This is a genomic window from Aquipuribacter nitratireducens, assembly GCF_037860835.1.
Lineage (GTDB): Bacteria > Actinomycetota > Actinomycetes > Actinomycetales > JBBAYJ01 > Aquipuribacter > Aquipuribacter nitratireducens.
In genome coordinates, this window is sequence record NZ_JBBEOG010000011.1 from 1 (window position 1) to 111,850 (window position 111,850).

At 74.8% G+C, this 111,850-nt stretch carries 116 protein-coding genes, 4 tRNA genes, 1 other RNA gene and 4 pseudogenes; 77 read left to right on the forward strand and 48 right to left on the reverse strand.

From position 1 onward, the window contains the following. The 5 genes from WAB14_RS16255 to gghA form a co-directional block, all read left to right on the forward strand. The coding region (locus WAB14_RS16255; RefSeq protein WP_340271354.1) for a LytR C-terminal domain-containing protein at positions 1–1,473 on the forward strand (1,473 nt) is incomplete at its 5' end. Between the two features lie 44 nt (positions 1,474–1,517). Then, the gene (rsfS, locus tag WAB14_RS16260) at positions 1,518–1,931 is read left to right on the forward strand and encodes a ribosome silencing factor (RefSeq protein WP_340271356.1); all 414 of its coding nucleotides are present in this window, start codon (positions 1,518–1,520) and stop codon (positions 1,929–1,931) included. Continuing rightward, on the forward strand, positions 1,928–2,641 hold the full coding sequence (locus tag WAB14_RS16265; RefSeq protein WP_340271358.1) for a histidine phosphatase family protein: 714 nt from the start codon (positions 1,928–1,930) through the stop codon (positions 2,639–2,641). The genes rsfS and WAB14_RS16265 overlap by 4 nt, the downstream gene beginning before the upstream one ends. A 57-nt stretch (positions 2,642–2,698) precedes the next feature. Further along, positions 2,699–2,771 (forward strand) — tRNA-Ala (locus tag WAB14_RS16270). Positions 2,772–2,873: 102 nt separating this feature from the next. Next, complete coding sequence (gene gghA / locus WAB14_RS16275) at positions 2,874–5,291, forward strand: glucosylglycerol hydrolase (RefSeq protein ID WP_340271360.1); 2,418 nt, start codon at positions 2,874–2,876, stop codon at positions 5,289–5,291. Here gghA and WAB14_RS16280 read toward each other — a convergent pair. Beyond that, a complete protein-coding gene (locus WAB14_RS16280) occupies positions 5,275–5,769 on the reverse strand; it encodes a DUF1990 family protein (protein ID WP_340271361.1) in 495 nt (164 codons plus the stop codon). The genes gghA and WAB14_RS16280 overlap by 17 nt on opposite strands. A gap of 166 nt (positions 5,770–5,935) precedes the next feature. Here WAB14_RS16280 and leuS point away from each other — a divergent pair, with 166 nt between their 5' ends. The 5 genes from leuS (at position 5,936) to holA (ending at position 14,175) form a co-directional block, all read left to right on the forward strand. After that, complete coding sequence (gene leuS, locus WAB14_RS16285) at positions 5,936–8,533, forward strand: leucine--tRNA ligase (protein WP_377002411.1); 2,598 nt, start codon at positions 5,936–5,938, stop codon at positions 8,531–8,533. Positions 8,534–8,555: 22 nt separating this feature from the next. Beyond that, a complete protein-coding gene (locus WAB14_RS16290) occupies positions 8,556–9,587 on the forward strand; it encodes a DegV family protein (RefSeq protein WP_340271362.1) in 1,032 nt (343 codons plus the stop codon). A gap of 69 nt (positions 9,588–9,656) precedes the next feature. Then, complete coding sequence (locus WAB14_RS16295; RefSeq protein WP_340271363.1) at positions 9,657–10,559, forward strand: helix-hairpin-helix domain-containing protein; 903 nt, start codon at positions 9,657–9,659, stop codon at positions 10,557–10,559. Positions 10,560–10,588: 29 nt separating this feature from the next. Further along, positions 10,589–13,105, forward strand: a complete 2,517-nt coding sequence (locus WAB14_RS16300; protein ID WP_340271365.1) for a ComEC/Rec2 family competence protein — start codon at positions 10,589–10,591, stop codon at positions 13,103–13,105. 5 nt (positions 13,106–13,110) lie between these two features. Continuing rightward, positions 13,111–14,175 (forward strand): DNA polymerase III subunit delta, encoded by a 1,065-nt coding sequence (gene holA / locus WAB14_RS16305; protein ID WP_340271366.1) that lies wholly within the window; start codon positions 13,111–13,113, stop codon positions 14,173–14,175. Between the two features lie 100 nt (positions 14,176–14,275). Here holA and rpsT read toward each other — a convergent pair whose 3' ends face one another. Further along, positions 14,276–14,536: a 30S ribosomal protein S20 gene (gene rpsT / locus WAB14_RS16310; RefSeq protein WP_340271367.1), complete on the reverse strand. Its 261-nt coding sequence runs from the start codon at positions 14,534–14,536 to the stop codon at positions 14,276–14,278. Between the two features lie 173 nt (positions 14,537–14,709). Between rpsT and WAB14_RS16315 the strand changes: the two genes are divergently transcribed. The 6 genes from WAB14_RS16315 (at position 14,710) to hemW (ending at position 22,120) form a co-directional block, all read left to right on the forward strand. Next, positions 14,710–16,386, forward strand: coding sequence for a circularly permuted type 2 ATP-grasp protein (locus WAB14_RS16315; protein ID WP_340271368.1), 1,677 nt, complete (start codon positions 14,710–14,712; stop codon positions 16,384–16,386). Continuing rightward, complete coding sequence (locus WAB14_RS16320; protein ID WP_340271369.1) at positions 16,380–17,312, forward strand: alpha-E domain-containing protein; 933 nt, start codon at positions 16,380–16,382, stop codon at positions 17,310–17,312. The genes WAB14_RS16315 and WAB14_RS16320 overlap by 7 nt, the downstream gene beginning before the upstream one ends. A gap of 52 nt (positions 17,313–17,364) precedes the next feature. Further along, the gene (locus tag WAB14_RS16325; RefSeq protein ID WP_340271502.1) at positions 17,365–18,216 is read left to right on the forward strand and encodes a transglutaminase family protein; all 852 of its coding nucleotides are present in this window, start codon (positions 17,365–17,367) and stop codon (positions 18,214–18,216) included. A 97-nt stretch (positions 18,217–18,313) separates the two neighbouring features. After that, complete coding sequence (gene lepA, locus WAB14_RS16330; protein WP_340271370.1) at positions 18,314–20,176, forward strand: translation elongation factor 4; 1,863 nt, start codon at positions 18,314–18,316, stop codon at positions 20,174–20,176. Between the two features lie 23 nt (positions 20,177–20,199). Continuing rightward, complete coding sequence (locus WAB14_RS16335; protein WP_340271371.1) at positions 20,200–20,886, forward strand: MOSC domain-containing protein; 687 nt, start codon at positions 20,200–20,202, stop codon at positions 20,884–20,886. 1 nt (position 20,887) lies between these two features. Continuing rightward, complete coding sequence (hemW, locus tag WAB14_RS16340) at positions 20,888–22,120, forward strand: radical SAM family heme chaperone HemW (RefSeq protein ID WP_340271372.1); 1,233 nt, start codon at positions 20,888–20,890, stop codon at positions 22,118–22,120. A 12-nt stretch (positions 22,121–22,132) separates the two neighbouring features. Here the strand turns inward: hemW and WAB14_RS16345 are convergent, their stop codons facing one another. After that, a complete protein-coding gene (locus WAB14_RS16345; RefSeq protein ID WP_340271373.1) occupies positions 22,133–22,675 on the reverse strand; it encodes a DUF4870 domain-containing protein in 543 nt (180 codons plus the stop codon). 94 nt (positions 22,676–22,769) lie between these two features. Next, positions 22,770–23,222 (reverse strand): DUF4870 domain-containing protein, encoded by a 453-nt coding sequence (locus WAB14_RS16350; RefSeq protein ID WP_340271374.1) that lies wholly within the window; start codon positions 23,220–23,222, stop codon positions 22,770–22,772. A 104-nt stretch (positions 23,223–23,326) separates the two neighbouring features. Between WAB14_RS16350 and WAB14_RS16355 the strand changes: the two genes are divergently transcribed. The 4 genes from WAB14_RS16355 (at position 23,327) to WAB14_RS16370 (ending at position 27,598) form a co-directional block, all read left to right on the forward strand. Continuing rightward, positions 23,327–24,235, forward strand: a complete 909-nt coding sequence (locus WAB14_RS16355) for an NAD-dependent epimerase/dehydratase family protein (protein ID WP_340271375.1) — start codon at positions 23,327–23,329, stop codon at positions 24,233–24,235. Between the two features lie 104 nt (positions 24,236–24,339). Further along, positions 24,340–25,383, forward strand: a complete 1,044-nt coding sequence (hrcA, locus tag WAB14_RS16360) for a heat-inducible transcriptional repressor HrcA (RefSeq protein WP_340271376.1) — start codon at positions 24,340–24,342, stop codon at positions 25,381–25,383. Positions 25,384–25,423: 40 nt separating this feature from the next. Further along, on the forward strand, positions 25,424–26,542 hold the full coding sequence (gene dnaJ / locus WAB14_RS16365; RefSeq protein WP_340271377.1) for a molecular chaperone DnaJ: 1,119 nt from the start codon (positions 25,424–25,426) through the stop codon (positions 26,540–26,542). A 12-nt stretch (positions 26,543–26,554) separates the two neighbouring features. Continuing rightward, positions 26,555–27,598 (forward strand): alcohol dehydrogenase catalytic domain-containing protein, encoded by a 1,044-nt coding sequence (locus tag WAB14_RS16370; RefSeq protein WP_340271378.1) that lies wholly within the window; start codon positions 26,555–26,557, stop codon positions 27,596–27,598. A gap of 27 nt (positions 27,599–27,625) precedes the next feature. Here the strand turns inward: WAB14_RS16370 and WAB14_RS16375 are convergent, their stop codons facing one another. From WAB14_RS16375 to WAB14_RS16385, 3 genes are read right to left on the reverse strand one after another with little or no spacing between them, the layout of a single operon-like run. Next, entirely contained in the window at positions 27,626–28,669 is a 1,044-nt protein-coding gene (locus WAB14_RS16375) for a Gmad2 immunoglobulin-like domain-containing protein (RefSeq protein ID WP_340271379.1), read from the reverse strand. Between the two features lie 33 nt (positions 28,670–28,702). Continuing rightward, complete coding sequence (locus WAB14_RS16380) at positions 28,703–29,890, reverse strand: Gmad2 immunoglobulin-like domain-containing protein (RefSeq protein WP_340271380.1); 1,188 nt, start codon at positions 29,888–29,890, stop codon at positions 28,703–28,705. Next, positions 29,883–30,497 (reverse strand): RNA polymerase sigma factor, encoded by a 615-nt coding sequence (locus tag WAB14_RS16385; protein ID WP_340271381.1) that lies wholly within the window; start codon positions 30,495–30,497, stop codon positions 29,883–29,885. The genes WAB14_RS16380 and WAB14_RS16385 overlap by 8 nt, the downstream gene beginning before the upstream one ends. A gap of 78 nt (positions 30,498–30,575) precedes the next feature. On the opposite strand from WAB14_RS16385, the gene WAB14_RS16390 reads away from it, so the two are divergent. From WAB14_RS16390 to WAB14_RS16440, 11 genes and pseudogenes are all read left to right on the forward strand, one after another. Further along, on the forward strand, positions 30,576–30,953 hold the full coding sequence (locus WAB14_RS16390) for an HIT domain-containing protein (RefSeq protein WP_340271382.1): 378 nt from the start codon (positions 30,576–30,578) through the stop codon (positions 30,951–30,953). 69 nt (positions 30,954–31,022) lie between these two features. Further along, positions 31,023–31,784, forward strand: a pseudogene (locus WAB14_RS16395) (PhoH family protein); the annotation flags it as partial. Positions 31,785–32,108: 324 nt separating this feature from the next. Further along, positions 32,109–32,603: pseudogene (locus WAB14_RS16400) on the forward strand (LAGLIDADG family homing endonuclease); the annotation flags it as partial. A 261-nt stretch (positions 32,604–32,864) separates the two neighbouring features. Continuing rightward, positions 32,865–33,206 (forward strand): annotated as a pseudogene (locus WAB14_RS16405) (PhoH family protein); the annotation flags it as partial. Next, positions 33,203–33,688, forward strand: a complete 486-nt coding sequence (ybeY, locus tag WAB14_RS16410) for an rRNA maturation RNase YbeY (protein WP_340271383.1) — start codon at positions 33,203–33,205, stop codon at positions 33,686–33,688. The pseudogene WAB14_RS16405 and the gene ybeY, both read left to right, overlap by 4 nt. Further along, positions 33,685–35,124: a hemolysin family protein gene (locus WAB14_RS16415; protein WP_340271385.1), complete on the forward strand. Its 1,440-nt coding sequence runs from the start codon at positions 33,685–33,687 to the stop codon at positions 35,122–35,124. The genes ybeY and WAB14_RS16415 overlap by 4 nt, the downstream gene beginning before the upstream one ends. Then, on the forward strand, positions 35,121–35,429 hold the full coding sequence (locus WAB14_RS16420) for a hypothetical protein (RefSeq protein ID WP_340271386.1): 309 nt from the start codon (positions 35,121–35,123) through the stop codon (positions 35,427–35,429). The genes WAB14_RS16415 and WAB14_RS16420 overlap by 4 nt, the downstream gene beginning before the upstream one ends. Next, on the forward strand, positions 35,426–36,385 hold the full coding sequence (gene era / locus WAB14_RS16425; RefSeq protein ID WP_340271388.1) for a GTPase Era: 960 nt from the start codon (positions 35,426–35,428) through the stop codon (positions 36,383–36,385). Before WAB14_RS16420 ends, era begins: the two co-directional genes overlap by 4 nt. A 53-nt stretch (positions 36,386–36,438) precedes the next feature. Then, complete coding sequence (locus tag WAB14_RS16430; RefSeq protein ID WP_340271390.1) at positions 36,439–37,614, forward strand: zinc-dependent alcohol dehydrogenase; 1,176 nt, start codon at positions 36,439–36,441, stop codon at positions 37,612–37,614. A gap of 45 nt (positions 37,615–37,659) precedes the next feature. Further along, a complete protein-coding gene (locus WAB14_RS16435) occupies positions 37,660–37,911 on the forward strand; it encodes a DUF2795 domain-containing protein (RefSeq protein WP_340271392.1) in 252 nt (83 codons plus the stop codon). After that, positions 37,911–38,402 (forward strand): DUF6098 family protein, encoded by a 492-nt coding sequence (locus WAB14_RS16440; RefSeq protein ID WP_340271394.1) that lies wholly within the window; start codon positions 37,911–37,913, stop codon positions 38,400–38,402. Before WAB14_RS16435 ends, WAB14_RS16440 begins: the two co-directional genes overlap by 1 nt. A gap of 12 nt (positions 38,403–38,414) precedes the next feature. On the opposite strand, the gene WAB14_RS16445 is transcribed toward WAB14_RS16440, so the two are convergent. After that, positions 38,415–38,711, reverse strand: a complete 297-nt coding sequence (locus WAB14_RS16445; RefSeq protein ID WP_340271396.1) for a CDGSH iron-sulfur domain-containing protein — start codon at positions 38,709–38,711, stop codon at positions 38,415–38,417. An 83-nt stretch (positions 38,712–38,794) separates the two neighbouring features. Between WAB14_RS16445 and WAB14_RS16450 the strand changes: the two genes are divergently transcribed. The 4 genes from WAB14_RS16450 (at position 38,795) to WAB14_RS16465 (ending at position 41,652) form a co-directional block, all read left to right on the forward strand. Next, a complete protein-coding gene (locus WAB14_RS16450) occupies positions 38,795–39,847 on the forward strand; it encodes an iron-containing redox enzyme family protein (protein ID WP_340271398.1) in 1,053 nt (350 codons plus the stop codon). Between the two features lie 107 nt (positions 39,848–39,954). After that, a complete protein-coding gene (locus WAB14_RS16455) occupies positions 39,955–40,707 on the forward strand; it encodes a hypothetical protein (RefSeq protein WP_340271399.1) in 753 nt (250 codons plus the stop codon). Next, complete coding sequence (locus WAB14_RS16460; RefSeq protein ID WP_340271400.1) at positions 40,694–41,173, forward strand: phage holin family protein; 480 nt, start codon at positions 40,694–40,696, stop codon at positions 41,171–41,173. The genes WAB14_RS16455 and WAB14_RS16460 overlap by 14 nt, the downstream gene beginning before the upstream one ends. 17 nt (positions 41,174–41,190) lie before the next feature. Further along, the gene (locus WAB14_RS16465; RefSeq protein WP_340271401.1) at positions 41,191–41,652 is read left to right on the forward strand and encodes a hypothetical protein; all 462 of its coding nucleotides are present in this window, start codon (positions 41,191–41,193) and stop codon (positions 41,650–41,652) included. Between the two features lie 75 nt (positions 41,653–41,727). Here WAB14_RS16465 and WAB14_RS16470 read toward each other — a convergent pair whose 3' ends face one another. Together WAB14_RS16470 and WAB14_RS16475 are read right to left on the reverse strand one after the other, a co-directional pair. Next, on the reverse strand, positions 41,728–42,171 hold the full coding sequence (locus WAB14_RS16470) for a DUF4383 domain-containing protein (RefSeq protein ID WP_340271402.1): 444 nt from the start codon (positions 42,169–42,171) through the stop codon (positions 41,728–41,730). 39 nt (positions 42,172–42,210) lie between these two features. Further along, complete coding sequence (locus WAB14_RS16475) at positions 42,211–42,693, reverse strand: pyridoxamine 5'-phosphate oxidase family protein (RefSeq protein ID WP_340271403.1); 483 nt, start codon at positions 42,691–42,693, stop codon at positions 42,211–42,213. Positions 42,694–42,923: 230 nt separating this feature from the next. On the opposite strand from WAB14_RS16475, the gene leuA reads away from it, so the two are divergent. The 3 genes from leuA to WAB14_RS16490 all read left to right on the forward strand — a co-directional run bounded on the left by leuA (position 42,924) and on the right by WAB14_RS16490 (position 46,299). Next, complete coding sequence (gene leuA / locus WAB14_RS16480) at positions 42,924–44,624, forward strand: 2-isopropylmalate synthase (protein WP_377002419.1); 1,701 nt, start codon at positions 42,924–42,926, stop codon at positions 44,622–44,624. Between the two features lie 161 nt (positions 44,625–44,785). Next, positions 44,786–45,517 (forward strand): DNA repair protein RecO, encoded by a 732-nt coding sequence (recO, locus tag WAB14_RS16485; protein ID WP_340271406.1) that lies wholly within the window; start codon positions 44,786–44,788, stop codon positions 45,515–45,517. Continuing rightward, complete coding sequence (locus tag WAB14_RS16490) at positions 45,514–46,299, forward strand: isoprenyl transferase (protein ID WP_340271408.1); 786 nt, start codon at positions 45,514–45,516, stop codon at positions 46,297–46,299. Before recO ends, WAB14_RS16490 begins: the two co-directional genes overlap by 4 nt. A gap of 79 nt (positions 46,300–46,378) precedes the next feature. Here the strand turns inward: WAB14_RS16490 and WAB14_RS16495 are convergent, their stop codons facing one another. From WAB14_RS16495 to WAB14_RS16515, 5 genes are all read right to left on the reverse strand, one after another. After that, entirely contained in the window at positions 46,379–47,224 is an 846-nt protein-coding gene (locus WAB14_RS16495) for a MerR family transcriptional regulator (RefSeq protein ID WP_340271410.1), read from the reverse strand. Positions 47,225–47,302: 78 nt separating this feature from the next. After that, positions 47,303–47,473 (reverse strand): 50S ribosomal protein L32, encoded by a 171-nt coding sequence (gene rpmF, locus WAB14_RS16500; RefSeq protein WP_340271411.1) that lies wholly within the window; start codon positions 47,471–47,473, stop codon positions 47,303–47,305. 10 nt (positions 47,474–47,483) lie between these two features. After that, positions 47,484–47,606 carry a type B 50S ribosomal protein L36 gene (gene ykgO, locus WAB14_RS16505; RefSeq protein WP_340271413.1) on the reverse strand — a complete coding sequence of 41 codons (123 nt, stop codon included), beginning with the start codon at positions 47,604–47,606 and terminating at the stop codon, positions 47,484–47,486. Beyond that, a complete protein-coding gene (locus WAB14_RS16510; protein WP_340271415.1) occupies positions 47,603–47,863 on the reverse strand; it encodes a type B 50S ribosomal protein L31 in 261 nt (86 codons plus the stop codon). Before WAB14_RS16510 ends, ykgO begins: the two co-directional genes overlap by 4 nt. After that, positions 47,860–49,014, reverse strand: a complete 1,155-nt coding sequence (locus WAB14_RS16515) for a CobW family GTP-binding protein (RefSeq protein WP_340271416.1) — start codon at positions 49,012–49,014, stop codon at positions 47,860–47,862. The genes WAB14_RS16510 and WAB14_RS16515 overlap by 4 nt, the downstream gene beginning before the upstream one ends. 50 nt (positions 49,015–49,064) lie before the next feature. On the opposite strand from WAB14_RS16515, the gene rpmB reads away from it, so the two are divergent. The 3 genes from rpmB to rpsN are packed head-to-tail and all read left to right on the forward strand — an operon-like array spanning position 49,065 to position 49,774. After that, complete coding sequence (rpmB, locus tag WAB14_RS16520; RefSeq protein WP_340271418.1) at positions 49,065–49,301, forward strand: 50S ribosomal protein L28; 237 nt, start codon at positions 49,065–49,067, stop codon at positions 49,299–49,301. Further along, positions 49,302–49,469: a 50S ribosomal protein L33 gene (gene rpmG, locus WAB14_RS16525; protein WP_340271420.1), complete on the forward strand. Its 168-nt coding sequence runs from the start codon at positions 49,302–49,304 to the stop codon at positions 49,467–49,469. Further along, positions 49,469–49,774 carry a 30S ribosomal protein S14 gene (gene rpsN / locus WAB14_RS16530; protein ID WP_340271422.1) on the forward strand — a complete coding sequence of 102 codons (306 nt, stop codon included), beginning with the start codon at positions 49,469–49,471 and terminating at the stop codon, positions 49,772–49,774. The genes rpmG and rpsN overlap by 1 nt, the downstream gene beginning before the upstream one ends. Before the next feature lie 15 nt (positions 49,775–49,789). On the opposite strand, the gene WAB14_RS16535 is transcribed toward rpsN, so the two are convergent. From WAB14_RS16535 to WAB14_RS16555, 5 genes are read right to left on the reverse strand one after another with little or no spacing between them, the layout of a single operon-like run. After that, complete coding sequence (locus WAB14_RS16535; RefSeq protein WP_377002408.1) at positions 49,790–50,224, reverse strand: Fur family transcriptional regulator; 435 nt, start codon at positions 50,222–50,224, stop codon at positions 49,790–49,792. Next, positions 50,221–50,628, reverse strand: coding sequence for an ArsR/SmtB family transcription factor (locus WAB14_RS16540; protein ID WP_340271425.1), 408 nt, complete (start codon positions 50,626–50,628; stop codon positions 50,221–50,223). The genes WAB14_RS16535 and WAB14_RS16540 overlap by 4 nt, the downstream gene beginning before the upstream one ends. Positions 50,629–50,636: 8 nt before the next feature. Next, a complete protein-coding gene (locus tag WAB14_RS16545) occupies positions 50,637–51,647 on the reverse strand; it encodes a metal ABC transporter permease (RefSeq protein WP_340271427.1) in 1,011 nt (336 codons plus the stop codon). Position 51,648: 1 nt separating this feature from the next. Beyond that, positions 51,649–52,407, reverse strand: coding sequence for a metal ABC transporter ATP-binding protein (locus WAB14_RS16550; protein ID WP_340271429.1), 759 nt, complete (start codon positions 52,405–52,407; stop codon positions 51,649–51,651). Beyond that, positions 52,398–53,480 carry a metal ABC transporter substrate-binding protein gene (locus WAB14_RS16555; RefSeq protein ID WP_340271431.1) on the reverse strand — a complete coding sequence of 361 codons (1,083 nt, stop codon included), beginning with the start codon at positions 53,478–53,480 and terminating at the stop codon, positions 52,398–52,400. The genes WAB14_RS16550 and WAB14_RS16555 overlap by 10 nt, the downstream gene beginning before the upstream one ends. Positions 53,481–53,581: 101 nt before the next feature. Here WAB14_RS16555 and WAB14_RS16560 point away from each other — a divergent pair, with 101 nt between their 5' ends. Next, positions 53,582–53,947, forward strand: coding sequence for an antibiotic biosynthesis monooxygenase family protein (locus WAB14_RS16560; protein ID WP_340271433.1), 366 nt, complete (start codon positions 53,582–53,584; stop codon positions 53,945–53,947). Positions 53,948–53,972: 25 nt separating this feature from the next. Here WAB14_RS16560 and WAB14_RS16565 read toward each other — a convergent pair whose 3' ends face one another. After that, on the reverse strand, positions 53,973–55,280 hold the full coding sequence (locus WAB14_RS16565) for a hypothetical protein (protein ID WP_340271435.1): 1,308 nt from the start codon (positions 55,278–55,280) through the stop codon (positions 53,973–53,975). A gap of 154 nt (positions 55,281–55,434) precedes the next feature. Here WAB14_RS16565 and WAB14_RS16570 point away from each other — a divergent pair, with 154 nt between their 5' ends. Beyond that, positions 55,435–56,826 (forward strand): glycine--tRNA ligase, encoded by a 1,392-nt coding sequence (locus tag WAB14_RS16570; RefSeq protein WP_340271437.1) that lies wholly within the window; start codon positions 55,435–55,437, stop codon positions 56,824–56,826. A 105-nt stretch (positions 56,827–56,931) separates the two neighbouring features. Next, the gene (locus WAB14_RS16575; protein ID WP_340271439.1) at positions 56,932–57,435 is read left to right on the forward strand and encodes a hypothetical protein; all 504 of its coding nucleotides are present in this window, start codon (positions 56,932–56,934) and stop codon (positions 57,433–57,435) included. Positions 57,436–57,466: 31 nt separating this feature from the next. On the opposite strand, the gene WAB14_RS16580 is transcribed toward WAB14_RS16575, so the two are convergent. Then, the gene (locus tag WAB14_RS16580) at positions 57,467–58,417 is read right to left on the reverse strand and encodes an MSMEG_6728 family protein (protein WP_340271441.1); all 951 of its coding nucleotides are present in this window, start codon (positions 58,415–58,417) and stop codon (positions 57,467–57,469) included. A gap of 50 nt (positions 58,418–58,467) precedes the next feature. Next, positions 58,468–59,421, reverse strand: a complete 954-nt coding sequence (locus WAB14_RS16585) for an oxidoreductase (RefSeq protein WP_340271443.1) — start codon at positions 59,419–59,421, stop codon at positions 58,468–58,470. 14 nt (positions 59,422–59,435) lie between these two features. Between WAB14_RS16585 and WAB14_RS16590 the strand changes: the two genes are divergently transcribed. The 8 genes from WAB14_RS16590 to WAB14_RS16625 all read left to right on the forward strand — a co-directional run bounded on the left by WAB14_RS16590 (position 59,436) and on the right by WAB14_RS16625 (position 67,206). Next, positions 59,436–60,203, forward strand: a complete 768-nt coding sequence (locus tag WAB14_RS16590; RefSeq protein WP_340271445.1) for an SDR family NAD(P)-dependent oxidoreductase — start codon at positions 59,436–59,438, stop codon at positions 60,201–60,203. Between the two features lie 34 nt (positions 60,204–60,237). Further along, a complete protein-coding gene (dusB, locus tag WAB14_RS16595) occupies positions 60,238–61,425 on the forward strand; it encodes a tRNA dihydrouridine synthase DusB (protein WP_340271447.1) in 1,188 nt (395 codons plus the stop codon). Next, on the forward strand, positions 61,422–62,030 hold the full coding sequence (locus WAB14_RS16600; protein ID WP_340271449.1) for a YdcF family protein: 609 nt from the start codon (positions 61,422–61,424) through the stop codon (positions 62,028–62,030). The genes dusB and WAB14_RS16600 overlap by 4 nt, the downstream gene beginning before the upstream one ends. Then, positions 62,027–63,304, forward strand: a complete 1,278-nt coding sequence (locus tag WAB14_RS16605) for a deoxyguanosinetriphosphate triphosphohydrolase (RefSeq protein ID WP_340271450.1) — start codon at positions 62,027–62,029, stop codon at positions 63,302–63,304. Before WAB14_RS16600 ends, WAB14_RS16605 begins: the two co-directional genes overlap by 4 nt. Before the next feature lie 70 nt (positions 63,305–63,374). After that, entirely contained in the window at positions 63,375–64,619 is a 1,245-nt protein-coding gene (locus tag WAB14_RS16610) for an NAD(P)/FAD-dependent oxidoreductase (RefSeq protein ID WP_340271452.1), read from the forward strand. A 22-nt stretch (positions 64,620–64,641) separates the two neighbouring features. Continuing rightward, the gene (gene dnaG / locus WAB14_RS16615) at positions 64,642–66,504 is read left to right on the forward strand and encodes a DNA primase (RefSeq protein ID WP_340271454.1); all 1,863 of its coding nucleotides are present in this window, start codon (positions 64,642–64,644) and stop codon (positions 66,502–66,504) included. Continuing rightward, positions 66,501–67,025, forward strand: coding sequence for a hypothetical protein (locus WAB14_RS16620; protein ID WP_340271456.1), 525 nt, complete (start codon positions 66,501–66,503; stop codon positions 67,023–67,025). Before dnaG ends, WAB14_RS16620 begins: the two co-directional genes overlap by 4 nt. Positions 67,026–67,133: 108 nt before the next feature. Beyond that, positions 67,134–67,206 (forward strand) — tRNA-Asn (locus WAB14_RS16625). A 12-nt stretch (positions 67,207–67,218) separates the two neighbouring features. On the opposite strand, the gene WAB14_RS16630 is transcribed toward WAB14_RS16625, so the two are convergent. Then, positions 67,219–67,416 carry a hypothetical protein gene (locus tag WAB14_RS16630; protein WP_340271457.1) on the reverse strand — a complete coding sequence of 66 codons (198 nt, stop codon included), beginning with the start codon at positions 67,414–67,416 and terminating at the stop codon, positions 67,219–67,221. Positions 67,417–67,529: 113 nt separating this feature from the next. On the opposite strand from WAB14_RS16630, the gene WAB14_RS16635 reads away from it, so the two are divergent. Further along, positions 67,530–67,603 (forward strand) — tRNA-Ile (locus tag WAB14_RS16635). Positions 67,604–67,812: 209 nt separating this feature from the next. On the opposite strand, the gene WAB14_RS16640 is transcribed toward WAB14_RS16635, so the two are convergent. Together WAB14_RS16640 and WAB14_RS16645 are read right to left on the reverse strand one after the other, a co-directional pair. Continuing rightward, positions 67,813–68,103, reverse strand: a complete 291-nt coding sequence (locus tag WAB14_RS16640) for a hypothetical protein (protein ID WP_340271459.1) — start codon at positions 68,101–68,103, stop codon at positions 67,813–67,815. Then, on the reverse strand, positions 68,103–68,540 hold the full coding sequence (locus tag WAB14_RS16645) for a hypothetical protein (protein WP_340271460.1): 438 nt from the start codon (positions 68,538–68,540) through the stop codon (positions 68,103–68,105). Before WAB14_RS16645 ends, WAB14_RS16640 begins: the two co-directional genes overlap by 1 nt. Before the next feature lie 141 nt (positions 68,541–68,681). Here WAB14_RS16645 and WAB14_RS16650 point away from each other — a divergent pair, with 141 nt between their 5' ends. Together WAB14_RS16650 and WAB14_RS16655 are read left to right on the forward strand one after the other, a co-directional pair. Then, complete coding sequence (locus tag WAB14_RS16650) at positions 68,682–69,422, forward strand: XRE family transcriptional regulator (RefSeq protein ID WP_340271461.1); 741 nt, start codon at positions 68,682–68,684, stop codon at positions 69,420–69,422. Between the two features lie 3 nt (positions 69,423–69,425). Next, complete coding sequence (locus WAB14_RS16655; RefSeq protein ID WP_340271462.1) at positions 69,426–69,896, forward strand: NUDIX hydrolase; 471 nt, start codon at positions 69,426–69,428, stop codon at positions 69,894–69,896. On the opposite strand, the gene WAB14_RS16660 is transcribed toward WAB14_RS16655, so the two are convergent. Beyond that, complete coding sequence (locus WAB14_RS16660) at positions 69,864–70,430, reverse strand: HD domain-containing protein (protein ID WP_340271463.1); 567 nt, start codon at positions 70,428–70,430, stop codon at positions 69,864–69,866. The two genes, WAB14_RS16655 and WAB14_RS16660, sit on opposite strands and share 33 nt — an antisense overlap. Before the next feature lie 235 nt (positions 70,431–70,665). Between WAB14_RS16660 and WAB14_RS16665 the strand changes: the two genes are divergently transcribed. Continuing rightward, positions 70,666–72,249 carry an RNA-directed DNA polymerase gene (locus WAB14_RS16665; RefSeq protein ID WP_340271464.1) on the forward strand — a complete coding sequence of 528 codons (1,584 nt, stop codon included), beginning with the start codon at positions 70,666–70,668 and terminating at the stop codon, positions 72,247–72,249. A 237-nt stretch (positions 72,250–72,486) separates the two neighbouring features. Continuing rightward, positions 72,487–73,125, forward strand: a complete 639-nt coding sequence (locus WAB14_RS16670) for a hypothetical protein (protein ID WP_340271465.1) — start codon at positions 72,487–72,489, stop codon at positions 73,123–73,125. 24 nt (positions 73,126–73,149) lie between these two features. Here WAB14_RS16670 and WAB14_RS16675 read toward each other — a convergent pair whose 3' ends face one another. The 3 genes from WAB14_RS16675 to WAB14_RS16685 form a co-directional block, all read right to left on the reverse strand. Next, entirely contained in the window at positions 73,150–73,584 is a 435-nt protein-coding gene (locus WAB14_RS16675; RefSeq protein ID WP_340271466.1) for a hypothetical protein, read from the reverse strand. Between the two features lie 729 nt (positions 73,585–74,313). Next, on the reverse strand, positions 74,314–74,871 hold the full coding sequence (locus WAB14_RS16680; protein ID WP_340271467.1) for a DUF3592 domain-containing protein: 558 nt from the start codon (positions 74,869–74,871) through the stop codon (positions 74,314–74,316). Between the two features lie 32 nt (positions 74,872–74,903). After that, a complete protein-coding gene (locus tag WAB14_RS16685; RefSeq protein WP_340271468.1) occupies positions 74,904–75,503 on the reverse strand; it encodes a helix-turn-helix domain-containing protein in 600 nt (199 codons plus the stop codon). An 80-nt stretch (positions 75,504–75,583) separates the two neighbouring features. Between WAB14_RS16685 and WAB14_RS16690 the strand changes: the two genes are divergently transcribed. Together WAB14_RS16690 and WAB14_RS16695 are read left to right on the forward strand one after the other, a co-directional pair. Continuing rightward, positions 75,584–76,579: an NAD(P)/FAD-dependent oxidoreductase gene (locus WAB14_RS16690; RefSeq protein ID WP_340271469.1), complete on the forward strand. Its 996-nt coding sequence runs from the start codon at positions 75,584–75,586 to the stop codon at positions 76,577–76,579. Between the two features lie 77 nt (positions 76,580–76,656). Further along, entirely contained in the window at positions 76,657–77,247 is a 591-nt protein-coding gene (locus tag WAB14_RS16695) for a hypothetical protein (protein WP_340271470.1), read from the forward strand. Positions 77,248–77,261: 14 nt separating this feature from the next. On the opposite strand, the gene WAB14_RS16700 is transcribed toward WAB14_RS16695, so the two are convergent. After that, the gene (locus WAB14_RS16700; protein WP_340271471.1) at positions 77,262–78,050 is read right to left on the reverse strand and encodes a class F sortase; all 789 of its coding nucleotides are present in this window, start codon (positions 78,048–78,050) and stop codon (positions 77,262–77,264) included. Continuing rightward, entirely contained in the window at positions 78,047–78,976 is a 930-nt protein-coding gene (locus WAB14_RS16705; protein ID WP_340271472.1) for a DUF4397 domain-containing protein, read from the reverse strand. The genes WAB14_RS16700 and WAB14_RS16705 overlap by 4 nt, the downstream gene beginning before the upstream one ends. A 253-nt stretch (positions 78,977–79,229) precedes the next feature. Between WAB14_RS16705 and WAB14_RS16710 the strand changes: the two genes are divergently transcribed. Beyond that, positions 79,230–79,469, forward strand: a complete 240-nt coding sequence (locus tag WAB14_RS16710; RefSeq protein ID WP_340271473.1) for a hypothetical protein — start codon at positions 79,230–79,232, stop codon at positions 79,467–79,469. Continuing rightward, positions 79,466–80,101 carry an OmpA family protein gene (locus WAB14_RS16715; RefSeq protein ID WP_340271474.1) on the forward strand — a complete coding sequence of 212 codons (636 nt, stop codon included), beginning with the start codon at positions 79,466–79,468 and terminating at the stop codon, positions 80,099–80,101. Before WAB14_RS16710 ends, WAB14_RS16715 begins: the two co-directional genes overlap by 4 nt. A 6-nt stretch (positions 80,102–80,107) precedes the next feature. On the opposite strand, the gene WAB14_RS16720 is transcribed toward WAB14_RS16715, so the two are convergent. Then, a complete protein-coding gene (locus WAB14_RS16720; protein ID WP_340271475.1) occupies positions 80,108–81,328 on the reverse strand; it encodes a trans-sulfuration enzyme family protein in 1,221 nt (406 codons plus the stop codon). 99 nt (positions 81,329–81,427) lie between these two features. Between WAB14_RS16720 and WAB14_RS16725 the strand changes: the two are divergent. Then, positions 81,428–81,850: pseudogene (locus tag WAB14_RS16725) on the forward strand (winged helix-turn-helix transcriptional regulator); the annotation flags it as partial. A gap of 7 nt (positions 81,851–81,857) precedes the next feature. Here WAB14_RS16725 and WAB14_RS16730 read toward each other — a convergent pair. Then, complete coding sequence (locus tag WAB14_RS16730) at positions 81,858–83,180, reverse strand: APC family permease (RefSeq protein WP_340271476.1); 1,323 nt, start codon at positions 83,178–83,180, stop codon at positions 81,858–81,860. Positions 83,181–83,204: 24 nt separating this feature from the next. Between WAB14_RS16730 and WAB14_RS16735 the strand changes: the two genes are divergently transcribed. Continuing rightward, complete coding sequence (locus WAB14_RS16735) at positions 83,205–84,224, forward strand: agmatinase family protein (RefSeq protein WP_340271477.1); 1,020 nt, start codon at positions 83,205–83,207, stop codon at positions 84,222–84,224. A gap of 297 nt (positions 84,225–84,521) precedes the next feature. Here the strand turns inward: WAB14_RS16735 and WAB14_RS16740 are convergent, their stop codons facing one another. Genes WAB14_RS16740 through WAB14_RS16750 form a run of 3 tightly spaced genes read right to left on the reverse strand, consistent with a single transcriptional unit; the run spans position 84,522 to position 86,968 of the window. Next, complete coding sequence (locus WAB14_RS16740; RefSeq protein WP_340271478.1) at positions 84,522–85,181, reverse strand: hypothetical protein; 660 nt, start codon at positions 85,179–85,181, stop codon at positions 84,522–84,524. Further along, complete coding sequence (locus tag WAB14_RS16745) at positions 85,178–86,482, reverse strand: hypothetical protein (RefSeq protein WP_340271479.1); 1,305 nt, start codon at positions 86,480–86,482, stop codon at positions 85,178–85,180. The genes WAB14_RS16740 and WAB14_RS16745 overlap by 4 nt, the downstream gene beginning before the upstream one ends. Positions 86,483–86,542: 60 nt before the next feature. After that, positions 86,543–86,968: a hypothetical protein gene (locus tag WAB14_RS16750; protein WP_340271480.1), complete on the reverse strand. Its 426-nt coding sequence runs from the start codon at positions 86,966–86,968 to the stop codon at positions 86,543–86,545. A gap of 239 nt (positions 86,969–87,207) precedes the next feature. Between WAB14_RS16750 and WAB14_RS16755 the strand changes: the two genes are divergently transcribed. The 3 genes from WAB14_RS16755 (at position 87,208) to WAB14_RS16765 (ending at position 89,063) form a co-directional block, all read left to right on the forward strand. Then, positions 87,208–87,702 carry a DUF3145 domain-containing protein gene (locus WAB14_RS16755; RefSeq protein WP_340271481.1) on the forward strand — a complete coding sequence of 165 codons (495 nt, stop codon included), beginning with the start codon at positions 87,208–87,210 and terminating at the stop codon, positions 87,700–87,702. Between the two features lie 84 nt (positions 87,703–87,786). Further along, positions 87,787–88,524 (forward strand): hypothetical protein, encoded by a 738-nt coding sequence (locus WAB14_RS16760; protein WP_340271482.1) that lies wholly within the window; start codon positions 87,787–87,789, stop codon positions 88,522–88,524. A gap of 11 nt (positions 88,525–88,535) precedes the next feature. Then, positions 88,536–89,063: a YbaK/EbsC family protein gene (locus WAB14_RS16765; protein ID WP_340271483.1), complete on the forward strand. Its 528-nt coding sequence runs from the start codon at positions 88,536–88,538 to the stop codon at positions 89,061–89,063. Positions 89,064–89,119: 56 nt separating this feature from the next. On the opposite strand, the gene WAB14_RS16770 is transcribed toward WAB14_RS16765, so the two are convergent. The 7 genes from WAB14_RS16770 to WAB14_RS16800 all read right to left on the reverse strand — a co-directional run bounded on the left by WAB14_RS16770 (position 89,120) and on the right by WAB14_RS16800 (position 96,342). Next, a complete protein-coding gene (locus tag WAB14_RS16770) occupies positions 89,120–89,710 on the reverse strand; it encodes a GNAT family N-acetyltransferase (protein WP_340271484.1) in 591 nt (196 codons plus the stop codon). Between the two features lie 5 nt (positions 89,711–89,715). Continuing rightward, on the reverse strand, positions 89,716–91,146 hold the full coding sequence (locus tag WAB14_RS16775; protein WP_377002391.1) for an acyl-CoA carboxylase subunit beta: 1,431 nt from the start codon (positions 91,144–91,146) through the stop codon (positions 89,716–89,718). Continuing rightward, positions 91,143–92,396 (reverse strand): beta-ketoacyl-ACP synthase II, encoded by a 1,254-nt coding sequence (gene fabF, locus WAB14_RS16780; protein ID WP_340271485.1) that lies wholly within the window; start codon positions 92,394–92,396, stop codon positions 91,143–91,145. Before fabF ends, WAB14_RS16775 begins: the two co-directional genes overlap by 4 nt. 80 nt (positions 92,397–92,476) lie before the next feature. Next, positions 92,477–92,722, reverse strand: coding sequence for an acyl carrier protein (locus tag WAB14_RS16785; protein WP_340271486.1), 246 nt, complete (start codon positions 92,720–92,722; stop codon positions 92,477–92,479). A gap of 71 nt (positions 92,723–92,793) precedes the next feature. Continuing rightward, positions 92,794–93,879 (reverse strand): beta-ketoacyl-ACP synthase III, encoded by a 1,086-nt coding sequence (locus tag WAB14_RS16790; protein ID WP_340271487.1) that lies wholly within the window; start codon positions 93,877–93,879, stop codon positions 92,794–92,796. Continuing rightward, complete coding sequence (locus WAB14_RS16795) at positions 93,876–95,075, reverse strand: acyltransferase domain-containing protein (RefSeq protein ID WP_340271488.1); 1,200 nt, start codon at positions 95,073–95,075, stop codon at positions 93,876–93,878. The genes WAB14_RS16790 and WAB14_RS16795 overlap by 4 nt, the downstream gene beginning before the upstream one ends. A 79-nt stretch (positions 95,076–95,154) precedes the next feature. Continuing rightward, on the reverse strand, positions 95,155–96,342 hold the full coding sequence (locus tag WAB14_RS16800; RefSeq protein WP_340271489.1) for a PucR family transcriptional regulator: 1,188 nt from the start codon (positions 96,340–96,342) through the stop codon (positions 95,155–95,157). A 132-nt stretch (positions 96,343–96,474) separates the two neighbouring features. Between WAB14_RS16800 and WAB14_RS16805 the strand changes: the two genes are divergently transcribed. Further along, positions 96,475–97,149 (forward strand): hypothetical protein, encoded by a 675-nt coding sequence (locus tag WAB14_RS16805; RefSeq protein WP_340271490.1) that lies wholly within the window; start codon positions 96,475–96,477, stop codon positions 97,147–97,149. Between the two features lie 122 nt (positions 97,150–97,271). On the opposite strand, the gene aceE is transcribed toward WAB14_RS16805, so the two are convergent. After that, entirely contained in the window at positions 97,272–100,001 is a 2,730-nt protein-coding gene (gene aceE / locus WAB14_RS16810; RefSeq protein WP_340271505.1) for a pyruvate dehydrogenase (acetyl-transferring), homodimeric type, read from the reverse strand. 277 nt (positions 100,002–100,278) lie between these two features. On the opposite strand from aceE, the gene WAB14_RS16815 reads away from it, so the two are divergent. The 6 genes from WAB14_RS16815 (at position 100,279) to WAB14_RS16840 (ending at position 104,480) form a co-directional block, all read left to right on the forward strand. Continuing rightward, positions 100,279–100,704, forward strand: coding sequence for a DUF3052 domain-containing protein (locus WAB14_RS16815; RefSeq protein ID WP_340271491.1), 426 nt, complete (start codon positions 100,279–100,281; stop codon positions 100,702–100,704). Position 100,705: 1 nt separating this feature from the next. Beyond that, positions 100,706–101,230, forward strand: a complete 525-nt coding sequence (locus WAB14_RS16820) for a peroxiredoxin (protein ID WP_377002387.1) — start codon at positions 100,706–100,708, stop codon at positions 101,228–101,230. 22 nt (positions 101,231–101,252) lie between these two features. Beyond that, positions 101,253–101,326: transfer RNA gene (locus WAB14_RS16825), tRNA-Val, on the forward strand. A 46-nt stretch (positions 101,327–101,372) separates the two neighbouring features. Next, positions 101,373–102,503: a Nif3-like dinuclear metal center hexameric protein gene (locus WAB14_RS16830; protein ID WP_340271492.1), complete on the forward strand. Its 1,131-nt coding sequence runs from the start codon at positions 101,373–101,375 to the stop codon at positions 102,501–102,503. A gap of 43 nt (positions 102,504–102,546) precedes the next feature. Next, positions 102,547–103,287 carry a zinc ribbon domain-containing protein gene (locus tag WAB14_RS16835; protein WP_340271493.1) on the forward strand — a complete coding sequence of 247 codons (741 nt, stop codon included), beginning with the start codon at positions 102,547–102,549 and terminating at the stop codon, positions 103,285–103,287. Then, positions 103,284–104,480, forward strand: coding sequence for a bifunctional RNase H/acid phosphatase (locus tag WAB14_RS16840; RefSeq protein ID WP_340271494.1), 1,197 nt, complete (start codon positions 103,284–103,286; stop codon positions 104,478–104,480). Before WAB14_RS16835 ends, WAB14_RS16840 begins: the two co-directional genes overlap by 4 nt. A 25-nt stretch (positions 104,481–104,505) precedes the next feature. On the opposite strand, the gene WAB14_RS16845 is transcribed toward WAB14_RS16840, so the two are convergent. After that, positions 104,506–104,961 carry a hypothetical protein gene (locus WAB14_RS16845; protein WP_340271495.1) on the reverse strand — a complete coding sequence of 152 codons (456 nt, stop codon included), beginning with the start codon at positions 104,959–104,961 and terminating at the stop codon, positions 104,506–104,508. Positions 104,962–105,092: 131 nt separating this feature from the next. Between WAB14_RS16845 and rnpB the strand changes: the two genes are divergently transcribed. Beyond that, positions 105,093–105,468: RNase P RNA component class A (gene rnpB, locus WAB14_RS16850), an RNA gene on the forward strand. A gap of 151 nt (positions 105,469–105,619) precedes the next feature. Next, a complete protein-coding gene (locus tag WAB14_RS16855) occupies positions 105,620–107,053 on the forward strand; it encodes a hypothetical protein (protein WP_340271496.1) in 1,434 nt (477 codons plus the stop codon). A gap of 66 nt (positions 107,054–107,119) precedes the next feature. Here the strand turns inward: WAB14_RS16855 and WAB14_RS16860 are convergent, their stop codons facing one another. Together WAB14_RS16860 and WAB14_RS16865 are read right to left on the reverse strand one after the other, a co-directional pair. Then, on the reverse strand, positions 107,120–107,680 hold the full coding sequence (locus WAB14_RS16860; RefSeq protein WP_340271497.1) for a GNAT family N-acetyltransferase: 561 nt from the start codon (positions 107,678–107,680) through the stop codon (positions 107,120–107,122). Between the two features lie 93 nt (positions 107,681–107,773). Continuing rightward, entirely contained in the window at positions 107,774–109,855 is a 2,082-nt protein-coding gene (locus WAB14_RS16865; RefSeq protein ID WP_340271498.1) for a M3 family metallopeptidase, read from the reverse strand. A gap of 120 nt (positions 109,856–109,975) precedes the next feature. On the opposite strand from WAB14_RS16865, the gene WAB14_RS16870 reads away from it, so the two are divergent. Both WAB14_RS16870 and WAB14_RS16875 read left to right on the forward strand, forming a co-directional pair. Then, on the forward strand, positions 109,976–111,181 hold the full coding sequence (locus WAB14_RS16870) for an inositol-3-phosphate synthase (RefSeq protein WP_340271499.1): 1,206 nt from the start codon (positions 109,976–109,978) through the stop codon (positions 111,179–111,181). Further along, positions 111,178–111,850: UbiA family prenyltransferase (locus WAB14_RS16875; RefSeq protein ID WP_340271500.1), on the forward strand; the 673-nt coding region annotated here is incomplete at its 3' end. The genes WAB14_RS16870 and WAB14_RS16875, both read left to right, overlap by 4 nt.

Below are 111,850 nucleotides of genomic sequence, written 5' to 3' on the forward strand. Positions count from 1 at the left end.
CGGGCCCGCCGGCTCGCCGAGCAGACGGCGGGCGCGGCGCCGGTGGCCGCGGACCCGGGGGCGGCGGCCGCCGCGCCGGCAGCCGGGACGGGCGTCGGCACGACCCCGAGCCCCTCACCGAGCCCGACCCCGACCTCGACGCCGACCCCGACGCCGACCCCGACTCCCACCCCGACGCCGACGCTCCCGCGCGCGCCGGAGGAGCACACCGGCCCGTGGTCCCCGCGCGCGGCGTGGGCGCGGCTGCGGGCGCGCCGTCCCGAGCGCACCGACCTCCTCGTGCTCGCCGGTCTCGTGCTCGTCGTCCTCGTCGCGGTCGTGCTCGTCGCCGCGGCGCTCGACGGGACCGACGACTCCTCCGCAGCGGTCGAGCCGACGGCGGGTGCCCCCGCGCAGCAGACCCTCGCCCTCGGGCTCGCGGGTCCGGACGGCGGGGTCGAGGCCGCGGCCCTGCTCGGTGTCGACGCCGCGAGCGTCGCCGTGCTCCTCGTGCCCCCGGACCTCCAGCTCGTCGTGGCGGACGCCGGCCCGGCCCCGCTCGACGCCGCCGTCGGGCTCGGGGCGGACGCCGTCCGCCGCGGCCTCGAGGACACCCTCGGCCTGCGCGTCGACGACGTCGCGCTCCTCACCCCCGCACAGCTCGCCGCGCTCGTCGACGGCGTCGGCGGCGTCGTCGTCGACGTCACCCGGGAGGTCGTGACCGACGAGGTCGCCGTCCCGGTCGGCGACGACCAGCGACTCGCGGGCTCCCAGGCCGTCGCCTACGCCACCGCCGACGTCGAGGGCGAGCCGCCCGAGGCCGCCCTCGCCCGCTTCTCCGCCGTGCTCCTCGCCCTGCTCGAGGTCCTGCCGTCGGACCCGGAGGACGCCGCCTCGGTGCTCGCCGCCGCCGGTGTCGTCGACGACGCGGCCGGGACGGGGTCCGCCGACGGCGCGTCGGCGCCCGCCGCCGCGGTCGACGAGGACGTCGCGCGCGTCCTCGCCGCGTCCGCGGGCCGCGCGGGCGGCGGTGCCGTCGAGGCCGTCGTGCTCCCGACGCGGGAGGTCACCGCCGGGGACGCCTCGGTCCGGAGCGTCGACCGCGACGCGCTCGCCGGCACGCTCGGCGACCGGTTCGCCGGAGCCATGCTGCCCGTCGCCGCCGTCGGCGACGTGCAGGTCGAGGTCCGCAACGGCGTCGGGACGCCCGGCCTCGTCGGCGCGGCGCGCGACCGCCTCGTCGCCGCCGGGCTGCGCTACGTCGGCGGCACCAACGCCCAGTCCTTCGACCAGACGGACAGCCTCGTCCTCGTCGCCTCGCAGGATGCCGAGGACCAGGCGCAGGGCCGAGCCGTCGTCGATGCCCTCGGCCTCGACGCGGGTGCGTTGCAGATCAACCCGCAGGAGCTGGTCGACACCGACGTCGTCGTCGTCCTCGGCGAAGACTTCGCGACCCTCGTCGACGGTGCCGGCGACGTCGAACCGTCGCCGTGACCCCGACGGCCGCCCGAACCCCCCCCACCCCGCAGGAGCACCCCATGACCGCCAGCGACCACGCCGTCGAGCTCGCGACGGCCGCGGCCGAGGCCGCCTCCGACAAGCTCGCCACCGACGTCGTCGCCCTCGACGTCAGCGGCCAGCTCGTCATCACCGACGTCTTCCTCGTCGCCTCCGCCCCCAACGACCGGCAGGTCCGCGCCATCGTCGACGCGGTCGAGGAACGGCTGCGGGACCTCGGGGCCAAGCCCGTGCGCCGGGAGGGGGAGAAGGACGGGCGGTGGGTGCTGCTCGACTACGCCGACCTCGTCGTGCACGTGCAGCACGCCGAGGAGCGCGAGTACTACGCCCTGGAGCGGCTGTGGAAGGACTGCCCCGTCGTGCCGCTGCCCGAGCACGCCCGCGGCCGGCGCGGCACCGACGCCTTCGACGACGAGAGCGGCCCGCTGGCGTGAGCGCCTCTCACGGCACGGTCGTAATCCTGTTGCGCCACGGCGAGAGCGAGTGGAACGTCACCGGCCGCTTCCAGGGCCAGCACGACACCGCCCTCAGCGAGCGCGGCCGGCAGCAGGCGCGTGACGCCGCGTCGGGCGTCGCCGCGGGCCTCGCCGGACGACGCGTCCGGCTCCTCACCAGCGACCTGACCCGGGCGGCGGACACCGCCGCCGCGATCGGGCGCGACCTCGGCGTCGACGCGGAACCGGACACGCGGCTCCGTGAGGTGGCCGCGGGAGAGTGGCAGGGCCTGCTGCAGCCGGAGATCCGGGCCCTCGACGGCGACGCGTACGACGCCTGGCGAGGGGGCGCCGACGTCCCGCTCGGCGGGGCGGAACGCCCCAGCGAGGCGGGCGCGCGGGTCGCGACGGCCCTGCTGGACCACGTCGGACGGCTCCGCGCAGCCGACGGCGGCGGGAGCGCGCCCGACGTGCTGCTCGCCGTCGGGCACGGCGCCAGCGCCCGGGCCGGTGTCGCCCACCTGCTCCAGGTGCCCGCGCTGCGGGCCTCGCTCACCCCGCTGGCCAACACCGGCTGCGCGCTCCTCGAGCACGTCGACGGCGCCACCGACGGTCCGCCCCGGTGGCGGGTGCGGGCGTGGAACGTGCCCCCCGTGGCCCTCGGTGCCGTCCTCGCGCCGGGCGGGGCGGCGCCCGTCAGCGTCGTGTGAGCGGCTGACCAGCCGTTTTCGTCGCGCGGGCGGGACGGTCTATGCTTTCGACCTCGCGGGGCTGTGGCGCAGCTGGTAGCGCACCTCCATGGCATGGAGGGGGTCAGGGGTTCGAGTCCCCTCAGCTCCACCCGCACACCGTCACGGCGGTCGACCTCGGTCGGCCGCCGTCGTCGTCCCCGCGCTAACCTCGGCCGGGTCCACCCGCAGCCACGGCGCAGGAGGCCCGTCGATGACGACGACCCGGGACGACGCACGCACGGGGCGCGACGACGCTCCCCTCGTACCGCAGGCGGTCCCGGACCGGCTCGAGTCGCTCCTGCGTGCGGTCCGCGCCGAGCGGGACGGCGCCGACGAGCTCACCGCCGCACGGCGGCACGCGCGGCGCCTCGGCGGGCACTGGCACGGCGACCACGCGACCTTCGGGTTCTGGGTCCCCGAGCTCGTCCGCCGGGGCATCGGCGCGGAGCGGGTCACGCTGGAGCTCGTCGACGTCCCCGACGTCGACCTCGCCGTCCCCGAGCAGACCGTCGCGGTCCGGGTCGCCCACGTCCCCGTCACGCTCGACGGCGAGTACGCGTGGGCGGCCGTCGCCGGCGTCCTGCCCGGTCGGCGCGAGCGCCTCGGCTCGCTCTACCAGCTCGTGTACCGGGCGACCGGGCCCGACGGCCGCGAGCGCCGCCACACCGCGGCCGACCCCCTCGCGGCGTCGCTGCCGTTCGGTGGCCTCGGGCCCGCCGAGCTCTACGACGCCGACTCCCTGCACGCCGGGCGCGGCGACGCCGCGTACTACGCCGAGCTCGCCGCGTCGCTGGAGGACGGCAGGGTGCCGCCGCCGACGAACGTCCTCCAGCTCCACGTGCCGTCCGCGACGAGCGGTGGCACCCTCGCCGACCTCGCCGAGCGGTTCCGCGCGCTCGGTGACGCGCTGCGCGCGGGGACGGACCCGGCGGACCTGCCCGCGCACCTGCAGCTGCTCGACGGCTACGACGCCCTCCAGCCGCTGCCCCTGGAACCGACGATCGAGTACGAGCTCGGGCCGCGCTTCGTCCACCGCGTCGACGACGGGCCCGAGGAGGCCGAGGAGCAGACGTGGCGGCTCGCCCGCCCCGACGTGACGAACTGGGGCTACGACATCCTCCTCCACGGCTCGGCGGCGACGAACCCGCGCCTGCTGCGCACCGGCCGCCCGGACGAGCTCGTCGACCTCGCCGTCGCCCTCCACACCCTGCCGCGCCCGATGCGGCTCGTCCTCGACGTCGTGTACGGCCACACCGACAACCAGGCCCTCGGCGTGCTCGACCCCCGCTGGTTCCGCGGCCCGAACATGTACGGCCAGGACGTCAACCAGCAGCACCCCGTCGTGCGGGCGTGCGTGCTGGAGATGCAGCGGCGCAAGGTCGACCACGGTGCCGACGGCGTGCGCGTCGACGGGGCGCAGGACTTCACGACGTGGGACGAGGTCCAGCGCGTCGTCGCCCACGACGACGACTTCCTCGAGCTCATGGCCGGGGTGCCGCAGCAGGTGTGCGGCGTCGACTACCTGCCGTGGTTCGTCTTCGAGGACGGCCGGCCGTGGCCGCGCGAGGACTGGCCGGTCGCCTCCACGTACCGGGCGGTCGTCGACCGGCAGCCGCACGCCTTCCAGTGGGGTCCCATCACGTTCGCCCACAACACGCCGGCTCTGCAGGGCTTCTGGCAGGAGCGCTGGTGGCGGGTCGAGCAGATCCTCACCACCGGCAGCCACTGGGTGTCCGGGTGCGCGAACCACGACACCGTGCGGCGCGGCACGCAGATCCCGCTCGAGGCGGCGGTCAACACCGCCCTCGGTGACTCGATGCCCCGCATCCTCGCCGAGGCCTACGACAACCCCGCCGCGTGGCTGCTGACGTACGCCGCGTTCCCCGGCGTCCCCATGGACTTCCTCAACGCGACGGCCCGCGCGCCGTGGGGGTTCGTCCGCAACACCGACGACCGGTACGGGGTGAAGGTCGTCGCGGAGGAGGGCCTGTTCGCGTGGTGGCAGCTCGACGAGGAGCGCTGGCAGCGCCTCGACGCGTTCCCGCGGCTGCGGGCGCGGGGTGTGCGCGACCTCGAGTCGCTGCGTCGGGTGCTCGCCGCCCTCGCGATCTCGGTCGAGGCCGCGGGCGACGACCTCGTCGACGCCGCCGCCCGGATGACGCTGCTGCAGGAGCAGCTCGACGTGGACGTCTCCGGCGTCGGGGCGCTCAAGGCGTTCGCCCGCGACTACATGGACGACGTCGAGGCGCTGTGCGACGTCGACGCGAGCCTGCCCGTCGCCGACCCCGTCCGGCTCGCCTTCGCCCGTCGGGTGCGAGGGCTGCGGCTGCGGCGGCCGTGGCTGCGCGACGACCTCACCGACGCCGACTCGTGGGGACGGGAGGAGTCCCAGGGCGCCCTCGTCGTGCACGTCCACCGACAGGGCCCGGACGGCGAGCGCGTGCTCCTCGTCGCGAACCTCGCGGGCACGGACGCGGAGGTCGTCCCGCTCGCGCCGGACCACGTCGGGCAGACCGGCACCGCCGGCTGGGAGGTCGCGCTCACCTCCCCGGGCCTCGTCGTCGCGGACGCCGCCCAGCCGGTGGTGCTCCGCGACGGCGCCGGTGTGGTCCTCACCCGGGCGGGCTGACCCCGCCGCCGGCTCGGCCGCGGAGCGCCCGCAGGTAGCGGTCGGTCTGCCGGCGCTGCAGGAGCAGGGTCACCGGACCACCGGCGCGGGCGAGGGCGCTCGCCGGGCGTGACTCGGCGTGCACGACCGCGCGGACGGTGCCGTCCGGGCCGAGGCTCACCCGGAAGTGCTCGACGCCGTCCTCGGGGTGCCCGGGCAGCGTCTCGTACGTGAAGCCGCGCTCCGTCGCCTCCGCGCACACCCCCACGACCCGGCAGGGTGCGACGACCCGCAGCGGCCCCAGCCGCAGGGTGAGGCGCACCGTGACGCCCGGCGCCGCCCGGGGCGCCGACGCGTCGACCGCCAGTCCGCTGTCGCGGTGGACCTGCCACGTCATGAGCCGCTGCGCGGCCCGCTCGAACGCGTCCGTGCCGTGCCCGACGAGGATGCCGCGCGTCAGCGTGCGGCGGGTCCGGTGCCGGGCCGTCGACGACGTCACGGCACCAGCGTGAGGCAGCGGACGGGAAGCCGCGCGCGTACGCGGGCGGTGTCCCGCTATCGTGGCGTCGTGCACCACCGCAGCCTCGTGCTTACCGGGCCGCGCTGAGCAGACCGCCGGACGGCGGACCAGCGCGGCGGCCCCTCCACGTGCGAGGGGCTTTTCCATGCCCGGCCCGCACCCGCCCCGACCCGGCCCGGTGCGCACGACGCAGAGCAGGAGAACCGACGTGACGCAGGACGTCCAGCAGGCCCCCCCGGCCGGCGCCGACCGCGAGGCGCGCCCCGAGCGGTGGGACCCCCACGCGATCGAGCGGCGCTGGCTGCCGGTGTGGGACGAGCAGAAGCCGTTCGCCGCCGGCCGCCCCGGCGACACCCGCCCCACCAAGTACGTGCTCGACATGTTCCCCTACCCCTCCGGCGACCTCCACATGGGTCACGCCGAGGCCTACGCCCTCGGCGACGTCATCGCCCGGTACTGGCTGCAGCGCGGCTACGACGTCCTCCACCCCATCGGCTGGGACGCCTTCGGCCTGCCGGCGGAGAACGCCGCCATCCAGCGCGGCGCCGACCCCGTGGAGTGGACGCGTCGCAACATCGAGCAGCAGAAGGCGTCGATGCGCCGCTACGCGTGCAGCTTCGACTGGGACCGGGTGCTCGCGACCAACGAGCCCGAGTACTACCGGTGGAACCAGTGGCTGTTCCTGCGCCTGCGGGAGAAGGGGCTCGCCTACCGCCGCCCCAGCCAGGTCAACTGGTGCCCGAAGGACCAGACGGTGCTCGCCAACGAGCAGGTCGTCCAGGGGCGCTGCGAGCGCTGCGGCACGCAGGTGACGAAGAAGAAGCTCACCCAGTGGTACCTGCGGATCACCGACTACGCCGAGCGGCTGCTCGACGACATGGCGCAGCTGCAGGGCAGGTGGCCCGACAAGGTCCTCTCGATGCAGCGGAACTGGATCGGCCGCTCGACGGGCGCCGACGTGCAGTTCGTCATCGAGGGGCGCGACGAGCCCGTCACGGTCTACACGACCCGGCCCGACACGCTGTACGGGGCGACGTTCTTCGTCGTCGCCGCCGACTCCGACCTCGCGGAGGAGCTCGCGGCCGAGGCCGACGAGAGCACGCGGCGGGCGTTCGCCGACTACCTCGCGCAGGTGCGGTCGACGACGGAGATCGAGCGGCTGTCGTCGGACCGGCCGAAGACCGGGGTGTTCCTCCAGCGGCACGCCGTCAACCCCGTCAACGGGGAGCGGCTGCCGATCTGGGCCGCCGACTACGTCCTGCCGGACTACGGCCACGGCGCGATCATGGCCGTGCCCGCCCACGACCAGCGCGACCTCGACTTCGCCCGGGCCTTCGGGCTGCCCGTCCGCGTCGTCGTCGACGTCCGCGACGAGCACGGCGAGCCGCTGCCGGACCCCGTCGAGAGCGGGGTCGCGACCGTGGGGGACGGCGCGCTCGTCCACTCCGGACCGCTCGACGGGCTGCGCAAGGCCGAGGCCATCACGCGGATCAGCGAGCAGCTGGCCGCCGACGGCCTGGGCGGGCCCACGACGACGTACCGGCTGCGGGACTGGCTGATCTCCCGGCAGCGGTTCTGGGGCACGCCGTTCCCGATCGTCCACTGCGAGCGCTGCGGCGAGGTCCCGGTCCCCGACGAGCAGCTGCCGGTCGTGCTGCCCCCGACCGACGGCCTCGACCTCACCCCGAAGGGACGCTCGCCACTGGCCGCCGCGACGGACTGGGTCCGCACCACGTGCCCGTCGTGCGGCGGTGAGGCGCAGCGCGACACCGACACGATGGACACCTTCGTCGACTCGTCGTGGTACTTCCTGCGCTTCCTGTCCCCGCACCTCACCGAGGCGCCGTTCGACCGCGCCGAGGCCGACCGGTGGATGCCGGTCGAGCAGTACGTCGGCGGGGTGACGCACGCGATCCTCCACCTGCTGTACGCCCGCTTCTTCACGAAGGTGCTCCACGACCTGGGGATGGTCGAGCCCGTCGAGCCGTTCACCCGGCTGCTCAACCAGGGCATGGTGCTCATGGACGGCTCGGCGATGAGCAAGTCGCGCGGCAACCTCGTGCGGTTGGGGGAGCAGCTGGACGAGCACGGCGTCGACGCCGTCCGCCTCACGATGGTGTTCGCGGGGCCGCCGGAGGACGACGTCGACTGGGCCGACGTGTCCGCGGCCGGGTCCGCGCGCTTCCTCGCCCGCGCGTGGCGGCTCGCGCAGGACGTGACGTCCGCGCCCGGCACGGACCCGACCACGGGGTCCGTCGACGTGCGCCGGGTCACGCACCGGGTCGTCGCCGACGCCGCGGAGCTCGTCGAGGGGCTGAAGTTCAACGTCGCCGTCGCGCGGACGATGGAGCTCGTCAACGCCCTCCGCAAGGCCGTCGACGACCCGGGTGTCGGGCCCGAGGACCCGGCCGTCCGGGAGGGCGTCGAGGCCGTCGCGGTCCTGCTGAGCCTCGTCGCGCCGTACACGGCGGAGGACATGTGGGCCGCGCTCGGCCACGAGCCGTGCGTCGCCCTGGCCGGCTGGCCCGCGGTCGACGACGCCCTGCTCGTCGAGGACACCGTCACGGCCGTCGTGCAGGTCCGGGGCAAGGTCCGCGACCGGCTCGAGGTGCCGAAGGACATCACCGCCGACGCCCTCGAGGCGCTCGCCCTCGCCTCCGACAAGGTGCGGGCCTCGATCGGTGACGCCGAGGTTCGCAAGGTCGTCGTCCGCCCGCCCGCGCTCGTCAACGTCGTCGTCTGACCCGGACCCGACGCGTGGTGGGGTGACGGTGTCCCGGGTCGTGCCCCGCACGGCGGTCGTCACCGACTCCACCGCGCGGCTCACCGGGCCCGGCGAGGACGGGCCCGGTGAGCCGGACGCGCCCGTCGGGGGACCGACGCTGCCGCTGGACCCGCGCGAGCTCGGCGCGCGCGTCGTCGAGCTCGACGTCCTCCTCGACGGCGAGCCGGCACCCGAGGGCGCGCTCGCGCTCGCGGACCTGCTCGCCGCCGTGTCGGGCGGGGCGCGGGCGACGACGAGCCGGCCCAGCCCCGCCGGCCTCGCGGCCGCCTACGCGGCGGCCGCCGCGGACGGTGCCTCGGCGGTCGTGTCCGTCCACCTGTCGGGGGCGCTGTCGGGGACGGTGGACGCGGCCCGGCTCGCGGCTCGGGACGCCGAGATCCCCGTCGAGGTCGTCGACACGCGGGCCGTCGGTGGGGCGCACCTGCTCGCAGTCGTCGCCGCGGCACGGCTCGCGCACACCGGCACCGACGTGCGCCGGGCCGCCGACGTCGCCCGTGCCGTGGCGGCGGGCTCCGCCACGTGGGTGTCACCGGCCGCGGCGCCGGCCGCGCCGGGCGGGGGTCGGCTCGGCGCGCTCACCGGGCGCCTCGACCGGGCGGGCCGGGCGCTCCTGGAGGTGCAGGACGGCGAGCCGCGCCCGGTCGAGCGCCTCCGCACGTCGGGGCGGGTCGTCGAGCGGCTCGCAGGGCTCGCCGTCGAGCACGTCGAGTCACTGCGGGCGGTCGCGGGCGACGGCCGGGCCGGGCTCACGGACCGGCTCCTCGCCGTGCCCGCGAGCGCGCTCGACGTCGTCGCGGGAGCCGGGCTGTCGCTGCGCCACGCGGCGGTCGTCGTCCAGCACAGCGGCGCGGCCGACCTCGCCGGCGCGGTCGCGGACCGGGTCCGCGAGCGGGCCCCCGGGGTGCTCGTCGTCGTCGCCGCGCTCGGCCCCGTCCTCGCGACCCACGTCGGGCCCGGCGCGGTCGGGGTGTCGGCGGGACCCCTGACGGGTCGTCCCCACAACCGCCGCTGACGCCGATCCGTCCACAGGAGCCCGCCGGGCGGCGCGGGTGCGCGGCGCCGCGTCCCTAGCGTCACTGCCATGACGAGGGGGCAGGACGAGGACGAGGACCCGTTCGGGCGGCTCGCCCGGCGGCTCGGTGAGCGCGGCCTCACCGCCGGGCCCTCACCCGGCGGTGGGCGTCACACCGCGACGGCGGCGTCCGACGAGCCGTCGCCTGCCCCGGCCCCGTACGCGGGCGTCGACGCGGTCGCCCCGAGACCTCGCCCGTCGTGGCGGGTCACCGGTCTCCCGCGCGGCGTCGTCGTCGCCGTCGTCGCCCTCGTGGTGGTGGTCGTCGTCCTCCTGGCCGGTCTCGTCGGGGACCGGGGCGGTGTGGTGTCCGCGGCGGCGCCGGGGAGCCCGTCGGAGGCCGGTGCCGCCGCGGTCAGCGGCGTCCCGGCGGTCACCCCGGCGGTGGGCGCGCCCTCCGGACCCGCGCCCGCCGAGGTGCCCGGCGCTCCCGCGGCTCCCGACCCGCCCGCGGTCGCGGCGGACGCGGAGGTGCTCGTCCACGTCGACGGGGCCGTCGCGGAGCCCGGCGTCGTGCGGCTGCGCACCGGGGACCGCGTGGCCGATGCCGTGGAGGCGGCCGGCGGCGTCGTCGCCGGGGCCGACACCCGGCTCGTCAACCTCGCGCGTCCGGTCGTCGACGGTGAGCTCGTGGTCGTCCCCACGGAGGGGGAGCAGCCCGTCGCGGTGCCCGGTCCGGGCGCGGTGACGGACCCGACGGCACGCACCTCGGGCCCGCCCGGGGTGCTTGACCTCAACGCGGCCGACGTCGCGGCACTCGACGCGCTCCCGGGCATCGGTCCGGTCCTCGCCGAGCGGGTCGTCGCCCACCGGGAGGAGGTGGGTCCCTTCGGCTCCGTCGACGAGCTCGCCGACGTCAGCGGCATCGGGCCGAGCGTGCTCGAGCAGGTCCGGGACCTCGTGACCGTGTGAGCGGGTCGTGAGCAGCCCGTGAGCAGGTCGTGAGCAGCGCGCCGGTGCCCACCGACGTGCGGCTCGTCCCGCCGGCCCTCGCGGCGTGGGCGGCCGCGTGGTGGGCCACCGCAAGCCCGGCGGGGTCCGCGCGCGCCGCTTCCCTCGCCCTCGCCGGGACGGCGCTCCTCGTCGTCGCCCTCACCGTGGTCGCGCCCGTGCGCCGCGCCCGCACGGCCGGGCTGCTCGTGGCACCCGTCCTCGCGGTCGCGGCGCTGCTGTGCGGTCTCGTCCACCCCGAGCAGGCCGCCCGCACCGCGGCACCCGTGCTCGCCCTCACCGACGGCAGGGCGCACCAGGTCGTGCTGCGGGTGGCGGGTGACCCGGTGCCGGTCGACGGCCCGGAGTGGGCGCCTCCACAGGTGCGGGTCCGCGCCGTCCTCACCGCCCCTGCCGGCGCCGTCCCGGGCGTGCCGGTGTCCGTCACGGGCGACGCGGCAGCGTGGTCGGCGGTGCGGTGGGGGAGCACGGTGCGCGCGACCGTGCGGGCCGACCCCGCCCCCGCAGGGGCACCGGTCGCGCTGTGGGTGACCGCGACGGACGGCCCGACCGTGCTCGCCGTCCCGGCGTGGGCGTGGCGGGCCGCGGAACGGGTCCGCGGCGGGCTCGCCACCGCCTCCGGCGCGGACGGCGTGCGGGACGGCCCGAGCCTCCTGCCAGGTCTCGTGGTGGGCGACACCAGCCAGCAGGCGGAGGGCCTCGTCGACGACATGCGGACCGCCGGCCTGAGCCACCTCACCGCCGTGTCGGGCTCGAACATCACGATCGTGTGCGGCGGGACGCTGCTGCTGTGCGTCCTCCTGGGGGCAGGCAGGCGCAGCGCGGCGGCCGCGGCGGCGCTCGCGCTCGTCGCGCTCGTGGTGGTCGCGCGCCCCGAGCCGAGCGTCCTGCGGGCCGCGGCCATGGGCGCCGTCGGGCTCCTCGGCGTCGTCGTCGGTCGACGCGGCGGTGGGCTCGCCGCCCTCGCGGTCGCGGTCCTCGTCGTCGTCGCGGCCGACCCCTGGCTGGCACGGGCGCCGGGGTTCCGCCTCAGCGTCGTCGCGACGGGCGCGCTCGTCGTCGGCGCCGGCCCCCTCGCCCGCCTGCTCGGCCGCACCGTGCCCCGCTCGGTGGCGTACGCGCTCGCCGTCCCTGCGGTCGCGCAGGTCGCCGTCACCCCGGTCCTGCTCGGCCTCGAACCGGTCGTGGCGACGTACGCCCTGCCCGCCAACGCCCTCGCCGCCCCCGCCGTGGCCCCCGCGACCGTCCTCGGCCTGCTCGCGGCCGTGCTGTCCCTCGTCCACCCGGCGGCGGCCGCCGTCGTCGCCGCGCCGGCCGCCTGGTGCGCGGGCTGGGTGGCGGGCGTGGCGCGCGTCGTCGCGGGGCTGCCCGGCGCGAGCCTGCCGTGGCCCGCGGGCGGGCCCGGGATCGCCGCCGGTGCGCTCGCCGCCACCGCGCTGCTCGCCCTCGCGGTGCTCGTGCTGCGACGCCTCCCCGACCGTCGCCCACCACGTGAGGGGTGGGCCCCCTGGCCGTGGGTCGGCGGGTCCCGTGCGCCCGCGCCCCCCACCCGCGACGGTCGCGTCCTCGGCGGCCCCGGCGGCGTTGGTGCCCGTCCCCTGCTCTGCTCGCTCGCGGCCGTGGCGGCCCTCGTCGCCGTGCTGCTCCCGGGCGCCCGCGGGTGGCCGGGGCCGGACTGGCCGGTCGTGGTGTGCGACGTCGGGCAGGGCGACGCGCTGCTCGTGCGCAGCGGACCGGGGGCGGCCGTCCTCGTCGACACGGGACCGGACGACTCGGTGACCGGCTGCCTGCGGCGGGCGGGCGTGCGGCGGCTCGACCTGCTCGTCCTCACCCACCTGCACGCCGACCACGTCGGTGGCCTCACGGCCCTCACCGGGAGCGGCACCCGGGTCGCTCGGGCGTGGGCACCGGCCACCGGGCAGCCGGCCGCCGCCGCGGCGGCCCTCGCCGACTGGGCGGCCCACCACGGCGTCCCCCTCGAGCACCCGGTCGCCGGTCGCGTCTCGGGAGCCGGCGCCGTCACCGTCGAGGTGCTCGCCCCGCGCCCGGGGGCCCCGCGCGCGGCGGGGGACTCCCAGGACGTCAACGACGCGGGCACCGTCGTGCGCCTGCACGGCCCCGACGGGCTGCGGGTCCTCGCCGTCGGCGACCTCGGCGCCGACGCCCAGCGCCGCCTCCTCGCCGCCGTGGGGCCCGAGTCGCTCGCGAGCGACGTCACGACCGTCGCCCACCACGGCTCCGCCGACCAGCTGCCCGCGCTCTACCGCGCCGCGGGCGCCGCCCTGGCCGTCGCCTCCGCCGGCCGCGACAACCCGTACGGCCACCCCGCGCCCCGCGGCCTGGCGGCGGTCCGGGACGCCGGCACCACCGTCCTCGACACCGCCGGCTCGGGCGACGTCGCCGTGCGCCTGCGCCGCGGCCCGGGGGAGGGGGTGGACGCCCGCACCCGGCGACGCCTCGCGCGCGGGCGGTGCCCCGACGGGCGTCCGGGGGGCGTGCCAGCATGAGGCGCGTGCCCCCCGCCCGACGCGCCCGCGGCCGCGCCCCCGCCCCGACGGGCCCCGGCCCGTTCGACGTCGAGCCGGCGCCCGTCGTCGTGCTCGCCGGCAGCGAGCAGGCCCTCGCCGACGCCGCGTGGCGGCGGCTGCTCGGGCTCGTCCGGGAGGCCCACCCGGACGTCGAGCGGCACGAGATCACCCCGCAGTCGTGGGCGCCGGGCGCGGTCGACGCGGCCGCGGCGCCGTCGCTGTTCGGTGGGCACCGCCTCGTCGTCCTCCACGGGCTCGAGCAGGCCGCCGGGCCCTACACCGACGAGGTGACCGCCGTCGCGACCGCGCTCGCCTCGACGCCCGACCCCGACCTCGTCCTCGTCGCCCGGCACGCCGGCGGCAACGGCGGCAAGGCGGTCCTCGCCGCGCTCGACGCCGTCCCCGGTGCCGTGCGCGTCACGTGCGCGCCCGTGCCGGGGGAGCGGGACCGGGCCGCGCTCGTCGTCGCGCGGCTGCGGGCCGCCGGGCGCCGCGCGGACCCCGACGCCGTCGACCTGCTCGTGGAGTCCGTCGGCGGGGACCTCGCCGAGCTCCTCGCCGTCACCGGGCAGCTCGCGGAGACCGTGCCGACGGGCGCGGTCGACGTCGACGCCGTCCGGGCCCTCGTCGGCGGCCGGCGGGAGGCCCGCGGCTTCGACATCGCCGACGCGTGCGTCGCCGGCCGCGCCGGTCAGGCCCTCAGCCTCCTGCGCCACGCGCTCGCCCAGCGGGTGGAGCCGGTGCTGGTCGTCGGCGCCCTCGCCTCCAAGCTGCGGGCGATGGCCCGGGTCGCCGGCGCGGGTCGCGGACCGGCGGCGGCGCTGGCCCGTGACCTGCAGATGGCGCCGTGGCAGGTGGACCGTGCCCGCCGCGACCTCGCCGGCTGGTCACCGGAGGGGCTGCGCGCGGCGCTCGTCGCCGTCGCCGACGCCGATGCCGCCGTCAAGGGCGAGGTCCCGGGGGTCGCCGCGGCCTACGCGCTGGAGCGCGCCGTCGTCGCCGTCACCGACGCACGGGAGCGGCCCACCGACCGGACCCGGGTGTCCTGACCCGCGCACACCGCGAGCGGCCGGCGCAGGTGCGCGCGGAGGGGACAGCAGAGCCCCCGCACCGTGGGTGCGGGGGCTCCGTCGTGCCGGGGCGCTGCCGTCAGAGCGAGGCGAAGCGCGTGGCGAGGGCCGACTTGCGGTTGGCGGCCTGGTTCTTGTGGATGACGCCCTTCGAGGCGGCCTTGTCGAGGCCGCGGGTGGCGCGGCGCAGCGCGGTCTCCGTCGCGGCCTTGTCGCCGGAGTCGGCGGCCTCGCGGAACTGGCGCACGAGGGTGCGGAGCTCCGACTTGACCGCCTTGTTGCGCATGCGCGCCCGCTCGTTCTGGCGGTTGCGCTTGATCTGGGACTTGATGTTCGCCACGCGTGCTCTCTCCGTGCTGCTCGGGTTCGTCGGGGCGCGCCGAGAGGCGCCGCCCGGGTCGGTGCGATCGGGCCAGGTGTCTGGGCAGGATGCACCGCCCACGACCAACCGCCGAGGATAGGCCACGGGAGGGGCTCGGTGGTAATCCGACCGCCCGCTACTAGGGTCGGCGCATGCACGAGGCCAGTCCCGGAGCCGTCCTGCCCGGCGCCGTACCCGTGCCGCCCGACGTGTTCACCGGCTACTCCGCCAAACCGACGGCGGGGCCCGCGTGGGACGAGGTCCTCGGGCCCGGCGGCGTCCGCCCGACGGCGGCTGTCGTCCACGAGGCGCTGCGGCGGATGAGCGTCGACGACCTGCGTGCCCGCTCCGACGCCCTCGCCGCCACCTTCCTCGACCGAGGGGTGACGTTCGACTACGCGGGGGAGGAGCGGCCGTTCCCCATCGACGTCGTGCCGCGCGTCCTCGCCGCGCACGAGTGGGCGCAGGTCGAGCGCGGCGTGCGCCAGCGGGTGCAGGTCCTCGAGAAGTTCCTCGCCGACGTCTACGGCCCGATGCGAGCCCTCGCCGACGGCGTCGTGCCCCGCTCCGTCGTGACGACGAGCTCCCACTTCCACCGCGAGGCGTTCGGCATCGAGCCCGCCAACGGGGTGCGCGTCCACGTCAGCGGCATCGACCTCGTCCGCGACGAGCAGGGCCGCTTCCGGGTCCTCGAGGACAACGTCCGCGTCCCGAGCGGCGTCTCGTACGTGCTGGAGAACCGCCGCGCCATGACCCAGGTCCTGCCGGACCTCTTCACCTCCACGCGGGTCCGGCCCGTCAGCGACTACCCCGAGCGGCTCCTCGCGGCGCTGCAGGCGGCCGCGCCGTCCGGCGTCGACGACCCCACCGTCGTCGTCCTCACCCCCGGCGTCTACAACAGCGCGTACTTCGAGCACGCCCTCCTCGCCCGCTCGATGGGGGTCGAGCTCGTCGAGGGCCGCGACCTCGTGTGCTCCGGCAACCGGGTCCGCATGCTCACCACCGAGGGGGAGCGGCGCGTCGACGTGATCTACCGCCGCGTCGACGACGAGTACCTCGACCCCGTCCAGTTCCGCAGCGGCTCCATGCTCGGCTGCGCGGGTCTGCTGAACGCCGCCCGCGCCGGCACCGTCACCATCGCCAACGCCGTCGGGAACGGCGTCGCCGACGACAAGCTCCTCTACACCTACCTGCCCGACCTCACCCGCTACTACCTCGGCGAGGACCCCGTCCTCGACAACGTCGACACGTGGCGCTGCGAGGAGCCGGACCACCTCGAGGAGGTCCTCGACCGCCTCGACGAGCTCGTCGTCAAGCCCGTCGACGGCTCCGGCGGCAAGGGCATCGTCATCGGTCCGCAGGCCTCCGCCACCCAGCTCGACGCCCTGCGCGAGCGGCTGCGCGCCGACCCGCGCGGGTGGATCGCGCAGCCCGTCGTCGCCCTGTCGACCGTCCCCACCCTCGTCGGCGACGAGCTCGCGCCCCGTCACGTCGACCTGCGGCCGTTCGCCGTCAACGACGGCGACGACGTGTGGGTCCTGCCCGGCGGGCTCACCCGCGTCGCGCTCGGGGAGGCGACGCTCGTCGTCAACTCCAGCCAGGGCGGCGGGTCGAAGGACACGTGGGTCGTGTCCGACCGGCTCGACCGCGCCGGCGACAGCGGTCGCGACGGGTCCGACGGGCCGTCGGAGGTCCCCGAGCGGGGCACGACAGAGCTCGAGCTCGTCCGCTCCGTCCCGCCGGACGCGGGCCCGGGCTCCGACGACCGCGCCCGCCAGCAGGAGCAGCAGCAGCAGACCCGGCAGCAGGGGAGGACCACGACGTGCTGAGCCGCATCGCGGAGTCCCTGTTCTGGATCGGCCGCTACGTCGAGCGGGCCGACGACACCGCCCGCATCGTCGACGTGCAGGTCCAGCGCATCCTCGAGGACCCGTGGCTCGACGAGGCCGAGGCGTGCGCCTCCCTGCTCGCGGTCATGGGCGCCCGCGACCTCGACGGGCCCGTCGACCGTCGCCGCCTCCTCGACGTCCTCGCCTACGACCCCACCGGACCCGGCTCGATCGCGGGCGCGCTCGCCGCGGCCCGCGAGAACGCCCGCCGCGCCCGCGAGGTCGTCTCCAGCGAGATGTGGGAGGCCCTCAACACCACGTACTACGCGATCCCCACCCGGGTGCGGGCCGCGAGCGCCCACCGCTTCGCCGGCTGGGTGCGCGAGCGCGCGGCCGTCGTCACCGGTATCGCGGACACCACGATGAGCCGCGACGCGGGCTACCAGTTCCTCGTCCTGGGACGCAGCCTCGAACGGGCCGACATGACGGCGCGGCTGCTCGCGACGACGGTCCTCGAGGGCGGCCCGTCGTGGCAGACGGTGCTCCACGGCTGCGGGGCGTACGAGGCGTTCCTGCGGACCTACCGCGGCGGGCGGCAGGGCGGTCGCTCCGACGCGCAGGCGGCGGAGTTCCTCCTGCTCGACCGGCTGTTCCCCCGCTCGGTCGTCAACGCCCTCGCGACCGCCGAGCGGTGCCTGGAGGACCTCGACCCGGACGCCGGCCGGGTCGGGTACGCCGACGACGCCCGCCGCACCCTGGCGTGGACGCGCGGGCAGCTGGAGTTCCGCTCGCCCGACGAGCTGCTCGGCGACCTGGCCGAGGAGATGCAGCGCGTCCAGCAGGCCGCCTCACGGGTTTCCGACGCCGTGAGCCGCCGCTACTTCCCCATGAGCGCCGGCGTGGCGTTCACCGCGGAGGCGATCTGACGTGACGAGCCCAGCGAGCACCCACGCCCACGGCGCGCGGCCCGCGCCGGGGGTGAGCCGGCTGCGCGTCGTCCACACGACGTCCATCGAGTACGACGCGCCCGTGCGCGCCTCGTACAACGAGGTGCGGATGACCCCCGCCACCCTGCCGGGCCAGCACGTCCTCGAGGCCCGGGTGGAGGTGTCCCCGCGCGCGGCCGCGTCCCGCTACACCGACTACTGGGGCACGCACGTCGTGGCGTTCGACACGCAGGTGCCGCACACGCGCCTCGACGTCGTCGCGACGAACCTCGTCGAGGTCGAGGTGCCGCCCGGGCGGCCCGGCGACACGACGGCGCACGTCGGCTGGGACGACCTCGCCGACCGCGCCCTGCAGGACGAGCTCGTCGAGTGGCTCGCGCCCCGGACCGCGACCCGGCCCGGTCCGGACCTGCTCGCGCAGAGCAGGGAGGTCGCCGGCGACCTCCCGCCCCACGAGGCGGCGCTCGCAGTCTGCTCGTGGCTCGGGGGGCACCTGCAGTACGTGCCGGGCGTCACCGGCGTCCACACCTCCGCGGAGGAGGCGTGGGCCGAGGGGCGCGGGGTCTGCCAGGACTTCGTCCACGTCGGGCTCGGGGCGCTGCGGGCGCTCGGCGTGCCCGCGCGGTACGTGTCCGGCTACCTGCACCCGGACCCGTCGGCGCCCCTCGGCCAGGCGGTCGTGGGGCAGAGCCACGCCTGGCTGGAGTGGTGGGCCGGCGCCTGGACCCCGTTCGACCCGACGAACGGGCGCCCCGCCGGGCTCGACCACGTCGTCGTCGCGACGGGTCGTGACTACGGCGACGTCGCCCCGCTGCGGGGGATCGTCTCCGGTGGCGGCGGGTCCCGGCTCGACGTCAGCGTCGAGATCACGCGCCTGCGCTGAGCCCCGACGCCGGTCGCGCGCCGAGCGCCGCGGCAAGCCGTGGGAAACTGCAGGGGTCCCCGACGTCCGTCCACGACGCCACGAGCAGGTAGGTCGAGTGCCCCCCATCCCCGCGAGCCCGCTGCCGGTGGCGGCCACCCCGCCGTCGCAGCTGCGCAACTTCTGCATCATCGCCCACATCGACCACGGCAAGTCGACGCTGGCCGACCGCATGCTGCAGCTGACCGGGGTCGTGGAGGCACGGCAGGCCCGCGCCCAGTACCTCGACCGGATGGACATCGAGCGCGAGCGCGGCATCACGATCAAGAGCCAGGCCGTCCGCATGCCGTGGGACGTCGCCGGCGAGGCGTTCGCCCTCAACATGATCGACACGCCGGGGCACGTCGACTTCTCCTACGAGGTGTCCCGCTCGCTCGCGGCGTGCGAGGGCGCGGTCCTCCTCGTCGACGCCGCCCAGGGCATCGAGGCGCAGACCCTCGCCAACCTCTACATGGCGATGGAGAACGACCTCGAGATCGTCCCCGTGCTCAACAAGATCGACCTGCCGGCCGCCCTGCCGGAGAAGTACGCGGAGGAGATCGGCGGCCTGGTCGGCGTCGACCCCGACCAGGTCCTGCGCGTCTCCGGCAAGACCGGCGAGGGCGTCGAGGCGCTGCTCGACCGCATCGTCGAGGTGGTCCCCGCGCCGCAGGGCGACGCCGACGCCCCCGCCCGCGCGATGATCTTCGACTCGGTGTACGACACGTACCGCGGGGTCGTGACGTACGTCCGCGTCGTCGACGGGCGGCTGTCGCCGCGCGAGCGGATCCAGATGATGTCGACCCGTGCGCAGCACGACCTCCTCGAGATCGGCGTCATCTCCCCCGAGCCGCTGCCGAGCGACGGCCTCGGGGTCGGCGAGGTCGGCTACCTCATCACCGGGGTGAAGAACGTCCGCCAGTCGAAGGTCGGCGACACCGTGACGAGCGCCGTCCACGGCGCCACGCAGGCCCTCGGCGGCTACGAGGACCCCAAGCCCATGGTGTTCTCCGGCCTCTACCCCATCGACGGCGGCGACTACCCCGACCTGCGCGACGCCCTCGACAAGCTGAAGCTCAACGACGCCGCCCTCGTCTACGAGCCGGAGACCTCCGCGGCGCTCGGCTTCGGCTTCCGCATCGGCTTCCTCGGCCTGCTCCACCTCGAGATCATCGCCGAGCGGCTGCGGCGCGAGTTCGACCTCGACCTCATCTCCACCGCGCCGAACGTCGTGTACCGCGTGCGGATGGAGGACGGCTCCGAGCAGGTCGTCATGAACCCGAGCGAGTTCCCGGCCGGCAAGATCGCGGAGATCGTCGAGCCCGTCATCAAGGCGACGATCATCGCCCCGAGCGAGTACATCGGCACGATCATGGAGCTGTGCCAGTCGCGGCGGGGCACCCTGCTCGGCATGGACTACCTGTCCGAGGACCGCGTCGAGATGCGCTACACGCTGCCGCTCGCGGAGATCGTCTTCGACTTCTTCGACGCGCTCAAGTCGCGCACGCGGGGCTACGCCTCGCTCGACTACGACCTCGCCGGCGAGCAGAGCGCCGACCTCGTCAAGGTCGACGTGCTCCTGCAGGGCGAGGTCGTCGACGCCTTCAGCTCGATCGTCCACCGCGACAAGGCGTACGCCTACGGCGTCAAGATGACGGAGCGGCTCAAGGAGCTCATCCCGCGCCAGCAGTTCGAGGTGCCGATCCAGGCGGCCATCGGCTCCCGCGTCATCGCCCGCGAGACGATCCGCGCCATCCGCAAGGACGTGCTCGCGAAGTGCTACGGCGGCGACATCAGCCGCAAGCGCAAGCTGCTGGAGAAGCAGAAGGAGGGCAAGAAGCGCATGAAGATGGTCGGGCGCGTCGAGGTGCCGCAGGAGGCGTTCATCGCGGCGCTGTCCTCCGAGGTCGGCGACAAGGCGAAGGCCGAGGCCAAGCGGTGACCGTGCCGGCACCGTGCGGGCCGGTGGAGCCGACCCGCGCCGGCGAGCAGCGCGCACGGGTCCTCGCCGTGTGCCTCGCCCCCGCGGCCACCCCGGACGGGCGCGGTGGGCTCAGCGGCATCGACAAGCGGCCGGTCGACGTCGTGCGGGTCACCGTCGACGGCGTCGTCGGCGACCGCGTGCTCGACGGGCGCCACCACGGCGGGCGGCACAAGGCCGTCTACGCCTACGCCGCCGAGGACGCGCTCCGGTGGTCCGCCGAGCTGGGCCGGGAGGTGGCGCCGGGCTGGTTCGGGGAGAACCTCCGCCTGGCCGGCGTCGACCTCGTCGGCGCGGTCATCGGGGAGCGCTGGCGCGTCGGGGACGCGGTCGAGGTGGAGGTCAGCATGCCCCGCACCCCGTGCGCCACCTTCCAGCACCACGTCGGCGAGCCGCACTGGGTGCGGCGCTTCACCGAGGCGGGCCGGGTCGGGGTCTACCTGCGTGTCCTGGTGCCCGGCGAGGTGCGGCCCGGGGACCCCGTCGAGGTGCTGCACCGGCCCAGCCACGGCGTGAGCGCCGGGCGGTGGTTCACCGAGCAGCGCCCGGACGACGCCCGTGCGCTCCTCGACGCGGAACGGACCGGGCTGGAGCTCGCCCCCGACCTCGTCGCGTACGTCGAGCGCTCCCTGCGGCACGAGGCGCAGCGCGCCGCCGCACCCCCCCTCTGACGTGCCGGGTCCCGCGCCCCAGGGCGAGCCGGCACCGCCCGACGGCAGCCTGCCGTCGCAGGTCCGCGACGGCGCCGGCACCCGACGGCTCGGGGTGTACGTCCACGTGCCGTTCTGCCGGGTGCGCTGCGGCTACTGCGACTTCACGACGTACACCGCGGAGGAGCTGGGTCCGCAGGCGGGGGCCACGCGCGCGGGGTACCCGGTCGGGGTCCGCGCCGAGCTCGACCTGGCCCGGCGCGTGCTCGACGCCGCCGGGCTGCCGCCGCGACCCGTGAGCACCGTGTTCCTCGGCGGCGGCACCCCGACGCTCCTGCCGGCCCGGGACCTCGCCGGGATGCTCGACGACGTCCGTGACCGGTTCGGTCTCGCCGACGACGCGGAGGTGACGACCGAGGCGAACCCGGACTCCGTCGACGCCGCCTGCCTGGACGCCCTCGCCGCGGCGGGGTTCACCCGGGTGTCGTTCGGCGTGCAGTCGTTCGTCCCGCACGTCCTCGCGGCGCTCGACCGCACCCACGACCCCGACCGGGTGCCGGGCGTCGTCGCGGCCGCGAAGGCGGCGGGGCTGCACGTGAGCATCGACCTCATCTACGGCGCGCCGGGGGAGACCGCCGACGACTGGGCCCGCACCCTGGAGGCCGCGGTCGCGCTGGAACCGGACCACGTGTCGGCCTACGCCCTCGTCGTCGAGCCGGGCACGCGCCTGGCGGTGCAGGTGCGCCGCGGTGAGGTCGCCCCGCCCGACGACGACGTCCTCGCCGACCGGTACGAGGCCGCCGACTCCGCCCTCACCCGGGCCGGGCTCGGCTGGTACGAGGTGAGCAACTGGGCGCGGACACCCGCGCACGCGTGCCGGCACAACCTCGGCTACTGGCGCGGCGACGACTGGTGGGGCGTCGGGCCCGGCGCCCACAGCCACGTCGGCGGGGTCCGCTGGTGGAACACCCGGCACCCTGCCGCCTGGGCCGGCGCCCTCGAGGCCGGTCGCAGCCCCGCGCAGGCGCGGGAGGTCCTCGACCCGGGCGAGCGGCACACGGAGGACGTGCTCCTGCGGAGCCGGCTCGTGGAGGGCCTGCCCGTGGACCGCCTGGCCGACACCGCCCGGCAGGAGCTCGCGCGCCTGGTCGGCGACGGCCTCCTCGACGACGCAGCCGCCCGCGCCGGCCGGGTGGTCCCGACCCTGCGCGGGCGGCTGCTGTCGGACGTCGTGGCGCGCGCCCTCACGGGCTGACGCGCCACCGCCTCACTTCACGAGGCGGAGGTTGAAGGGGTAGCGGTAGTCCTCGTGCCGGGACGCCGCGAGTGCGGCGAGGATGCCGAACACGAGCCGCAGCACGAAGCTGAGGGCCGGCAGGAAGAAGAGGATCCCGAAGGTCACCGTCACGAGGACGTACGCGACGACCTCGATGATCGTGACGGTGATGCCCCAGTTGAGGGCCTCGCGGCCCTGGTCGCGCAGGTAGGGGGAACGGTCCTTGAAGACGAGGTACGCGACCAGGCCGGGGATGAAGAACCCGATGATCACGAGGCCGTGCGCGAGGGCGGCCCACGTCCGCTCGTCCGAGTGCGTCATCTGCGCCTGCTGGCCGTACTGCTGCTGGCCCGGCGGGGGACCGTACTGCGGCTGGCCGGACGGGCCCGGGGGCGGGCCGGGCGGCGGGCCGTACGGGCCGGACTGCGGGCCCGGCTGCTGACCCGGCTGCTGGCCGGGCGGGGGGCCGTAGGGGCCGGGCCGCTGGCCGTCGCCGGGTCGGCCGGGGTCGGCCGGCTGGTTCGGGTCGCTCATCGGTGGTCCTCCATGATCGCGGGGTGCTGCAGACGGTAGTCCTCGAGGCAGGAGGACGGGACCGGCTCGCCGATACGGGCGCGGGTCACGTCGCTCACCGGGCCAGCCGCAGCGTCAGCGGGTACCGGTACCACTCGCCGCGGGAGGCGGCGACGGCCGCGACCACGGTGAGGACGACCGCGAGGACGAGCACCGCGACGAGGGCGAGCACGAGAGCCGGTGCGAGCACGCCGAACGTCACGAGCGTCGCGACGCCGCCGACGACACCGACGCCGAGCAGCCACAGCATCACCGTCACCTGGAAGTTGAGGGCCTCCGCGGTGTGGTGGCGCACGAACGGCCCGCGGTCCTTGAGCACGAGCCACAGCACGAGCGGCCCGAGGAACGGCAGCCCGACGACCGAGCCGGCCAGCCACGACAGGTGGCCGAGGGTCGACCACGTCGTCTCGTCGGAGGGGGTCATGGGGGCGGGGCCGCGGCCGCCCGGGTAGCCGCCCGCCGCGGGCGCGGGGGCAGCGGGGAGGGGTGCGGCGGGTGTCTCTGTCATGACGACGACGCTAGGAGCCACCGACGCGCGGGTCTGTGGGGCTGCCTGCAGAATCGGGCCTCGTGCGGCCCGGACGGCGGGCCACCGGAGGACAGGAGCAGGCAGTGGTCGTCGCGGTCACGGGTGGCAGCGGGAAGCTCGGCCGGGCGGTGGTCGCGGACCTCGTCGCGCACGGGGAGGACGTCGTCGTCCTCGACCGGGTGGTCCCGGCCCTGCCGACCGCGGGACCGGGCAGCGCGGTCGCGGTGCGGACCGACCTCACCGACTACGGCCAGGTCCTCGGTGCCCTCGCGGGCGTCGACGAGCGCCACGACGGGGTCGACGCCGTCGTCCACCTCGCGGCGGTGCCGGCGCCCGGCCTCGTCCCGAACGCCGCGCTCTTCACCAACAACGTGCCGAGCACCTTCCACGTGTTCGAGGCGGCGCGCACCCTCGGCGTCCGCCGGGTCGTGTGGGCGAGCAGCGAGACCGTCCTCGGGCTGCCGTTCGACACCCCGCCGCCGTACGCGCCCGTCGACGAGGCGTACGCGCCGCGCCCGGAGAGCACGTACAGCCTCGGCAAGGTGCTGGAGGAGGAGCTCGCCCGCCAGCACGCCCGCTGGCGGTCGGACGCGACGTTCGTCGGGCTCCGCTTCTCCAACGTCATGGACGTGGCGGACTACGCCGGCTTCGAGGCCTGGCAGGACGACCCGAGCGTCCGCCGCTGGAACCTGTGGGGCTACATCGACGCGCGCGACGGTGCGCAGGCGACCCGGCGCGCCCTCACCGCCGACGTCGACGGGGCTGCTGTCGCCATCGTCGCGAACGCCGACACGGTCATGCGGCGGTCCTCGGCCGAGCTGATGGCGGCGGAGTTCCCGGGCGTCGAGGTCCGCGGTGACCTCGGCGAGCACGAGACGCTGCTGTCGATCGGCACGGCCCGACGCCTGCTGGGCTACGACCCGCAGCACTCGTGGCGCGACCACGTCGGTGCAGGGGCGGAGGAGGACGTCCCCGCAGCCGGCCACTCCTGAGCGCCGGTCCCCGCACGGCGCCGGGGTTACGATTGGCACTCGCCCGCCGACAGTGCCAAGCGCTGCCACGCGCAGTGCCACACCACGACCAGGGAGGTGTCTCCGTGGCCGACGACCGCCGTCTGGAGGTCCTCCGCGCCATCGTCGAGGACTTCGTCACGACCCGGGAGCCCGTCGGCTCCAAGGCCCTCGTCGAACGGCACCGCCTCGGGGTGAGCCCCGCGACCATCCGCAACGACATGGCGGTGCTCGAGGAGCAGGGCTACATCGCCCAGCCGCACACGAGCGCCGGACGGGTGCCGACCGACAAGGGCTACCGCCTCTTCGTCGACCGGCTGTCCGAGGTCAGGCCCATGAGCCCGCCCGAGCGGCGCGCCATCCAGGTCTTCCTCGAGGGCGCGGTCGGGCTCGACGACGTCGTGGACCGGACCGTCCGGCTCCTCAGCCAGATCACCCGGCAGACCGCCGTCGTGCAGTACCCGTCGGTGTCGCTCGCGACGGTCCGGCACGTCGACCTCGTCCCGTTGCCGCCGGACCGGGTCCTCATCGTCCTCATCCTCTCGAGCGGTCGCGTCGAGCAGCGGCTCGTCGACCTCCCCCCGGCGGCCGGGACGGGTGCTCCCGGTGAGCCCACGGGCCTCGAGGAGCTGCGGGGCCGCGTCAACGCCGCGGTCGTCGGGCTCCGGCTCGCAGCCGCGGCCGTCGCCGTCCGGGACGTCCCCGACACCCTCTCCCAGGCGCCCGGGGCGGTGCGCGACACCGGTCGCGCCGTCGCCGAGGCCCTCGCGCAGGCGCTGGTGGAGGAGCGCGAGGAGCGCATCGTCGTCGCCGGCACGAGCCACCTCGTCCGGCGCGGCACGGAGTTCCCCGGCGAGCTGTCCGCCGTGCTCGAGGCGCTGGAGGAGCAGGTGGTGCTCCTGCGCCTGCTCCACGACATGGCCGAGGAGCAGGCCGACGTCGCCGTCCGCATCGGCCGGGAGACCGCGCACGAGAGCCTCGCCCAGACGGCCGTCGTCAGCAGCGGCTACGGCAGCGGGGCGGTCGTGGCTCGACTCGGCGTGCTCGGTCCTACCCGCATGGACTACCCCACGACAATCGCCGCGGTGCGTGCGGTGGCCCGCTACGCCTCGCGCGCGCTCGACCAGTGAGCGCGCGCCGCGGTACCCGATCGACCGACGAAGGGCTCACGTGAGCGACCACTACCAGACCCTCGGGGTGTCGAGGGACGCCTCCGCGGACGAGATCAAGAAGGCGTACCGCCGTCTCGCGCGCGAGCTGCACCCGGATGTCAACCCCGGGCCCGGCGCCGAGGACCGCTTCAAGGAGGTCTCCCGCGCCTACGAGGTGCTGAGCAGCCCCGAGAAGCGCGCCGCCTACGACGCCGGCGGTGACACACCGTTCGGCGGCCAGGGCGCGGGCTTCGGGTTCTCCGACATCTTCGAGACGTTCTTCGGCGGGGCCGGCGCCGCGGCGCAGCGCGGCCCCGCGAGCCGCACGCAGCGCGGCCAGGACGCTCTCGTCCGCCTCGAGATCGACCTCGAGGAGGCCGTCTTCGGCGGGACGCGGGAGATCCGCGTCGAGTCCGCCGACGTCTGCACGCGCTGTCAGGGCACGTGCTGCGAGCCCGGCACCAGCCCGGAGAGCTGCGACGTGTGCGGCGGCCGCGGGCAGGTGCAGCGGGTCGCGCGCTCGTTCCTGGGCCAGGTCATGACCACCAGCCCGTGCCCGCGTTGCGGTGGCTACGGCACCGTGCTGCCCGCCCCGTGCCACGAGTGCTCCGGCGAGGGCCGCGTCCGCACCCGCAAGACCCTCACCATCAAGGTCCCGCCGGGCGTCGACACCGGCACCCGCATCCAGCTCGCCGGCCAGGGCGAGGTCGGCACGGGCGGCGGACCGGCCGGCGACCTGTACGTCGAGGTGCAGGAGCGGCGCCACCCGCGCCTGCGTCGCGAGGGCGACGATCTCCACACCGTCCTCGAGGTGCCGATGACGGCGGCCGCGCTCGGCGCGACGATGGCGGTGCCGACCCTCGACGGGGACCGGCACGTCGAGCTGCCCGCCGGCACCCAGCACGGTGAGACGTTCACCCTCGACGGCCTCGGTGCCACGCACCTGCGCCGGCCCGGCCGCGGTGACCTCCACGTCCACGTCGACGTCCAGGTGCCGACGCGGCTCGACGACGAGCAGCGCGACCTGCTGCGCCGTCTCGCCGAGCTGCGTGGGGAGGAGCGGCCGTCGGGTCGCACGACGAACGGCGCCCCCCAGGGCCTGTTCGGGCGCCTGCGGGACCGACTCGTCAACGGCTGAGCGGACGCCGTCGTGCGTGCCGTCGTCGTGGAGTCCTTCGGTGTGCAGCCGGTCGTCCGGGACGTCGACGCCCCGGCGCCCCCGCCCGGTGGGGTCGTCGTCGCCGTCGAGGCGACGGGGCTGTGCCGCAGCGACTGGCACGCGTGGGCGGGCCACGACCCGGACGTCGTCCTGCCGCACGTCCCCGGGCACGAGCTGGCCGGCACGGTCGCGGCCGTCGGCGACGGCGTCGACGGTGTCGCGGTGGGGGACCGGGTCACCGCGCCGTTCGTCCTCGCGTGCGGGTCGTGCGCGCCGTGCCGGGCGGGGGAGCAGCAGGTGTGCGCCCGGCAGGAGCAGCCCGGCTTCACGTACTGGGGCTCCTTCGCCGAGCGGGTCGCCGTGCCCCGCGCAGCGGTCAACCTCGTGCGGCTGCCCGACGACGTGAGCACCGACGCGGCCGCGCTGCTCGGCTGCCGGTACGCGACGGCGTTCCGGACCCTCGTCCACGTCGCCCGGCTGCAGGCGGGGGAGACCCTCGCCGTCCACGGCTGCGGCGGGGTCGGGCTCGCTGCGGTGCAGGTCGCCGTCGCCGGCGGCGCGCGGGTCGTCGCCGTCGACCCCTCGCCCGCCGCCCGCGACCTCGCGCGCTCCCTCGGGGCGGAGCGCACCGTCGACCCCACGGGCCTCGCGTGGACCGAGGTGGCGAGCGCGGTCCGCGACAGCGCCGGCGGGCCGGTCGACGTCTCCGTCGACGCCCTCGGCAGCGAGGCGACGTGCGCGGCGTCCCTCGCGGGACTGCGCCCGCGCGGCCGGCACGTCCAGGTCGGGCTGCTCCCGGCGGTGCTCGGCGACCCGGCCGTCCCGCTGCGCCTCGTAGTCGGCGGCGAGCTGCAGCTGCTCGGCAGCCACGGCATGCCCGCCCACGCCTACCCCGGGCTGCTCGCCCTGGTGGCCGCCGGGCGCCTCGACCCGGAACGCGCGGTGACGCGGACGGTCGACCTCGACGGCGCCGCGGCGGCGCTCGCAGCGATGGGCGACGCGCCCGGGTCGGGCGTGACGCTCGTGCGGCCCTGAGCGGGCCGCACGAGCGGCCTCAGCGCCTCACACGACCTCGACGGTCGTCGTGTCCTCCCACACCACCGGCACGCCCTCGTCCGGTCCGGCGGCGCTCCCCTCGAACACCCGGATCGTGTAGGTCCCGGGCTCGAGGTCGAGGTCGAAGGAGAACGGGCCGTACTCGCCGTTGGCGCCCGCCATCGTGAAGCCGCTGTCGACGACGGCGTCACCGCCGACGAGCACCTCCCACTGGACGTTCGCCTCGAACGCCGTCGCGGTGCCCGACACGGTGAGCGTGCCGGCCGGCACGCGCTGGCCGTCGTAGGGGTCGAGGACCCAGCCGCCGGCGAGGTCGTCGGTGGCGGGCTCGAGCGGCTCATCGAGGACGAGCGCGCCCCACACCTCAGCGCCCGGCTCACCGTCGACGAGGACGGCGACCGGTGCCTCGCCACCGTTCGACACCACTGTCCGCACGAGCGCGGCGACGGCGAGCCGGGCGACGTCGGTCCCGAGGGACCCGTCGAACGCCTCCGCGGGCACGTCGACCGTCGTGCCGTCCGGCTCGAGGGTCACGCCGAGGACCGCGTCGCCGGGGCCGGGAGTGCCGGCCGCCCACGGGTTCGCGTGGTCGGAGTCGAGCGCCGGCGTCGACAGCAGGTCGTCGAGCGCCGCGCGGACCTGCGCGGTGGTGGCCTCGGGGGTGTCGCCGGCGGGCACGTCCGCGAAGGCGCGTTCGGGGACGAGCACGAACCGGACCCCGTCGAGGGACTCCTGCTCCCGCTGGTGCCACACGACGAGCGGCGTGCCCTCGCCCGCACCGGTCGTCGCCGTCGGCTCCTCGCTGGGCGTCGGCGTCGCCGACCCGCTGCCGGTCGGCTCGGTGCTCGGCTCCGGCGAGGGGGTCGGCTCGGCGCTCGGGGCCGCGGTCGGGGTCGCCGACGGCTCGGGCTCGACGACGCCGCCCGGCTCGCCGCCGCGGCCGACGAGCAGCCAGACGACGAGGACGACGACGAAGACGGCCACGGCCACGGCGGCGATGACGCCGACGGGGCGTCGGCGGAGGGCGGTGTCGGCGGGCCTCGTGCTCATGGTGTCGATCCTCCTCGCTCGTGCCGTCGGCGCTCAGCCGACGACGGTGATGTCGGTCGTGCTCTCCCACAGGACCGGCGCACCCTCGTCCCCGGACATCGACTCCGTGAACACGCGCACCGTGTACTCGCCGGGACCCAGGTCGGTCGTGAAGGAGAACGGGCCGTACTCCCCGTTGGCGCCGGCCTGGGTGAACCCGCTGTCGACGACGGCGCCGGTGCCCTCGCGCACCTGCCACGACACCGTCCCCTCGAACGCCGTGGCGGTCCCGGACACGCGGACGGTGCCGGCCGGCAGCCGCTGCCCCTGCCAGGGGTCGAGCACCCAGCCACCGGCGAGCAGGCCGGTCTCCGGGGCCACCGGCGCGTCGAGCAGGACGGCGCCCCACAGCTCGGCGGGGCCGCCGTCGACGAGCACCGTGACGGGCGCCGTCCCGCCGTTGGAGACGACGGTCCGCACGAGCTCCTGGACGGCGGTCGCGGTCCCGAACGAGCCGAGGGGTGCCCCGGTCGCGGCCCGCGGCACGTCGACCGTCGTGCCGTCCTCCCCGAGGGAGACGCCGATCTCGCCCGAGCCGTCCCACGGTGCGGCCACGCCGTCGTCCTCCCACCACCAGCCGGACACGTGGTCCGGGTCGGCGGGAGGGCCGCTCAGGAGCGCGCGGAGGGCGGCAGCGACCCTCGCCTCGGTGCTGCCGTCGCCGGTGTCGACCGTGCGGCGCTCGGGCACGACCCGCAGCTCGGCTCCGGACGCCTCCGGGCGGGAGACCCAGACGAGCACCTGCTGCGGGTCGGACGGTGCGGGACCGGTCGGGTCCGCCGTGGGTGCGACGTCGTCCGTCGTGGAGACGGCCGTGGGGCCCGCGGCGGTCGGCGCGGTCGACGGCCGCGAGACGGACGTCGTCGGGGCCGGTGTGGTCGGGGCCGACGAGGTGGCGACCGGTCCGGTCGTCGTCTGCGACGGGCTGGCCGCGACGACGGGGTCGTCCGCCGTCGGCACCTGCACGGCGACGGCCGTGGCGGCGACGAGGACCCCGACGGCCGCTGCGATCCCGACGGCCGCGGGCCAGCGGCGCGCCGGGGCCGCGGCCAGGAGGTCCGCGACGCGCGGCGGTGCGCCGGCGTCGACCGCGTCGGCACGCTCGGCGAGGTGACGGCGCAGGGCCGCCTCCGTCGCGTCGTCGGGCCGGCCGTGGCCCCGGCGCTCGTCGCGCTCACGCATCGTGCTCCTCCTCCAGGGCCGCGCGGACGGCGGCGAGGCCGCGCGAGGCGTGGGTCTTCACCGCGCCCCGCGAGACGTGCAGCGTGCGGGCGATGTCGGCCTCGCTCAGGTCGAGCCAGTAGCGCAGGACGAGGACCTCCCGCTGCCGGTCGGGCAGGCGCCGCAGCACGCGGGCGAGGCGGTCGTGCTCCGCTCCGGCGGCGGCGTGGTCGTCGGGGGAGGGCAGCGCGGCCAGCGCGTCCTCGTCGTCGCGCACCACCCCCAGGTGGCGGCGCTCGACGGCGCGGTGGCGGTGGACGTCGCGGCAGCCGTTGACGACGCTGCGGCGCAGGTAGCCGCCGCCACGCTCCTGCGCGGCGAGCCGCCACCACGCCCGGTGCAGGCCGAGCAGGGCGTCCTGGACGACCTCCTCGGCGCGTCGTGCGTCGCCGTCGAGCAGGAGCGTCGCGAGGCGCACCATCGGGGCCCACTCCCGGTCGACGAGGACCTGGAACGCGTCCTCCTCCGCGGTCGGCGCGAGCCGGTCGCGGGCGCGCGCGGACCGCAGGGGGTCGGGCGTGCCCTGGACCATCGGTCCCCTCGGCTCGGCGACGGCGGGTGCGCTCACACTCCTCCCACGGCGCACCCGCCCTGCGGGTTGACACGCCGCGGGTGACGAAACGGTCCCGGTCGCTACGGTCGGTCCATGACGGACGACACGAGCGGCGGCACGAGCGAGGGCGCGGGCGACCGGGACTGCATCTTCTGCCGGATCGCGGCGGGGGACGTGCCGGCCGACGTCGTCCACTCCGACGACGACGTCGTCGCCTTCCGGGACACCGCGCCGAAGGCCGATGTCCACGTGCTCGTGGTGCCGCGGGCGCACGTCCGCGACGTCACCGACCTCGTCGACGACCCCGCCCTGCTGGCGGCGGTCGTCCGCACCGCCGGGGAGGTGGCGCAGGACTTCGCCGACGGCGACTTCAGGCTCGTGTTCAACACCGGCCCGGGCGCGGGTCAGACCGTCTTCCACGCGCACGCCCACGTGCTCGCCGGTGGCGGCGCGGCGGCCACCGGGCTCTGAGCGAGGCGCGACCGCCCCGCGGGGCTACCCTGGAGCATCCCCGACAGGAAGGACCAGGGCCCCCCGCCCATGGCAGACACCACCGGCGCGCGCGCCGAGGACCTCACCCCCGACCAGCCCGCCGACGGCCCGACGAGCGCGGGCCCCTCCGCCCGCGGCGGCGTCACCCGCACGTACGTCGTCCCGCACGGCACGGAGACCGTCGCCCTGCTGGGAGCCCACGACGAGCACCTGCGCACCCTCGAGCGGGGCCTGCCCCGCGTCGACGTCCTCGCCCGCGGCAACGAGGTCACCGTCACCGGTCCCGCCGTCGACGTCGCCCTCGCGCTGCGGCTGCTCGAGGAGATGGGCGCGGTCCTCGCCGGCGGCCAGCAGCTGACCGCCGACGCCGTCGAGCGATCCCTGTCGATCCTCCGGGACAGCGACTCCGGCATCCGCCCCGCGCAGGTGCTGACCGCCAACATCCTGTCGAACCGCGGGCGGACCATCCGGCCCAAGACGCTCAACCAGAAGCGCTACGTCGACGCCATCGACACCAACACGGTCGTGTTCGGCATCGGTCCCGCGGGCACCGGCAAGACGTACCTCGCGATGGCGAAGGCCGTGCAGGCGCTGCAGGCGAAGCTCGTCAACCGGATCATCCTCACCCGCCCCGCCGTCGAGGCGGGCGAGCGGCTCGGCTTCCTGCCCGGCACGCTCACGGACAAGATCGACCCGTACCTGCGCCCGTTGTACGACGCGCTGCACGACATGGTCGACCCGGACTCGATCCCGCGGCTCATCACCGCCGGCACCATCGAGGTCGCGCCCTTGGCGTACATGCGTGGCCGGGCCCAGCCCACCGACGCGAAGGTCATGACTCCGACCGGCTACCAGCAGATCGGGCGGCTGCGCGTCGGGGACCTCGTCGTCGGCTCCGACGGCCACCCCACGCCCGTGCTCGGCGTCTACCCGCAGGGTGAGCGACCCGTCTACCGCGTCACGACGCAGGACGGCGCGTCCACCCTGGCGTGCGGGGAGCACCTGTGGCACGTGCGGACGCACTCCGACAAGCGGCGCGGGAAGCACCGCGTGGTCCGCACCGACGAGATGATCGGCCGGTTGCGTGCCGCGCGCGCCCACCGTTTCGAGCTGCCGGTCGTCGCGCCGGTCCAGATGGAGGAGCGGGAGGTGCCGCTCGACCCGTACGCTCTCGGGCTCCTGCTCGGCGACGGCTGCCTCACGACCGCGACGACCCCGAGCTTCAGCACCGCCGACCCCGAGCTCGCCGAGGCACTCGACGCAGCCCTCCCCGGCATCACGGTCACCCGCAAGAAGGGCGGTCGCGCCTACGACTACACCCTGCGGCGCACCGACGGCACCCGTGGCGGTCTGCGGACGGTGAACCCCGTGACAGAGGTCCTGCGCGACGTCGGCCTCGCCGGGACCCGGTCCGCCACGAAGTTCGTCCCCGTCGCGTACCTCACGAACAGCGTCGACGTCCGGCTCGCGCTCCTCCAGGGTCTGCTCGACACCGACGGTGGGCCGGTGCGCCAGCGTGGGCGGACGTGCCGGGTCCAGTACGCGACGACGTCGGACCGGCTGCGGGACGACGTCATCCACCTCGTCCGCTCGCTTGGTGGTGTGGCCTACGCGCGGACGCGCCGCGCCGCCGGTCGGCGCCCCGGGCTCGCCGGCGGGCGGCCCGTCGGGTACCGACACGACGCGCACGTCCTCGACATCCGGCTCCCCGCCGGCCTCCAGCCCTTCCGGCTGACCCGCAAGCGGGACGCGTACGACGCCGACACCGGTGGCCGGCCGATGCGCTTCGTCCACTCCATCGAGCCCGCCGGCGTCCGCGACACCGTGTGCATCCAGGTGGCGGCGCCCGACTCGCTGTACGTGACCGACGACCACGTCGTCACGCACAACACCCTCAACGACTCCTTCATCATCCTCGACGAGGCGCAGAACACCTCGCCGGAGCAGATGAAGATGTTCCTCACCCGCCTCGGGTTCGGCTCGAAGATGGTCGTGACCGGCGACATCACGCAGGTCGACCTGCCGAGCGGGACGTCCTCGGGGCTCCGCGTCGTCCGCGACATCCTCACCGGCGTCGAGGACATCCACTTCAGCTACCTCGAGAAGACGGACGTCGTCCGCCACCGCCTCATCGGCGACATCGTCGCCGCCTACGACCGCTTCGACGACGCGCAGCAGGGTGGCGGGGCACCCCGCCACGACCGGCGCGAGCAACGGCGGAGACGCCCGTGATCGACGTCCTCAACGAGTCCGGGACCACCGTGCCCGGGCTGGAGGAGCACGAGCTCGGGGAGTGCGTCCGCTTCGTCCTCGACGCCATGCACGTCCACCCGCAGGCGGAGGTCACGGTCGCCCTCGTCGACGAGGCCGCCATCGCGGCGCTCCACGAACGGTGGATGGACCTGCCCGGGCCCACCGACGTCATGAGCTTCCCCATGGACGAGCTGCGCCCGGGCCGGGAGGATGCCCCGTCCGGTCCCGGCCAGGTCGGCGACGTCGTCCTCTGCCCGCAGGTCGCGGCCCGGCAGGCCGAGACGGCCGGGCACCCCGTCGCGGAGGAGGTCCTCCTCCTCACCGTCCACGGCACGCTGCACCTGCTCGGCTACGACCACGCCGAGCCCGACGAGGAGCGCGAGATGTTCGACCTGCAGCGCCGCCTGCTGCTGGCGTTCCTCGCCCGGCCGGGGCGGACGGGCGGGGGTGCGTCCGCGTGAGCGCGGCCCTCGCCGACACCGTCACCATGCTCGCCGTCGGGGTCGGGCTCGTCCTGCTCGCCGCCTACGCGAGCGCCGTCGAGTCCTCCTTCGCCCGGGTGACGCGCGGGCGCGCCACCGACCTGCGTCAGGCGGGCCGTCGCGGCGCCGACCGGCTCGAGCGGCTGCTGCAGGACACCCCGGCGGCGGTCAACACCGCAACCTTCGTCCGGGTCGGCCTGGAGACGGCGGCGGTCGCCGCGTTCGTCGTCGCGCTCACGCGGCTCGTGCCCGACTGGGCCGCGGTCGTGCTCGGGGGCACCGTCGTGGCCGCCGTCATCTTCGCCCTCGTCGGCGCCGCCGGCCGCACGGTCGGTCAGCAGCACCCGGACGGTGTCGCCCTCTCCGGCGCGGGTCTCGTCTCCCGCACCCAGCTCGTCGCGGGTCCGGTCGTGCGCGGTCTCGTGGCGCTCGCCAACGGCGTCGTGCCCGGCAAGGGTCTCGCGTCCGGGCCGTTCGCCACCGAGGCGGAGCTCCTCGAGTTCGTCGAGCGGGCCGAGGCGGACGCCGTCATCGAGCCCGGCGAGAGCCTCATGCTCCAGCGCGTCGTCCACCTCGGCGACACGGTCGCCCGCGAGGTGATGGTGCCCCGGCCCGACATGGTGACGCTGGACGCGGGCACCGACCTCCCGACGGCGCTCGGGCTCCACCTGCGGTCCGGCTTCAGCCGGGTGCCGGTCGTCGGGCGCACGTCCGACGACGTCGTCGGCGTCTCCTACGTCAAGGACGTCGCCGCCCGGCTCCACGAGAACCCGCCGTCCCCGGACGGGCCGACGGTCGTCGCCGACGACGTCATGCGCGCCGCTGTGTTCGTGCCGGAGAGCAAGCCCGCCGACGACCTCCTCCGCGAGATGCAGGCGGGCAGCGTCCACCTCGCCGTCGTCATCGACGAGTACGGCGGCGTCGCCGGTCTCGTGACGATCGAGGACCTGCTCGAGGAGATCGTCGGGCAGATCTCCGACGAGTACGACGACGAGGAACCGGAGACGGAGGTCCTCGGCGAGGACCGGTGGCGCCTCAGCGCGCGCACCCACCTCATGGCGCTGTCGGAGATCACCGACCGCGACGTCGAGGACGACGACGTCGACACGGTCGCGGGGCTCCTCACCAAGCACCTCGGTCGGGTGCCCATCCGCGGCAGCAGCGTCGAGGTCGACGGACTGCGGATCACCGCCGACCGGCGGGGACGGCGCAACCGTCTCCTCACCGTCGTCGTCGACCGCCTGCCCGAGCCGGAGCCGGAGGAGGAGCGGGAGGAGCGCCGCGAGCGCGCCCGCGAGGAGCGGGAGGAACGCCGCGACCGCGCCCGCGAGGACAGGGACGAGCGCCGGGACGAGCGCCAGTCCGTCCGTGCGTCGGCCGGCTCGGGCGAGGACGAGCGGAGCGGGGACCGGTGAGCGGACCCGGCCCGGAGGACGCCAAGCTGCTCGTCCTCGCGCGGTCCGCCGCCGCGCGCGCGGGCGGCGCCGGCGCGGCCGTCCGGGACGACATCGGCCGCACGTACCTCGCCGGCGCCGTCGACGTCCCCGGTCTCCGGCTCACCGCCCTGCAGGCCGCCGCCGCGCAGGCCGTCGGGAGCGGCGTCCACCGCCTCGAGGCCGTCGCGATCGTCGACGCCGGCGCCACCGCGCGTGCCGCGCTCTCCCCGGCCGAGGAGGAGCTCCTCGAGCACCTCGGCGGACCGGCCGTGGTGCGCCCGTGAGCGCCCCGCCCGCCGACGGCTACCGCTCGGGGTTCGCCTGCCTCGTCGGACGGCCGAACGTCGGCAAGTCGACCCTGCTCAACGCCCTCGTGGGGGAGAAGGTCGCCATCACGAGCGCGAAGCCCCAGACGACGCGCCGGGCGATCCGCGGGGTCCTGCGGCGCGAGCTGCCCGACGGCACCCCCGCCGAGCTCGTGCTCGTCGACACCCCGGGCGTGCACCGTCCGCGCACCCTGCTCGGCGAGCGGCTCAACGACCTCGTGCGCGACAGCCTCGCCGAGGTCGACGTCGTCGCGCTGTGCCTGCCCGCCGACGGGGCGGTCGGGCCCGGTGACCGGCGCCTCGCCGAGCAGGTCGCGGACGCCGTGGGCGGGCGGTCGCGACCGCGGGTCGTCGTCGCCGTCACCCGCACCGACCTCGGTCGCGGCGACGACGTCCCCGAGCGGCTCCTGCAGGCCCAGCGCCTCGCGGCGGAGGTGGGGCTCGACGTCGCCGACTTCGTCCCCACGTCCGGCACGCGTGGCGACGGGGTCAGCGCCCTCGCCGACGTCCTCGTCGGGCACCTGCCCGAGGGCCCGCCGCTGTTCCCCGAGGACCAGGTGCACGACGTCCCCGTCGACGTGCTCGTCGCCGAGCTCGTCCGCGAGGCCGCGCTCGACGGCGTCCGGGACGAGCTCCCGCACTCCCTCGCCGTCGTCACCGAGGAGATCGTGCCTCGCGAGGACCGCGACCCCGACCGGCCGCTCACCGACGTCCTCGTCCACGTCTTCGTCGAGCGGGACTCGCAGAAGGCGATCGTCATCGGGCGGGGCGGCTCCCGGCTCAAGGAGGTCGGGACGCGCGCGCGGCGCGGCATCGAGGGCGTCCTCGGCACCCGCGTCCACCTCGACCTGCGGGTGAAGGTCGCGAAGGACTGGCAGCGCGACCCCAAGCAGCTGCGTCGGCTCGGCTTCTGAGCCGGCCCGCTCCGCGGGGGAATCCGTCGCCGCGGACGGGGCACAGGGTCGGCATGAAGGCACTCACGTGGCACGGCACCCGCGACGTCCGCGTCGACGACGTCCCCGACCCGACGATCCAGGACCCGACGGACGCCGTCGTCCGGATCACGAGCACCGGCCTGTGCGGCTCCGACCTCCACCTCTACGAGGTGCTCGGGCCGTTCCTCGAGCCGGGTGACGTGCTCGGTCACGAGCCGATGGGCATCGTGGAGGAGGTGGGCCCCGGCGTCACGGACCTGCGGCCGGGCCAGCGGGTCGTCGTCCCCTTCAACGTCTCGTGCGGCTCGTGCCACATGTGCGGGTCCGGACTGCACTCCCAGTGCGAGACGACGCAGAACCGGGCGGACGGCACGGGCGCGTCGCTGTTCGGCTACACGACGCTGTACGGGCAGGTCCCCGGTGGGCAGGCGGAGTACCTGCGGGTGCCGTTCGCGGACTCCCTACCCGTGGTCGTGCCCGACGGCCCGCCGGACGACCGCTTCGTCTACCTCTCCGACGTCCTCCCGACGGCGTGGCAGGGCGTGGAGTACTCCGGCGTGCAGCCGGGGGAGAGCCTCGTCGTGCTCGGGCTCGGTCCGATCGGCGACATGGCGTGCCGCGTCGCGCTGCACCGCGGCGTCGGGACCGTCATCGGCATCGACCCGGTGCCCGAGCGCGTCGAGCGCGCCCGGCAGCGGGGCATCACGGCGCTGCTGCTCGACGACGACGTCGTCGAGACGGTGCAGGACCTCACCGACGGGCGCGGGCCGCACGCCGTCCTCGACGCCGTCGGGCTCGAGGCCCACGGCTCGCCCGGAGCCAAGGCGGCGCACACCGCCACCCGGCTCCTGCCCGACGCGCTGGCCTCGAAGTTCATGCGGAAGGCGGGTGTCGACCGCCTCCACGCCCTCCACCTCGCCATCGAGCTCGTCCGGCGCGGCGGCACGATCTCCCTCAGCGGCGTCTACGCCGGGGCCGCCGACCCGCTGCCGATGTTCACGCTCTTCGACAAGCAGGTCTCGATGCGGATGGGCCAGGCCAACGTGCACCGCTGGGTCCCGGACATCCTGCCTCTGCTGACCGACGACGACCCGCTGGGTGTCGACGACTTCGCGACCCACCGGCTGCCGCTGAGCCACGCGCCGGACGCCTACCGCGACTTCCAGGAGAAGAAGGACGGGACGGTGAAGGTGCTGTTCCGCCCCTGAGGCCTCGGCAGGTGTGGACCGGCGTCGACGGGGTACCCGCGCGGCATGACTTCCGCGCCCGAGCCGGACCGCACCGACGTCGACACGCGCAGCGAGGTCGCGCAGGCCCTCGGCAAGGAGGTGTGGCCGGCGGACCGGGACACGCTCCGCCAGCTCGCCGTCGACAACGCCGCCTCCGACCGGGTCCTGCGGATCCTCGACTCGCTGCCGGCGGGGCGCACCTTCGACAACGTCCAGGAGGTCGCCGTCGTCGCCGGGATCGCGTCCGCGCACCCCGAGGGACCGGGAGCGGACTGATGACCGACGGGACGCCGTGGCCGCGTCGACCCCGGGCGGCGGCGGCCCTCGAGCGGCCGGCGTCGCTGGGCGCCTGGCCGGACGTCGTCCGTTTCGTCGCGCGCGCCCCGTGGTCGCTGCACGTGGTGCGCGGGCGGCCGCGCCCCGCCCGCGGTGGCGGCGTCCACGATGCGGAGTCGGGGTGCGTCCTCCCGGGTCTGCCCGTGCTGACCGTCACCCCGGCCCCGTGGTGGACCGGCGCCGTGGCCGACTGGGTGGCCCGGCAGCTCGTCGCCCACCTCGAGGACCGGCGCGGTGGGTCCGACGTCGTGCTCCTCACCGGCCGCGAGGTCGGCAGGGGTTGGGACGGTGAGCTCCTCCTCGGAGACGTCGCGCGAGCCGCCGTGGTCGCGGAAGCCGCGGTCGCCGCCGCCCAGCGGCACCACCGTGAGGTGTCGTGCGGGGCGTGGCCGGTCAGCCAGGGCGACGTCGACTGGATCGTGCTGCCCTGAGCGACCGTTCCGTCAGGCTGCGGGACGGCTGCCGGGTCCCGGTAGCGACCCCGGGGGGAGGAGCTTGTGCGTCCCGTCGCACCAGGGCGCCCGTGACGTCCGGCCGCACCGGCACACGGCCACCGTACGGCGCGTCGTCGGCACCTCGGTGCCGTCGTCCGTGACGACCGAGTCGGCGCCGCTGACGAGCAGGGGCCCGTCGGGGCAGACGCGCACGCGGACGCGTGGCCCCCGACCGACGTCGTCGCCCTCCGCGAGCTCGGTGTCCGGGGCAGGGGCGTCGTAGGACGTGCGCGCAGGGGTGCTCACCGTGCAGTGCTACCCGCGTCCGACCGCTTCACACCCCGTCGTGACCTGGGTTTCGCGTGCGCGCCCCGGGGCACCGCCCTCTCATGGACCTCACCCCCCGCGGGCCGCTGACGGCGGCGCTCCTGCCGGCCCTGGACGCGCCCCTGCACCCGATCCCCGACCTCCCCGTGGTCGCCGCGGCGGCGGTGCAGAGGGCGACCGCGGCACCCGGCACCGCCGCCCACGACACCGCCCTCGACACCGTCGTCGACGAGGACGTCCAGCTCGCCCTCTACCTGCTCTACGAGCTGCACTACGGACTCGACGGCGCGGACCCCCGCTGGGAGTGGGCTCCGGACCTGCTGGCTGCCCGGGCGGTGCTCGAGACGGCCTTCGAGGCGGACCTGCGGCGGCGGTGGGCGGTGCCCGTGCCCGACGAGCCCGTCGCCTCGACCTTGTTCGACATGACCGCGGACGCCGCCCGTCCCGGCAGGGGCAGCCTCGCCGCCCACGTCGCCCGGTACGCCACGTACGAGCAGGTGCAGGAGCTGCTCGTCCTGCGCTCCGTCTACCAGCTCAAGGAGGCCGACCCCCACACGTGGGGGATCCCGCGCCTGCGCGGCCGCGCGAAGGCCGCGCTCGTCGACATCCAGTCGGACGAGTACGGCGGCGGCGACGCCGAGCGCATGCACGCCGTCCTCTTCGCGACCACGATGCGCAGCCTCGGCCTCGACGACACTCGCAACGCCTACCTCGAGGCCGTGCCGGCGGGTGTCCTCGCCGGGGTCAACGCGATCTCCCTGTTCGGCCTCCACGGGCGCCTCGTCGCGGCGCTGTGCGGCCACCTCGCGGCCTTCGAGATGACGTCGTCGCTGCCCGCCCGCCGCTGGGTGACGGGCCTCCGCCGCCTCGGCGTCCCGGAGGAGGGCGTGGTGTTCTACGACGAGCACGTCGAGGCCGACGCCGTGCACGAGCAGGTCGCGGCCCACGACCTCTGCGGCAGCCTGGTCGAGGAGGACCCGCGGGCGCACGCGGACGTGCTGTTCGGGGCCGCGGTCTGCCTCGGCGCCGACGACCTGGTCGGCTCCGCGGTCCGCGGTGCGTGGAGCGAGGGACGCAGTCCCCTGCGCACGCGCCTCGCACCGGCGACCGCGTAGGCAGCGCCCCGGTGTGGTGTCCGACATGTCCGGATTGGATCCCCCCAGTGAGGGTAGTTCTCCGCTCGACCGCATCACCACGCACCGGATGACCAGGAGGTAGTTCCGTGAACCAGTCGGTGCAGGACACAGCACGCAGTACCGCGGAGACCGCGAAGGACAGGGCCCGTGAGGTCGGCTCGAAGGCGGGAGACACCGCCCGCGAGCAGGCGGACCAGCGGAGCAGCCAGGCCGGGGAGCAGGTCCAGGACGGCGCCGACGCGCTGCACCAGGCCGGGGACACCCTGCGCGAGCGCGGTGACGACACCGTCGCCCAGATCGTCGACAAGGTCGCCGGGTACAGCGAGCAGCTCGCCCGCTACCTGCGCGACGCCGACGGCGACCGCATCCTCGGCGACGCCGAGGCATTCGCCCGGCGTCAGCCGTGGGCCGTCGCGGCCGGAGGGGTGGTCGCGGGCTTCGCCGCGTCCAGGATGGTCCGCACCGCGGCCGAGCGTCGCTCGAGCGCCCGGTCGGGTGCGTCCTCGACGTACGGCTACGGGTCGGGCGCGGGCTACGCCGGACCGTCGGCGTACGGCACGACCACCCGGACGACGACCCACCGCGACGAGATCGACCTGACGCGAGGCTCGGGCGCCGCCGGGACGGGGTACGCGGCAGGAACCGGGTACACGACGGGAGCGTCGTTCGGCGCCGGCTCCGTCGCGCCCGGACCGCCTGACCACGACGCGCCGTCACGCGAGACGGGACCGTCGAGCACGCCCGGCGTGCCGGACACCGACCCGTCCCCGCTCGGCGACCCGTCGCCCGGGACCCCGTCGACCGACCCGAAGCCGGAGCACGACCGTGGCGTTCTCTGACCACTCCGGCAGCCACTCGACGGCGTCCGCCGGCGGGCCGGTCGGGGCCAGCGGGCACACCCGCGAGGACCTGCGGCACGAGTCGTTCGGCGAGCTCCTCAGTGGGCTCGCGAGCGACATGTCGGTCCTCGTCAAGCAGGAGATCCAGCTCGCCAAGGTCGAGACCACGGCGAAGGCGAAGGAAGCGGGCAAGGGCGCGGGCATGCTCGCCGGGGCCGCGGTCGCCGGCCTGCTGCTGCTGATGGCCCTGACGACGCTGCTCGTCGTCGCCCTCGACTACGTCATGCCCCTGTGGGTCGCCGTTCTCGTCGCCGTCGTCCTGTGGGCGGTGGTGGCGGCGGCGCTCGGCCTCGCCGGCAAGAAGCAGCTCCAGGAGGCGACACCCCCCGTTCCGGAACAAACCGTCGAGACAGTGAAGGAGGACGTGCAGTGGGCGAAGAACCCGACGCGATCCGCGCGGACATAGAGGAGACCCGGGCCCGCATGGGGGAACGGGCCGACGCGCTCGCCTGGAAGAGCGACGTCCCGGCGCGCAGCCGGGAGAAGGTCCACGACGTCACCGACCGCATCAAGGAGAAGGTGAGCGAGATGACCCACACCGCCAGCAGCACCATGTCCGACGCACGGGGTGCCGCGGGGGAGCGGGCCCACTCGGCCGGAGACCGGGCGCACGAAGCCCGCGAGCGCGTCGGCGACGGCGCGCACCGGGCGAAGGGCATGGCGGAGTCCAACCCCATCGGCCTCGCGCTCGGTGCCGTCGCGGCCGGCTTCATCGCCGGTCTGCTCGTCCCCGTGAGCCGCTTCGAGCACGAGCACCTCGGACAGGCGGCGGACACCCTCCGCGAGAAGGCCTCCGACATGGGGCAGGAGGTCACGGACAGGGCGCGCAACGCCGCCCACGCGGCCGAGGACGCGGCCAAGGAGGAGATGTCGTCGAGCAGCTGACGTGCTCACGCGACGACGGCCGCCGACCCGCGAGGGTCGGCGGCCGTCGTCGTCCGTGGGTGGGAGAGGTGGCGGTCAGCGGCTCACGTCGCGGTCGCGGTGACGGGGCCACAGGGCCGTGGCGAGCCCGGCGAGCACCGAGAAGCCGTGGAGCCAGTTGTCCGCGACGTTGATGTTGAGGATGTTGCCGGTGTCCTGTCCTGCGACGAAGAAGCCGTAGACGAGCGTCGCGCCGTAGCCGACGACGAGCAGCCAGCCGTAGAGCCGCGCCCGGCTGTCGCTGCTCGCGAGGGCGACGCCGGCGGCCCCGATGACGAGGTGGACGACGTTGTGGAACGGGTTGATCGCGAAGCCGAGGAGGGTCTGGTCCGGGTCGTGCTCGAACCACCCCGTGAAGCCGGTCACGAAGAACCCGAGTAGGCCGATGAGCAGGTAGACCACGCCGATGACGAGAGCGAGGACCTGGGGGACGGTGCGCGACCTGCGCGCGGTGGACGGGCGGGAGTCGGAAGTCGACATGGCCCGCGTGTACCCGCACGTCGGCGTGCGATGTGGGTGTCACCCCCGCTCTCGTCGACGCACCCCCCGGCCCTCGTGCCACGCCTCGACCACGAGGCCGTCCGCGCCCTGCTCCAGCCGGATGCTCACGACCTCGGTGACGTCGACGCGGAACAGCTCGAACGCCGTCGGGTCCGGGGCCGACTCCGGCGCCGTGCCCGCTATCGCCGCGCGCACCTCGGCGTCGTCCGAGGCGTGCGCGGTGCCGGCGAGACGGGCGTCGCCGTCCCAGCCCTCGGCGTCGTGCGGGGCGGAGTGCAGCGCGACCCTCGGGTCCCGGCGCAGGTCCGCGAAGCGGCGCGCGCCGACCATGCCGGCCAGCCACAGGTCGTCGCCGTGGAACACGACCTCCGTGCCGCACAGGCGCGGTGAACCGTCGGCGCGCAGCGTCGCCATCACCTTGTGGACGTTGGCGTCGAGTCGTGCGCGCACCTCGCGCGCGAGGTCCGGCTGCTCGGCGACGAAGGCGGCCCAGGTGCTCATGGGAGGAGCACAGCACGCACCTCCGACAGTGCGGGTGTACGGTCGCCTCGTGCGCCCGGCAGCCCTCCTCCTTCGCTGCCGCGACGGGGCCTCCTGACAGGTCGGCCGCCCCGCCGCGGAGGACTCGTCGTGCCGGCCGTCGAGACCTGATGAGCCGAGGAGCCCCCGTGACCACGTCCCCCACCGCCCCCGCCGCGCTCGCCCGCCTGCACCCGCAGCAGCCGTCGGGCATGCCGTTCGAGCGCTACGTGCCCTACCACGAGCAGCTGCGCGTCGAGCTGCCCGACCGCACCTGGCCGCAGCGCCGGATCGAGCGCGCCCCCCGCTGGTGCGCCGTCGACCTGCGCGACGGCAACCAGGCGCTCATCGACCCGATGAACGTCGAGCGCAAGATGCGGATGTTCGACCTCCTCGTCCGCATGGGCTACAAGGAGATCGAGGTCGGCTTCCCGTCGGCGAGCCAGACCGACTTCGACTTCGTCCGCGCGCTCGTCGAGACGAACCGCATCCCCGACGACGTCACCATCCAGGTCCTCACGCAGGCCCGCGACCACCTCATCGCCCGCACGTACGAGTCGCTGCGCGGGGCGAAGCAGGCGATCGTCCACTTCTACAACTCGACGTCGACGCTGCAGCGGCGCGTCGTCTTCGGTCTCGACATGGACGGCATCGCCGACATCGCGACGTCCGCGGCGCGGCTGTGCAAGAAGTACGCCGAGGAGATGGGCGAGACACGCATCCGCTTCGAGTACTCCCCGGAGTCCTACACCGGCACGGAGCTGGAGTTCGCCGCGCGCGTGTGCAACGAGGTCGCCGAGGTCATCGAGCCGACGGTCGAGGACCCCCTCATCGTCAACCTCCCCGCGACCGTCGAGATGGCGACGCCCAACGTGTACGCCGACTCCATCGAGTGGATGCACCGCAACCTCGCCGGGCGCGACGCCCTCGTGCTGAGCCTGCACCCGCACAACGACCGCGGCACCGGGGTCGCGGCCGCCGAGCTCGGCCTGCTCGCGGGCGCCGACCGCGTCGAGGGGTGCCTGTTCGGCAACGGCGAGCGGACCGGCAACGTCGACCTCGTGACGCTCGGGCTCAACCTGTTCAGCCAGGGCATCGACCCGGAGATCGACTTCTCCGACATCGACGACATCCGGCGCACCGTGGAGCACTGCAACCAGCTGCCCGTCCACGAGCGCCACCCCTACGGCGGCGACCTCGTGTTCACCGCGTTCTCCGGCTCGCACCAGGACGCCATCAAGAAGGGCCTCGACCACCTCGAGCGCGACGCCCGTGAGGCGGGGGTGCCGCTGGAGCGGTTCCCGTGGGCCGTGCCGTACCTGCCCGTCGACCCGAAGGACGTCGGGCGCACCTATGAGGCCGTCATCCGCGTCAACAGCCAGTCCGGCAAGGGCGGCGTCGCCTACCTCATGAAGAGCGAGCACCACCTCGACCTGCCGCGCCGGCTGCAGATCGAGCTGTCGCACGCCGTCCAGCTGCGCACCGACACCGCCGGAGGTGAGATCACCCCGCGGGAGCTGTGGGACGTCTTCGTCGACGAGTACCTCCCGGCGCCCGCCGACCGGCCCCGCTGGGGCCGCTTCGAGCTCCGCTCGGTCGAGACGCGCGGGGACGTCGCGGGGACCGACTCGCTGCGGGTCGTCCTGCGCGACGGGCAGCGCGACGTCACCCTCGAGGGCACCGGCAACGGCCCCATCGCGGCGTTCACGAGCGCGCTGCTGCAGGTCGGGGTCGACGTCCGGGTCCTCGACTACGCCGAGCACGCGATGAGCGCGGGCGGGGACGCGACCGCCGCGGCGTACGTCGAGTGCGCCGTCGGCGGGCAGGTGCTGTGGGGCGTCGGCATCGACCCCAACATCGTGAGCGCCTCACTCAAGGCGGTCGTCTCGGCGGTCAACCGCGCCCTGCGCTGATCGGTCGGACGGCGGCCCCATCCACGGTGCTCGCGTCGCGGTCATGGATCATGACCGTTGTCGCGCTCTATGGCCCTCCGTCGCGACGACTCTCATCGATCATGACCGTCGTCGCGCGGGGCGTGGCCTGATCGGTCGGACGCACGGGGCAGACTGGCCCCGTGGGTCTGTACCGGGACAGCGGCGTCGTGCTGCGCAGTCACCTGCTCGGTGAGGCCGACAAGATCGTCACGCTGCTCACGAGGGAGAACGGCGTCGTGCGCGCGGTGGCGAAGGGGGTGCGCCGCACCCGCTCGCGCTTCGGTGCGCGGCTCGAACCGATGTCGCACATCGACCTGCAGCTGCACACCGGCCGCTCGCTCGACGTCGTCACGCAGGCCGAGACCCTCCACGCGTTCGCGACCGACGTCGGCGGCGACTACGCCCGCTACACCGCCGGCACCGCCGTCCTCGAGACCGCGATGCGGCTGCTGCCCGTCGAGCGGGAGCCGTCCCCGCAGCTCTACCAGCTGCTCGTCGGGGGTCTCCACGCCCTCACCGTCACCCGCCGCGACCCCGGCCTCGTCCTCGACGCGTTCGGGCTCCGGGCGCTCGCCGTCGCGGGGTACGGGCCCGGCTTCGAGGCGTGCACCCGCTGCGGCGCGCCCGGACCGCACACGGCCGTCGCGCTCGACGCCGGCGGCGCCGTCTGCCCCCAGTGCCGCCCGCCCGGCGCGGCCCATGTGCCCCCGGAGACCATGCACCTGCTCGGGGTGCTCCTGAGCGGTGACTGGGCGGCCGCGGAGGCGAGCGAGCCGTGGGCGCGCCGGCGTGCCAGCGGTGTCGTGGGGGCCCTCCTGCAGTGGCACCTCGAGGCCGGGGTCCGCAGCCTGCGTCTGGTGGAGCGGACGTGAGCGCACCCGTCGCGCCGCCTCCGCACCCCAGCGGCGCGCGGCCGCCCGTGATCCCGCCCACGCTGGTCCCGCGGCACGTCGCTGTCGTCATGGACGGCAACGGACGCTGGGCCAACGCCCGCGGCCTGCCCCGCACCCGGGGCCACGAGGCAGGGGAGGCGGCCCTCCTCGACGTCGTCGCCGGGGCCATCGAGCTCGGTGTCGGGCACGTGTCGGCGTACGCCTTCAGCACGGAGAACTGGAAGCGGGCCCCGGAGGAGGTGGCGTTCCTCATGGGCTTCAACCGGGACGTCATCCGGCGCCGCCGCGACCAGATGCACGCCTGGGGGGTGCGCGTGCGCTGGGCAGGGCGGCGACCGCGGCTGTGGCGCAGCGTCGTCGACGAGCTGCAGCGGGCCGAGGAGCTCACCGCAGCGAACAGCGTCTGCACGCTCACCATGTGCGTGAACTACGGCGGGCGGGCCGAGATCGCCGACGCCGCCGCCGCGCTGGCCGTGGAGGCACGTGCGGGCCGGCTCGACCCCGCGAAGGTCGACGAGTCGACGTTCGCCGCGTTCCTCGACGAGCCGGACATGCCGGACGTCGACCTCTTCTGGCGGCCGTCCGGGGAGCAGCGCACGAGCAACTTCCTGCTGTGGCAGTCCGCGTACGCCGAGCTCGTCTTCACCGACGAGCTGTGGCCCGACGTCGACCGGCGCAGCCTGTGGCGGGCGTGCGAGACCTACGCCCGCCGCGACCGTCGTTGGGGCGGCGCCGTGGACGCCGTGAGCGGAACCACCTGAGGCGGGTGAACGGCGTGTTCCTCAGCGGTCGTCCTGATCGAGCGTCCCGCGAGACGTCTGCGAGAGTAGGCACCGGGCGTCACCGCGCGTGCGACACCGGCCACTGCACCTCGGTGAGCAGGTCCTCGGGCAGCGTCGTGGCGGGGTCGTTGAGGTAGACCTCACGGGGCGGCCCGGCCGGTCGGTGGCCGTTCTCGCGCATCCACCCCTCGAGCGAGTGGTACGCAGGGGCGATCTCCGCGTACGGCCCACGGTGCAGGGTCCGGGCGACCGGGCCGCCCGCTGTGGTCCGCCACCGGACGGCACCCTCGTCGGCCGGCGCAGGTGGTGCGGTCGCCGGCGGGACGGGCACGCAGACCTCGATGTCGCCCGCGCTCGTCTCGTCGATGACGTCGTGGTACACGACGAAGGGGGCGCCTGCCGGCTGAGCGCCGCTCGACGCGACGGCACCGGCGACGACCCGGAAGGCCTCGCCGAGCGCGGCGCCGATGCCCGCGAGGTCGGTGCGGCACCTGAGGGCGGCGACGGGCTGACCCGGCACCTCCTGGACTGTGATCTCGTAGGGCATCACGCCCTCCTTCCGGTCGATGAGGCGGGCGAGGAACCGGAGCATGCGCTCCTGGTCCGCCAGGCGCTGCTGCAGCCGTTCCCGGTGCCGCTCCAGGTGCTTGGACACGAGGTCCACGTCGTCGCACGCGAGCAGCTCCGCGATCTCGTCCAGCGGCACCTCCAAGGCCCTCAGGACGCGGATGGCCTCGGCGCGGTTGGCCTGCGCAGCGTGGTAGTACCTGTACCCGCTCAGGGGGTCGACCGCTGCCGGTGGCAGCAGACCGAGCTCGTCGTACAGCCGCAGAGCCTTCACCGACAGCCGGGACATGGCGGAGAAGCGCCCGATGGGCACCAGGCCTGCCTGGTCCTTCGTCATGGCCACGACTCTGCTCCCTCCCCCAGGGGGAGGGTCAACGGCAGGCCGTAGCCGCGGAGAACCGCGCCCGTCGGAGGCTCACTCCCGCCGCAGCAGCCCGCGCTCGACCGCCCGGGCGAGCCGCCGCGGGACCCGGACCGTGCGACCGTCCGGGTCCCGCACGTGCACCAGGTCGGGCGCCTCGGCCCTCCACGTCGACCGCCGGTGACGGGTGTTGCCGCGTGACATCCTGCGCGTGGGCACTGCCACGGGATCCTCCTCAGCCCTGCCGCGCCTTCCAGCGCGGGTTCTTCCGGTTGATGACGTAGACGCGTCCACGGCGCCGCACGACCTGCGACCCGGGCTTGTCCTTGAGCGACCGCAACGACGCACGGACCTTCACGAGGACCTGCCGTAGCGACGACGGAACTTCTCGACCCGCCCCGCCGTGTCGAGGACCCGGCCCTGGCCGGTCCAGAACGGGTGGCTCGCCGTGGAGATGTCGACGTCGACGACGGGGTAGGTGCGGCCGTCCTCCCACACGACGGTCCGGTCGGCGGGGATGCTGCCGACCAGCGTCGACCGGGTGAGGAACGCGGTGCCGCCTGCGCGGTCGCGGAACACGACAGGTCCGTAGGCGGGGTGGATCCCGGTCTTCATGCGACCTCCTGGGCGTGGGCGAAGACGTCGGCGAAGGGGTCCTCCGCGACGGGGGAGTCGAGGGCACCCGACGCCAGCTCGGCGTCGGTGACGAGACAGGTGTCGAGGACCGCGGCGACGTCGGGCACGACGCCGACGCCGGTGAAGGCGACCTCCTGGTAGCGGTCGCCGAAGGCGGGGTCCCAGTCCAGCTCGGCGCGCGCCCGCCGCTGGGGGTCGACGTGCTCCCACGAGCAGGGCCCGCCGCCGTCGATCCACGAGCCGATGTGACCGAGGCACAACCGCGGGCCGGTCGCCTCCCAGCCGACGAGGGCGTCGGGACGACCGGCGAGCCACACCGTCCCGCGGCTGCGGAGCGCGTCCGCCACGAGGGTCTCCAGCGCGTCGTGGAGCCGTACCGGGTGCAGGGGGCGGCGCGCGCGCCAGACGACGGTCCACGCGTCGCCGTCACGACGCAGGTCCGCACCCGCCGGGACCAGGCTGGGGTCGGCGCGGTCGAGGGCGCGGTCGAGGTCGAACGTCGCGGGTGTCACCGGGTCGGACGCTCCGACGACGCGCGCGGTGGGGTTGAGCAGGCGGGCGAGGCCGCGCTCGCCGGGGCCGGCGTCGAGGAGCACGACGACGTCGGCGGTCTCGACCTGCCGGGCCACGAGCTCGCCGAGGAGGCGGTCGTCGGCGTCGGCGGCCGTGCGGCCGACCTCGGGGAGGGTGAGGCCGTCCGCGAGCGCGGGCACGAGGTCCGGCCCGCGCACCACGCAGACCACGCGGTCGACGTGGCAGCTCTGTGACGCCGTCCGGCCCGACTCCGCGAGGACCAGACCGTGGAACGCCTCGAGGACGCCCGCCGGCTCCACCACGTCGGGCAGCAGCAGCACGACGTGGTCGACGTCACCGGAGGTCGCGAGGTCGACGAGGCTCGGCAGCATGTCCTCCCGGACGGTGCACGACACGCACCCGTGCGCCAGCTCGACGACCGTCGCGTCGTAGCGGCCGTCGCCGCGTTCCGTGCTGCGGGCGACGACGCCGAGGTCGACCTGGTCGAGGTCGTGCTCGAGGAGGACGGCCGTGGGCGCGTCGCCGCGCAGGCGGCGGGCGACGAGGCGGGCGGGCTCGCGGTCGGGGCCGCAGACGATGGTGACCGGTGTGCTCACGATGCGGTACCTTATCGATAACCGTTGTCATTACTAATGCGAGGAGCACCATGTCCCGCGTCTGCCAGGTGACCGGCGCCGAGCCCGGCTTCGGTCACGCGATCTCGCACTCCCACGTCCGCTCGAAGCGCCGGTTCGACGTCAACGTCCAGCGCAAGCGCTACTGGCTGCCGAGCGAGAGCCGCGTCGTACGGCTGACCGTCTCCGCACGCGGGATCAGGACGATCGACCGCATCGGCATCGAGGCGGCCGTGGCGCGGGTGCGCGCGCGGGGCGGGGTGGTCTGAGTGGCCCGCAGCCAGGACCTCCGCCCTGTCATCAGGCTCCGGTCGACCGCAGGAACGGGCTACACGTACGTCACGCGGAAGAACCGGCGCAACGACCCCGACCGGCTCGTGCTGCGCACGTTCGACCCCGTGGTCCGACGCCACGTCGACTTCCGGGAGGAGCGCTGATGGCGACAACGGCCAAGATCGCGAAGGACCGGCAGCGGCGGGTCGTCGTCGAGCGGTGGGCCGAGCGGCGGGCCGTGCTCAAGCGGGAGATCTCCGCCCCCGGCACGGTCCCCGAACGGCGGGAGCAGGCGGTGCGCGAGCTCGCACGGCTGCCCCGTGACGGCAGCCGCACGCGGCTGCGCAACCGTGACGTCGTGGACGGACGACCTCGGGCCGTCCTGCGGACGTTCGGCCTCTCGCGCATCCGGCTGCGCGAGATGGCTCACGCCGGCGAGCTGCCCGGCGTGACGAAGGCGTCCTGGTAGGAGCCGGGAGACGGGTCAGCGTGCGGCGCCGGAGCCCTCGCCGGCGCAGGCGCCGCACGTCCCCGTGATCTCCACGGTGTGCGTCGCGGCGACGAAGCCGTGCTCCGCGGCGGTGCGCGCGGCCCACCGCTCGACCGCGCTCGACTCCACCTCCACGGTCCGACCGCAGACCCGGCAGACGAGGTGGTGGTGGTGGCCGGTGCTGCACAGCCGGTAGAGCGTCTCCCCGTCCTCGCTGCGGCGGACGTCCACGCGCTCGTCGTCGCTCAGCTGCTGCAGCGAGCGGTAGACCGTCGCGAGGCCGACGCGCTCCCCGGCGTCGCGCAGGGCGGCGTGGAGGGTCTGGGCGCTGACGAACTCGTCGGTGCCCTCGAGCGCCGACACGACCGCCGCACGCTGCCGCGTGTGACGACGGACCGGTGCGGCCGGCGGGGCCGGGGAGGGACTCACGGGGAGCAGACTCGCACGGCGTCCTCGTGCTCCTCGACGGGCTCGTCGACGCCGTCCGCCGTCTCCCCGGAGTGCTGACGCGCGTCCGCGACGATGTGGGCGACGTGGTCGTCGGTGAGGACGTACGCCACCTCCCGGCCGCGTCGCGTCCGGTGGACGAGGTCGGCGTCGCGCAGGATCCGCAGGTGCTGCGACACGAGCGGCTGGGGGAGACCGAGCGCGTCGACGAGCTCGTGGACGCACATCTCGCGGTCGGTGAGGAGCGTGACGAGCGCGACACGCACCGGCGAGCTCAGGGCGCGGAAGAGCTCGCTCACCGACTCGTACCGCTCGAGGACGCCGCGGTGGCCGAGGGGTGCGTCCGTCTCGTCACGTGCCGCGGGGGTGGTTCCGCCCTGGGTCATGCTCGCCCCTAGTGCTCGTCGTAGCCGACGCCGTGGTGGGTGAGGCGCGGCGCGTGCCGGTGCCCGTCGTGGAGGTAGTCGACGTGGTCGCGGTGCGGCACCGCCTCGTGCTCGCAGCCGGGCCCACCGTGGACGTGGTCGTCGTGGTGGACGTGGTCCTCGTGGCCGGCGCCGTCGCGGGCGTGCCGCGCCCGGTGCACGCGCGCCCGGACCGCACCGGCCCCCACCGTGGCGAGCGCCGTCACGACGAAGCCCGCGACGGCGAGCAGCACGATCGTGCCCCCGGACGGGGTGTTGGCGTAGAACGACACCACCGTCCCGGCCACCGCGGCGACGAGCCCGGTCGCGACCGCGACCACGACGGTCTGCGCGAAGCTGCGGGCCAGGAGCTGGGCGAGCGCGACCGGCACGACCATGAGGGCGCTGATGAGCAGGAGCCCGACGACGCGCATGCTCAGCACGACCGTCGCCGCCACGAGGACGGCGAGCACGATGTTGACCGCGAGCACGGGCAGCCCCGAGGCCCGGGCGAACTCCTCGTCGTCGCTGACGGCGTAGAGCGTCCGGCCGAGGACGAGGACCGTCACGGCCACCACCGCGGCGAGGCCGGCGAACAGCGCGAGGTCGGCCGTGGTCGTCGTCGTGATGGAGCCGAAGAGGTAGGCCACGAGGTTCGCGGCGCTGCCGTCGGGGGACAGGCTCACGAGGACGACCCCGGCGGCGATACCCGCGTAGAACAGCATCGCGAGGGCGAGGTCGCCGCTCGTGCGGCCCGTCGCGCGGACCAGCTCGAGCGCGACGGCCGCGAGCGCCGCGGCGACCAGCGCGACCCACGTCGGCGACCCGCCGGTGAGCAGCGCCACCGCGACGCCTGCGAGAGCGACGTGGCCGATGCCGTCGCCGATGAGGCTGAGACGCCGCTGCACGACGAAGACCCCGACGGCGGGGGCGACGGTCCCGACGAGCGCGGCGGCGACGAGCGCGCGGCGCATGAAGTCGTAGTCGAGGAGGCTCAGCACGTCATGCCCCCGTCCTCGCCCCGAGGCGGACGTCCTCGACGACGCGGCCCTCGACGAGGGTCACCGCGCGGTCCGGCACGTCGCGGAGCTCCGCGAGGTCGTGGGTGACCACGAGGAGGGCCCGGCCGCTCGCCTTGACCCTCGCGAGGGTGGCGACGAGCTGCTCGGTGCTCGCGCGGTCCACGCCTGCCGTCGGCTCGTCGAGGACCAGCAGGCAGGGGTCGGACACGAGCGCCCGGGCGATGAGGACCCGGCGCTGCTGGCCGCCGGACATGCGGGAGACCCGCTCGTGGGTGTGGTCGGCGAGCCCCACCTCGTCGAGCGCGGCGAGGACCCGTTCCCGGTCGCCCCGGCGCGGCGGGCGCCAGAAACCACGGGAGGCGAGCAGCCCCGACCCCACGACCTCGGCCGCGGTGCTCGGCACCGCTCCGGACACGCTGTGCCGTTGCGGCACGTAGCCGACGAGGCGGGCCGCGGCGGAGGCGCCGTGCTCGACGTGCTCCCCGAGGACGTCGACGTGACCCGCGAGGACGTCGGCGAGCCCGAGGATGCCGCGGACCAGCGTCGACTTCCCCGACCCGTTGGCGCCGAGGAGGGCGACGGCCTCGCCGTCGGTCACCTCGAGGTCGGCGTCCCGGACGACGGGTCGACGGTCGTACCCGACGGTCGCGTGCCGTACCGAGAGCGCGGGTGGTGCGCCGCCGTCCCGGCCGGCCGCGCCCGCGGCGGGCCGGGGCCGCGAGGTGGTCGTCAGCCGCACGCCTGACCCGAGCGCACGGCCTCGATGTTCGCCTCCATGACGCCAACGTAGTCCTGCGCCGCGGACTCGTCGGTGAGTCCCTCGACCGGGTCGAGGACGCTCGTGGCGACGCCGGCCTCCGCTGCGACGGTGTCCGCGACGGCGGACGAGACGAGGGTCTCGGTGTAGACGGTCGTGACGCCGTTGTCCTCGACGAAGTCGGCGATCTCGCCGAGGGCGCGGGCGTCCGGCTCCTGGTCGGGGGTCAGGCCGTTGATCGAGCGGACCTCGAAGCCGTACCGGTCGGCGAAGTAGCCGAAGGCGTCGTGCGCGGTGACGAGGACGTCGACCTCGCACGACTGCAGCGCCGCCTGCGCCTGCTCGTCGAGGGCGGTCAGCTCCTCCTCGAGGACGGCGAGGTTCGCCTCGTACGTCTCCGCGCCCTCGGGGTCGAGGGTCGACAGCTCGGCTGCGACCAGCCCGGCCGCGTCGAGCATGTGGGTCGGGTCGGTCCAGAAGTGGGGGTCGGTGTCGCCGTGGCCGTGGCCGTGCTCGTCCTCGTCGGAGTGCGGCTCGTCGGAGTGCTCGTCGGAGTGCTCGTCGTCGGCGTGGTCCTCGTCGCCGTGGTCGTGCGGTCCCGCGTCCTCCCCGTAGGGCCGGTCGGCGACGGGCGCGAGGTCGAGGACCGTCACGTCGGACGCGCCCACGGCGTCGTCGACCGCGGGCTGGAAGCCGTCGAGCAGCACGAGGAGGTCGGCCTCCTGCAGCCCGGCGAGGGCCTGGGGGCTCAGCTCGAGGTCGTGCGCCTCGGCCCCGGGGGGCGTGAGCCCGGTGACGTCGACGCGCTCGCCGCCGACCTGCTCCACGAGGTACTGCAGGGGGTAGAACGCGGCCGTCACCGCCAGGCCCGCGTCGGCGGCGTCCTGGCTGTCGGTCGAGGCGGTCGCCTCGGCCGCCTCCTCCGCGGCCACGGCGTCGTCGACGTCGAGCGGAGCAGCGGCCTGGTCGCCGTCGCCCGTGCCGCCGCAGGCGGCGAGGACGAGGACGGACGCGGCGAGGCCGCCGAGGGCGGGGGACCAGCGGGGCACGAGCATGGCCACGATTGTGAGAATCGTTCGACGTAAGGACAACTGCGCACCTGCGCATGGCAGCCGGGGACCCAGCGGTCCGGACGGGGCCGCGTAGCGTCAGGCGCGTGCTCGCCGTCACCCGATACCGCGTCCCGGACGCGGACGCCCAGCAGTTCCTCGACCGCGCCCGGACGGCCCTCGCGGCGCTCGCCGCCCGACCCGGGCACGTCCACGGTGTCGTCGGCCGCTCGACCGACGACCCGGGGTTGTGGACGCTCACGACGTTCTGGGACTCCGTGGGGGCCTACCGCCGCGCCCTCAGCGCCTACGAGGTCAAGCTGTACGCCCACCCGCTCATGTACCTCGCGGTCGACGAGCCGACGGCGTTCGAGCCGCTCGTGGAGTCCGACGGGAGCGGGGCGCTGGCGGAGCGGGGCAGCGACCGCGCTCCCGACGCGGACACCATCGGTCTCGACGACGAGAAGGCGTGAGGCGCGCCGCCGGGCCGAGGGTCCGTCAGAGGTACTGACCCACGGGGAGCTCTGCCTCCACCGGCCGCTCGGTGCGCGGTGGGACGGCGACGACGGCCTGCTGGCCGGGGACGTCGATGAAGTGCGCACCGGTGGTCGGGCACCGGAGCAGGGTGAGACCACCCCTCGCGCCGCCACCGGTGGCCGCGAGCCGGACGAGGTGGTCGGCGAGCTGCTCCCGTGCCGCGGCGCCTCGCACGCCGAGCAGGCCGTAGCACCGGCACACCCGGCGTCGAAGGGCCTGCTCCCTCTGCTCGGCCCTTCGGGCGAGCAGTCGGGCCAGGCGCCGACGTCCCCCCACCAGTGCGACCGGGAGAAGGAGGGACGGCACGAGCAGAGCCGTCGCGACGACCACCGGGTCCTGGGTGTGACCGAGGAGGGCCGCGCCTCCCATGAGGCCGGCCAGGAACCCGGCCACCCCCAGGAGGGCGTCGATGGCGGGGAAGCGCGTGTGCGCGGCACGACCGGCGCGGTGCGCCCGGACCAGCTCCTCGGTCCGGGGGTCCCGACCCACGGGTCGCAGGAAGCGGTGGTAGAAAGAGAAGATCCCCGCTGCGGCCAGCCCACCCACGACGCCGCCGAAGCCGACGAGGACGGCGAAGAGGACCGCTCCGGCGACGAGCTCGAGCCGCTCCCGCCGGTTCCGGGCCGGGACCACGCGAGAGGCCAGCGCCCGCCACACTCGTCGTTGCTCGGTGGTCGACGACAGGCGGGCTCCCGCGATCGCGAGCTGGACCGCTGCACCGGTCTCTCCGGCAGCGAGCAGCAGGTCGACCGCGCGTGCCCCGGCCCCTTGGTAGCCGAGCGCCTCGCAGTGACGGCAGGTGTCGACGGCCTCCGCGAGCATGCCGATCGCCGCCTTGCCGGCCGCGACGCCTGCCAGCAGCTCCACGTCGAGGGGGAAGGCGCGCGCGACCGAGTCCGCGGCGGCGCCGGCGACGTCGGCCCGGCCGGCGCCCAGCGCCGCGCGGAGGACGAGCCGGTCGACGGCGGGCGAAGGGTGGAGCTCCTGTGCCCGCGCGAGGACGGCGGGCAGTGCGGCCGCCTCGCCTCGTGCTGCGGCGAGAACCAGGTCGAGCCACTCGAGTACCTCGCGGTCGACCTCACCCGACGACTCGCGGAGCCTCGCCACGGCGACTGCGGCCACGTCGAGCGAGCCGCCCGCGAGGGCCAGCAGTGCGCGGTCGAGGAGCGCGGCGGCCGAGTCCTCCCGCTCAAGCGTCAGTGCCTCGTCCACGCACCCCGCGTCGACGAGCCTGCGCGCCCAGACGGCCGCGTCCCCGTCGTGCTCCATGGTCCTCCCCACCTGACGACGTTCGGCTCCTGCCCGTCGCCCCTTGAGGGGGCAGGCGTGCCACAGTCCGCTGTCCGGCCCGTCGGCGGGCTCGTCCGCGCACCCCCTAGCCTTGCCGGTGCTCGCCGACACCCCAGCCGGACGGAGAACCGACATGGCAGCCAGGCCCACCAGCCGCATCGACGACGTCGTCAGCCTCAGCAAGCGCCGCGGGTTCGTGTACCCGAGCGGCGAGATCTACGGCGGCACGCGCTCCGCGTGGGACTACGGCCCCCTGGGTGTCGAGCTGAAGGAGAACGTCAAGCGCCAGTGGTGGCGCTCCATGGTGACCAGCCGCGAGGACGTCGTCGGCCTCGACTCCTCCGTCATCCTGCCGCGGCAGGTGTGGGTCGCCTCCGGCCACGTGGGCGCCTTCACCGACCCCCTCACCGAGTGCCTGTCGTGCCACCGCCGCTACCGCGCCGACCAGCTGCTCGAGGAGTTCGAGGAGAAGAAGGGGCGGGCGCCGGAGAACGGCCTCGCCGACATCGCGTGCGCCAACTGCGGCACCCGCGGGCAGTGGACCGAGCCGCGCGACTTCAACGGCCTGCTGCGCACCTTCCTCGGCCCGGTGGAGGACGAGTCCGGCCTGCACTACCTGCGCCCGGAGACCGCGCAGGGCATCTTCGTCAACTTCGCCAACGTCATGGGCTCGGCCCGGAAGAAGCCGCCGTTCGGCATCGGCCAGATCGGCAAGTCGTTCCGCAACGAGATCACGCCAGGGAACTTCATCTTCCGCACCCGCGAGTTCGAGCAGATGGAGATGGAGTTCTTCGTCCAGCCCGGCAGCGACGAGGAGTGGCACCAGTACTGGATCGACCACCGCACCGACTGGTACGTCGACCTCGGCATCGACCGCGACAACCTCCGTCACTACGAGCACCCGAAGGAGAAGCTGTCGCACTACTCGAAGCGCACCGTCGACATCGAGTACCGCTTCCGCTTCGCCGGCAGCGAGTGGGGCGAGCTCGAGGGTGTCGCCAACCGCACCGACTTCGACCTCACGACGCACTCGCAGCACTCCGGGCAGGACCTGTCGTACTTCGACCAGACGACGAACGAGCGGTGGGTGCCGTACGTCATCGAGCCCGCGGCGGGCGTCGGCCGCCCCATGATGGCGTTCCTCCTCGAGGCCTACACCGAGGACGAGGCCCCCAACGCGAAGGGTGGGGTCGACACTCGCGTCGTGCTGAGGCTCGACCGCCGTCTCGCACCCGTCAAGGTCGCCGTCCTGCCGCTGTCGCGGAACGCCGACCTGTCCCCGAAGGCGAAGGACCTCGCCGCGGCCCTGCGGAAGCACTGGAACGTCGAGTTCGACGACGCCGGCGCCATCGGGCGCCGCTACCGCCGCCAGGACGAGATCGGCACCCCGTTCTGCGTGACCGTCGACTTCGACACCCTCGACGACCAGGCCGTCACCGTCCGCGAGCGCGACACCATGAGCCAGGAGCGGATCGGCCTCGACGCCCTCGAGGGCTGGCTGGCGGCACGGCTCGTCGGCTGCTGAGCCCTCAGGAGAACCTCCTCACGGACCTGTCACAGGCTTCTCACCCGCCCTGTCGACGCTGACCGGGTGCGCCACGGTGGCGCACCCGGCCGGAAGGGTCCCGTCATGAAGCGCCTCCTCGCAGCAGCAGCCACCGCCTCGCTCGCGGCCGCCGCGTTCCTCGCCGCCCCCGCGCCCGCCGTCGCCGCCGACCGCACGTGCCGCGGCACCCTCGGCGCGGTGGCGGTCGACGACCTCGTCGTCCCCGCGGGTCGCTCGTGCGTCCTCGACGGCACCCGCGTCCGCGGCAACATCACGATCGAGCGGAACGCGAGCCTGCGGGCGAGCGGGATCCGCGTCGACGGCAACATCCAGGGCCAGCGGTTCATGCGCGGGAACGTCGTCCGCAGCATCGTGTGGGGCAACATCCAGCTCGAGCAGGGCGGCGCGGCCTGGCTGCAGTCCAACCGGGTCGACGGCGACATCCAGCTCTTCAGCAACCGCAACCCCACGTACGTCGGGAAGAACCGGATCGGCGGGAACCTGCAGTGCACGACCAACAGCTACCTGCCGCTCGGCGGGCTCAACGTCGTCGGCGGCAACAAGGAGGACCAGTGCCGGCGGCTGTGAGGTCCTGAGCGGACGGGGTCGGGGCGACGGCTCAGCCGCTGCTCCGGAGCCGGAGGACGGGCACCCCTCCGGGGAGCCGCGGCAGCGCGTCGAGCCCGGGGTCCACGACGACCAGGCCGACGTCCGCCCAGCCGTCCTCCTCCCCGAGCTGGTGCGGCCTGAGGAACCGGAACTCGGGGTCGCCGGCGGCCGCCGCCTCCCGCGCGACCTGCGCGAGGTCGGCGTCCGTCGGTGGTCGCGCGATCGACGGCGACACCGCGCTGCCCGTCACCACCGCGACGGCAGGTGGGCGCGGCGAGACGGGCGGGAGGGGGTCACCGGGACTCACCCACACGGTGCGTCCCGGGGTCACCAGCCCGGCGAGCACACCGAGCGTCGGCAGCGGGTCCGGGTCGCCGACGACCGTCTGCGACCGACCGAGCCCCAGCTCGGCGAGGACCTCGTCCCAGCCGTCCGGGAGCGCGTCCACACCCACGAGGTCGAGGGCCGCCTGAAGAGGAAGGGCGTCGGGCCCGCCGCGACGGAGCGGCCAGCGCGGGAACGACGCCCGCGGCCAGACGTACGGCAGGTCGTCGGGGACGTCGGGGAACCAGCGCCGGTAGTGCTCGGGGTCCTTGCGGACGAGGGCCGAGCGGTGCGACTGGTGGACGGCGTCCAGCCCCAGCCACGGCGGGACCTGTCCGTCCGCGACCAGCCGCTCGCGGTCGGGCTCGACGCCGTCGGTGAACGCGAGCACCGCCTCCTTCACGGCGTCGGCGCGCCCGCGCGCCACCCACTCGTCGCACACGGCGGCGGAGTAGGCGACCAGAGCAGGGACGAAGCCCCGCCACATCCGGACCGCCGGGTGGTTGCGCCAGCCGTAGTCGACGTACGTGAGGGCGCGGAGCACCTGCAGGCACTCGACCCGCTGCTTACCCAGGCGGCGGTCGTCGAGGACGGCCGCGCTGGCGCGGTCGTCGGGGTAGGGCAGGAAGGTCTGCACGCGGCAGCAGTACCCGACGCGACGCCGGTGACGCCTGGCCTCCCGGCCCGTCAGCGTGGAGCGGGCAGCCCTGCGTCCACGCCGGTCAGCTCGTCGGACACCTGCCAGAGCCGGCGGGCGGTGGCCCGGTCGAGGGCCGCCGGCGGCACCGTCGCAGGCGCCACCCGACGACCCCGGACCTCGCCCGGCCCCTTCGGCCCCCAGTACTCGCCCCCGACGACCCCGTCCGCGGTCGCGGCGTGCACCTGCGGGCGTGCCGCCTGCTCGGGCGAGGCCATGAACGCCTTCGCCAGCCGGGTCACCGGGCCGGGCAGGGACATCGTCGACATGAGGTTCGTCCCGCTGACGCCGGGGTGCGCCGCCAGGCTCGTCGTCGCTGCGGCGGCCGCGCGCAACCGCCGCTCGAGCTCGAAGGCGAACAGGAGGTTCGCGAGCTTGCTCGCCCCGTACGACGCCTGCTGGTCGTAGGGCCGACGCTGCCACTGCAGGTCGTCGAGGTCGATCCGGCCGCCGCGGGCGGCCAGGCTCGACACCGTCACCACGCGGGAGCCGGGCACGTCGCGCAGCAGCGGCAGCAGCAGCGCGGTCAGCGCGTGGTGACCGAGGTGGTTGGTGCCGAGCTGCAGCTCGAAGCCGTCGATGGTCTCGCGCCGCTGCGGCGGCATCATGACGCCCGCGTTGTTGAGGAGGACGTCGAGGCGGTCGACGCGGTCCTGCACCGTCTCCGCGCACCGACGGACGGACCCGAGGTCGGCGAGGTCGAGGTCGACGAGCTCCGCCCGCGCCGAGGGGACCGCCTCGCGGACCTTCGCGAGGGCGGTCTCGCCCTTCTCCCGTGAGCGTGCCGTCATGAGCACGCGCGCGCCCTCCTCGGCGAGGGCCACCGACGAGGCGAGCCCCAGTCCGTCGCTCGCACCGGTCACCAGGACGGTCCGTCCGCGCAGGTCCATGGCGCCAGCCTCACACGCCCGCCGGGGCCCGGCCCGTCGAGCGGGCGCCCCCACTAGGGTGACCGGCCGTGAGGATCACCGACAGCGTCGTCATGGTCTCCGGGGCCGCCTCCGGCCTCGGTCGTGCCACCGCCCACCGCTTCGCCGCCGACGGCGCCACCGTCGTGCTCGTCGACCTGCCCGGGGAACGGCTCGACGCCGCCGCCGCCGAGCTGCAGGAGGCGGGCCGCGTCGTCGCGGCCCCCGCCGACGTCACCGACGAGGACCAGCTCGCGGCCGCCGTCGACACCGCCACCGGTGCGGGCACGCTCCGGGTCGCGGTCGCGTGCGCCGGCATCGCGCCGCCCACCAAGATCTACGGCAAGCGCGGTGTGGCGCCCCTCGACGGGTTCCGGACGGTGATCGCGGTCAACCTCGTCGGCACGTTCAACCTGTTCCGCCTCGCCGCGCAGGCGATGGCCGGCAACGACGACCTCGACGGGGACCGCGGGGTCCTCATCGGGACCGCGAGCGTCGCCGCCTTCGACGGGCAGGTCGGCCAGGCGGCCTACTCCGCCTCGAAGGGCGGCGTCGCGGCGATGACCCTGCCGGTGGCGCGGGACCTCGCCGAGCACCACATCCGGGTCATGACGATCGCCCCGGGGATCATGGACACGCCGATGATGGCGGGCCTGCCGGAGAACGCCCGGGTGTCGCTGGCCCAGCAGATCCCCCACCCGGCGCGGCTCGGGCGCCCCGAGGAGTACGCGATGCTCGCGGCGCACATCGTGGCGAATCCGCTGCTCAACGGGGAGACGATCCGCCTCGACGGGGCGATCCGCATGGCCCCGCGCTGAGGGGGCACCGGTCCGGGGCACCTACCCTGGTGCGGTGACCCTCACGACGCTCGACGCGCCCGTCGGCGCGCCGACCCGGCCGCTGCGCCTCGGCGACCGGGTGCTCGGGGCGCCCGTCGTGCTCGCTCCCATGGCCGGTATCACGAACGCCGCCTTCCGGCGGCTGTGCCGCGAGCTCGGCGGCGGCGCGGGGCTCTACGTGTCGGAGATGGTGACGAGCCGCGCGCTGGTCGAGCGCACGCCGGAGTCGCTGCGTCTCACCGAGCACCACCCGGACGAGCCGGTCAAGAGCGTCCAGCTGTACGCCACCGACCCCGGCACGGCCGCGCGGGCCGTCGAGGTCCTCCTCGAGCTCGACCGCGCCGAGCACGTCGACCTCAACTTCGGCTGCCCCGTCCCGAAGGTCACCCGCCGCGGCGGGGGAGCGGCGCTGCCGTGGAAGGCCGACCTGTTCCGCGCCGTCGTCCGCGCCGTCGTCCGCGCCGCGGAGCCCGCCGGGGTCCCGGTGACGGTGAAGATGCGCAAGGGCATCGACGAGGACCACCTCACGTACCTCGACGCGGGCCGCGCCGCCGTCGACGAGGGCGCCGCGTGGGTCGCCCTCCACGGGCGCACCGCCGCACAGCTGTACGCCCCGCACGCCGACTGGGACGCGATCGCCCGCCTGCGCGACGCCCTGCCCGCCGAGGTGCCCGTCCTGGGTAACGGCGACGTGTTCTCCGCCGAGGACGCCGTCACCATGGTCGAGCGCACCGGCTGCGACGGCGTGGTCGTCGGGCGAGGGTGCCTCGGGCGGCCGTGGCTGTTCGCCGACATCGCCGCAGCACTCGCCGGCAGCGACGCGCGCACCCGCCCCGACCTGCGGACGGTCGTGGCCGCCTTCCGCCGCCACGCCGAGCTGCTCGCCGAGAACATGGCGGACGAGGCACGGGCGTGCCGCGACATCCGCAAGCACGTCTCGTGGTACCTCAAGGGGTACCCGGTCGGGCACGAGCTGCGGGTGCGCCTCGCCCTCGTCGACTCCCTCGCCGACATCGACGCCGTCACCGCCGAGATGCCGCTCGACGCCGCCTACCCCGGCGAGGCCGCCGAGGGGCAGCGAGGGCGCGCCGGCAGCCCGCGCCCCGTGTCGCTGCCCGACGGGTGGCTGCGCAGCCGCGACCTCGACCCCGCCACCGCCGCGCAGGTCGCCGCGGCCGAGGCGTCCGTGTCCGGCGGATGAGGCGCCTGCTCGCGGCCGTCGTCGTCCTCCTGCTCGCCGTCCCCGTCGCCGTCGCGCTGCGCGTCGTCCAGGTGGCGCGCTGGGACGACGCCCCGGGCGCCGACGCCCTCGTCGTCCTCGGTGCCGCCCAGCTCGACGGCGAGCCCGGCGCCGTGCTCGAGGCGCGCCTGCAGCACGCCCTCGACCTCTACGAGGCCGGGGTCGCGCCCGTCGTCGTCACCACGGGCTCCAACCAGGAGGGGGACCGCTTCACGGAGGCGGGCAGCGGCGAGGAGTGGCTCGTCGAGCGCGGCGTCCCCGCCGACGCGGTCGTCGCGGTCCCCGAGGGCCGCAACACGTACGACAGCCTCCTCCCGGTCGCCCAGCTGGCCCGCGAGCGCGGCTGGGAGCGGCTGGTCGCGGTGAGCGACCCGTGGCACCTGTACCGGGTGCGGGTGATGGCGGACACCGTCGACCTGCCCCTGGTCGGCACCAGCCCCGTGCAGGACGGGCCGAGCACCGCCTCGGCGGGACGTGCCGTCAGCTACGTCGGGCGGGAGACCGCCGGGGTGCTCGTCCACCAGGGGGCCGTCGCCCTCGACAAGGTGCGGGGCCTCGCGGCGTGAGCGCGCCCGTCCGTGAGCCCGTGTCGACACCGGGCTACGACTCGCCGGACCGGGCGCGCTGGGTCGACGAGCCGCCGAAGCGCTCGAGGCGGACGGCGTTCGCCCGCGACCGGGCCCGGCTGCTGCACTCCTCCGCGCTGCGCCGGCTCGCGGCGAAGACGCAGGTCGTGGGCCCGGACAGCGACGACTTCGTCCGCAACCGGCTCACGCACAGCCTCGAGGTCGCGCAGGTCGGGCGCGAGCTCGGCGGCGGGCTCGGCTGCGACCCCGACGTCGTCGAGACCGCGTGCCTCGCGCACGACCTCGGTCACCCGCCGTTCGGTCACAACGGGGAGGCGCTGCTCGACGAGGTCGCGGCCGCGGCCGGCGGGTTCGAGGGCAACGCGCAGACCCTGCGGGTGCTGACCCGGCTCGAGCCGAAGGTCGTCCGGCCCGACGGGCGCAGCGTCGGGCTCAACCTCACCCGCGCGAGCCTCGACGCGGCGACGAAGTACCCGTGGCGGCGAGGTGAGGGCCCGAGGAGGTCCGCCCCCCGCAAGTTCGGGGTGTACGCGGACGACGCGGACGTCTTCGCGTGGCTGCGCGACGGCGCCCCCGCCGGGCGGAAGAGCCTCGAGGCGCAGGTCATGGACCTCGCCGACGACATCGCCTACAGCGTCCACGACGTCGAGGACGCCGTCGTCGCGGGCCGGCTCGACCTCGCCGTCCTGCACGACCCCGCCGAGCGCGCAGCCGTGGCCGGGACGGCGCTGCGCTGGTACGGCGGCGGGGAGGGCGACGCCCTCGACGAGCCGGCGGTCGTCGCCGCCCTGGAGCGGCTGCAGCACCTGCCGGAGTGGGTCGCGGGGCCCGTCTCCTCCCGCCCGGCGCTCGCCGCGCTCAAGACGATGACGAGCGCGCTCGTCGGCCGCTTCGTCGGGGCCGCCGACGCCGCCACCCGCGCCGTCCACGGTCCCGGGCCGCTCACCCGGTACGGCGCCGACCTCGTGGTGCCGGAGGGCACCCGCGCCGAGGTCGTCGCCCTCAAGGCCGTGGCGGCGCACTACGTCATGCAGGCCGACGACCGTGCGCCCGTGTACGAGCGTCAGCGGGAGCTGCTCTCCGGCCTCGTCGCCGCGCTCGTCGCCGACCCGTCGCACCTGCAGCCGGCGTACCTGGCGGACCTCGCCGAGGCCGCGGACGACGCCGCCGCCCTGCGCGTCGTCGTCGACCAGGTCGCCGCGCTCACCGACACGAGCGCCGTCGCCTGGCACGCGGCCCTCGTCGGCGGCTGAGGCCGCGCGCGCGACGGGACGCCGACCAGGTCCGGGTGCGGGCGCGCGTGCCGCGTGTTGTGCTCCCGGCATGAGCGCACAGCGTCACGTCATCGTCGGGGCCGGGCTGGCCGGTGCCGGGGCGGCCGCCGCGATCCGCGAGGCCGACCCGGACGCGAGCATCACGGTCCTGGGGGAGGAGGCCCACGAGCCCTACGAGCGGCCGGGCCTCAGCAAGGACTACCTGCAGGGGGAGTCCGACGCCGACTCCCTGCTCGTCCACGACCGCGGCTGGTACGACGAGCACGACGTCACGCTGCGGACCGGGGCGCACGTCGACAGCATCGACCGCTCCGCCGGGGAGGTCGTCCTCGCCGACGGCGAGCGGCTCGGCTACGACCGGCTCCTGCTCGCCACGGGGTCCGCTCCCCGCCGGCTGCCCGTCGACGGGATCGACCTCGACGGCGTCCTCACGTTCCGCACCCGCGAGGACTCCGACGCCGTCAAGGCCGCGATCGCCTCCGGCGACCCGCTCGTCGTGGTCGGTGCCGGCTGGATCGGGCTCGAGGTCGCGAGCGCCGCCCGCGCCGCCGGGGTCGACGTCACCGTCGTGCACGACGGGAGCGTCCCGCTCGGGCACGTCGTCGGGGACGTCGTCGGGCAGCGCTTCGCCGAGCTCGCCCGCTCCGCCGGCGTGCGGCTCGTCGACGGCACCCAGGTCGCCCGTGTCCACGGCGACGGTCGGGTGCAGGAGGTCGAGCTGTCGGACGGGCAGCGGGTGCCGGCCTCGACCGTCGTGCTCGGGGTCGGGATCACCCCGCGCACGGAGCTCGCCGAGGCCGCGGGGCTCCGGGTGGACGACGGCGTCCTCGTCGACGGGTCGTTCCGCACCGAGGACGACGCCGTGTTCGCCGTCGGGGACGTGGCCCGCGCGCACAACGCGTGGGTGGGAGAGCCCGTGCGGCTCGAGCACTACGCGGCGGCGAGCGACGGCGGGCCGATCGCCGGCCGCTCGATGGCGGGTGCGCTGCGGGAGGGCGAGCAGTGGGCGAAGCCGCCGTTCTTCTGGAGCGACCAGTTCGGCGCCGGCCTGGAGTACCGGGGCTGGGCGGACCCGGAGCGCCACCACGTCGTTCTCCGGGCGAGCGCCCCGGCGTCGGAGACCGGCACCCCGTGGTTCGCCTTCTGGCACGACGGCGGCCGCCTCGTCGCGGGCCTGCACGTGGACGGGTGGGACGACGCCGACACCGTCAAGGACCTCGTGACGAGCCGGGCCGAGGTCGACGTCGCCCGTCTCGCCGATCCCCAGGTGCCGCTCGGCGACGTCCGGGTGTAGCCCGCGCACCTAGACTCGGACGGTGGCCGGGCGGATCAAGGACGAGGACGTCGCCGCGGTCAAGGAGCGCACCCGCATCGAGGAGCTCGTCGGCGACCACGTCGCGCTGCGGCGAGCGGGCTCCGGCTCCCTGAAGGGCCTGTGCCCGTTCCACGACGAGAAGACGCCGTCGTTCCACGTCCGGCCCCAGCTCGGGGTCTGGCACTGCTTCGGCTGCGACGAGGGCGGCGACGCCATCGCCTTCGTCATGAAGATCGACCACCTCGGCTTCACCGACGCCGTCGAGCGGCTGGCGGCGAAGGCGGGCGTCCAGCTGCGCTACGACGAGCTGTCGGGCGGGCGCCCGAGCGGGCCCCGGCAGCCCGTCGGACAGCGGCAGCGGCTCGTCGACGCCAACGCCGCCGCCGAGCGCTGGTACGCCGAGCAGCTGATGGGCGGCGAGGCGGCGCCGGCCCGCACCCTGCTCGCCGAGCGGGGCTTCGACCGGGCCGCCGCCGAGCAGTTCGGGGTCGGCTACGCCCCACGGGCGGGTGAGGAGCTCGTGCGGCACCTGCGCGGGCGCGGCTTCACCGACGACGAGCTCGTCACCGCCGGCCTCGCCGGGCGCAACCAGTCCGGCCGGCTGTACGACCGCTTCCGCGGCCGGCTGCTGTGGCCGATCCGCGACGTCACCGGCGACACCGTCGGCTTCGGTGCCCGCAGGCTGTACGACGACGACCGCATCGAGGCGAAGTACCTCAACACCCCCGACAGCCCGCTGTACCGCAAGTCGCAGGTGCTCTACGGCGTCGACCTCGCCAAGCGCGACATCGCCCGCGAGCGGCGTCTCGTCGTCGTCGAGGGCTACACCGACGTCATGGCTGCGCACCTCGCGGGGGTCACGACCGCGGTCGCGACGTGCGGCACCGCGTTCGGCGAGGAGCACGCCCGCCTCGCCCGGCGCCTCATCGGCGACGTCACCGCCACCGGGGAGGTCGTCTTCACCTTCGACGGCGACGCCGCCGGGCAGAAGGCCGCGCTGCGCGCGTTCGCCGCCGACCAGCAGTTCGTCGCCCGCACCTTCGTCGCGGTCGAGCCGAGCGGCAAGGACCCGTGCGACCTGCGGCAGAGCGAGGGCGACGCCGCGGTCCGGGCGCTGGTGGAGCGTCGTGTCCCGATGTTCGAGTTCGCGATCCGCTCGACGTTCGCCGACGTCGACCTCGACACCGAGGAGGGACGCCTCGCCGGCCTCGACCGGGCCGCCCCGATCGTCGCCGCGATCAAGGACCGAGAGCTGCGGCACCGCTACGCGGTCAACCTCGACCGCTGGCTCGGCTTCCTCGACGAGCGCTTCGTCGTCTCCCGGGTCGCGCGAGCCGCCCGTGGCGGTCCGGGAGCAGAGGGCGGACGTCCCGCGCCGTCGCGGGCCGAGGCCGACGACCCCGTCGCGACGACGGAGCGGTTCGCGCTCGCGTGCGCGCTGCAGGTGCCCGACCACGTGGGCGCGCAGGTCGACGCCCTCGGCGAGGAGGCGTTCACCGTCCCGACCCATCGGGTCGTGCACGAGACGATCCTCGCCTCCGGCGGGGCGACCGGGCGGACCGGTGCGGAGCTGCTCGAGGCCGTCCGGCAGGTCGCCCCGTCGACCGTGCAGCCCCTCCTCACGCGGCTGGCGGTCATGGACCTGCCGGCGGGGGAGAAGGAGCTGCCCCGGTTCGCGCGCATGGCCGTGGCGAAGATCGCGGAGATCGAGGCCAACCGGGTCGTCATGGACGCGCTGCGACGGCTCAACCGGCTCGACCGCGGCACCGACCCCGACGCCTACGAGCAGGCGCAGAAGGTGCTGCTGGAGGCGCAGGCGCGGCAGCGCCGGCTGCGCGACCAGGCCCTCGGCGGCGAGGCGTGAGTGTCTTCGCGCGCGCCCCGCGGCTGCCCGAGCCGGTCGTGCGCGCCGCGTCGCTGGAGCCGGGGGAGCGGGTGCTCGCGGTCTCGCGGGTCGAGGGCGGTTGGACGTTCGCGACCACCCACCGCCTCCACGTCGTCACGACGCTCGGCGCCGACGGGGCGCCCGACACGGCACGCGCCGTGCGCTGGGTCGACGTCCGGACGGCGACGACCGTGCCGGAGGAACGCCTGCTCGACGTGAGGCTCGTGGACGGGGCGCGGTGGGCCGTGCCGGTCGGCCACCGGCCCCGGCGGCTCCCGGAGACCGTGCGGGAGCGGGTGCAGAACAGCGTCGTGCAGACCTACAGCGTCGACGTGGGCCGTGGGCGCTCGGTCCACGTCGTCGCGCGCCGCACCCCGGAGGAGCAGGTGTCGCTGCAGGTGAGCGCCGACCGCGGCGTCGACCTGTCGGAGCCGGAGGTCGCGACCTCGGTCGCGCGGGCGCGCGACGCGCTGCGCCGGGAGCTCGGGCTGCCCGACTGAGCGTCCCCGAGGCCGCCGGGCGTGGTCCAGGCGTGGTCCGGGCGGGCAGTCGCCGGGTGATAACCTCGTCCGGCGTCGGCCCGGGGGCGACCTCGACGGCCGTTGCGGTCCCGCATAGCTCAATTGGCAGAGCAGCCGGCTGTTAACCGGCAGGTTGTTGGTTCGAGTCCAACTGCGGGAGCCCTCGAGGCTCTCAGGCGGAAGCGCGGTCCTCGCCGGCGAGGGCGCCCACGACCTCCTCGCACTGCGGCACGCCGGTGCGGTGCGCCCGGAGCCGGTGGAAGCACGACGGGCACGGCTGCTCGAACCACTGCGTGGGCCGCGGCCACCGCTGACGGGGCGAAGGCTCCTGCTCGGGCGAGCAGTAGCGGCAGTCCGGGCACGGCGTCACGTCGAAGACGCTAACGGTGGGGGCGGACACCCGTCGAGACTCTGCACGCAGGATGTGGACGACGGCGTGTTGCCGTTCGGTAACGTGGCGTCGCGGTCGTCGTCGGCGGCAGCGGGGCAGTAGCTCAGTCGGTCAGAGCAGCGGACTCATAATCCGTCGGTCGTGGGTTCAAGCCCCACCTGCCCCACCGCACGTTTGTCCGTCCGGAACGGCCGACGGAGCCCGTCGAGGACCAGGAGTCGGGTGACCCACCAGGCACGCCACCACGCGGCGAACAACGGGGCCCGCGAGCGGCGGGCGAGCCGGCCGACGTCGAAACCCGACCGTCCGGGGTCACGACCGTCCCCGTACCCGTCGAGGCCGACGACGAGGCGGCGGTCGTCGCGGTGGTGGCCATCAGTCGGTGTGGGTCGAGCGCGCGACCCGCAGCAGCGCCTGCCCGACCCCCTCGATGCGACCGAAGGCCCGCGACAGCTCCCAATGCAGCTCCTCGTCCGGGTACTCCGACACCCGCGACACCACGGCGGACAGGTCGTCGAGGAGGCGGGCGATGTCGGCGGACGTCTTCGCGACGTGCTCCCACACCTCCTCGCCCGACCGGACACCGAGGGCGCGGGCCCAGACGACGACGTCCGCCCTCGACGAGCCACCACCACTGGCGGTCGAGAGGCCGAGGTCGGCGCTCATCAGGCCGCCTCAGACGAGGCCGAGCCCGACGAGCTGGTCGTCGAGCTGGACGTGGACGAGCCAGGCCGGCGGGTTGAGCCCGGGACGGGGGCGGCGATGCCCTCGGCGGACCAGTACTCCACCAGCGCGCCGGTGGTCTTGATGACGCGGACCTCGACCCGCAGGTTCTCGAACGCGATCGGCCCAAGCGCGGTCACCTCCGGGCGGTCGTAGGCCGGCACTGTCACAGACGCCACGACGCTGCTCGTGCGCCCGTACTGCACCTGCTGGTACATCACCTCCACACCCCAGACCGGCATCCCCGTGTCCTCATCCCGGGACTGCTGGTCGCTCTGGGCGCGGCCACCGCCGGGGGTCTCCACCCAGTCGAACCGAGCGTCCACCACCCCTGTCGCCACCATCGGCTGCTTGCTGCTGTCCACCACGTACGCAGGCATCGCCCGCTCCTCTCGGTCAGGGGCCGGAAGTGGCCCGAGCCCAGAGGACCGCGGACGGATGGGACGTCGACACCGTGTGGAGGGACGTCACAGGACGTCCTGTTCTGCTACAAACGTCCCATTGCGTCCTGAGGGGGTCGGATGAGCAACGAGCGTCTTCGTGCAGCCGTGGTGGGGAGCGGCCAGAGCGTCGCGACGGTGGCCGAGCAGGTCGGGGTGGACCGCAAGACGGTGGAGCGGTGGATCGTGTCCGGTCGGGTGCCGCACCGCACCCACCGAGTAGCGGTGGCGCAGCTGCTCGGTGAGGACGACGTGTTCCTCTGGCCGGAAACAGCGGCGGACCCGCGGACCGTGTCGGCGAGCCAGGCAGAGTTTGTCGCGATCCACCCGAACCGTGGGTCGGTGAGTATCGACACCTGGTGCTCGCTGCTCGACACCGCCGCCGAGTCGATCGACCTGCTCGCCTTCGCCGGCAGCTTCCTGCACGACGCCGTCCCCGAGTTCGACGACCGACTCGTCAGCGCCGCCCGACGCGGTGTCCGGGTGCGGCTGCTGTTCGGTGACCCGGACGGTGAGGCAGCAGCGCGCCGCGGCCAGGAGGAGGGCATCGGTGAACTGCTCGCCGCTCGCTGCCGGCTGACCTGGGCGTACCTTGCGAAGATCCTCGGCACCCCTGGCGTCGAGGCCCGCATGCACGACACAACGCTCTACACGTCGATGTTCCGCTTCGACGAGACCCTGCTGGCCAACCCCCACACCTTCGGCACCGCCGCCAGTCACTCACCCGTACTGCACCTGCGGCGGATCGACGGAGGCCGACTGTTCACGAACTACCTCAGCTCCTACGAACGCGTCTGGGAGCGCGCGCGCGTAGCCTCCTGAGCCATGGCACGCAGGGACTTCATCGACGACCCCGACGCCCCGCCCGCGAACAGCGTCGTGCCGTCCGTGGTGGCCGTCGTCCTCGACGAGCAGGGCCGGCTGCTCTTGATCCACAAGACCGACAACGACCTTTGGGCCCTACCCGGCGGCGGACATGAGATTGGGGAGTCCATCGCGGACACCGTCGTCCGCGAGGTCAAGGAAGAGACCGGCTACGACGTCGAGGTCACCGACATCAGCGGCACCTACACCAACCCACGCCACGTCATGGCCTACGACGACGGCGAGGTTCGCCAGCAGTTCTCCATCTGCTTCCGCGCCCGACTCACCGGCGGCAGCGCAATGACCAGCAGCGAGTCCAAGGCCGTGAAGTGGGTCAACCCAGGCGACCTTGAAGCGCTGCCCATGCACCCCTCGATGCGCGAACGCATCCGCCACGGTCTACGTGACGACGGACAAGTCCACATCGGCTGAGGCCAACCGCGCTTCTACCCGCCGGACCGACTGCACCAGCTCAGCACGGGAGCGCAGCACGGCCCGATGCACCGGATCGTGCTCGTTGTAGCGAGACAGGATCTCCGCGATCCGCTCCTCCACAGCAACCGGGCTGCCGTCCGGGCCGGTCGTCATGTCGCAGAAGTTGAGCGCGTCGAGTTCACCGGCATCCGGCTCGACGAACTGCTGCAACTGGTCGCGAAGGCCCCGCTCTTCGGCCTCAACGACCGCACCCGAATGGAATGCGACGAGCGACACGATCGCTGGGGTCCAGGCGCGGCTGGCCAGCCATGTCGCTCCATCGAGTGGGTGGAAGCCTGTTTCGGCGGCGACCGCGGCGTAGCCGACATCATGCAGCCATGCCGCATCGACTACATGGCCGCCCAGACCCAGAACGCGCGCGATGAACTCCGCGCGGGCACCGACCCGGCGCACATGTGCCAGTCGAGCGCCGGACCCGGCCAAAGCCGCCTCCGCCACCCTCCGCGCCACCGAGAGCCCGCCAACCGACACCCCAACGACGGTAGCGCGGACAACCCCTTCCTCGGAGGATGACGGAGCGCTCGTCAGCAGCGAGAACCCTGATCGAACCCCACAGCGTCAGTAGTGCCAGGCCGGCCCGGCGGACCCGGCTTAGGTCGGGGTGTCAGGTTCGACCGCCCTGGGAGCTGCAGCCGAGTGAGCCAGTGCCTCCGTTAGCGGTGCCGAAACGAAAGACGAGGGCCACAAGCCGTGGGAGGGTTTGGGCATGGCGGCGAAGGGGAGTCCCGACTGGAACGCGATGGTCGACTTGGAGTTGGCCGCCAAGAACCTCGAACGCGAAGCGTACGGCGACTGGTACCGAGACCCATGGGGGTGGCCCGAACTCCGGTTCGCCGTCAAGAAAGCGCGAGGCCGTATACATGATCGGCTGTCCGGGAGCGGCACCTTCCAGGTCGCGCTTGTTGACGTCCCAAAGGAGAACTTTGGATCGCGGCCGGCGATGGTCATGGACCCTCTTGATCGACTAATCTACACGGGCGTTGTGGACGCCCTGAGCGCCAAACTGATTGGCGACCTGTCTAATGATGCATTCGGGTGGCGCCTGCATAGAGGGAATTACGCGAAGGGCCACTATGCGCGAAATGCTGACGAGTGGAGTTACTTTCGCGGTCATATTGGCGACCTAAGCGGCAAGTATGAGGCGGCCCTAGTCACGGATATTGTCTCCTGCTTCGCTAACGTATCCATGACTGCTGTCAAGGATGTTGTTCATTCTCGTGCGGGGTCGGGCTTGCTGCCCGACCGTCTGCTCGGACTGGTGGAATCGTGGGACAACGTGGCGGGCCGACGCGGTCTACCGCAGAGATCAAGCGCTTCGGCTGTGCTCGCCAACGCTGTCCTTTCTTCCATGGACCACGTTCTGAGCAATCACGCAAGGGTTGTGAAACGCAAGAGGCGGAAAGACCCTAGCCACGTGAGCGCGGCCCGCTGGATGGACGACATGTGGCTGTTTGGTGCTGACGCTGGTCGCTTGCGCCAGGCTCAGTTCGCACTGCAGGAAGAGGCGCGGTCGCTAGGACTGGATCTGAACTCTGGCAAGACGGAGCTCCTGGAAGGCGCCGAGGTCGAGGAGCGTGTGCTAGAAATCGAGCACAGTGCCGTTGACACAGCTCTTGGCTTCAGCCTCATTGTCGGGGGAGAGGAGATTTCACGGAATATCGAACCTCTGGAAACCCTGCTGGAGAGACTCATCGCCCAAGGCGAGACGGCCAGCCGCACCTCGATGCGCTTTGCCACCAGCAGAATGCGATGGCACACTGTCTTCGATAGAGTTCCCGATTTGCTAGAGACGGCGGAACGCATGCCGCACGCTGCGGACCATCTTTCGCGCTTGTTCCGTGATGCGGTCGCCCCGGGCGACTACGAAGAGTGGTTCCTTGCGCACGTCAAATCTCACTGGGCGACGTTCGAATGGTCTACAGCTGCGTTTGGAACGACTCTACCGTCCACAAGAAGGCCTCGAACAAAGACGCTGAACCTGTTCGAGCGGTTCGTCTCTGAGGCCCGAGTACAACTCCCACTGTTTGCCTTGGCCGCTCAGCGTCTAGCAGCTTGGGACCCGAACCGGTGTAGGCGGGCGGCGCGAGAAGCAGTGACAACCAACGCAAATCCGCACTATCGCCGGGTGGTTGCCCTGGCCGCTGTGGGAGCTAGGGAACCTCGCACCGTCGTCAGGGGATGGTTGAAGGATCAGGAGGAGAACCGACTGACACTAGACATGCTGGAAGCTCAGAACTTCGCGCCGGCCAAGGTGGTCGAAGATTTCTCTGGGCTCGACGAGACTGACTGAATTGACCTGTCACCCAGGTCATCAGGTGGGCCGCATGACCAGCGAGCTCCCTCCAGTCTGCAGCCGGCGGCGCCGCCTCGGTCCAGGCTGCTTCATTGGCCTCTATAGGATCAAGCCGCCGCGCATCGCGCGGCGGCGCCGGGCATGCGGCCTAGGGGCCGTTCCGGGCCCCGCCGCGCGACGCGCAGCCAAGGACTGATTGAGGCGCAGAAGGCAACCGACACGTAGGAGATGTTTATGGACCCCGACCTCGCAGTACCCGCGATCTCCAGTGGTGCATCCATCCTTGTCGCTGTCATATCGGCGGCCACAGCGATCATAATCGCCAACCGTGCAAATAGTCGCACGCTAGTCCAGGCGGAGCGGAACGATGCCACCAGCGAGAAGTTGAAGATGCTGGAACTCGAGTATTCGCGTGAACGCGATCGTGAATCGACTCTCAATGAGCTTGAGATGCGTCTTGCAAATCAGAAACTAGAAACCTTCACCCCCATGTTGGAACTAATGGAAGACGCGCTCTACAAGCGGATTAATCTGGATGACCCAAAGCAGCTACGCAACTTTGTCTCAAAGACGAGTCGTTTTGCCATGTGGGTGAATCTGATTGGAAGTGATGAGGTGGCTCGGAGCTACGCATCGTTCCAGCAAGCAACCTATGCCTCCGCGCCCCCGAACGTCCTCCTATGGCACTACGCCGACTTCCTCCTTGCTGCGCGACGTGATCTTGGGTACGCGGCAACTATGCTCGGGCGCCCCGACATGCTCAAATCTCTGCTGCGGGACTTCTACTCGGCGTCGATGGAAAGGAAGTTGAGTCGTCCCCTGAGCGAGGTAGTCGAGGACAGCGGGTGGACCCCACCGTGGGGAAAGACCTAACTCTGCCGGGTCGATTCCCGGTCCCTACGATTTCGATGGCGCTTCCTTTATCTCCTTGCCTTTTTCATCGCGGTGAGTCTTCCGCAAACTGGAGAAGAGTCCGACGACCCCCAGGAGCAGCCAGAAGCCAACAAACAGCCAGAAGAACCGCCACCATCCGCCCAGGGATTCGATTAAGGCGCCGGCGGCGATGCCTGACACTAGAATGAAGACTGCAACGCCCACTCCGGTCATGTCTCTGCGGAGAACTTCCTCTGTCTCAATTAGTCGCGCAAGGCGACGATCTACAAATTTCGATAGATCGTCACGTACTTGGCTTTCTCGCGGCAATTTCTCAAGAATCTCTAGATCGAGCTTCAGTGCGGCCCTTTGTCCTCCGCCCCTTCGAGCAGAGGAAACCCCGGCCCCGATGGCGCCGATAAGCGCAACCAGGGCAGCCATAATCTGGTCGACTGTCATGGGCCCAGTCTGTCGCTCGAATGGTCTGCGCCGAAGATAGACACTCCCGGGGCTCCGCCCCGAACCCCGGGCCTCGGCTCCGGGATGCGTGGAGGCGCACCAGGGCGGCGATCCCGTCGCGCCGACCGTCCGAAGGGTCAGCCACCCGGGCGCCGGTCTGCAAGGACCTTCGGCCGCTTCGCGGTGACTACGTCATCCCTGCCAGCCCGGCGCCCGGGTGGCTAAGCGACCCGCGGCCGACGCGACGGGATCACCACCCAGGCGACAGGTAGGGGAAGCCCCCGAATGGTCGAGTTGGCGCACTGGCGCCGCCTGCGGTCGTTGGGCACATCCAGGGCACAAGAGTGGCCGAGAGACCGTCAATGGCTGTCAGACTCCGACAAGCATTTTCCCAGGTCAAGCCCTATGTCGACCCACGCCAGCAAGCCGCGGAACCCCCCTACCTCCGCCTCCTAATCCGTCGGTCGTGGGTTCAAGCCCCACCTGCCCCACCGCGGCGACGTCGTGGCCGAGCCCGCCGGGATCACATGCCCGGGTTCACCCGGAAGCCCGCGTCCTCCTCACGCCCGCAGCGACGGCACTCCAGCCACGAGCCTCCGGGCCCCCGGCGGCCACGCCACCGATGGAGACCGAACCTGCACAACAGACGTCCGACCATGACGGCCTCCTCGACGGCCCACCCACAGGGGCAGTGCGGCCCGTCAAGGGTGCTCCTCCGGCTCCCAGGGGTCAACGACGGAGCGAGGAAGGCGACCACCGCTCCGTCCGGCGGGTGGTGAGGAGCAGGCCGGCGCCCACCGGAGCCGCGATCACGGCCAGCCCGGCAGCACAGGCGGCGACCACGAGGAGCAAGGGCACCGCTGCGCACTCGTCGTCCAGCGGAGGCGGGGTGCGGTATGCCAGATACCCGTTGCCCTGCGGGTCGCTGAGGCCCGGGTCGTCGAGCAGGAACGCGGTCTCGGGGTCGCCGGGCAGGTACGCGACGGTGACGACCTCTCCGACCTCCGGGAGGCGGTCGCGGTGGATCAGCTCGACCCACGTCACGACGCGCTGGCGGCCCGCCGCCTCGAACACGACGTCGGCGGTCGACCGCCGGGACCCGTCGGGCTTGCGCCACATGTCGACGTCGAGCACCTCGGCGTCGCGTCGTCCGACGACGCTCGGCGGCAGGTCGAGGTCCTCGCCGGACCACGCCCGCGAGGTGCACTGGTACCAGCCCGTGCTCACCCACACCGCGACGAGGGCCACCGCAGCGACGAGCGCCAGCACCGCGACGGCCGCGAACACGGCTCCTCCCGACCTGCGGCTCACGGCGAACGTCACCCGACCCGGTGGGTCGCGGCCCGCGGTCGCGCCCGCAGGTGCGCGCGCTGGCCCTGTCGACCGAAGAGCACGAGCAGCTCGACCGGCTCGTCGTCCGCGGGGGCGAACCAGTGCGGCGTCCGCGTGTCGAACTCCGCGGCCTCGCCCGGGACGAGCACGACGTCGTGGTCGCCGAGCACGAGCCGCAGCCGTCCGTCGAGCACGTAGAACCACTCGTACCCCTCGTGCGACTGCGGGTCGGGCTCGCGGCTGCGCGCCTGCGGATGCATGACGAGCTTGTAGGCCTGGATCCCGCCGGGACGCCGGGTGAGCGGCAGCATGGTGAGGCCGTGGTGCTCGACCGGGCGGAGGGTGACGCGGGGGTCGCCGGTCGGTGGGGCGTCGACGAGCTCGTCGAGGCTGACGCCGTGGGCGCGCGCGAGCGGCAGCAGGAGCTCCAGCGTCGGCCGGCGGGTGCCCGACTCGAGCCGGGACAGCGTGCTCGTCGAGATGCCGGTCGCTGCCGACAGCTCGGTGAGGGTCGTCTCGCGGCGTCGTCGCAGGGCCCGCAGTCGCGGGCCCACAGCGGACAGCACGCCGTCGGGCTCGTCGGTCACGGCTCAAGTTTGCCACTTCGGCAAGGAACTTTGCCCTCGCGGCGGACGCGCCTCCATCGTCGGCGCAGGAGGTGGTCGACGTGACCGATCAGATGGTGCCCGGACCCGAGGTGTCCGACGGGCTGGACGAGAGCTACGACGTCGTCGTCGTGGGAGGAGGATCGGCCGGTCTGAGCGCCGGCCTCATGCTGGGCCGCGCCCTGCGGCGCGTCGCCGTCGTCGACGCCGGCGCCCCCCGCAACGCGCCCGCGCACGAGGTGCACGGCCTGCTCGGCCGGGACGGCACGCCACCCGCCGAGCTGCTCGCGCGCGGCAGGTCCGAGGTCCGGCGCTACGGCGGCCACGTCGTCGTGGGCACCGTCGGGCAGGTGAGCGGCACCGACGGTGCCTTCACGGTCGACCTCGCCGACGGCAGGACGACCCTCGCCCGCAAGCTGCTCGTCACGACCGGTCTCGCCGACGAGCTGCCGGACGTCGCCGGGCTGCGCGAGCGGTGGGGCCGCGACGTGCTGCACTGCCCGTACTGCCACGGCTGGGAGGTGCGCGGCCAGGCCATCGGGGTCGTCGCGTCGGGACCGATGGCCCTCCACCAGGTGCTGCTGTTCCGGCAGTGGAGCGACGACGTCACCCTCTTCACCCACACGCAGGACGCGCCGTCCCCGGAGGACGCCGAGAGGCTCGCCGCCCGCGGCATCGGCGTCGTCGAGGGACGCGTGGCCTCTGTGGAGGTCCGCGACGACCGGGTGACCGGGCTCCGGCTGGCGGACGGCACGCTCGTCGCGCGTGAGGCTGTCGTCGTCGGGACGTACATGCGGGCGCGTGCGGACCTGCTCGGCGCCCTCGGCCTCGAGGCCGTGCCGCACCCGAGCGGGACGGGTGAGCACGTGCCCGCCGACCCCGTGGGACGCACCGCCGTGCCGGGGGTGTCGGTCGCAGGGAACGTCACGGACCTCACAGCCCAGGTCGGTGCCGCCGCGGCGGCCGGGGCGATGGCCGCCGCGGTGCTGAACGCGGACCTCGTCACGGAGGAGACCGCCACGGCCGTCCAGGCAGCGAGGACGAGCCGGGTCGCCTGACCGGCGCGGGCCCGCGGCGACAACCCGCCGTCGGCGGTAGCGTTCCCACGGCGGCGCGGACCGGAGGTGGTCGGCTCATGGCGGAGACCGGTAGGGGCTTCTGGCACAGCGCGCCCGGCGTCATCACCGCGGTCGCCGCTCTCCTCACCGCTGTGGGCGGGTTGCTCGGCATCCTCTTCCAGTACGACGTGCTCCCACCCGGGGGCCGTGCCGCAGACGCCGGTCCGCCCGCCGCCGCGCCGGCGGTGGTCGCGACGTCCGACGACGCCTCGGATCCTCACGGCGCGGCAGCTGCGACGGCCTCGGGGTCCTCGGCGCCCGACGCCGACCCGCCGCTCGTCCCCTGGACCGACGCCAGGGCGTCCCTGGTACGCGACGACGGGACCACCCTCGACGTGCGGGCCATGACGGTGGGCCTCACGTGCGACCGTCAGCGGCTCGCGTTCGTGGACGGTCGCACCATCCAGCTGGAGGACGTGAGGTCCATCCGCATCGACGCCGTCTTCACCGAGTCCCCGGGCTTCGCCGACGCCACCGTCGAGCTGCTCGACGGGACGGTCCTGACGGAGTCGGTCCTGACCCGGAACTGCCCGGTGGCCGCCGCCGATGAAAGGGGCACGGTGTCGGTGCCGGTGGCGGACGTCGCCCGGATCGACTTCCTCCGCTGACGCGAGTTACGGCGTCAGGGAGCCGGGACCGCCTCGACGACGACGTTGTCCCGGTAGGACGCCGCCGCCCGGTCGAACTCCCCGCCGCACGTCACGAGACGCAGGACGGGCACGGGGGAGGGGCCGTAGACCTCGTCGGTGGGGAACTCCTCCTTGGGGAACTGCTGGACGCTGCTCACGACGAAGGCGGCCATGGAGCCGTCCTCGAGCGTCACGGCGACCGCGTCGCCGGGCGCGAGCTCACCGAGGCGGGTGAAGACGGCGACGCCGTCTGCGGAGTCGACGTGACCGGCGATGATCGAGGGGCCGCGCGCGCCGGGCACCGCGCTGGCGGTGAACCAACCGGCGTCGTCGGGGTCGTCCGGCACCTCCAGGGTCCCGTCCGCCTCGGTGCCGAGCTCGATGAGCCGGGTCTCGAGGTCGATCGCGGGCACGCTGAGACCCACGGGCCGCAGCGGTGCCGTGACGGCGACGCCGGGGTCGACCGGCCCGATCGTCGTCCGTGCCGGCGCGGGGGCCGACGGGGACGTCGCGGCCGGGTCGGCGGGCACCCGCGCCGACCGCGCAGCGGCCGCGGACGGTGACGGTGACGGTGACGATGCCGGGGAGGGCGTCGCCGCGGTGACCGCCCTCGACCCCTCGGGGCTCGGCGACGCCGCAGGATCGGCCTCGAAACCACCCGCCGCGAGGGCGAGCAGGCTCCCGAGCCCCACCGTCGCCGCGACGACGACCGCTGTGAGGAGCGTCTGGCGGCGCACCGCGCCCGGCACCGGGTCGGCGCGGTGGCGCGCCTGCCCGGTCACCTGGTCGCGGGCGGCTCCGCGCGGCGTCGGGCCGGCCGCGCGAGCGGGACGGCCGCCAGCAGCACGAGGAGCGCCCCCGCGGCGAGTGCGGCGAGGACGACGCCCGCGGACGGGCCGGGGCCGCCCGCGCCGTCGGCGAGGCCGCCGAGGCCGGTGGCGGCGGCCCCGACCGGGACCGTGCCGACCCCGCCCGCGTCGAGGACGGCCTGCAGCTGCAGCCCGTCGTCGCCGTCGAGGACGAGGAGGGTGTAGACGTCGCCCGCGTCGAGGTCGACCTCGCTCTCGCCGCTGGCGCCGTCGCCCTCGGCCCGCAGGGTCCACGGACCCGCCGGTGCCTGCGTGTAGTCCGTCGCCTCGCCGAGCCGGGCGGTGCCGAGCGCCGGGCCGTCGACCGCCGACACCTGCGCGGTCGGTGCCTCGAGGGACGCCCCGAGCAGGCGGACCCGGGCCGTGCCGTCCGCGGGGCGGGTCAGCTCGTCCTCGAGCAGCTCCAGGCTCGGGTCGTCGCTGGAGCCCAGTCCGGCCACCGTGTACGCCTGGCCTGCCGTGAGGTCGAAGGTGAGGCTGAGCACCGGGTCGCTCGACGGGTCGGAGCCTGCAGGCCGCAGGGCGACCGCGTACCGACCGGGAGGGAGGGCCTCGTACCCGCCGACCGCGCCGTACGACGCGGTGATCTCGAGGACGGGTGCCAGCGCCTCGGGGTCCCCCTCGCCGGAGAACGGCGACAGCCGGACGTCCATCGCGCCGAGGTCCGGCACGAGGTGCGCCGCCCGGAGGTACGCCGTCGCCGTCGACGCCCCGGCCGCCCCCACCGGCAGGAGCACGACGGCGACCGCGGTGGCGACCACGAGCGCCGCGGCACGCAGCGCCCGGGGGCGGGACGAGCCGGACGCGCTGGCGCGGACGGCGGGGCTCGGTCGGGCCACGGGGTCTCCTCGGGGTCACGTGTGGTGGTACGGCCGGCGGATGCCGGCCCATCATGTGACGCTACGTCGCCGCGCACCATCCCGGATGGCCCCGACGCGCGGGACCGCCTCGGAACGTGACGCAGCACGTACCGCCTGTGAGCAGGAGAGACGGTGAGGTCCTCCAGCCGGCGCATCGAGTTGGCGCCCCGCACCCGACTGGCCCATCATCACGGGGCGTGATCATCCGGGGTCGCGCGTCGAGGAGGTGGCGATGGGCGGCATCGACGTCGTGGTGTCCGTCGCGACCTTCGGGCTCGGTCTCCTCGTCGGCTGGTTGTGGTGGGGGCGGCGGTTCGTCGTCGCCCGCCTCACGCGGGAGCAGGCCGAGTCGTTGGCCGAGGCGCGCCTGGAGCGCGAGACCGCAGCCCGCGAGGCGGCGGCCGCCCCGTCGGTCATCGACCTCCGTGAGGCCCACGAGACGCCCGAGCGGGCGCAGCGGCCCGGCGCGTGAACCGGCGCGGGTGGCCGATCCGCTACCACCTGCCGCGGGAGCGTCGCGCCTGGCCGGTGGTCCTCGTCGCCGTCGTCGGGCTCCCCGGCCTCCTCCTCGTGCAGGAGCTGCCGGAGCTGCTCGCCGGTCCGGCCTCGGCGGGCACGGCGGCACCCGCGGGGTCGGCCACGCCGACCGCCGACCAGGTCGAGGACCAGGGCGAGGACGAGGCGCCGTCAGCGGTCGCGACCACCGCCGACCCGGACGTCGCGAGCGGGCCGTCGACCGCCCCGACGGACCTCGCATCCTCGCCCGACACGCCCTCCCCGCCGGCCTCCGACCCCCTCGTGGTGACCTTCGGCGTCGGCGAGGTCGCGCCCTCCGAGGCGGGCGTCGCGGCCCTGCGGCAGCTCGTGGGTGACACACCCGGCGCGACCGACGGCCAGGTGGGTCTCGTCGTGACGGGATACGCCGAGCCGAGCGGCGACGAGGTCCTCGAGGAGCAGCCGTCGCTGGCACGGGCGCAGGAGGTCGCCGCCGTGCTCGTCTCGCTCGGCGTGCCGGAGCGGCAGGTCAGCGCCGACGCGGGAGGCGCCGCCGCGCCCGGTGCGCCGGAGGACGGCCGGGTCGCGACGGTCGCGGTCGGGCCGTGAGGTCCCTCACGACGCGCTGACGGCGGGCTCCCGGGCCCGGAGCAGGACGGCATCGAGCGCCTGGCGGACGTCGGCGACGAGGTCGCCAGGGTGCTCGAGACCGACCGACAGCCGCACGATCCCGTCGCCGGGCCTGGCGCCCGCCTCGACGGGGCGGTGCGTGAGGGCGGCCGGGTGCTGGACGAGCGAGTCGACCCCGCCGAGCGACACCGCGTGCGTGAACAGCCGGAGCGCGGCGATGAACCCCGACGCGGCGGCGAGCCCGCCGTGCAGCTCGAGCGCGAGCATCGCCCCGGGGCCGTGCATCTGCCGCGCGACGACGCCGGTCGTGTCGAGAGCGGGGGAGTGCACTCGGGCGACCGCCGGGTGGTCGACGGCCGCCTCGACCACCGCGAGGGCGCCGGCCTGCTGCGCCCGGACCCGCACCGGGAGCGTCGCCAGCCCGCGGTGCAGCAGGTAGGCGCCGAGCGGGTGGAGCAGCCCGCCGGTCACGGCCCGGACCCGCCGCAGCCCGGCCGCGTGCTCCTCGCTGCACGCGACGACGCCCCCGACGACGTCGCCGTGGCCACCGAGGTACTTCGTCGCGCTGTGGAGGACCATGGCGGCGCCGTGGTCGAGCGGGTTCTGCAGGACGGGCGTGGCGAAGGTGCCGTCGACGACGACCGGCACCGTGCCGGAGTCGCGCACGAGCGCGGCGATGTCGACGAGGTCGAGCGTGGGGTTCGCCGGGGTCTCCGCCAGCACCATCGCCGTGTCGGGGCGGACCGCACCCGCGACCTCGTGCGCCGAGCAGAACGTGACCTCGGTGCCGAGCAGGCCGGTGGCGAGCAGGTGGTCGCTCCCGCCGTACAGGGGCCGGACGGCGACGACGTGACGGCGACCGCTGCCGGTCGTCAGCGCGAGGACGGTCGCGGACAGGGCGGCCATGCCGGAGGCGAAGGCCACCGCCGACTCCGCGTGCTCGAGGCGGGCGAGCGCCTCCTCGAAGCGGGCGACCGTGGGGTTCCACAGCCGCTGGTACACGTGGCCGCCCTCGGGCACGGGAGGACCGCCACCCGCCATGGCCTCGTACGAGGCGCCCCCGGCGTCCACGTCTGGCAGCGGGTACGTGGAGGACAGGTCGAGCGGCGGGGCGTGCACCCCGAGCTCGCCGAGGTCGTCGCGGCCCGCGTGGACGGCGAGGGAGTCCGGGTGGAGGCCGGGGAAGGGCTGCGACGACGCTGTCATGCGGCCAGGATTTCGCAGACCCTGCGGTCCACGGCACCCTGTGCGCAGAAGACACGCGTGAAAGCGGTCCTCGGCGAAGGATCCACGAAAGGAGCGAGCGTGTCGCCACCGCGACCGAAGGACCTGCGGCCCGGCGCCCCGTCCCGGGGCGCGGACGCGCTCGACGGCACCGACCTCGCGATCCTCGCCGGTCTCGTCGAGGACGGTCGGGCCACCGGCGCGGCCCTCGCCGCCCGCGCGGGTGTCGCGGAGTCCACGTGCGCGGTGCGGCTGCGGAGCCTCGTCGAACGCGGCGTCGTCCGGCGGGTCGTCGCGGACGTCGACCCCGCAGCGCTCGGCTGTCCCCTACAGGCCGTCGTGAAGGTGCGCCTCGGCACCCACGACCGCGCGCACGTCGCCGCGATCTACGACCACCTCGTCCGGGTGCCGGGCGTCCTGCGTGTGCTCCACCTCGCGGGCGAGGACGACTTCCTCGTCGACGTCGTCGTCCAGGACGCGCAGCACCTCCGCGACCTCGTCCTCGAGCACGTCACGGGCCACCCGGCGGTGCGCCAGGTGGAGACGCACCTGGTGTTCGAGGAGCGGCGCGGCCCCGGCGCCGTGCCCGCAGCACCACCGCGCGGTACAGCACCCCGGCCAGCAGCACGGCGATCCCGGCCAGCAGGCTCGTGAGGGGCAGGGCCGCGACGAGCGCGACGCACAGCAGCGCGCCGAGCGCCTGGAGCACCCGCGGGTAGCGGCGGTGCGGTGCCGTCTGCGTCCACGCGCTGAGGTTCGCGACGAGGTAGTACACGAGGACCCCCGTCGACGACAGCCCGATCGACCACCGCAGGTCGCCCGTGGCGGCGAGGGCCGCGACGGCCACGACGACGACCGCCTCTGCGCGGTGCGGCACCTGGTGCACGGGGTGGACGACCCCGAGCCGGCGCGGCAGGTCGTGCCCCCGGGCCATCGCGAGGGTCGTGCGGGACACGCCGGCGAGGAGCGCCAGCAGCGCACCGAAGGAAGCCGCGGCGGCCCCCACGCCGACGACGACCGCCGCGCCCGGCACGCGACCGGCGGCGACCGCGTCCGCGAGCGGGGACACCGCCGCGGCGGTGGCGTCCGCCCCGAGCGTGGCGAGCAGCGTCAGGGCGACGGCCGCGTACACCGCGGCGGCGGTCGCGAGCGCGAGGAGGACGGCGCGCGGGATGGTGCGGGCCGGGTCCCGGACCTCCTCGCCGAGCGTCGCGACCCTCGCGTACCCCGCGAACGCGAAGAACAGCAGTCCGGCGGCCTGCAGCACCCCGTACGCGCCGTGCTCGCCCCACCCCTGTTCGAGCTGCGGGCCGAGTCCCGCGGCGCTCCGCGTGCCGGTGAGCGCAGCGAGCAGCCCGACGGCGAGGCAGCCGAGGACGACGACGAGGACCACGCGCGTCGCGCGCGCGGTGCGGGTGATGCCTCGGTAGCCGAGCGCCCCGGCGAGGAGGACGACGGCGACCGCGGCGGGCCGCTGCCACGGCGCCGGGACCGTGTAGGCGGCGACCGTGAGCGCCATGGCCGCACAGCTCGCGGTCTTGCCGACGACGAACCCCCAGCCCGCGAGGAAGCCGGGCCACGCGCCGAGGCGCTCGCGGCCGTAGACGTACGTCCCGCCGGACGTCGGGTACTGCGCGGCCAGCTGCGCGGACGACGTGGCGTTGCACACGGCGACCGTCGCCGCGAGCACGAGCGCGACGAGGACCGCCCCTCCGGCGGCAGCGGAGGCCGGGCCCCACACGGCGAACACGCCCGCGCCGAGCATCGAGCCCAGGCCGAGGGCGACGGCGTCGCCGAGCCCGAGCCGGCGCGCCAGGGCGGGTCCACCGCTCACGTGGCCCGACCCTATTCTCCGGCCATGAGCCCGACCCGCTACGGCGCGCAGTTCGGCCCGGACGTCACGTTCCTCGGTGTGCCCCGCTGCGACTGGCAGGACCCGGGGTCGATGAGCGGGGCGGACGTCGTGGTGCTCGGGGCGCCGTTCGACGGCGGCACGTCGCACCGGCCCGGCACCCGCTTCGGGCCGCAGGCCCTGCGGACCACCGACTACCTCGGGCACGACGGCTCCCGGCCGAGCCTCGCGCTGCGCGTCGACGGGCTGCGGGACCTCGACGTGCGCGACGCGGGGGACGTCGAGATGCCGCCGGGGGACATCGAGACGAGCCTGCAGCGCCTCCGCGGGGCGGTCGCGGCCGTGGCGCGCTCCGGCGCGGTGCCCGTCGTCCTCGGCGGCGACCACTCCATCACGTACGCGACCGGGCGGGGCACGGCGGACGTCCACGGGGAGGGGCGCGTGTCGATGCTCCACTTCGACGCGCACGCCGACACCGGCGACATCGAGTTCGGCTCGCTGTGGGGCCACGGCCAGCCGATGCGGCGCCTCATCGAGTCCGGCGCGCTGCGGGGTGACCGGTTCCTGCAGATCGGCCTGCGCGGCTACTGGCCGGGCCCTGAGACGCTCGCGTGGATGGCCGAGCGGCGGATGCGCTCCTACGAGATGACGGAGGTGGTCGACCGCGGCCTCGACGCCTGCCTCGACGAGGCGTTCGGCATCGCGACCGACGGCTGCGACGGGGTGTTCCTGTCCGTCGACATCGACGTCGCCGACCCCGGTCACGCGCCCGGCACGGGCACCCCCGAGCCCGGCGGGCTCACCGCCCGCCAGCTCCTCGACGCCGTACGACGGATCTGCTGGGAGCTCCCGGTCGTCGGGATGGACGTCGTCGAGGTGAGCCCGCCGTACGACCACGCCGACATCACCGCCGCCCTCGGCAACCGGGTCGTCCTCGAGGCGGTGTCGGCCATGGCCCGGCGGCGTCGCGAGGCCGCGGGCGAGACGTTCCCCTCGCCGTCCGCACCGCTGCTCGACGGCCGCTGAGCCGGGCGACGCCACAACCCGGGCGCCGCCACAACCCCTGTCCCGCAGGGGACGTAGACGCCGAGACGGCCGATCCGGCGCTATGGCCCCAGCGGCACAGCGGTTGTGGACGCGGACGCCGCGCGGGTGAGGGCGGTCGTCGGGGAACACCCACCCCGGGGAGTCCGTTACGGTGGACGTGCGGGTGTCGGGCCGCGAAAGCCCCGGGCTCCATCATTTGCCGCTACGAGCGGCCACACGCCGAGAGGCGCTTCCGGTCCGGCACCCGCCCCTCCGCCCGATGGAGGGCGCCCAGCCCTAGTCGAGGTCGTTGCGCCGCCACCGGCGCGCGCACGCCTCCAGGTGCTCGGCCGTCTGCACGAGCGCGGACGCCGACCGGGTGAGCCGCGCGGCGTCCAGCTCGGCGTCGAGGGCCTCGACGGAGTCCTCGCGCGCCTCGTCGTCGTGCCGCCGGTCGGCCAGCACGGCCCGCCCCACCGAGCAGACCCGTGCGAACGCGGCGGCCCGCTCGAACGTCACGTCGAGGTCGCCGGCGCCCACCCCCAGGAGGACCGCGTCGACCATGGCGGACACCTCGTCGGGGCCGGGGGGCTGGGCGACGCCCGCGACGACCTCCGACACGGGTAGCCGGGAGCGGCCGGCGTCGAACTCGCGGGCCGCCTGCGCCGGTGCGCGGCGCACGCCGGCCCGCAGTGCGAGCAGCCGCCACAGTCCGCCGGGCAGCGACACGGGCGCCGCGACCGCCCACAGCCGGGCCGCGGCGTCGAGCCCCTCGTCGGTGTCGACGGCGGCGGCCATGCGGGCACCCGCCTCGGGGTCGGAGCCGTCGCGCAGCCGGGCGACGACCGCGTGGGCGCTGGCGTGCGCCGCCTCCAGGCGCTCGGCGGGGTCGCTGTCGGACAGGGCGTTGACGGCCGCGGGCGACAGCGGGGCCGGCCGGCGGGGACGGTGGGTCACCGCACCACCCTGCTGCGCGACCCGCGCGAGAGCTCCCTGGCGGCGGACGCGACGAGGTCGGCGGCCTGCGCGAGCCGGGTGCGGCCGTCCGGGGTCGTCGCGGTCGCACTGAAGTAGCCGCGCGGACCGATGTGCGTCGCGAAGTCGTGCCGACGCACGACCACCCGACCCTCCCGCTTCGCGCGGTGCCAGGCGCCGACGCCGAGCGCGGTCCACCGCGAGGGGAACAGCAGGACGGGGAGCAGCTCCGCCGGGTCCCCCCACGACACGACGGCATGCACCCGCCGCACGCCGTGCAGGTCGGCGGACCCGTCGGCGAACGCCCCGAACGTCACGACGTCGACGGGCGCGCCGCCCAGCGCCCGGGCGACCTCGGAGGCCGAGCGCAGCGCCGTCTGCGCGCCCCCGCTGAGCCCGACGAGGACCACGGGGGTCCCGCCGCCGCGGCGGTAGCCGGCGGCGACGAGGTGGTCGACGACCGCGGTCGTGTGGGCCTCGGCGAGCCGGTCGCGGTAGCGGGGGTCGAGCGCGACGACGGCCTCCCAGACCCCGCGCGCCACGAGCCAGCGCCCGTCGGAGCGGTGCAGCCGACGCCACAGCGGTCCCGTCACGGGTCGCCGCCACGCCGGCTCCTGCGTGACGTCGCTCGGCATCACCGACAGCACGACGTGCCAGCGCGGCAGGCGGTCGGACACCGCGGCGGCGAGCGCCCGGCCGACGGGCGTCGTGCGCGCCTCGCAGCGGCCGACCCCGTCGAGGTAGACGACGAAGCCGTCCGCGGACTCACCGGCCTCGACGTCCGGGCCCGGCACGTTGAGACCGGTCGAGGGCTCGACGGGACGCGACGGCTCCGGGACGGGGAGGGCGGCGTCGAGCAGCCCCCGGACGAGCTGGTGGATCCCCGCGTGCACGGCCCCGAACGCGACGGTCGCGAGGGCGGCGCGCAGCGCGGGCGGGCGTGGCGTGGTGCCGGCCGCCCCGGCGCGGCGGGCGCACGCGGTCTCCGCCCACGCGGCCACCGGCACGCCGAGCACCGGGAACGGCGCGGCCACCCCGGCCGCGGCGGGCGCGAGCACGTGCCGGAGCGCACCGGCGGGCACGCCCGCGACCGCGACGAGCGCGGCCGCCGCGCACGTGCTGGCCGCGAGGCTCCCGGCGAGCGCACCACCCACGGCGGCGGCGCTGCGCGTCGGCTGCGCGGCCGGGTGCCGGTACGGCATCCCCGTGCGGCGCAGCGCGGCCTGCCAGTCGACCCCGCCCACCGCGTGCGCTGCCAGGGACAGCCACACGGGTGCGCTCACGTCCTCACCTCCGCTCCTCGCGCCCGGGACGGGCACGCGAGCGAGTATCGCCCTTCCGGCTCAGTACCGGAACGGCTTGGGCGGCGCACTGAGCGCGGCCCGGGGGCACTCGGCGAGCGTGAGGCCGCCGTAGCCGAGCGCCTCGTCGCTCAGCAGCTCCACGGACCAGCCGTGCTCCTGCCCGAACTTCGTCACCGTGACGCGGTACAAGGTGATCTCGTACTTCGTCGGCGTGCCGTACGCGACCTGGACGTTGCCGATGAGCTCGGCGCCGGTGCTGTCGGGGGAGCCGCTCCACGGCCTGTCGTAGCGCGACCACATGGTCGTGGTGCTGTGCCACAGGCCGCCGCTGCTCACGTCGCCGAGGCTGAGCTCGACGAGGATCGCGCGCGCCGCGCCCTCCGGGACGACCGCGGCCGGTCGGATGACCTCCGAGATCACGCCGTCGTCGTACGCCTGCGCGGCGAGCAGCTCGGCGCCGTCCATGTCGAACCTCCGTGCCTGGATGCGTCCACCCGCGGGTGGCGTGCGCCCGGGCCGGCAGGGGAGCGGTCCGGGGTCGTGCGGGGTATCGGCACGCGGCGGCGTCCGCTTGACCCCGGATGTGCGGCGCGTCGGGGGTGGCACCGGCGCGCCTCCTGGGCCAGACTGTGCTCGACCGGGCACGGTGTGCGACACGGACGAGGCCGTTGGGGAAGACGACCCTCGGACGTGGAGGAGAGACCATGCCTGTCGTCACCCGCGGTGTGCTGTACGTGCACTCCGCTGCACGCGCCGTGTGCCCGCATGTGGAGTGGGCCACCGGGCGCGTCCTCGGTATGCGCGTCGACCTCGACTGGGCGCCGCAGCCGCTCGGCCCCGGCCTGTTCCGCACCGAGCTGTCGTGGCAGGGCGAGCAGGGCACGGGGGCGCTGCTCGCGAGCGCCCTGCGGGGTTGGGCGGAGCTGCGGTACGAGGTCACCGAGGAGCCGAGCCGCGGCTGCGACGGGGCCCGGTTCAGCCACGTGCCGGACCTCGGCCTCTTCCACGCCGTCATGGACGTGCACGGCAACACCGTCGTGCCCGAGGACCGCATCCGCACGGCCCTGGAGTCGGGAGACCCCGTCGAGGTCCGCCACCGGCTCGAGCTCGCCCTCGGCTCGGCCTGGGACCGTGAGCTCGAGCCGTTCCGCCACGCCGGCGACGACGCCCAGGTGCGCTGGCTGCACCGGGTGGGCTGAGGCCTGACCGGGGGGTCGCGTCCCGCGGCGGCGGGCGGGGTGTGGGGCCGCGCCCGGCGCCCGCTCACGCTCTCGTGCGTCGCGGTGGGGGTTCTGGCGGTCGTGCTGGGTCTCGGTGACGGTCTGCCCGGCGGTGACGGTGGCGCCCTCGCGGTCGCGACGTTCGTCCTCGTCGAGGCCCTCGCCGTCCTCCTCCTCGTGACGGGGGTGCTGTGGGCGCGCGCCGGCCGCAGCCCGACGCCCGGCGCGCTCCTCGCCCTCGCCGGGGTGCTCCTGCTCCCGCTGACAGCCGGCGCCGCGGCCCTCGGGACGGGCGGGAGCGGAGGCGTGCTCAGCTCCCTCGGGTTCGCGTCCTGCTGGGTCGTCGCGGCGCTCGTCGCCGCCCGGGTGGGGGACCCGCCGCCCGGGTCGGTCCGGCCTCCTGCCCGGCCGCCGTCGCTCGACCGGATGCCGGGCTGGCTGCTCGTCCGCCTCGCGGCCGTCGCGGTCCTCGTCGGACTCCTCGTGCTCGGCGGCTGGTGGGCCGGGCAGGCGTTCACGCTGTTCCCGAGCAAGGAGACCCCGGAGGACCTCGAACGGATCCGGCAGGCGGGCGCGGTGCAGCTCGCCGTGATGGTGGTCGGTGGGGCGGCGCTCGCCCTGTGGTGGGCGGCGCAGCTGCGGCGCCGGGCCGCCGCGGTGCTGGCCGGGGTCGCGGGGGTCGTCGGCGGCCTGTTCAGCGTCGTCGGCTTCCTCGCCTCGCTGCCGGTGTTCCTCACGGCTGTCGTGCTCCTGTTCCTCCCCCCGCGTCCGGTGCCCCCGGCTCACCGTCCGGGTCGGTAGCGTCGGGTCCCGTGCTCGGCACCCTCGACACCGCCCCGGCCCTCGACCGCACCGACCTCCTCGCCGAGCCCGTCGCCGCCGCGGCGCACGCGCTGCCCCGGGACCGGCTCCTCGTCGCGCCGATCGACCCCGACCTCGCCGACACGGCCGCCTTCTGCGAGGCCTACGACGTCGGTCTCGAGGTGTCCGCCAACTGCGTCGTCGTCGCGGGCCGACGCGGGGAGGTGACCCGCTACGCGGCCTGCGTCGTCCTCGCCACCACCCGGGCCGACGTCAACGGGGTCGTGCGAAAGCGCCTGGACGCCCGCAAGGCGTCGTTCGCGCCGATGGCGGACGCCGTCGAGCAGACGGGCATGGAGTACGGCGGCATCACCCCGGTGGGTCTGCCCGCGGGCTGGTTGCTGCTCGTCGACGCCGCCGTCGTCGCGCAGCCGTGGGTCGTCGTCGGCTCGGGGCTGCGCCGCTCGAAGCTCGTGGTGCCCGGTGCGGTGCTCGCCGACCTGCCCGGTGCAGAGGTGGTCACCGACCTGGGGCGCTGACGGGCGCCGGCGTTCCTGGGCTCCGAGGGAGTCGTTGCTGTCGTGGATCGGGCCCGTCAGGCGTTCCTACGACTCCGAGGGAGTCGTTGGTGTCGCGCCCAGTCCTCCCGGCGCAGCCGGTACAGCACGTGCGGGCGCACCCGGTGCCCGAGCGGGACCGACGGGTGCTCGAAGTCCCCGGCGGCGTCGCGTCGCAGGCCGATCCGTTCCATCACCCGCCACGACCGCTCGTTCGTCCGCGCGGTGAACGACACGATCTCGTCGAGCCCGAGGTCGTCGAAGCCGTAGCGGAGCGACTCCAGCGCCGCCTCGGTGGCGAACCCCTGCCCCCAGTGCGCGCGGGCCAGCCGCCACCCCACCTCGACGGCCGGGGTGAAGGGGGCTTCGAACTCCGCCGGCCACAAGCCGGTGTATCCGATGAACTCGCCGGTGTCCGACCGCTCGAGCGCCCACAGGCCGTACTGCCGCTCGGCCCAGCGCGCGAGGACCCGGTCGACGAAGGCGTCGGAGCGCTGCCGGTCGTACGGCGCCGGGAAGTGCTCCATCACCTCCGGGTCGGCGTTGAGCGCGGCGAACGGATCCCGGTCGGCGTCGGTGAACCCACGCAGCACGAGACGCTCGGTCCGCCGGACCGGGACCGCCGCCACCGGGCTCAGAGCGGGATGTTGCCGTGCTGACCGCGCCGCGCCGGAGCCTCCGCGACCGCGCGCGCCAGCGCCGACCGGGTCGACGCCGTCGGCACGACCTCGTCGACGACCCCGATCTCCATGGCGCGCGGGATGCCGCCCGCGAGCCGCTCGTGCTCGGCGGCGAGCTCGAGCTCGACCTGGGCGCGGGCGTCGTCCGGGACCTCGGCGAGCCGGCGGCGGTGGAGGATCCTCACGGCGGCGACGGCCCCCATGACGGCGACCTCGCCGGTCGGCCACGCCAGCACCTTCGTGGCGCCGAGCGCGCGGGAGTTCATCGCGATGTACGCCCCGCCGTACGCCTTGCGCGTCACGAGGGTGACCCGCGGCACGACGGCCTCGCCGAACGCGTGGAGCAGCTTGGCGCCGCGACGGACGACGCCGTCCCACTCCTGCCCGACGCCCGGCAGGTAGCCGGGCACGTCGACGAGCACGACGAGCGGGATGCCGAACGCGTCGCACATCCGCACGAACCGGGCCGCCTTCTCCGCGGAGCTGGAGTCGAGGCAGCCGCCGAGGCGCATCGGGTTGTTGGCGATGACCCCGACGGTGCCGCCGCCGAGGCGACCGAGGGTCGTCACGACGTTCGGCGCCCACCGCGGGTGCAGCTCGAGGTGCTCCCCGTCGGTGTCGAGGAGGTCCTCGACGATCGGGTGGACGTCGTAGGCGCGCTTGACGTTCTCCGGCAGGTGCCGGCCGAGGTCGCGGTCCTTCACCTTCGCCGGGTCGACGCTCGCCGGCCGGCCGAGCAGCGTGACGAGGTCGCGGCCGCGCGCGTAGGCCTCCTCCGTCGTCTCCGTGACGACGTGGACGACGCCCGAGCGACGGCCGTGCGGCTCGGGTCCGCCGAGGCGGAGGGCGTCGACCCGCTCGCCGGTGACGCTGCGGACGACGTCCGGCCCGGTGACGAAGACGCGCCCGTCGGGACCGAGGACGACGACGTCGGTGAGGGCGGGGCCGTACGCGGCGCCGCCGGCCGCGGCGCCGATGACGACGCTGATCTGCGGGACCTTGCCCGACGCCCGCGTCATGATCGCGAAGACCTCGCCGACGGCGTGGAGGCTCACGACGCCCTCGGCGAGACGCGCCCCGCCGGAGTGCCACAGGCCGACCACCGGCACGGAGTCGGCGAGCGCCCGCTCGTACGCGGTGAGGATGACCTTGCAGCCGGCCTCGCCCATCGCGCCGCCCATGACGCGGGCGTCGGAGACGAAGACGACCGCGGGGGCGCCGTCGACGCGGACGCGGGCGGCGAGCATGCCGGAGTCGTCCTGCTCGGTGAGCAGCTCGACGCTGCCGGGGTCGGCGAAGGTCTGCAGCCGCAGCACGGGGTCGCGCGGGTCGACCTCCACCTGCAGGCCGTCGGTGCCGGTCGCCCCGGCCGCCGTGGCGGTCACGACGCGCTCCCGAACGCGAGGGCGACGTTGTGGCCGCCGAAGCCGAAGGAGTTGTTGAGGGCGACCACGGGGCGGGTGCCGTCCCCGAGCGTCCGGGGCTCGTCGCGTACGACGTCGAGGTCGACGTCCGGGTCGAGGTCGGAGATGTTGATGGTCGGCGGCGCGAGTCTCTCCCGCACCGCCGAGATGGCGAACACGGCCTCGACGGCGCCCGCGGCGCCGAGCAGGTGCCCCGTCATCGACTTCGTGCCGGAGACCGCGACGTGGTCGGCGTCGGCGCCGAGCGCGAGCCGGATGGCGCGGGCCTCCGCGACGTCACCGACGGGCGTGGAGGTCGCGTGCGCGTTGACGTGGTCGACGTCGGCAGGGGTGAGGCCGCCGTCGGCGAGGGCGAGCTCGACGGCGCGGGAGGCGCCCATGCCCTCCGGCTCGGGGGCCGCGATGTGGTGGGCGTCGCTCGACATCCCGGCGCCGAGCAGGCGGGCGTGGATCGTGGCCCCGCGGGCCCGGGCGTGGGCCTCGGACTCCAGCACGACGGCGCCCGCGCCCTCGCCGAGCACGAAACCGTCCCGGGAGGAGTCGTAGGGCCGTGACGCGGTCTCGGGGGTGTCGTTGCGGGTCGACAGCGCCTGCATGGCGGCGAACGCCGCCACGGGCAGCGGGTGGACCACCGCCTCGGTGCCCCCGCACACGACGACGTCGGCCCGCCCGGAGCGGATCATCTCCAGGCCCATCGCGATGGCCTCGGCACCGGACGCGCACGCGCTCACCGGGGTGTGGGCGCCCGCCCGGGCCCCCAGCTCGAGACTGACGGTCGCGGCGGGCGCGTTGGGCATGAGCATGGGGATCGCGAGGGGGAACACCCGGCGGGGGCCCTTCGCCTTCATCGTGTCCCAGCTGTCGAGGAGGGTCCACAGCCCGCCGATGCCGCTGGCCATGCACACGCCGAGGCGGGTGCGCTCGACCTCGGGGCTGCCGGCGTCGGCCCACGCCTCCTTCGACGCGATGAGCGCGTACTGCGAGCTGGGGTCGAGCCGGCGGATCTGCACCTTCTCCAGGACCTCGCCCGGCGGCACGGCGAGCTGCGCCCCGAAGGTGACCGGGAGGTCGAAGTCGTCGACCCACGGACCCGTGAACGTCGCCGCCCCGGAGGTGCCCTTGAGCGCGGCCTCCCACGTGCTCGTGGCGTCACCACCGATGGGCGTCGTGGCGCCCAGGCCGGTGACGACCACGCTGATGTCGGTGCTCATGCTGTCTCCTGGTGTGCGGGGGAGCGGGGTGTGGGGGCGCGGGCCGGGGGCTCCCGGCCCGCGCCGTCAGGCCGTGGGGCTCAGCCCTGCGCCTGCGCGATGTAGTTGACGGCGTCGCGCACCGTGGCGAGGTTCTTCACGTCCTCGTCCGGGATGCGGATGCCGAACTTCTCCTCCGCGTTGACGACGATCGTCATCATCGAGAGCGAGTCGATGTCGAGGTCGTCGGTGAACGACTTGTCCATCTCGACCGCGTCGGTCGGCAGGCCGGTCTCCTCGTTGACGATCTCGGCGAGACCGCTCAGGATCTCCTGCTCGCTGGCCATGGGTTCCTCCTGGTGGGGGTGGGTGGTGCCGGGACGTTCGGGTCGTGCGGGTGGTGCTGCGTGCCGCCCGGTCAGGGCAGCTCGACGACCTGGGCGGCGTACACCAGCCCGGCGCCGAAGCCGATGAGGAGCGCGAGGTCGCCGCTCTTCGCGACGCCCTCGTCGAGCATCCGCTGGAGGGCGAGCGGGATGCTCGCGGCGGAGGTGTTGCCGGAGAACGCGATGTCGCGCGCCACCGGCACGTGCTCGGGCAGGCCGAGCTGCTTCACCATCGCGTCGATGATGCGGACGTTCGCCTGGTGCGGCACGAAGACGTCGAGGTCGTCGATGGCGACGCCGGCGGCGTCGAGCGCCTTCTGCGCGACGGGCGCCATCTGCCACACGGCCCAGCGGAACACCGTCTGGCCCGCCATGACGAGGGCGGGGAACTCGCCCTCGACGTGCCGGCCGTCCTCGGCCTTGAGGTCGAGCCACGACTGCTTCTGCATGATGGCCTGCCACTGGGCGCCGTCCGAGCCCCAGACGGTCGGGCCGATGCCGGGGCGGTCCGAGGGGCCGACCACGACGGCGCCGGCGCCGTCACCGAACAGGAACGCGGTCCCGCGGTCGTGGATGTCGGTGAAGTCGGAGAGCTTCTCGACACCGATGACGAGCACGTGGCGTGCGCTGCCGCCGCGGACCATGTCGTTGGCCAGCGCCACGCCGTGGCAGAACCCCGCGCACGCGGCGGACAGGTCGAAGGCGGCGGCGGGCGTGGCCCCGAGCCGCTCGGCGAGCACCGCGGCGGCCGACGGGGTCGCGTAGGGCCACGTGACCGTCGCCATGATGATGGCGTCGACGTCGGCGGGTGCGAGCCCGGCCTGGTCCAGCGCCGCCCGCGCCGCGGGCAGCGACATCTCGACGACGCCCTCGTCGGGGCGGGCCCAGCGCCGCTCGACGATGCCGGAGCGCTCGCGGATCCACTCGTCGGAGGAGTCGATCCACGTGCACACCTCCTCGTTCGTGATGACGCGCTCCGGGCGGTACGCGCCGACGCCGAGGACGCGGGCGTGGCCCGCGCCGACGGGCGGGGCGAGGCGGCCCGGCCGGGTGCTCGTGCCGCTGCTCGTGTCGTTGCTCGTGTCGTTGCTCGTGTCGTTGCTCGTGTCCCGGCTCATGCCATGCCTCCGCTGCCGCTGGTGGTGGGGTGCAGCCGGACGAGCGGCTGGCCGGGCGAGACGGGGTCGCCGTCGTGGACGATCCACTCCACGACGGTGCCGCCGTGGGGCGCGGTGACGTCGTAGGAGTCGCGCAGGCCCTCGACGCGCGCGACGACGCTGCCGGGTCCGACGGTCGCGCCCTCCGGGTGGTCGCCGACGCTCACGAGCCCCTTGGCGGGGCTCACGACGAGCCGCCACGTGGGGCTGACGGCGAGCGGGCTCGTCTGCCCGCCGTGCTCGGCGACGAGGGCCCGAGCGGCCGGCAGGTCGTCCGGGGTCTTGAGCGCGACGACCTCGACACCGGGCAGCGCGCGCTTGGCGAGGTTCGACAGGGTGCCGGCGGGCGGGACCTCGACGACGCCGGTGACGCCGAGGTCGCGGAAGGTCTCCATGCACAGGTCCCAGCGCACCGGTCGCGCGACCTGCTGGACGAGTCGCTCGAGGACGACCCGCCCGTCGTGGACGACCGTGCCGTCCGCGTTGGAGACCAGGCGGCTGCGGGGGTCGTGGGTGGTGATGGCGCGGGCGTAGCCCGTCAGCACGTCGACAGCGGGTGCCATGTGTTCGGTGTGGAAGGCGCCGGCGACCTGCAGCGGGACGACGCGCGCCTTCGCGGGCGGGTCCTCGCGCAGGACGTCGAGCTGCTCGAGGGTCCCGGCCGCGACGACCTGGCCGGCGCCGTTGCGGTTGGCGGCGGTGAGGCCGTGCCGGGCGAGGACCGCCTCGACCTCGTCGGCGTCGCCGCCGAGGACCGCGCTCATGCCGGTGGGGCGGACGGCGCTGGCCTCGGCCATGGCCCGACCGCGTTCGCGGACGAACACCATCGCTTGCTCGGCGGTCATGACCCCGGCGCCCGCCGCGGCGGTGACTTCCCCGACCGAGTGCCCGGCGCCGGCGGCCGTGAGGCGGAAGGCGTCGGAGGGGTGGGGGAACAGCTCGAGCAGCGACACGAGCCCGGCGCCGACGATGAGGGGCTGCGCGACGGCGGTGTCGCGGATGGTGTCGGCGTCGGACGTCGTGCCGTGCGCGACGAGGTCGAGGCCCGCGACGGCGGACAGCCACCGCAGCCTCTCCTCGAAGCCGGGCAGCTCCAGCCAGGGGGCGAGGAAGCCGGGGGTCTGCGACCCCTGTCCGGGGCACACGACGATCAGCACGGGCGCCACACTGTCGCACGCGGGGCCCGCCACGGGCCTGCGGCGCCCACGACAATCCTCGGCGTTGTCTGTAGGAGTCCTACAAACGGCTGGTGCGGGGCGGGCCGGCGAGACGGCCGAGCGCGAGGCCCATCTGCAGCGTCCAGCGCTCCCGGGGGTCCGTCGCGAGGAGGCCGGTCAGCTGCTCGACCCGCGTGAGCCGGTACCGGACGGTGTTGGCGTGGACGAACAGCGCCCGCGCCGTCGCCTCCATCGCCCCGCCGCTGTCGACGTAGGCCTGGACGGTCGCGAGCAGGTCGTTGCCGGCGGCGACGAGCGGGGCGTGGACGAGGTCGACGAGCGCCCGGCGTGCCGCCACGTCCCCCGCGAGGACCCGCTCCGGGAGGAGGGCGGAGGCGAGCACGGGCCGCGGCACGCCGACCCACGCGCGCGCGGCGGTGGCGCCCGCGAGCGCGGCGCGCGCCGAGCGCGGGGCCGTGGGCAGGCCCGCGCGGGTCGGGCCCACGACGACCGGACCGTCCCCGATGTGCTCGAGCATCGCGGTGACGACCGTCATCGGGTCCGCGGCGCCACCGAGGACGAGCACGAGCCTGTCGGCCTGGTGCCCGACGAGGAGCTCGGTGTCGTGGGCCCGGGCCACCCTGCGCAGCACGTGCGCGGCCGGGCCGGGGTCGCCCGGGGCGACGGCGACGGTGGTCGGTGCCTCGACGGGCCACGACAGCGCCGAGGCCTGCGACGCGAGCGACTCGTCGGCCTCACCGCGCACGAGCGCGTCCACGACGAGGGCCTCGAGGCGGGCGTCCCACGCCCCGCGGGTCTCGGCGGCGCGCGCGTAGACCTCCGCGGCGGCGAAGGCGACCTCGCGGGCGTAGCGCAGCAGCAGCACCCGCGCCCGGGTCAGCTCCTCGGGGTCCTCGAGGGTGTCCTCGAGCAGCCGTTCGGACGTGTCGATCGCGAGCCGGACCAGCGTGACGGTCTGGTGGAGGCTGATGAGCCGGGTGAGCTCCCGCGGTGCGGCGCCGAACAGGTCGATGCCGCGGAGACTCGGCCCCACGGGTGCCCCCGCCCGGCACCACCGGACGAACCCCGCGACGCCGGACTGCGCGACCATGCCGACCGACGCGCGGGCCTCCGGCGGCAGCGACGGGAACCACGGCAGCTCGGCGTCCATCCGGGCCAGCGCCTTGCCCGAGATCGTGGAGCTCGCCCACTCCAGGGCCCGCAGCGACCCCTCGCCCAGCAGGACGGGGGCCTCGTCGAGGGTCACCGTCGACCCCGCCGCCGGGTCACCACCCGCCCACGGTATCCGGGGCCGTGCGGCGACCGCGCGCCCCGCGGCGGTGAGGCGTCGGCCGGTGCCTTCGATACTGTGGCGGGACGACCACGAGGGGAGTGTCACGTGGCTGGGCTACGCACCTGGCGGGACCGTCTGCGACGCCGAGGGCAGGGCGGCGCCGACGGCGCCACCGGTGCTCGCGGGACCGCGACCACCGAGGAGCACGTCTCCTCCGTCCACGAGTCGGTCGACGAGGAGCGGCTCCACCAGCTGCTCAAGGAGGACCCGAACGACGAGGTCCGCTTCGCCGAGCTCGCCGCCGTCGTCCGGCGTCGCGCCGCCGAGGGGCACGCGGGCGGCGACCCCGAGCGCGCGCAGGCCGACGCCGTGTGGGCCCTCGCGGAGGAGCTCGCCCACGACCACCGCTCGTGGTACCCGCTCATCGAGCTCGCGCGGCTGTCGCTGCACGACGACCGCGAGGCGGCGCTGCGCCGGCTCGGGGTAGCCGCGGAACGCGACCCCTCCGGCACGGCGCTCGTGCAGGCGCTCGTCCTGCTGCGCCAGGCCGGCGACCACGACGGCGCCCTCGCGCTCGGCATGGGCCACTGGCGCCCCACCGAGCACCCCCTCGGCGCGGGCCGCGAGATGGTGTCGGCCGCCGTCGACGCCCACCGCCTCGCCGAGGCCCGTCGTCACCTCGACGCCCTCGGCGAGCACCCCGACGCCACGGGCGTCGCGGCGATGCGTCGCGACCTCGAGCGGGCCGTCACCGCTGCGGAGCGCGCCCGCCGCAGCTGAGCGCGGGGCGTCCGCGCGACGCCACACCTGCGACAGGGACGTCTTCGGGGTTCAGCAGGTCTCCCGAGCCCGAAGACGTCCCAGTCACCGCTAGGACGTCCCAGTCGCCGCGAACACGTCCCTCAGGCGTCGCCGCCGGCGTTGCCCGTCGTGCCGGCGTTGACGTCGTCGAGGGCGTACTTCTCGTGCGCCTGCCGGACGACGTCCCCGTCGACCTCACCGCGCGCGGCCAGCGAGGCCAGCGCCTGCGCGGCGACGCTCGGACCGTCGACGTGGAAGAACCGCCGGGCGGCCGCGCGGGTGTCGGAGAAGCCGAACCCGTCGGTGCCGAGGGAGCGGAACCGCGTGGGGTCCGGCACGTACTGCGCGATCTGGTCCGGCACGGCGCGCATGTAGTCGCTCACCGCGACCACGGGGCCCGGCGCGTCGGCGAGGCGCTGCGCGACGTACGGCGTGCGCCGCTCCGCGCCCGGGTCCGCGTACGCCTCGGCGTCGGCGGCGAGGCGTACGCGGCGCAGCTCCGACCAGCTCGTCACCGACCACACGTCGGCGACGACCCCCCAGTCCTCGCGGAGCAGGTCGGCGGCCTCCAGCGCCCACGGCACCGCGACACCCGAGGCGAGCAGCTGGACCCGGGGCCCGTCGCCCTCGCCGCCGCGCAGCCGGTACATGCCCTTGAGCACGCCCTCGACGTCGAGGTCCTCGGGCTCCTTCGGCTGCACGTACGGCTCGTTGTAGACGGTGAGGTAGTACATGACGTCCTCGCCGCGGCCCTCGGGCCCGCGGTCGCCGTACATGCGCTCGAGGCCGTCCTTGACGATGTGGCCGATCTCGTACACGTACGCCGGGTCGTACGACACGACCGCCGGGTTCGTCGAGGCGAGCAGCGGGGAGTGCCCGTCGTTGTGCTGCAGGCCCTCACCGGTCAGCGTGGTCCGGCCGGCGGTGGCGCCGAGGAAGAAGCCGCGGCACAGCTGGTCCGCGGCCGCCCACATCGAGTCGCCGGTCCGCTGGAAGCCGAACATCGAGTAGAAGATGTAGATCGGCACCATCGGCTCGCCGTGCGTGGAGTACGACGAGCCGGCCGCGGTGAAGGCGCCGAGCGAGCCGGCCTCGTTGATGCCGACGTGGAGGATCTGCCCGTCCTTCGCCTCCTTGTACGACAGCATGAGGTCGCGGTCGACCGAGACGTAGCGCTGGCCCTTCGGGTTGTAGATCTTCGCCGTCGGGAAGAACGAGTCCATGCCGAAGGTGCGGGCCTCGTCGGGGATGATCGGCACGACCCGGCTGCCGAACTCCTTGTCGCGCATGAGGTCGCGCAGGAGGCGGACGAAGCCCATCGTCGTCGCGACGTTCTGCTTGCCGGAGCCGCGCTTGGCGACGGCGTAGGCGTCGTCGGACGGCAGCTTCATGGGCCCGCGGGAGCCCTTGCGCGACGGGAGCCCGCCGCCGAGCACGCGGCGGCGCTCGCGCAGGTACTCCAGCGTCTCGTCGCCGTCCTCCGGCCGGTAGTACGGCGGGTGGTACGGGTCGGCCTCGAGCTGCTCGTCGGAGACCGGGATCCGGAGCCCGTCGCGGAAGTTCTTGAGGTCGTCGAGCGCGAGCTTCTTCATCTGGTGCGTCGCGTTGCGCCCGGCGAAGTTCGTGCCGAGACCCCAGCCCTTGACGGTCTTCGCGAGGATGACGGTCGGCTGGCCCGTGTGCTCCGTCGCCGCCTTGTACGCGGCGAAGACCTTGCGGTAGTCGTGCCCGCCGCGACGCAGGTTCCAGATGTCGGCGTCGGACTTGTCCTCGACGAGCTTCTTGGTCCGCGGGTCGCGGTTGAAGAAGTGCTCGCGGATGAACGCGCCGTTCTCCGCCCGGTACGTCTGGTAGTCGCCGTCGAGCGTGTCGTTCATGAGGCGCACCAGCGCGCCCTCGCGGTCCTTCGCGAGCAGTGGGTCCCAGTCCCGGCCCCACACGACCTTGATGACGTTCCAGCCCGCGCCGCGGAAGAACGACTCGAGCTCCTGGATGATCTTGCCGTTGCCGCGCACCGGCCCGTCGAGGCGCTGGAGGTTGCAGTTGATGACGAACGTGAGGTTGTCGAGGCCCTCCGACGCCGCCACCTGCAGCAGGCCCCGGCTCTCGGGCTCGTCCATCTCGCCGTCGCCGAGGAACGCCCACGTGTGCTGCTGCGAGGTGTCGGTGATGCCCCGCGCGTGCAGGTACTTGTCGAAGCTCGCCTGGTAGATGGCGTTGAGGGGTCCCAGGCCCATGGAGACCGTCGGGAACTCCCAGAACTCCGGCATGAGCCGCGGGTGCGGGTAGCTCGACGTGCCGCCGACGGGCGAGGACTTCTCCTGCCGGAAGCCGTCGAGCTGCTCCTCGGAGAGACGGCCCTCGAGGTAGGCGCGTGCGTACACGCCGGGGGAGGCGTGGCCCTGGATGAAGACGTGGTCGCCGCCGCTCTCGTGGTCGCGACCCTTCCAGAAGTGGTTGAAGCCGACCTCGTAGAGGGTCGCCGAGGAGGCGTACGTCGAGATGTGGCCACCGACGCCGATGCCCGGCGCCTGCGCGCGGTGCACCATGACGGCGGCGTTCCACCGGATCCAGCGGCGGTAGCGCCGCTCCGTCTCCTCGTCGCCGGGGAACAGGGGCTCGCTCTCCGGCGGGATCGTGTTGACGTAGTCCGTCGCGGTGAGGCTCGGCACCCCGAGGTGCTGCTCGCGCGCCGCCTGGAGCAGCTGCAGCATGAGGTAGCGCGCGCGCTCCTTGCCGCCGGCCTCGACCGCGGCCGCGAGCGACTGCCGCCACTCCGCCGTCTCCTCGGGGTCGACGTCCGGCAGCTGGGCGAGCAGGCCGTCCAGCATCGGTGCGTCGTCGTTGGCCACGGTTCCTCCACAGCGTCGTCTGCCGTCGTCCTGCACACCCTCGCCGAGGGCGTGCGGGGCCGCGGGCAGGGGTCTCCGGCACGCGTCCCGCACCCCATCCTGGCCCTTCGCGCGGGGCGGACCAACAGCAGGGGTCGGTGCGACGCGACCGCGCCACGCTTGCGCGGTGCGCGGCGGGTGGGGTGGACTACTGCGACCGGCGCGCACCGTCGCCGGGGCGAGGGCCTGGGGGCCAGGGACGTAGGGAGCTCACGACATGTCTGCCACCGCCGACCGACCGGCGGACACGGACCTCGCGCGACGCCTCGGCATCCGCGCGGGGCAGGTAGTCCAGGAGTTCGGCTGGGACGACGACGTCGACGAGGACCTGCGCCGTTCGATCGAGGAGACCGCGGGGGAGCCCCTGGAGGACGAGGACTCCATCGAGGTCGCGGACGCGGTGCTCGTGTGGTTCCGCGACGGGGACGGCGACCTCGTCGACACCCTCGTCGACGCGCTCACCAACCTCGGCGACGGCGGTGTCGTGTGGCTGCTCACCCCGAAGGCGGGCCGCCCCGACCACGTCGAGCCCGGCGACATCGAGGAGGCCGCGCTGACCGCGGGCCTGCACGCCACGTCGAGCGTGAGCGCGTGCCCCGACTGGTCCGGCACCCGCCTCGCCAGCCCCAAGGGCCGGCGCTGAGGTGACGCTCGAGCGCGAGCGGTCCACGGACCGCCCCGACATCGGCCTGCCGCTGGAGGGCACCGTCCCGCTGGTCGGCGAGCCGGCGCCCGCGTTCGCCCTGCGTGACCAGCACGGCCAGCAGGTCGGGCTGCCGGAGCTGCTGGCCGGCGACGCGCGCGCCACGCTGCTCGTCTTCTACCCCTTCGCCTTCTCCGGCACGTGCACGGGCGAGCTGTGCGAGCTGCGGGACGACCTCGCGGCCTTCGCCGCGGACGGGGTCCAGGTCGCAGGCCTGTCGTGCGACCCGACGCACGCGCTGCGGGCGTGGGCGGACGCCGAGGGCTACCGCTTCCCGCTCCTCAGCGACTTCTGGCCCCACGGTGAGGTCGCGCGACGCTACGGCGTGTTCCTGCCGACCCTCGGCTTCGCCACGCGCGGGTCCTTCCTCGTCGACCGCGACGGGGTCGTGCGGTGGTCGGTGGTCCTCGGACCCGGCCAGGCCCGCGACCTCGGGTCGTACCGGAGCGCCGTCACGGCGCTGTGAGCGCGGCTACCCTGCGACGCAGGGGCCTGTAGCTCAGTTGGTCAGAGCACCGCGCTTACACCGCGGGTGTCGTCGGTTCGAGCCCGGCCGGGCCCACGAGGAGCGCTACTCGCGGTGACGTCCACGCACTAGCCTCCGCAGCATGGCGGTCACCCTGCGCGACCTCGTCGACGTCCTCGACGCGACGTACCCGCGAGCCCTCGCCGAGGACTGGGACGCCGTCGGGCTCGTGTGCGGCGACCTCGACGACGAGGTCCGCACGGTCCTCCTCAGCGTCGACGTCACCGACGCGGTCGTCGACGAGGCCCTCGACAGCGGCGCGCAGGCGCTCGTCGCCCACCACCCGCTCCTGCTGCGCGGCGTGCACGGCGTGGGCACCGACTCCCCGAAGGGACGGCTGGTCCACCGCCTCGTGCGGGGCGGGTGCGCGCTCTTCACCGTCCACACGAACGCCGACTCCGCCGCGCCCGGCGTCTCCGACGCGCTCGCCCGCGTGGTCGGCCTGACGGCCCTGGAGCCGCTGGCGCCGTCCGCGGGCGCGGCGCACCACCTCCTCGTCACGCAGGTGCCCACGGCGCACCGCGAGGCGGTCGTCGACGCCCTCGCCGCCGCCGGCGCGGGGCACCTCGGCGACTACGACCGCTGCGCGTGGACCGTGACGGGGACGGGCACCTTCGAGCCGCAGGCGGGCGCCGAGCCCGCCGTCGGCCGGGTCGGCGCCCGCGAGGAGGTCGCCGAGGACCGCGTCGAGATGGTCGTGCCGCCGCACCGTGCCGCGGCCGCCGTCGCGGCCCTGCGGGACGCGCACCCGTACGAGGAGCCGGCGTTCCAGCTGCTCGCCACCGTGCCGTCGGCGGGCGCCGAGGGGCTCGGGCGGGTCGGACAGCTGCCGTCTCCCATGAGCCTGCAGGCCTTCGCCGAGCACGTGGCGCGGGTCCTGCCCCGCACCGTCGGCGGCGTCCGCATCGCCGGGCCCGTCCACGCGCAGGTCGAGCGGGTCGCCGTCTGCGGCGGCGCGGGCGACAGCCTCATCGGCGCCGCCCGGGCGGCGGGCGCGGACGTGCTGGTGACCGCGGACCTGCGCCACCACCCCGTGCAGGACGCGCTCGAGGCCGGCGGGCCGTGGCTCGTCGACGTCTCGCACTGGGCGAGCGAGTGGCCGTTCCTCATCGGCGCGCGCGAGCGGGTGCTCGCCGCGCTCGACCCCACCGCGGAGCACCTGGAGGTCACGGTGTCCCGTACCGTGACCGACCCGTGGACCTCCCGCGCCTGAGGCACCTCCGGCGCGGGCCAGCCGACCGCTCGAGGAGACCGACGTGGTGACCGTGGACCCCGCCGACCAGCAGAGGCTGCTCGAGGTGCAGGCCCTCGACACGCGACTGGACCAGGTGCAGCACACGCGGGCGACGCTGCCCGAGGCCGCCCGGGCCGCCGAGCTCGAGACCCTCCTGCGGTCCCTGCGCGACGACGTCGTCCTCCTCCGTACGAAGGTGTCCGACCTCGACCGCGAGGTCGCGCGGGCCGAGAACGACGTCCAGGCGGTCCGTACACGCGCCGAGCGCGACCGCGCCCGGCTGGAGGCGGGGCAGGGCTCGGCGAAGGACCTCGTCGGGCTGCAGCACGAGCTGGAGTCCCTCGCCCGGCGCCAGTCCGACCTCGAGGACGCCGAGCTCGAGGTCATGGAGCGTCGCGAGGAGCAGGCCGGTCTCCTGGAGGCGACGGAGGCGCGCCTCGCCCGTACCGAGTCCGAGCACGACGAGGCCGTGGCGGCCCGCGACGTGCGGCTCGCGGAGCTGGCCTCGCAGGAGGAGGCCCTGCGCGACGACCGGAAGGCCGCTGCCACCGGTCTGCCCGAGGCGATGACGAGGATCTACGAGCGGCTTCGGGACCGCCTCGGCAGCGGCGCCGCCCCGCTGGTGGAGGGCCGCTGCGACGGCTGCCGGATGCCGCTGGCGCCGTCCGACCTCCACGCCCTCACCTCGCGGCCCGCCGACGAGCTGCTCCGCTGCCCCGAGTGCGAGCGGATCCTCGTGCGGGACGCCGGCACCGCCGCGTGAGCGGGAGGCGGCTCGTCGTCGAGGCCGACGGCGGCTCACGGGGCAACCCCGGACCTGCAGGGTGGGGGGCGCTCGTGCGCGACGCCGACGGCCCGGTGCTCGCGCGGGCGGGGGAGCGGTGCGGGCGGACGACGAACAACGTCGCCGAGTACTCCGGCCTGGTCGCCGGGCTGCGGATGGCCGCGGCGATCGACCGCACGGCGTCGGTCGAGGTGCGGATGGACTCCAAGCTCGTCGTCGAGCAGATGTCGGGCCGCTGGAAGATCAAGGACCGGCGTCTCGCCGGGATCGCCGCGGACGCGAGCCGGGCCTTCGACCCCGCGCGGGTCCGCTACACGTGGGTGCCGCGGGCGCAGAACGCCGCCGCGGACCGGCTCGCGAACGACGCGATGGACGGGCGCGAGCGGCGGGTCGCGGACGTGGTCGCCTCGCTGGGCGGAGCCGGGCCGGACGACGCGTCGCACGACCAGGACGACGATCCCGGGCCGGCGCGGTCCACCGCGGAGGTGGCCGAGCGCACGGCCGCCCCGGTGGCCGTCCAGGTGCCCGACCCGGTGAGCGCCACGACCGTCCTCCTCGTCCGTCACGGTCGCACGAGGCTGACGCAGGAGCGGCGCTTCAGCGGCGCCGCGGGCGACGACGCCGGTCTCACCGAGGAGGGCAGGGCGGACGCCGTAGGGGCGACGGTGTTCCTCGAGGGCGTCGGGGTGGACGCGGTGGTGGTGTCGCCGCTGCGGCGGGCCCGGCAGACCGCCGACCTCCTCGGCAGCGCGCTGGCCTGGCCGGCGCCGCAGGTCGAGGAGGGGTGGGCGGAGGTCGCCTTCGGCGCGTGGGACGGGCTCACCGCCGCGGAGGTGCAGCAGCGCGACCCCGAGCTGTTCGCGCGGTGGCTCACCGGGACCGACGTCGCACCGCCGGGAGGAGAGTCGATGCGGGCGCTGGAGGCGCGAGTTGCGGCGTCCTTCGACGACCTCGTCCGGCGCCACCAGGGCGGCACCGTCGTCGTCGTGTGCCACATGACGCCGATCCGGTCCGTCGTCCGTCGCGTCCTCGGGGCCGGGGAGCAGGCGCTGTGGCGCCTGCGCTGCGCGCCCGGATCGCTCACCACCGTCCGGTCGTGGGACGACGGCGGCGCGGAGGTCGACGGCGTCGGCCTCCACGTGCCCGCCGGCGCCGCGCCGACCCTCTTCTGAGGGCCGGCGCAGCGCCGCCCTCGGATCAGTCGAGCGTCGGGACGTCGACGACCTCGTCCGCCACCACGACGAGCTCGTTCTCGTAGTCCACGAGGACGTCCTGCTCGTCGTCGAGGTCGAAGTCGGTCTCGAGGACGTCCGGGGTGTAGAGCGTCCGGACGGTGCCCGTGACCTGGACGAGCTCGCCCTCGCTGAACTCGCTGGTGTCGGCGGCGAGGACGAGCGTGTCGTCGGCGCCGATCGCCATGGTGTTGTCGCCGAGGATCTCCGAGACCTCGTTCTGCATGGTCACGGTCTCGCCCATGATGATGTCCTGGGCGACCTCGCCCTGCTCCTCGGCGTCCTCCACGACGGTGTCGTCGCTGCAGCCGGCGAAGCCGGTGAGAGCGAGCGCCGCAGCGGCCGCCGCCCCACCGCCGACGGCGGTCCGGGTGCGGCGCGCACCTGTCGTGGGGGCGGTCGGGGTGGTCGTGCGTGTCATGTCGTCACCTGTCCTTCCGTCGTCGCGACATGCGTGCACCCCACCGGTCACCGCCGGGCGGGGAAGCGATTCGTGCTGCGTCGTCACGATGCGGTAACGCCGGGTCGGCGAGGACTACGCTGCTGCCGGGACGAGCCGGCCGGGCGGCCGCGTCGGGCCTCCGGGCCCGCCGAGGAAAGTCCGGGCTCCGCAGGGCGAGGTGGTGGGTAACACCCACCCGGGGTGACCCGCGGGAACAGTGCCACAGAGAGAAGACCGCCACCGGACGGGCGACCGGCCGGGGGCAAGGGTGAAAGGGTGGTGCAAGAGACCACCAGCGTGCCGGGTGACCGGCGCGGCTAGGCAAACCCCACCTGGAGCAAGGTCAGACAGGACGCGTCCGAGGGCTGCCCGCCCGAGCGTCCGGGTGGACCGCACGAGACCGTCGGCGACGACGGCCCTAGATGGATGGTCGCCCCCGGTGCGCGAGCACCGGGACAGAACCCGGCTTACAGGCCGGCTCGTCCCCCCGGTACCTCGTCGACGCCGCTGCAGGATGCTCGCGGGTGCGCGCGACGGGTGGACCTCTCCTAATCTCATGACAGTGGCCGTGACACGGTTGTAGCGTCCGCTCACGCTGCCCACCACGGAGGTCGGAGCGTTCCAGGGGGGAGCGTCCGTGCGGCGCCGTCATCACGTCACAGTCACCGTTGCCGTCGCGCTGCTGACGGCGTCCGCGCTCGCCGGACCCGCCGCCGCGACGGCGGACCCGTCCGTGTACGCGCACCCGCGCGAGCTCCTGCGTGCCCTGCCCGTGGCGGCCGAGGGTGGGGCGGGGTTCTCCCCGGCTGAGTTCGAGCACTGGGTAGACGCGGACGGCGACGACTGTGACACGCGCGAGGAGGTGCTGATCTCCGAGGCCCGCGTCCGTGCGACCGTCGGGGCTGGCTGCGAGATCCTCGACGGGCAGTGGCGCTCGTGGTACGACGCCACGACGGTGACGAGCCCGGGCGGCGTCGTCGTCGACCACCTCGTGGGTCTCGCCGAGGCGTGGGACTCCGGTGCGAGCCGCTGGTCGGCGGAGACCCGCCGCGCCTACGCCAACGACACCGACTTCCGCCCGACGCTGTCGGCGGTCGGTCGTGCGGTGGAGAGCGCCAAGGGAGACCAGGACCCCGCGGAGTGGACGCCGAGCCTCTTCAGCCTCGGCTGCCGCTACGCCACCGAGTGGATCATGGTGAAGTACCGGTGGGGCCTGGCCGTCGACACGGCCGAGAAGGCGGCACTGTCCGAGCAGATCTCGGGCGGGTGCGCGCTGCAGAACCTCCGCCGTCCCGAGCGGGCCACGATCGTCCTCGACACGCCGGCGCCCCAGATGGGCTCCGAGCTGCTGGTGTACGACGCCGACCGGGGTCGTCGGGTGCTGGTGGACCTGCGGGCGGACGGGTCGACGGGCACGTTCAGCGACACGACGTGGTCGGCGGGCTGGGACGCGGTGACCGCGGTGGAGGTCGACGGGACGCCGGGCAGCGAGCTGGTGGTGTACGACGCCGACCGGGGTCGTCGGGTGCTGGTGGACCTGCGGGCGGACGGGTCGACGGGCACGTTCAGCGACACGACGTGGTCGGCGGGCTGGGACGCGGTGACCGCGGTGGAGGTCGACGGGACGCCGGGCAGCGAGCTGGTGGTGTACGACGCCGACCGGGGTCGTCGGGTGCTGGTGGACCTGCGGGCGGACGGGTCGACGGGCACGTTCAGCGACACGACGTGGTCGGCGGGCTGGGACGCGGTGACCGCGGTGGAGGTCGACGGGACCCCGGGCAGCGAGCTGGTGGTGTACGACGCCGACCGCGGCCGCCGGGTGCTCGTCGACCTCTTCGACGACGGGTCGACAGGGACCATCAGCGACACCGTGTGGTCCGTCGGGTGGGAGACGGTGGCGTCCGTGGAGGTCGACGGGACGCCGGGCAGCGAGCTGCTGGTGTACGACGCCGACCGCGGCCGCCGGGTGCTCGTCGACCTCTTCGACGACGGGTCGACGGGCACCTTCACGGACACGACCTGGTCGGCGGGGTGGGACGTCGTCACCGCTGTGGAGGCCGACGGGACCTGACGTCGTCGTGGAGGGTGGTGGGACGCCGGATCATCGACGCGTGGACACGGGACCCGGGCCGGCGTGTCACCCGCTGGTGAGACGCGCGAGGAGCCCGGCGCGCACGTCCGGCCAGTCCTCCGCCGTCACGGAGAAGACCACGGTGTCGCGCACCGTGCCGTCCTCGCGGCGCTGGTAGCGACGCAGCACCCCCTCCGGGCGGGCCCCGAGGCGCGCGATGGCCTGTTGGGAGCGGACGTTGCGGACGTCGGTCTTGAGCTGCACGCGGCCGGCTCGCAGGTCGTCGAACGCGTAGCCGAGCAGGAGGAGCTTGCACGCGGGGTTGACGTGCGAGCCCCACACGGCTCGCGCGTAGGCCGTGGCGCCGACCTCGAGCCGGGCGTCGTGCACCGACACCTCGAGGTAGCTCGACGTGCCGACGACCCGGCCGCCGTCGTCGAGGACGCACCACTGGTGCCAGCCGGCTGACGCGCGCGAGCGCAGGACGGCCGCGAACGAGGCCGTGTCGTGCGCGCGCCCGGCGAGGTGGCACCACACGTCGTCGTGGTCGAGCGCCTCGCGCAGGGGGTCGGCGTCCGCGTCCGGGTCCAGGGGCCGCACCCGCACCCCGTGCCCGCTCAGGCTCACCCCGACCGGCACCGGCCAGCGCATGGCCGGCCACGCCGTGTCCGCCGGCCGCGGGTCCGGCGCCGGCACCTCTGGCGGTGAGCCCGTCACGACTCAGGCGGCGGGCAGGAGCCCGCGCCGGCGCAGGAGCGGCTCGGGACGCGGCGCCCGGCCGCGCACCGCCTCGAACGCCGCCATCGGGTCGACGGCGCCGCCGCGGGACAGCAGCTCGGCCCGGAACCGGTCGCCGAGGTCGCGGACCAGGCCGCCGTTCTCGGTGAACCAGTCGACGAGCTCGGCGTCGAGGACCTCGCTCCAGATGTAGCCGTAGTAGCCGGCGCTGTAGCTGCCGCCGAACACGTGGGCGAAGTAGCCGCTGCGGTAGCGGGTCGGCACGCTCGCGACGTCGAGGCCGTGGCGGCGCAGCGCCTCGGCCTCGAACGCCTCGACGTCCTCCGCCGCGACCTCCCGCCCGGCGGGCAGGGAGTGCCACGCGAGGTCGAGCACGGTCGCGGCGAGGTACTCGGTGGTCCGGAAGCCCTCGCCGTAGCCGAGGGCGTCCTTGAGGCGCGCCACGCGCTCGGCCGGCAGCGGCTCGCCCTCGTGCACGGCGTAGCGGGGGAGCACCTCCGGGTGCCACGCCCACAGCTCGTTGACCTGCGAGGGGAACTCGACGAAGTCCCGCGGCACCGACGTGCCGGAGAAGCGCGGGTACGTGACGTCGGAGAACAGCCCGTGCAGGGCGTGGCCGAACTCGTGGAACGCGGTGTCGACCTCGTCGGCGGTGAGGTGCGCGGGCGCACCTGCGCCCGGCCTCGGCACGTTGAGGCAGACCGTGACGACGGGTCGGTGCCCGAGCAGGTGCGACTGGTCGACGAACGTCGTCATCCACGCTCCGCCCCGCTTGGTCGGCCGTGCGAACCAGTCGGCGACGAACAGGCCGATCCCGCGCCCGTCGACGTCGTGGACCTCGAACGTCTGCACGTCCGGGTGGTAGGTCGGCAGGTCCGGCCGCTCGGTGAACGACAGCCCGTACAGCCGTCCGGCGGCGTGGAGGACCCCGTCGACGACGACCCGGTCCAGGCGCAGGTAGGGCCGCAGCTCGGCGGCGTCGACCGCGAAGCGCGCGGAGCGCAGCCGCTCGGCGTAGTACGCGTGGTCCCACGGCTGCAGCGGTCCCTCGTGGCCGTCGGCGTGGAGCAGCTCCTCGAGCTCGGCGGCCTCCGCGCGCGCGTTCGCGGCGGCCGTCGGGCACATGCCGGCGAGGACGTCGAGGACGGCGGGGAGGCTGCCGGCCGTCTGGTCGTCGAGGACGTAGTCCGCGTGGGTGGCGTGACCGAACAGCGCCGCCCGTTCCGCCCGCAGGGCGGCCATGCGCACGAGGACCGGACGGGTGTCGACCGTGCCGTCGCGGCCCAGCCCCCGCCCGACCGCCGCCTCGTGCAGCTCGCGTCGCAGGTCGCGGTCCTGCAGGTCGACGAGGACCGGCTGCGGGGTCGGCAGGACGAGGGTGAGGAGCCAGCCGTCGAGCCCTCGCTCGGCGGCGGCGGCAGAGGCGGCGGCCTTCGCGCCGTCGCCGAGCCCCCGGAGCCGGTGCTCGTCGAGGACGTGGACCGCGGCCTCGTTGGAGGCGTCTGTGACGAGCGTGGAGAAGCGCTGCGACAACGTCGACAGCTCGGTGTTGATCTGTCGTAGCCGCTCCTTCGACGTCTCGTCGAGCGCGGCCCCGGCCCGGACGAAGTCGCGGTGGTAGCGCTCGACGAGCCGCACCTGCTCCGCGTCGAGGCCCGAGTCGTGACGTGCCGAGTGGACGGCGTCGACCCGGGCGAAGACGCGGGCGTCGAGGTGCAGCGCGTCCCCGTGCGCGGCCAGCAGGGGCGCGAAGCGGGCGTCGACCGCCCGGACCCCCTCGGTGCCGTGCGCGGACGAGAGCGCGTTCACGACGGCGGTCACCCGCGCGAGGAGGGCGCCGCTGCGCTCGAGGGCCTCGAGGGTGGTGGTGAACGTGGCGGGGGCGGGGTCGGTGGCGATGGACTCCCACTCGGCGCGCTGCTCGGCCAGGCCTGCCTCGAGGGCCGGTGCGAGGTGCTCCTCACGGATCCGGTCGAACGGCGGGAGGCCGTACGGCAGGTCGCTCGGCACGGCGAACGGGTTGCCGGGATCGAGCGGGAGGGGAGCGGGTGCCGTCGTCGTCACGGGTCCGGAGCCTACGTGCCGTGCGGTACCTGCACTTTTACTGGGTAACAGACAGAAGCCGAGAGAACCACAGGCGCAAGGGGGTTGGTAGTGCGCGGAAGTCGTGCTTGTATTCGGCCCGTGGACGACGCCGTCACGAATTCTCCCGTTCCGTCCGTTCGCTCCTGCCGGACGGGTGCCTGGCTCGTGGGTGCCCGCGGGTCGGTCGCGACGACCGCCGTGCTGGGCGCCGCGGCCGTCCGCGCCGGTCTCGCCGGTCCCGTCGGTCTCGTCAGCGAGCTGCCTTCCCTGGCGCCCGCCGCGCTGCCGTCGCTCGAGGACGTCGTGCTCGGCGGGCACGACGTCGTCGTCACGGGCTACCGCAAGCGTGCCGAGGTCCTCGCCGCGCAGGGCGTCGTGCCGCGCGACCTCGTCGTCGCCCTCGGCGCCGAGCTCGACGCGGCGGACGCCGACGTCGTCGTGCCCGCGGCCGAACCCGACCAGCGCCGCCGCGTCGCCGCCCTCGCCGCGGCGATGCGGGACTTCCACGGGCGCCACGACCTCGACCGTCTCGTCGTCGTCGACGTCTCGAGCACGCAGCCGCCGCTCGACACCGACGACGCCGAGCTCGTCACCGACCTCGCCTCGCCCGAGGCCGTCCGCGCCGCCTGGGACGCGGGCCGTTCCCCGCTGCCCGCGAGCGCCGAGGCGGTGTGGGCGGCCTACGAGGCCGGCGCCGCGGTCGTCGCGTTCACGCCCAGCCCCGGCGTCGGCGTCCCCGCCGTCGCCGAGCTCGGCCGCCGCGCCGGTGTCCCGTGGGCCGGTGCGGACGGCAAGACCGGCGAGACGCTGCTGAAGTCGGTGCTCGCACCGATGTTCGTCCAGCGGGCGCTGCACGTGGACTCGTGGTCGTCGTTCAACATCCTCGGCGGCGGGGACGGGCAGGCGCTCGCCGACCCTGTCGCCGCCCGCAGCAAGACCGCCACCAAGGCCGCGGCGCTCGAGGCGATCGTCGGGCGCCCGGTGCCCGGCCCCCTCCACATCGACTACGTCGCCGACCTCGGCGACTGGAAGACCGCGATGAACCACGTCGGCTTCACCGGCTTCCTCGGCACGCGCATGCAGCTGCAGTTCACGTGGCAGGGCTGCGACTCCGCGCTCGCGGCGCCGCTCGTCCTCGACCTCGTCCGGCTGCTCGCCGCGTGCGCGGACGCCGGCCGGAGCGGCGCGGTGCCGGAGCTCGGGTTCTTCTTCAAGGACCCCGTGGGCAGCCACGAGCACGCCCTCGCCGAGCAGTGGCACGCCCTCCTCGGCCTCGTCGACGAGCTCGCGGGACGACGCCCGTGAGTGCCACGTGGCGGGACTGGGCGGAGCTCGTCCGGCTGCCCGCCGTCGTCACCGTGCCCGGCGACGTCCTCGTCGGCCTCGCCGCCGGCGACGGCCCGCGCGCCCGAGCGGGGTGGGCGCTGCCGCTGTCGTCGGTGGCGCTGTACTGGGCCGGCATGGCCCTCAACGACTGGGCCGACCGCGACCTCGACGCCGAGGAGCGGCCCGAGCGACCGCTGCCCAGCGGGCGGGTCGCGCCCACGCACGCGCTCGGTGCGGCCGCCGGGCTGACGGCGGCCGGGGTCGGTGTCGCGGCCCTGGCGGGCGGGCGGCGCCCGGCCGCCGTCGCCGCGGGGATCGGCGCGGCGGTCTGGCTCTACGACCTCGCCGGCAAGCGGGGCCCGCTCGCGCCGGTCAGCATGGCCCTCACGCGCAGCCTCGACGTGCTGCTGGGGGCGGCCGCCTCGCGGCAGGGCACCCGGGCCGCGCTGCTGCCCGCGCTGGCGGTCGGCCTCCACACCCTCGCCGTCACCGACCTCAGCCGTGGCGAGGTGCACGGCAGCGAGCCCGTCCCCGCCACCCGCGCCCAGGTCGCGACGCTCGCCGCGGCGGGCGGCTCCGTCGCGGTCGCCGGGGCGGGCGCCCGCAGCGCGTGGCGCGCGGGCCGGCCGTGGCAGGCCGCAGGGCACG

Bases quoted from the DNA above. Each gene is read 5' to 3' on its own strand.
- WAB14_RS16710 (WP_340271473.1), top strand. From the start codon at position 79,230: ATGGGCGGCATCGACGTCGTGGTGTCCGTCGCGACCTTCGGGCTCGGT.
- WAB14_RS16610 (WP_340271452.1), top strand. From the start codon at position 63,375: ATGAGCGCACAGCGTCACGTCATCGTCGGGGCCGGGCTGGCCGGTGCC.
- WAB14_RS16720 (WP_340271475.1), bottom strand. From the start codon at position 81,328: ATGACAGCGTCGTCGCAGCCCTTCCCCGGCCTCCACCCGGACTCCCTC.
- WAB14_RS16645 (WP_340271460.1), bottom strand. From the start codon at position 68,540: ATGCCTGCGTACGTGGTGGACAGCAGCAAGCAGCCGATGGTGGCGACA.
- WAB14_RS16510 (WP_340271415.1), bottom strand. From the start codon at position 47,863: ATGAAGACCGGGATCCACCCCGCCTACGGACCTGTCGTGTTCCGCGAC.
- WAB14_RS16555 (WP_340271431.1), bottom strand. From the start codon at position 53,480: ATGCTCGTGCCCCGCTGGTCCCCCGCCCTCGGCGGCCTCGCCGCGTCC.
- WAB14_RS16650 (WP_340271461.1), top strand. From the start codon at position 68,682: ATGAGCAACGAGCGTCTTCGTGCAGCCGTGGTGGGGAGCGGCCAGAGC.
- WAB14_RS16440 (WP_340271394.1), top strand. From the start codon at position 37,911: ATGACCGACGGGACGCCGTGGCCGCGTCGACCCCGGGCGGCGGCGGCC.
- WAB14_RS16830 (WP_340271492.1), top strand. From the start codon at position 101,373: ATGGCGGTCACCCTGCGCGACCTCGTCGACGTCCTCGACGCGACGTAC.
- WAB14_RS16815 (WP_340271491.1), top strand. From the start codon at position 100,279: ATGTCTGCCACCGCCGACCGACCGGCGGACACGGACCTCGCGCGACGC.
- WAB14_RS16755 (WP_340271481.1), top strand. From the start codon at position 87,208: ATGCCTGTCGTCACCCGCGGTGTGCTGTACGTGCACTCCGCTGCACGC.
- WAB14_RS16735 (WP_340271477.1), top strand. From the start codon at position 83,205: ATGAGCCCGACCCGCTACGGCGCGCAGTTCGGCCCGGACGTCACGTTC.
- WAB14_RS16295 (WP_340271363.1), top strand. From the start codon at position 9,657: ATGACGAGGGGGCAGGACGAGGACGAGGACCCGTTCGGGCGGCTCGCC.
- WAB14_RS16670 (WP_340271465.1), top strand. From the start codon at position 72,487: ATGGACCCCGACCTCGCAGTACCCGCGATCTCCAGTGGTGCATCCATC.
- WAB14_RS16845 (WP_340271495.1), bottom strand. From the start codon at position 104,961: ATGACACGCACGACCACCCCGACCGCCCCCACGACAGGTGCGCGCCGC.
- WAB14_RS16435 (WP_340271392.1), top strand. From the start codon at position 37,660: ATGACTTCCGCGCCCGAGCCGGACCGCACCGACGTCGACACGCGCAGC.
- WAB14_RS16450 (WP_340271398.1), top strand. From the start codon at position 38,795: ATGGACCTCACCCCCCGCGGGCCGCTGACGGCGGCGCTCCTGCCGGCC.
- leuS (WP_377002411.1), top strand. From the start codon at position 5,936: ATGCCCGGCCCGCACCCGCCCCGACCCGGCCCGGTGCGCACGACGCAG.
- WAB14_RS16675 (WP_340271466.1), bottom strand. From the start codon at position 73,584: ATGACAGTCGACCAGATTATGGCTGCCCTGGTTGCGCTTATCGGCGCC.
- WAB14_RS16475 (WP_340271403.1), bottom strand. From the start codon at position 42,693: ATGAGCACCTGGGCCGCCTTCGTCGCCGAGCAGCCGGACCTCGCGCGC.
- WAB14_RS16315 (WP_340271368.1), top strand. From the start codon at position 14,710: ATGCACGAGGCCAGTCCCGGAGCCGTCCTGCCCGGCGCCGTACCCGTG.
- WAB14_RS16665 (WP_340271464.1), top strand. From the start codon at position 70,666: ATGGCGGCGAAGGGGAGTCCCGACTGGAACGCGATGGTCGACTTGGAG.
- WAB14_RS16350 (WP_340271374.1), bottom strand. From the start codon at position 23,222: ATGACAGAGACACCCGCCGCACCCCTCCCCGCTGCCCCCGCGCCCGCG.
- WAB14_RS16390 (WP_340271382.1), top strand. From the start codon at position 30,576: ATGACGGACGACACGAGCGGCGGCACGAGCGAGGGCGCGGGCGACCGG.
- fabF (WP_340271485.1), bottom strand. From the start codon at position 92,396: ATGAGCACCGACATCAGCGTGGTCGTCACCGGCCTGGGCGCCACGACG.
- WAB14_RS16575 (WP_340271439.1), top strand. From the start codon at position 56,932: ATGAAGCGCCTCCTCGCAGCAGCAGCCACCGCCTCGCTCGCGGCCGCC.
- WAB14_RS16785 (WP_340271486.1), bottom strand. From the start codon at position 92,722: ATGGCCAGCGAGCAGGAGATCCTGAGCGGTCTCGCCGAGATCGTCAAC.
- WAB14_RS16640 (WP_340271459.1), bottom strand. From the start codon at position 68,103: ATGAGCGCCGACCTCGGCCTCTCGACCGCCAGTGGTGGTGGCTCGTCG.
- WAB14_RS16750 (WP_340271480.1), bottom strand. From the start codon at position 86,968: ATGGACGGCGCCGAGCTGCTCGCCGCGCAGGCGTACGACGACGGCGTG.
- WAB14_RS16600 (WP_340271449.1), top strand. From the start codon at position 61,422: ATGAGGCGCCTGCTCGCGGCCGTCGTCGTCCTCCTGCTCGCCGTCCCC.
- rpsN (WP_340271422.1), top strand. From the start codon at position 49,469: ATGGCGACAACGGCCAAGATCGCGAAGGACCGGCAGCGGCGGGTCGTC.
- WAB14_RS16790 (WP_340271487.1), bottom strand. From the start codon at position 93,879: ATGAGCCGGGACACGAGCAACGACACGAGCAACGACACGAGCAACGAC.
- gghA (WP_340271360.1), top strand. From the start codon at position 2,874: ATGACGACGACCCGGGACGACGCACGCACGGGGCGCGACGACGCTCCC.
- WAB14_RS16345 (WP_340271373.1), bottom strand. From the start codon at position 22,675: ATGAGCGACCCGAACCAGCCGGCCGACCCCGGCCGACCCGGCGACGGC.
- WAB14_RS16470 (WP_340271402.1), bottom strand. From the start codon at position 42,171: ATGTCGACTTCCGACTCCCGCCCGTCCACCGCGCGCAGGTCGCGCACC.
- rsfS (WP_340271356.1), top strand. From the start codon at position 1,518: ATGACCGCCAGCGACCACGCCGTCGAGCTCGCGACGGCCGCGGCCGAG.
- WAB14_RS16565 (WP_340271435.1), bottom strand. From the start codon at position 55,280: ATGGAGCACGACGGGGACGCGGCCGTCTGGGCGCGCAGGCTCGTCGAC.
- WAB14_RS16695 (WP_340271470.1), top strand. From the start codon at position 76,657: ATGGCGGAGACCGGTAGGGGCTTCTGGCACAGCGCGCCCGGCGTCATC.
- rpmB (WP_340271418.1), top strand. From the start codon at position 49,065: ATGTCCCGCGTCTGCCAGGTGACCGGCGCCGAGCCCGGCTTCGGTCAC.
- WAB14_RS16655 (WP_340271462.1), top strand. From the start codon at position 69,426: ATGGCACGCAGGGACTTCATCGACGACCCCGACGCCCCGCCCGCGAAC.
- WAB14_RS16380 (WP_340271380.1), bottom strand. From the start codon at position 29,890: ATGCGTGAGCGCGACGAGCGCCGGGGCCACGGCCGGCCCGACGACGCG.
- WAB14_RS16430 (WP_340271390.1), top strand. From the start codon at position 36,439: ATGAAGGCACTCACGTGGCACGGCACCCGCGACGTCCGCGTCGACGAC.
- WAB14_RS16495 (WP_340271410.1), bottom strand. From the start codon at position 47,224: ATGACGAAGGACCAGGCAGGCCTGGTGCCCATCGGGCGCTTCTCCGCC.
- aceE (WP_340271505.1), bottom strand. From the start codon at position 100,001: ATGCTGGACGGCCTGCTCGCCCAGCTGCCGGACGTCGACCCCGAGGAG.
- WAB14_RS16540 (WP_340271425.1), bottom strand. From the start codon at position 50,628: ATGACCCAGGGCGGAACCACCCCCGCGGCACGTGACGAGACGGACGCA.
- WAB14_RS16465 (WP_340271401.1), top strand. From the start codon at position 41,191: ATGGGGGAACGGGCCGACGCGCTCGCCTGGAAGAGCGACGTCCCGGCG.
- WAB14_RS16375 (WP_340271379.1), bottom strand. From the start codon at position 28,669: ATGAGCACGAGGCCCGCCGACACCGCCCTCCGCCGACGCCCCGTCGGC.
- WAB14_RS16570 (WP_340271437.1), top strand. From the start codon at position 55,435: ATGGCAGCCAGGCCCACCAGCCGCATCGACGACGTCGTCAGCCTCAGC.
- leuA (WP_377002419.1), top strand. From the start codon at position 42,924: ATGCCGTTCGAGCGCTACGTGCCCTACCACGAGCAGCTGCGCGTCGAG.